This is a genomic window from Streptococcus sp. A22 (genome assembly GCF_043674215.1).
In the GTDB taxonomy this organism is placed as follows: domain Bacteria; phylum Bacillota; class Bacilli; order Lactobacillales; family Streptococcaceae; genus Streptococcus; species Streptococcus suis_V.
In genome coordinates this window covers 1-115343 of sequence record NZ_JBIMJQ010000005.1, presented here as the reverse complement: position 1 = coordinate 115343, position 115343 = coordinate 1, and the positions used below count along the sequence as shown (strand labels likewise).

The window sequence follows — 115343 nt, the reverse complement described above, 5'->3', positions numbered from 1 at the left end:
AGGCAATGAGGACCCCTACAATGGCCAAACTACGGCTGGATTTTTTCAAAAAAGCGACCTTTTCAAGCTGCACTTCCAGCTTTTTCATAGGTACATTTAAGATGAAAGCAATGATTGCTCCAATGAAGAGAGAGTTCATACTTGCTAGGACAAGCTTAATAATAGCGTACAAGGCCGACCAATTAAGGACAGCTAAGAGGATTGCACCCGCCAATAAAATCAGCAAGGCCTTTTCTTTAAACGACGAATTCATAATTACTCCTTAGATTTCTTACTAACAATACTAACACAAGCCCAGCAAAAAAGAAAGGACAAGCCTTTCTTACTTAGTCACGCATGGCATATCCAACACCGCGAACTGTCTTGATATAGGACGGTTTTCCAGCTACATCCAATTTCCCACGCAGATAGCGGATATAGACATCTACCACATTGGTTTCCGATGATGTCGCCTCGTATTTCCAAACCCGCTCTAACAATTGTTCGCGAGTGACAGGCTCAGGACTATTCATCAGTGTCGCCAGGAGATCGTACTCTCGACGAGTCAGGTTAATCAGCTCATCTCCACGGGATACCGTGCGATTTTGAAAATCGATTTTCAAATCTCGATAAGCAGCCTGCAAGGGAACCTGAGTACAATGATTGTCAATAAAATCCCGACCACGGAAAATAGCTGAAATCTGCTCGACCAATTCGCTGATGACAAAGGGCTTGACCACATAGGAAACCGCATAGGACAAGACTTCCTCACCATGCTCATCCACATCTGCCGAATCAATAGCCACAATCAGGACGGATGCAGGTTTGATAGCTAATAACTGCGTGGATAATTCCTTACTGGACATATCTGACAGCTGAAAACTCATGAGAATCAAATCAAAATCCGTCTCATGCGCCAAGGACAAAGCCTCCTGGCCAGTAGAAGCATAGTCCACCAAATAGTCCTTCTTCTGCAATTCCATGGAAACAAAATGCGAGAGATTGCGCTCACGACCTGCAATCAAAATTTTCTTAGCCATAATATCCTTATCTAATCGAAAGTTTCAAGACCATTTCAGTCAGAAAGAAGGGCGCTTGCACGCCCTACTTCTATTATTTATTTTTCGCTATACCAATCATAGTGGAAGACACCCTCTTTGTCCTTACGGTTGTAAGTGTGGGCACCAAAATAGTCGCGTTGTGCTTGGATCAAGTTTGCTGGCAAGTTCTCAGCGCGGTAGCTGTCAAAGTAAGTAATGGCTGCTGAGAAGGTTGGCACAGGAACACCTGCTTGAACTGCCAAGGCAACAACGTCACGGACAGCTTGTTGGTACTTAGCTGTTACGTCAAGGAAGTATTCATCCAAGAGCAAGTTTGCCAAATCTTCATCACGTCCATAAGCATCGGTAATCTTTTGCAAGAAACGAGCACGGATGATACAACCTGCACGCCAGATTTTAGCGATTTCGCCAAATGGCAAGTTCCAGTTATTTTCTTTAGACGCTACGCGCAATTGCGCAAAACCTTGTGCATAAGACATGATTTTTGAGAAGTAAAGGGCTTGACGGATTTTCTCCACCAATTCAGCCTTATCGCCGTCATAGGCAAATGGTGCTGGTTTTGGAAGGACCTTGCTAGCTGCCACACGCTCATCCTTGTAGGTTGAGATATAACGGGCAAATACAGATTCTGTGATGAGTGACAACGGCACACCCAAATCAAGTGATGATTGACTAGTCCATTTACCAGTACCCTTATTACCAGCCGCATCCATGATATAGTCAACGATTGGCCCTTCTTGACCTTCATCATCCTTACGTTGCAAAATATCCGCAGTGATTTCAATCAAGTAGCTGTCCAATTCACCCTTATTCCACTCAGTAAAGATGTCAGCCATTTCATCTACCGAAAGACCAAGCAGGTGTTGCATGAGGTCATAAGACTCAGCAATCAACTGCATGTCGCCATACTCGATACCGTTGTGGACCATTTTTACATAGTGACCAGCGCCATCTGGGCCGATATAAGTCACACATGGAGCGCCGTCCTCTGGAGCTTTTGCAGAAATTTCTTCCAAGACATCCGCTACTAATTCGTAGGCTTCTTTTTGACCACCAGGCATGATAGACGGACCTTCAAGGGCACCTTTTTCACCACCGGACACACCTGTACCGATGAAATTGATGCCTGAATTTGCCAATTCTTTTGAACGGCGAATGGTATCTTCGTAGAAGGTATTTCCGCCATCAATCAAAATGTCTCCTTCATCCAAGTGTGGCAAGAGAGATTGAATAGTTGCATCTGTACCAGGTCCTGCTTGAACCATGAGCATGATACGGCGTGGTTTTTCGATAGATGCGACAAAACTTTCCACATCATAGCTTGGTACCAAGTTTTTGCCTGGGTTGCTAGCTACCACATCTTCTGTCTTATCAGCAGAGCGGTTGTAAATGGCTACTGTGTAACCACGTGATTCAACGTTAAGAGCAAGGTTACGACCCATAACGGCCATCCCTACTACACCAAAGTTTGCTTTTGTCATGTATACTAACTCCTATAATTACTATCTTCTATTATACACCGAAAAGAGTCTAGTGGCAAGAATTTTCTGATAATTTAACCTTCCGACATTTTTCTGAATCTTTCACTAGCTTTTTCACTCATCGAACAAGCCCTGCAATTGAGCAAATGGACTATTAGCCTCTTTCTTTTCCTGGGCTTCCTGTTGGAAATCATCCTCGGTCATCAGGGTCCAAGATTGGCCCGACGGCAAATCCTGCCCAGCCTCTTCTTCTGGCGTCAAAACCTTGATAGGAATGTTGAGAATAATGTTGTCTGCGACACTTTCTTCTAGGACAATGCAGTCCTCTTCCACCACAAAAACCATATCTTCGTCAATCAAATCCTGGTCCTTGAGAGCAGCTTCATTGGCCACAAAGAGTTCGTTGACCTGCTCCTCACGACGTAAGACCACTGGCTGGAGCGAACGGCTAGAAGCTAGGGTAATGTCGTAGGTCATCTGGTAATCTAGGAAAAAGATCCCCGCCTCAAAATGGACACGACCAGACACCTGGACAGGCGATAGGTCCAAAACCTCGCTGGAACGCCCCTGAACTTCCTGGCTCAAATCCAGTGTTTTCTCAAAAGAAATACCGTCTGGATTTTTCTGAATATCGTAAATGTGAAACATAAGCCCTCCTATTCAGCGTGTTCTGTAATGTAGTTGTAGACTTCCTGTCCAGCTACTGCACCATTTCCAACAGCCGTCGCAATCTGACGGAGCTGATTTTGGCGAATGTCGCCGATGGCATAGATGCCATACTTGCTGGTTTCCATTTTTTCATTGGTCACAACCCAGCCAGCCTCATCGGTAATACCCAAATCCGCAACGCTTTCAGTCATCGGATCCAGCCCTACATAGATAAAGACTCCGCCAAATTCAAGCTCTGACAATTCTTCAGTCTTGACATTCTTGATAACCACGCTTTGCACGCGCAGGTCATCTCCTTTGATTTCCTCGACGACACTGTCCCAGATGAAGTTGATTTTTTCATTGGCAAAAGCTCGGTCTTGGATAACTTTTTGGGCACGTAGCTGATCTCTGCGGTGAACGATGGTCACAGACTCTGCAAATTGGGTCAGGAAAAGCGCCTCTTCCACGGCAGAATCTCCCCCTCCGACAACCAAAAGTTTTTGCTGACGGAAGAAGGCTCCGTCACAGACCGCGCAGTAGGAAACCCCGCGGCTGTTGTAGGTATCTTCACCTGGAACTCCCAGCAGACGGTGTTTGGCACCCATGGCTAGGACAACCGTCTTGGTCTCCAAAACGCTATCTTCGGTAATCACTTTTTTAACAGGTCCATCTTCTTCAATGCGGATGAGGGGCCCGAAAATATGGTCCACACCGAATTTTTCAAGGGGCTCAAACATTTTTTCAGCCAAAGCTGGTCCAGAAATATGGTCGTAGCCTGGATAGTTTTCAATCTCAGCGGTGTTGTTCATCTGGCCGCCATAAATACCGCGTTCTAGGAGGGCAACTTTGAGATTGCTCCGTCCTGCATAAAGTGCGGCGGTCATGCCTGCAGGACCTGCACCAATGACAATTGTATCGTACATTCTTTCTTCCTTCTATGCCTTCAGCATTAACAAAATGGCCACGATTCCAAAAGCTAAAATAGGGATGGTCATAATGTTAATGAGCAATAAATCATATAAAAATTCTTGGCGTTCTTGATAGGTCTTATCTCGATTTTTTAAAGCTCGAATTAGAAACCAAATCAAGCTCAGCAATACCACAATAATTGTGGCAATGAGTAGTCCTTGCAAATAGTTACTTAATATTGATTGTAACATCGGTCTCCCTCTGCTAACTCTTAAAAGGTTTGACGCTTAGCTTTGCGTTCTGCACGCCCCTTAGCACGCGCTTCCACTCGCTTGGTCTTACGACGTTTTTCGTCCACCGCCCACTGGATTTTCTTCTTATAGCCCGGCTTGATTTTCTTTTTCTTCTTCTTGACCAGACCAATCATCTCGATGTCCAATTTCTCACGTGTCTTTTCACGTTGAACACGACGATCACGGTCATAGGTATCGACAAATTCGCCGTCCTTCATTTCTTTGGGCAAGAACTTGATATTGAGTTTTTCCAACTCACGAATATCGGCATCATCGCTCGGTTGATAAAGGGTAATGGCAATACCTGACAAACCATTGCGTCCTGTCCGACCGACCCGGTGAACAAAGAAGGACAAGTCCTGCGGAATGGCATCGTTGATGACATGGCTGACTCCTTCAATATCAATCCCACGAGCCGCCAAGTCTGTCGCTACGATATACTGATAATCCAAATTCTTAACTTGGTTCATGATACGCTTGCGTTCACGAGGTGGAATATCTCCGTGAATTTTAGCCACGCGCAATCCATTTGAAAGCAAGTAGCTGTGCAATTCATCTGCCCGAGTCTTGGTATTTACAAAAATCATGGCTAAATAGGGCTGCATGAGCCTGGTTGCTTCCAAAATTTGAGCATTGCGGTCGCGCCCTTTTGTCGAAATCAACCAGTTTTCAATGGTATCCGAAATGACTGTCTGGGTCTTGATTTGTTCCATGACAGGATTGGACAGGTATTTTTTCAAGAAAGGCTGGAGCTTTTGCGGAATGGTCGCGGAAAAGACCATGAATTGCAAATCTTTCGGCAGGCTCCCAGCAATCTTATCCACCGTCTCCAAAAAGCCCATGTCCAAGGTCATATCCGCCTCATCAACGACAAAGGTCTTAGCCTTATGAATAGCCAAATCACCCGATTGAACCAAGTCGTAAATCCGACCCGGCGTTCCGACAACGATATGGGGCTGACCAGCCTGCAATTTGTCAATCTGGCGATTTTTATCCGTCCCACCGACATAGTTAGACACACGGACTTCAGGTTGAAAATGCCCTGCCATCTGCTTGGCTGCTTGATAAATCTGGGTCGCCAATTCACGCGACGGAGCTGTGATAACAGCCTGCACCTGGTCCAGCTCTTCGTCCAATTTTTGGAAAATCGGAATTAAAAAGGTATGGGTCTTGCCCGAACCAGTCTTGGATTCTCCAATCAAGTCACGACCAGATAGCACCACAGGAATCAATTTTTCCTGGACCTCTGTCGGCGTGACAAAGTTAATCTCTTTCAAAGCCGCCTGGATGGACGGCTTAAGTTTCATATCTGTATATTTCATAATGTCCTCTTTTTCTGATTCCTTTCATTATACCATTTATTAGAATGACAAGCAAAAAGGACGGATGGGCATCGAAAAATTCAAAGCTTCATATCTATCGCCATTAAAAGAGACCAAAACATCCGTTTCAGTCTCTTCATTGTTTCATTTAATCCAACAACTTCTGCAATTCTTGGGCTAGTAATTGTTGAGCAACTTGTGGATTGGCCTGACCTTTTGTTGCCTTCATAAGGAAACCTGTAAAGGCCTTGTCCGCATTGCGTTTGCCGGACTTGAAGTCAGCTACGGCTGCCTCGTTATCCGCAAAGACTTGGTGGATAATCGGAATGAGGACCGCTGGGTCTGAAATCTGTACCAAGCCAGCTTTCTCAACGTAAGCCTTAGCAGAGCCACCTTCTTTCGCCAAGTGAACAAAGACTTTCTTGGCAATCTTAGATGAAATAGTGCCATCCGCAATCAAGGCAATCATCTCAACCAAGTTTTCTGGTGTCAAAGCGATTTGCTCAATAGTCTTACCTTCAGCATTGAGGAATTGAGCCACCTCACCCTGCAACCAGTTGGATACCTGCTTAGCATCGCCACCTGCTGCTACTGCCGCTTCAAAGAAGTCAGACAGGGCCTTGGTAGAGGTCAACTGACCTGCATCATAGGCTGTCAAGCCCAAGTTCTCCACATACTGAGCACGGCGAGCCTTTGGAAAGACTGGCAATTCTGCACGCACTTCCTCAATCCAACTATCATCAATCTCATAGAGCGGTAGGTCTGGCTCTGGGAAGTAACGGTAGTCAGCTGATCCTTCTTTTACACGCATGAGAATGGTTTCCCCAGTAGATTCATCATAACGACGTGTTTCCTGCTGGATTTGACCACCTGAACGTAATATTTTGGCCTGACGTTCTACTTCATACTGCAAGCCCTTGCGAACATAGTTGAAGGAGTTGAGGTTTTTCAACTCAGTCTTGGTACCAAATTTTTCTTGACCATAGGGACGAAGGGAAATGTTAGCATCCACGCGCATAGACCCCTCTTCCATCTTGACATCTGAAATACCAGTGTATTGGATGATTTCTTTAAGGGCTGTCAAGTAAGCATAGGCCTCCTCAGGCGAGCGCATATCGGCTTCTGACACAATCTCAATCAATGGCACTCCTTGACGGTTAAGGTCCACATAAGAGTAGCCGTCTGTACCGTGGGTATTCTTACCCGCATCCTCTTCCAAATGCGCACGTTCGATACGAATTTTCTTGGTTGAACCGTCTTCTAGCTCAATCTCAATCCAGCCATTGTAGCCAATCGGCTCGTCAAACTGGGAAATCTGATAGGCTTTGGGATTGTCAGGATAGAAATAGTTCTTACGGTCAAAGTGCATATCCTTGTGAATGTCCATATTCAAGGCCAAGGCAGCTTTAATTCCAGCATCCACAACACCCTTGTTAAGAACAGGAAGGACACCTGGGAAGGACCAGTCAATCACGTTGGTATTGGCATTTGGATCCTCACCAAAATGCGCAGATGAAGGTGAGAAAATTTTCGAGTTGGTATTCAACTCCACATGGACTTCTAGACCAATAATCGTTTCAAAGTTCATTAGTTGGCACCTCCAAAAATCACTGGTTGTTGCTTGTGGTAATCTGTTGTCGCTTCAAAGGCCGCAGCCACTTGGTAAATGGTCTCTTCTGAGTATTTTGGACCAATCAACTGCAAACCAACTGGCAAGCCTTCAACAAAACCAGCAGGAATAGAAAGACCAGGAAGACCTGCCAAGTTTACAGGAATTGTTAACAAGTCCGCCAAGTACATAGCCACAGGGTCATGGTTGAGCGTGTCCAACCCAAAGGCAACCGTCGGAGCTGTCGGCCCCAAAATCAAGTCATAGTCCGCAAAGACTTTTTCAAAATCTTGGATAATCAAGGTCCGCACCTGACCAGCCTTCTTGAAGTAGGCATCGTAGTAACCAGATGACAAGCTAAATGTCCCTAACATAATACGACGTTTGACTTCCTCACCAAAACCTTGGCTACGGGTTTTCACGTAAATCTCATCCAAGTTTGTCGCATCTTCTGCACGGAAACCATAGCGGATACCGTCAAAACGTTGTAAGTTAGAAGACGCCTCTGAGGAAGCAATGATGTAGTAAACGGCAACCCCATACTTAGAATGTGGCAGGCTAACTTCCTCAATAATCGCCCCCAGGCTTTCCAAGTGCTTAGCCGCCTTGAGAATGGTTTCCTTGACCTGTGGATCAATCCCTTCGCCCATGTATTCTTTTGGCATAGCAATTTTCATGCCTTTAATGTCTTGACCAATCTTGCTAGTAAAGTCTGCAATCTCATTAACAGTAGATGTAGCATCCTTAACATCATGGCCAGCAATGACGTTGAGCAACTGGGCATTTTCCTTGACAGTCTGAGAGAAAGGACCAATTTGATCCAGGGAGCTACCGAAGGCAATCAAACCAAAACGAGAAACCGTTCCATAAGTCGGCTTAATACCGACAATTCCGTTAAAGGCCGCAGGCTGGCGAATAGAACCACCTGTATCTGAGCCCAAGGACAGGCGAACTTGACCAGCCGCAACAGCAGCCGCAGAACCACCTGATGAACCACCCGGCACTTTTGTCTGGTCCCAGGCATTTTTCGTCGGCTTGAAGGCAGAATTTTCATTGGAACCACCCATCGCAAATTCATCCATGTTGGTCTTACCGATGACAATCATATCCTTGGCATAGGCCTGAGCAACAGCCGTCGCATCAAAAATCGGTTCATAATTGTAGAGCATTTTTGACGCAGCCGTTGTCAAAATACCCTTGGTTGAAATATTATCCTTAACCGCCAAAGGAATACCGGCCATGACATTGTCCGCATCAATCCCTTTTTGGTCGAGGGCAGCTGCCTGTGCCAAAGCCTTGTCTTCATTGATACTCAAAAACGCATCCACAACAGCTTCGCGGCTCTGAATATCTTCAATCGTCGCCTTGGTCAACTCGACCGCAGAAATCTCTTTTTTGACCAGGAGGTCGTGCAATTCATCAACTGTTTTATTATTCCATGTCATTAGGCATCTCCTCCCCCGTCTAAAATAGCTGGTACCTTGATGTAGAAATCTTTACTTTCAGGTACATTTTTGAACAAGTCCTTACGACTTTCACCCTGCTCTGCCACATCGGCACGCAAGACATTTTTCCGGTCTGCCATGGTGGTCGTCACTGGCACACCTGTCGTATCCACCTCATTTAACAACTCAACCATATCAACAATCTTGCTCAAGGTCGTTGCAAATTCCGCCGTTTCCTGGTCTGTAAATTCCAGCTTAGACAGCTTGGCAACGTGACGCACCTCAGCCTCAGAAATCTTCATACTTACCTTCCTCCTATTGGAAATTTATCTTCTCATTATACCATACTTTAGAAAGAGGACAAAGAACCAAATAACCTCATTTGTCAGCTTTTAGGCATGAAAAAACCAGCCTGATTGGCTGGTCAGAATCACTAGTCAATAATGGTCGCACCGAGCACATGCTGCAGATGGTTGAGGGCGAATTGATGATTTTCCTCTGTCAAAGCCGCAATTGCTGAAGAAATGACTTCAATCTTATAACCTTTGTTATAAGCATCAATGGCGGTATGGAGCACACAAATATCGGATAAAACACCCGTCAAAACCACTGTATCAATCCTTCTTTCCCGCAAACGAACATCCAAATCCGTTCCAGAAAAGGCTGAATAATGGCGTTTGTCCATCCAACGCACACGCGCATGGTTCTGATATTCAGCATAAAAATTCGCCAGGGGAACATACAAATCACGACCACTGGTGCCCATGATATTATGCGGTGGGAAGAGCTTGCTTTCTGGATGCAAATCGTCGTCCACCTCATGCCCATCAATGGCAAAGACAATATAGTCCCCACGGTCAAAGGCTTCTTGGGTCACTTGCGCAATTCGGTCTGCAATAGCTTGAGCAGGCTTACCAGCTGTCAATTTGCCATCGTCCGCTACAAAATCAACCGTATAATCAATCGAAATCAGCGCTTTTGTCATCTTAGTAGTCACGTTTTTTAATCTCATCAAAAATAGCAGGAATCAGAACTTTCAAATAAGTCCCCTTCATACCCAAAGAACGGCTTTCAATAATACCAGCACTCTCCAGCTTACGAAGAGCATTGACAATCACCGAACGAGTAATACCGATACGGTCTGCAATGACAGAGGCCGTCAACTGACCTTCATTGCCATCCAACTCACCCAAAATCGCAGCTACAGCCTTCATTTCTGAGTAAGAAAGCGTATTGACCGCCATATTGACCGCTGCCCGACGACGAATATTCTTCTCATCCTCTTCCCGCTGGAAGTTGAGCAACTGGATACCAACCACCGTCGCCGCAATCTCCACCAAAATCAAATCATCATCGTGGAACTGCTCATCATTGCGCCAAATAATCAACGAACCAAAACGAATACCCGTCACGTGAATTGGTGCAATGGTCGTCAAACCATTTGGATAGGTCGAACGAGACTCAACCGGAATAGCTGTCAATTCACTCTCCACCGGCAAGTTGACCTGCGTGTCATAAACTTGCGCAATGGCCTTAACATACTCTTCCGGATATTGCTTATTGACATAAAATTCTTCCACACGATCATTATTGGTTTTGTAGTTCATGTGGTAGCCAAGGATTTCTCCTTCCGCATTGATAATACAAGTATTACAGTCGATAATTGCAGACAGGTGGTCTGCAATCGCGTTATAAGGCAGTTCTTCTGCCAATTGTTCTTCGGAACGCTTTAAAATCGACGTAATATTCCGTGTTTTTTCTAATAATGTTGCCATAAATTCCTCTTTACACTGTAATTATATTTATTATACCGAATTGTTTGCCAAATTTCAACAATTATCAGAAAATTTACTATTTTTAGAAAAGTATATATTTTTTTAGGTTTTTATAGCCATTTAAAAGAAAAAATCAGGTATTTCTACCCGATTCTAGAAACTGTATTCACAAGTAAGGTCCCTTTAGACAAGAAATAGTTTTTTTCCTACTCAAGGTCGGTTGAGATGGAATACTGACTGTATTTCGAGAAAAACTAGCCTTCTCTCAGGTGCCAAACTGTGAATACAGGGGATTAGCTTAATCTTTCTTATCCAAAGCTCGCAACATCTCATCAATCTTGTTGCCGTATTCAATGGATTGGTCCTTTTCGAAGACCAAATCAGGAATCTTGTAGAGGGTCAACTTACGTCCCAATTCCCGTTTGATGGTTCCTGTCGCTTTTTGCAGACCAGTTTGAGCCTTTTGATTGTCCGAAGCCAGATTACTCATAATGGTGTAGTAAACCTTGGCCATGGACAAGTCACCGACCATCTGTACATCTGTAATGGTCACGCCCTGCACACGTGGATCACGGACTTTCTTTTGCAAAATCTCATTGACTTCGCGCTTGATTTCCATCCCTACGCGATCTGTACGAAAATGATTTGCCATAGGAACTCCTTTCTATTTCCTTATAAAGCGAAGAGGTTGCCTTTCCAACCTCTTACTTGCTTATTATTTCTTAATTTCTTCCATAATGTAAGCTTCGATGGTATCATCTACCTTGATGTCATTGAAGTTTTCAATCATGAGACCACCCTCTTGGGCATTTCCAACTTCCTTGACATCGTCCTTGTAATGTTTCAAGCTAGACAATTTACCGTCGAAGACAACGACACCGTCACGGATAACGCGGACGCTTGAATCACGGGTAACCTTACCACGGATAACCATAAATCCACCGATGGTACCAACTTTGGATACCTTGAAGGTCTCACGGATAACTGCTTCACCAATGATTTTTTCTTCGTACTCAGGATCCAGCATACCCTTCATGGCATCTTCCATTTCCTCGATAACCTTGTAGATAATGCTGTGGAGACGCACTTCAACATCGTCCGTTTCTGCCTGCTGGCGCGCTTCTGCCGTTGGACGAACGTTGAAACCGACAATCAAAGCATTCGACGCTGCTGCAAGAGTCACGTCTGACTCATTGATGGCACCGACTGCAGAGTGAACGATATTGACACGGACACCTTCGACTTCAATTTTTTGAAGAGATGATGCCAAGGCCTCAACCGAACCTTGCACGTCTGCCTTGATAATCACGTTAACAGACTTGACTTCACCGGCTTTAAGAGTATCAAAGAGGTTTTCAAGACTGACACGTTGCGTAGCCTGACGTTGTTTGAGAAGGGCACGTTTGGCACGTTCTTCACCTGCTGCACGCGCAGATTTTTCATCTTCATAGACCGCGAAATGGTCACCCGCCATTGGCGCCTCGTTAAGACCAGTAATCGAAACAGGTGTGGATGGTCCCGCAACTTTGACACGACGACCAAGGTCGTTTGTCATGGCACGAACACGTCCGAAGGTATTTCCGACAACGATTGGATCTTGGACATTAAGAGTACCTTGTTGAACCAAGAGGGTCGCAACCGCACCTTTTCCTTTATCCAAATGCGCCTCGATAACTGTACCGATGGCACGAACAGTGGGATCAGCCTTGAGCTCTTGGATTTCCGCTACAAGAAGCACCGTTTCCAAGAGTTCGTCGATGTTTTGGTTGAACTTGGCTGAGATTTCAACAAATTCAGACTCGCCGCCCCAAGCTGTTGAGATTACACCATGCTCTGCCAATTCACCGATTACACGCTCTGGATTGGCACCTGGTTTATCAATCTTGTTGATAGCAACAATAATTGGGACATTGGCAGCCTTAGAGTGGTTGATTGCCTCGATGGTCTGTGGCATAACACCGTCGTCCGCCGCTACTACAAGGATGGTCAAGTCGGTAACAGAAGCACCACGGGCACGCATAGAGGTAAAGGCCGCGTGTCCTGGCGTATCCAAGAAGGTAATTTTCTTGCCAGCATCCTCAATCTGGTAGGCACCGATATGCTGGGTGATACCACCAGCCTCGCCTGTCGCCACACGAGAATTACGCAAGGTATCCAAAAGCGTTGTTTTACCGTGGTCAACGTGACCCATGATGGTAACAACAGGCGGACGTTCAACCATTTCCTCTTCATTTAGGTAGCCCTCTTCTACAAAGAAACGCTCGATGTCTGCATTGTCCACTTCAACCTTTTCCTTGGCTTCAATACCATAATCCACCATGAGGAGTTCGATGGTATCTCCGTCAAGAGATTGGTTTTGAGTTGCCATAACCCCCATAAGGAAGAGCTTTTTAACAATCTCAGCAGGCTCGCGCTTGATCCGCTTCGCAATTTCTGCTACGGTCATACCAGCTGTATACTCAAACTCTGTTGGCAATTCATGGAATTTACGCTCTGTGACAGGTTTGGCAGTCTGATTGTTCTTACCTTTTTTATTCTTCTTGTTGTTATTCCAGTTACTTGTTCTTTGATTTCTCACTTGATTTTGACTATTTCGATTTCTTTGTTGTTTACGTGGACCATCTTCATCGTCACTATTAAAGTCACGCTTCTTATCTGGTCGAGCTTGTTTTTTACGACGCGTATCGACTGTACTTTCCGCTACCGCAGTTGGGACTGAAGCAGGTTTGGTTTCAGCGATTGGTTTTGTTTCCACAACCGGCTCTTCAAATTTGATTTCCTTTGGCTTCTTAGGCTGATCTTTAGCTGCCTTAGCCTGCAAGAAACGCTCCTCGCTTGTCTTAGCGTATTCTGCGTTCTGCTCAGCTTTCAAAGCTGCTGCACGGGCCTTGAAATCAATCTTAGGAGTAGCTGGACGAACCACTTCCTCCTGACGACGGTCGCTGCGATTAAAGCTACCATTTCCTCCGCGATTGTCTTGGCGGCGGTTGTCACGATTGTCGCGACGGTCTCCAAAGCGGTTTTCCTTACGGTCATTGCCCCCTTGGTTACCACGGAAATCACGGCGGTCGTTGCGGTTGTTGCCTTGACCAGCTTGGCCACTTTGACGGTTGTCACGACGGCCTTTCCCTTGTCCACCTTGGGCACGTTTGGCCGCTTGCTCCTTGGCACGCGCCTCACGTTCTGCCTTGAAGTTACGGCTCTGTGGACGATGAACCGGTGGAGCTGGCTTGCTAACCTCTTGGCTGACAGGTTTTGCTTCAACTGGCCTTTCATCTTTCGGTGTCTCCACCTTTTGTTCTGCCACCTTTGGCTTTTCTACAACTTTCTCAGCCTGTACGGGAGCTGGTTTGGGCGCCTCCGGCTTTTTAGCTGAAAAACTATCTGTAATTCGCTTAGCTCCCGCTTCATCAACACTCGAAGCATGGCTTTTGACATCAAAACCCAATTCTTGAGCCTTGGATACTACTTCCTTACTGCTTACACCCAATTCTCGGGCGATTTCATTCAATCTCTTCTTAGACAATGCCTTGTCCTCCTGTTCTATTCCATAATAGACCTCATCTTCTTTGTAAATCCAGCGTCTGTCACTGCAAGCACCTTTCTAGCCTTGCCGACAGCTGCACTCAATTCCAGCGTTGAAAACGCGGTTACAACTTCTACTTGATAGGTATGACTTTTATCTGTTACTTTTTTGCTTAAATTTCCGGCAGCATCATTGGCTAAAAAGACCAATTTTGCCTGCTGCTTGCGAATGGCATCAACGACCAATTCTTCCCCTGAAATCAGGCGACCTGCCCGTTGGGCCAAGCCCAGTAAATTTAATATTTTTTGCTTCTTATTCGAGTCCAAGCTCTCTCCTCTTGACCTTGTGGTCGACATAGGCAATCAATTCATCATAAAATTCTTCTGACACTTCCATGCTGAAGGAACGGTTGAAAACCTGACGTTTCTTAGCCTGGGCCGCCTCATCATTATCCAGCTTGATGTAGGCACCACGGCCATTTGCCTTACCAGTCGGGTCAATGAAAACCTGGCCCTCTTTATTTTTTACAATGCGGAGCAAATCCCGTTTGTCGATGATTTCACCGGACACCACAGACTTGCGTAAGGGTATTTTTCTAGCTTTTGCCATGGTTGCTCCTTGAATCTTATTCTACTTCTTCGGACGTTTCTTCGACAATTTCTGCCGCTGCATATTGGGCTGCTTCAATAGCTTCATACTCTGAAGCTGACTTGATATCAATACGGAAACCAGTCAGGTGAGCCGCCAGGCGGACGTTTTGACCACGACGACCGATTGCAAGTGACAATTTATCATCTGGTACAACGACTGTCGCGTGCTTACCATCTTCTGTGTCAAAGAGAACTTGGTCTACTTCAGCAGGCGCGAGAGCATTGTAGATGAATTCTGCCTCATCTGGCACCCACTCGATAACGTCGATGTTTTCCTCAACAGGCACCATACGGTCGTTCTTAGCATCGTAGCGAGCTGGGTGGAACTTGCTCGTAATTTTCTTGATATTTGAACCACCACGACCAACGATTGTACCGATAGCGTCCACGTTTGGATTGTGGCTACGAACAGCAACCTTGGTCCGGTCACCTGCCTCACGAGACACGCTCATGATTTCAACGGTACCATCGTAGACTTCAGGAATCTCCTGCTCCATCAGGCGTTTGATCATTTCTGGATGACTACGGCTCACAAAAACGTTGACACCGCGACCATTGTCCTCGACCTTATAAACATAAACTTCAATGCGGTCATGGGATTGGAAAACCTCACCAGGAATCTGGTCCTGCTTGGACAATTGTGCCTCAATAGTTCCCAAGTTAACATAGATGAAGCGGTTGTCGAACCGTTCCACCGTACCAGACATGATTTCATTTTCATGTTCCTTGTAGGTATTGTAGGTAATAGCACGCTTTTGCTTGCGCATTTTTTCCATGATGGTCTGTTTGGCTGACTGGGCCGCCACACGACCGAATTCAGCAGGATCTTCTGGGAATTTGATTTTATCGCCCATTTCGTAGGCAGATGAAATAGCCAAGGCATCCTTGAGGCTGATTTCCAAACGGCTATCAAAGACTTCATCTACGACTTCACGAACCGTAAATACGTGGAAATCGCCTTTCTTCTCGTCAAACTCAATAACAGCTGACTCTGATTGGCCATAGCGACGTTTGTAGGCTGAGCGGAGCGACTCTGTCACTGCTTCGATAATATCAACCTTGTTAATCCCCATGTCTTCCTCTAAAATTCGGAAGGCTTCTAGCATTTCTTTACTCATCTTGTTTTCCTTTTGACTTCAAAAGGTCCTTTCTTAAAAAATAAATCTATTAAATCTTAACAGCCAAACGGGCTTTGGCAACAGTCTGATAAGGAATGGTTACTTCTTTTTTACGGGTCTTGTCCATATATTCTAGAACCAAATCAGTCCCATCAAAAGACAAGAGGGTCCCCTCAAAAACTTTTACCTTGTCAATAGCCTGATAGAGCTTGACATTGATGTATTTTCCAACCGCCTGCTCAACAGCTGCCACCGTTTTCAAAGGACGCTCCAAACCAGGACTAGTCACTTCCAACATGTATTGGTCTGGAAATGGATCTGGTTTAATCCCATCCAGGAGCGGGCTGATGACCTCTGATAAGTCTGCCGTATCTTGCAGGGAAATGCCACCCTCCTTATCAACAAAAATGGACAGGACATACTCTCCACCCATCTTACCATATTCCACATCCACCAGCTCATAAGGGGGCTGGATGGTGGGAGCAATCGCCTCTGTGACCAAATCAACAATCGATGACATAGACACCTCCTTTGTTATATTAAGGTACAGGTAAAGGGTTGACTTGCGCCAACCCCCTTTACTTCTTATTTACTCCTATCATTCTAGCACATGCCAGAGAAAATAGCAAGAAAAACGATGCGAAAAGGCAGCCTGTACGAACTGCCTCCTCTTTTATTGTTTAAAACTGTGCTTCTACACGGTAGATAACTTGTCCTTTGTTCGAGAATTTCTCTTCATATTCGGTCATGACATTGCCTTCTAAACCATCCGCATGGAGGTCCAACCAGACCTGTTTGAGTGTCATGCCATATTGAGAAAAGCTGGCCAAGCTATATTCAAATAAACCACGATTGTCCGTTTTAAAATGAATCTCTCCCTCTTCAGGCAGTATTTCCTTATAGGTATCTAAGAAGGACTTGTAGGTCAAGCGACGTTTTTCATGACGTTTTTTAGGCCATGGATCTGAGAAATTCAGATACAATTGGTCAATTTCTGCTGGTGCAAAATAGTTAGTCAAACTAGATCCATCTACCTGGAGCAATTTAATATTGGGCAAACCAGCCTCAATAACACGGTCCAAGGCGTAGCTCAAGACCGTCATCTGAATGTCAATCCCAATATAGTTGATATCCGGATTTTGAGCGGCCATGCCTGTTACGAAACGCCCTTTCCCTGAACCAACTTCAATGTGGATAGGGTTGCTGTTTCCAAAAATTTCAGCCCACTTCCCCTTGCACTCTTCCGGATTGGAGATAACATACTGGGGATTATTGGCTAGGAGCTCACTAGCACCTTTACGATTTCTTACTCTCATTGATACTTATAAAAATTCTGTCTAAATAACCGCAGGGCATAGATTTCTAGATTCGCCGCCTCGGTATTGTTACTTTCAAGTTGTTTAGAAATTTGGTTAAGGAAGCCTAGTTGGCCATACCAATAAATCTTACTGATAACCGTACTGTTGTACTTGTAGCCATAGCCCTTGAGCCACTCTTCCCATTCCTGTCTAGGAATGTAATGGGTCAATATAAAGGCGACATCTAACATCCGATCGGTCACACAGGCTGTTTCCCAGTCCGTCAAATAAATCAGTCCACTTGTCGTTTCCACCCAGTTTTTATGGTGGAGATCCCCATGGACAAAGGTTGCCAAATCCTGTCTGAAACGCGGTGTGGTCTCCAACAATTCTCTGCAGATAGATTGCAGGTAGGAATTACCAGCTAATTGCTTGGGCGCTTCTTTTTGCCACTTCTTCACCAACTCCGCCGGCTCCAAATAGGTATAACTTAGTTGGAGAGCCTGATTGAGCAGAATGCGTGAAAAGTGCATTCTGACCAAAATTTGCTGGACCTGTTTCCCAGACATATCGTGACGATTAAGAGTCCGACCATTCAACCATTCCTGAACAGCTCGGTCTCCCACACCCAAATCCCTATCGCTACTTAAGATGGGTGGAGTGATTTGTTCCCGAGCCAGAGCATTGACAATCGGTGGCATTTCATACTTGACAAAAACAGGCGTACCATCTGGTCGCAAGCCTTTGTATGCTTTTCCGCTGTTTCCTGCAATAGACTGCAACTGTAGCCCGCTGGTATCAATCTGCATGCCATTCCTCCTTTAAAAATTCCTTACTATTTTACTAGTTTTAGGCCATTTAGTCAATCAATTTTTTCGCTTTACTATCCAGGTAGAAATGATTTAAAAGAATTCCGATTCCAATAAAGACCAGCAAATACTGCTTTTCCTCCAGCAGCAATAGGCCTAGCACAGACTGCAAAATCAAGGAAAGATACAAAATCTGTCGCAGGACTCGTTTAAAGCTAATCAGTCGTTTGTCTGGACCGACTGGCAAAAGCTCGGCCATCAGTTGATAATCATAGGCGTGATAGAGCGGGAGCAATTGGAACAAGAGCAAATAATGAAATAAACTGGCTAATCCTACTGAGAGCCAGGATTCCCTCACCGTAACAAAAAATACAATGGATAAGATTACCAGTCTAAGAGCCAGTGAAAGGTAGTCCCCACTGCGCAAAAAGGCCCTCATGAAGAGATAGTCCCAGGTAAAGCCAGTTTCTTTTTTGATATGACCCAGTAGCCAATCCAAATAGGAACGACGTTTGACAAAGCTAGTCAGCCCCTTAACATTGGTAAAGAGGGAGAAAAATTTCAATATCGACGTTTTTCTCTTGCTCTCATATTGAAGAGCCCGGACCCAGTCCACCCTTTCTTCTTCCATAAAGGCCAGGAGTTTCCATCGAAAATAGAAATATTTGGCAATGGTTAGCATGAACATCAATGGAATAAAAAGTAGAATAGGAAGTTTTAATTTGAGGTAGAGCGGGAGTAGAATCAATTGACCAACAAGTTGGAGGCTAGCCCATACCAAAAAGGCCCTGCGATTGGCAGCAAAGAAGATTTCAGGCATTTCAGCTTCTTTTGATAGCAGGAATATCTTATCAGCCTCCTCTACGTAGGTAGCAACATTGCCTGCCAAGAACAGCAGCAAGCTGACCAGGGCCAAAATAACGTACAGCAACCAGGACTGACTGGGCAGGTTTTCTAGCAACTGCCGATACTGTAGCGCCAGAAAGCCAAAAAGTACCAAAACAACCAAAACAAAGTGGTCATTCAGTACATAACGAAGATAGGTTGCACACTGCCTTAAAAATAGATTTTTTCGTTGACCAAAGAGCGCCTTCATCCCTGCCCTCCTTCTTGGGTCAAGCTAAGATAAATCTCGTTAAGGCTAGCATCCTGCATGGCAAATTCCTGGCGTAGGTCAGTCAGATTGCCCGTAGCCTTGACCCGACCCTTATGTAGAATAACGAACCGATCACACATTTTTTCAGCGGAATCGAGAACATGGGTGGACATCAAAATGGAGCTTCCCTGAGCCTTTGCTTGATTGAGCAAGTTAATTAAATCCGCAATCGCAATCGGATCCAGACCCAAGAAAGGTTCATCGACAATCAGCAAACTCGGCTCAACCATAAGGGCGCAAATAATCATGACCTTTTGTTTCATGCCTTTTGAAAAATTCACAGGGAACCAGTCCAAACGGTCTTTCAGCCTAAAAATAGCCAATAGTTCTTGAACACGCGCCCAGGCAGATTCAGCTTCCAAATCATAGGCCATCATCACTAACTCGATATGCTCTTTCAGGGTCAGTTCCTCATAGAGACTAGGCGTTTCAGGTATAAAGCCAATTTTTTTTCGATAGGTAGCCATGTCTTCGTTGATCCCCTGCCCATCAATTAGAATTTCTCCCTTGTAAGGGCTTAGGAGACCAATGATTTCTTTAATAGTAGTCGATTTCCCGGCACCATTCAAGCCAATCAAGCCGACTAGCTCCCCATCCTTCACCTTAAAATCTACATCATGTAAAACAGGAATATTGGCATAGCCACCTGTTATATTTTTTACTTCTAACATACATTTCGTCCTATTATTTGATATAATTATTATACCAAAAATCCTAGAAAGAGGTTGCATTATGTCAGATTGTATTTTTTGTAAAATTGTCTCAGGAGAAATCCCTTCTTCTAAGGTCTATGAAGACCAACATATTCTTGCCTTTTTGGACATTACCCAGGTAACTAAAGGCCATACCTTGGTCATCCCTAAAAAACATTTTCGTAATGTCTTAGACTTGGACCAGGAAACAGCCAGCCAACTATTTTCAGCCATTCCAGCTATCGCTAGCCACTTGAAAGACAAACTGGGAGCAAGCGGACTCAATATTATCAATAATAATGAGGAAGTTGCTGGTCAAACGGTCTTTCATACCCATATCCACCTACTGCCTCGATTTGAGGGACAAGATGGCCTGGATATCCGATTTGCAACAAATGAACCTGATTTCCCAGCCCTAGCCCAACTAGCCCAAGACCTCTACATAGGAGAATAATCATGAAACTTCGCCACCTACTGCTAGCCGTCGGAGCTGCTCATTTGGCCTACCAGGCTGTAAAACACCGCAAGGAAATCGCTGCAGAGGCTAAAGAAACCAAAGAACTGGTCCAACGTATCCAGGCAGATAAGCAGAAAATAACAGACCAGTTAGCCCTGCTCAATTCATTCAAGGCGCCTGTCCAGGAGCTCAGCAAGGATTTACAGTACCAACTAAAGGTTTACCAGCAGAGTATCGCAGGCAACCTGACTGAAATCCAAAAATTTACTGATAAATACAAAACAGAAGATTCTCAACATTGGGAGCGGGAATGAACTCGTCAAAGCTAAGAAGAGTTCGTCAACAAGTCTCTATTTCTTGTTGTTGACCTAAAACGGTCTATCCCCAGACCGCCTCGCGTTCCTATTTCTTGGCTCGAGCTTAAAACCTCCACAGGAGCCTTTAACTCCACACCGCATAGCTTCAAAGGTTCGGGGAACCTTTGGAGGTTGGAAATTGAGCGAACTCTGTTCGTATCAAAAAATAGTCTGGGGTGAGACTGTTGGAGGCCAATCAACCACTGCGCTGATATGTTGACACGAACTAAAGAAAGAAGCCTAGACTTTTTGCCTAGGCTTCTTTCTATGTACAAACTCGAGATTGTCTATCACTGGCCACCTTCTGCTGAGCTAGAAGAGGTTTCGACCTGACTGGACTCCGAATCTCTTGACTTAGAGGTCTCTGTTTGGCTATAGTCAATATCGTAGGTTGGCGCTGTTTCCGGTTCGTAGGTTTCACCGTTGGCTTCAACTTCGATATCATTAGTATAGGCATTGAGGACCTCGATTGGACTGGATTGTCCAAAGAGATATTCCAAAACCTTGATGTTGGTCTTGATTTTAGAAACTTTTGGCAAGCCCAAGGATTCCTTGAGGACATTTTGCATTTCCAAAACATGGGCCGCCGTCGGGATCTGGTAGGACAACTCGTCAATTGTGTGACCTTCACCACCCAATTGGTAGGATTCAACCTGATTCAGAGCATCCTTATAGCCCAGAAGACTAGGAATGGTTGAATTTGAAATCACAAAATCCGTCCGCATGTGCTTAGAGACAGCTTTCAAAATCTTTTTATACTGCGTAAATCCATCCAATTGCAAGAGCTTGGTCACCAGGGCCTGGATAACCTCACGCTGCCGCTTCTGCCGACCAATATCTCCCTCCGGATCATCGTAACGCATCCGGGCATAAACCAAGGCCTGGTCTCCATTGACCAATTGCTCCCCAGGTGGAACGACAGCTGTGTAGGCAGGTTCATACTCATCAATAGTAATCGGGAAGCCCAAGGTATTGTTGACCTTGATACCACCAATGGCATCAACCAGCTCCACCAGGCCATCCATATTGATTTCGACATAGCGATTGATGGTAATATCCATCATCTTCTCAATGGTCGCAATGGACATGGCCGCCTGACCATAGGCATAGGAGTGATTCAACTTCTCAATCTTATCACTAGAACGATCATTCTTATCGGCTATCTCTACCATGATGTCACGCGTCAAGCTCATCATGGTTGTTTTCTTAGTTAGAGGATTGACCGTCACCAAAATCATGGAGTCACTCCGCCCTTCTTCCCAGTCCAGACCCCGAGTTGCCTGGTCGGTATCCACCCCCATCAAAAGAATGGTCAAGGGCTCAGTAGCCTCGATAATCCCTTCATCTTCTCGGTTACCGATAGAGCGAAAAGTCTTTGCAATCTCCCCGGTCGAGTAATTCAAAAAAGTCGCGGTATAGATTGCTCCTGTCCCGATTGTCAATGCTAGAATGGACAAGAACATCAATAAAATTTTAGTTCCTATTTTCATTATTCACCTATTAACTTGGCCATAGAATACAAATCTAGCCAATCTCCCTCATCTGTTCTAGCTCCCCTTGCCAGAGTCCCTTCAATCTTGAAGCCTAATTTTTCATACAAAGCCACTGCTCTTTGGTTGCGGACCTGAACCGTCAATTCTAAACGCTTGAGCAAATCCATTTCCTCAGCCCAATGAATTACTTCCTCCAGCAGGATGGAACCCAGTCCCTGTCCCCAGTAGGCTTTTTTAACTGCAATAAAAATAGTTCCGATATGGCTAATACGAAACTGACTGGAGGACTTGACCGACACTACTCCGATGACTTCATCGTCTAACTTGGCCAGCAACTGCAGCTCCCGAGGATTTTCTATGCAAGCCGTAAAAATATCTTCGATATCTTGGACTCCAAGCCTAAACCCCGTCTCATCCATGACAAGAAAATCGGTTTCACCTGCGACCTGGTTCATAAAGTCAATAAAGGATTGGGCATCAGCTGGTTCTGCTTCCTGAAAATAAATTTCCTTCTCAACAATCATCTAACAACTCTTTCAATTGGGCACTACGCGGTCCTGACGCATTAAACTCCAACCTCCGACCGTCCTTTTCGATGGCAATACGAACTGTCAAGACATCGTCCAAGAGATAGGCATCTAACAACTCTCCCCATTCAATCACAGTCACCCCATCGCCATACAAAAAATCATCTAGGTCAATGGAATCCGGATCATCACCAATCCGATAGACATCTAAATGATAGAGTGGCAGACGACCCTCATACTCTCTTACAATGGTATAGGTTGGGCTTTTTATCATTTGCTCAATATTCAGTCCCAGGGCAATTCCCTTGGTCAAGGTCGTTTTCCCAGCACCTAGCTGACCTGATAAAACAAGGACATCCCCTGCCCTAAGCAATTCTCCTAGTTTTCTTCCAATAGCTTGTAATTCTTGTTCATTTTGACTATACATATCTAGCATTATAGCATAGCTTCCCCTAGTTTGTCATGGTCTTACCCAACAAAAAAAACTGGGTCTCCCCAGTTTCAAAGTTGCTTTAGATAATCGCTAAGATAATGAAGTTCAAGATAAAGAGTGCTGTTGAACCCCAGAGGATTGGGTGAATCTCATTTGCCTTACCAGTCGAAACTTTTACCAAGCAATAGAAGATAAAGGCTGCCGCAATACCGTAAGAGATAGAGAAGCAAAGGGCCATGAAGAAGGCAGCGAAGAAAGCAGGAAGCGCATCTTCAAAGTTTTGCCAATCCACATCAAGGAAGCTGGATACCATCATCACGCCGACGATAATCAAAGCTGGTGAAGTTGCCGCTGCTGGCACGATACCAACGAATGGCAAAATGAGGATAGATAATAGGAAGAGAACTGCAGTTGTCACAGCTGTCAAACCAGTACGTCCGCCTGCAGAAATACCAGCCGCAGACTCCACGTAAGTTGTCGTATTTGACGTACCAAAAATCGCACCAATTGACGTACCGATAGCATCTGCAAAGAGAGCACGGTCCATTTTAGAGTTAAAGCCTGTACTATTTTCAAGCGCCTTCTCATCTTCCTCAGAGAAGATGCCTGTCTTACGGCCAGTACCGATGAAGGTTCCCAAGGTATCAAAAGTATCTGACAAGCTAAAGGCAAAAATGGTCATCAATACTAGTGGCAAACGGCTAGAGTCCGCAAAGAGTGAAGCCATGCCATCAAAGGCTGCTAGGAAGGTTGTGCCAAGCTCAGCAAAGGCAGAACCAATATTATTGTTGGCAAAATCAATAGCAGAAATATCAACCACACCAGCTGGAATCCCCGCAAGAGTCGTAGCAATGATACCAATCAAAATCGCACCGCGAACATTTTTAATGACCAAGACAGCAGTCAAGAGAAGACCAAAAACAGTCAAGAGAACGCTTGGATCTGTAAAGGTTGAGATGGCTGGAACAACGCCACCACCTGCAAACACGGAGAAGACACCGTTTGAGAAGGTTTCAGCTGTCGCATCAGCAGGAGCAACCCCATTAACTGTGATGATATCCGAAGCTGACGTCAGGAAGGTAATTAGGTTTGAATTTTTGAAGCCAAGGTAGGCTACGAAAACCCCGATACCACCACCGATAGCATGTTGCAAGCTAATTGGAATAGCCTTGATGATGCTCTTACGAACCTTGGTCACTGTGATAAAGACGTTGAAGAGTCCGCAAAGGAATACCATTGCCAAAGCTTCCTGCCAGGTGAAACCAAGTCCAATAACAACAGTATAAGTAAAGAAGGCGTTGAGACCCATACCTGGCGCCAATGCATAAGGTACATTGGCAAAGAGACCCATAACCAAAGTTGACACCGCACTAGCGATAATGGTTGCCAAGAAAACTGCCTGAGAAGGCATGCCTGCAACACTGAGGATGCTAGGGTTCACAAACAAGATATAAGACATAGCGAAGAATGTCGTAAGACCTGCCATGATTTCAGTTGAAACAGTCGTCCCATGATCTTTAAGTTTGAAAAATTTATCCATTTTTTCGTTTCTCTCCTTTTAATTTACGAACGATACTTGAATTATAAACAAAAAATATTCACAATTCAAGAATTTTAATGCTGAAAGCGTTATTTTTTGTAAAATCACAGTTATTCATTCGTAAATAACGAACATTCTAAGTGATATAAGCCTGTCTCATCAAAAAGATAAGTATTTTTGCAAATAGTTCCTGATTCTGTTATACTGAACAGTACTTATTTTATGCTAGAAGGAAGTGACCGGTATGACCAAAAAAATCATCGCTCTGGACTTGGATGGAACGCTCTTAAACAAGGAAAGTCAGCTATCTGACTATACCATTGCGACCATCCAAAAAGTACGCCAAGCTGGCCATACCGTCATCATCGCAACAGGTCGCCCTTACCGTATGGCTGACCAATTTTACCATCAGCTCAAGCTGGATACACCCATGATTAACTTCAATGGTTCCCTCATCCATATTCCGGAGAAAAAATGGGCTTGGGAAAAGAATATTCTGATTGATAAAAAATACCTATTGGAATTTTTAAAGGAAGAGTCTACCTTTGAGGCGGACTTCATCGCAGGCGAATACAAGAATAAATTCTTTATTACCCAGGATCATCTGGACAAGATTGACCCAGCTTTAATGGGAGTTGAGCAAATCACCCCTGAAACCCTGATTAGGCCAGAATTGATCACCAGCGACCCCCACTCTATCCTCATGCAGACCAGAGCAGCTGACAAGTATCAACTGGCCAAGGAAATAAAGGCCCACTTCCATAACGAACTGGAAATCAATACCTGGGGCGGTCCGCTCAATATCCTAGAAACCTGTGCCAAGGGAGTAAACAAGGCCACTGCCCTAACCTATCTGCTCGACCAGATGCAGGCCAGTCCAAAAGATTTGGTTGCCTTTGGTGATGAACACAATGACATAGAGATGCTGGACTTGGCCGGAACGGCCTACGCCATGAAAAATGCCAGCGACACACTACGCCCCCATGCCGATCGATTGACCGAATTCGCTAATTTTGAAGACGGTGTTGCCAGAGAATTGGAAAAATTATTTTTATAAGGATAAAAAGGTTTGAAAAGTCTATATTTCTAATCCTTTTTCTTTTATTCCTTGTATGAAGCAAGTTTTATCAAGTTTTATCAATTTTATATCATTATAATATGCAAGAAATAATGTGTAACTTTTCAGAAAGATTGCAAAAATTGTCACAAAATTGGTTGACAAAGTAATGAAAGCGATTTATAATAAGTAAGTTGGTTCTATGAAAGCCTTTTCCAATCGCTACCATAGAACAAGAAAAATTTTAGGGGGTACAATAATGAGTATTGGAATCATTATTGCAAGTCATGGCGAATTTGCAGCTGGCATTCATCAGTCTGGCTCCATGATCTTTGGCGAACAAGAAAAAGTACAAGTTGTTACTTTTATGCCAAGTGAAGGTCCAGATGATCTCTATGCAAAGCTCAATAACGCCCTTGACGCATTTGACGCAGATGATGAAGTCTTGGTGCTGGCTGACCTTTGGAGTGGTTCGCCTTTTAACCAAGCGAGCCGCTTAGCTGGGGAACATCCAGAGCGCAAAGTAGCCATCATCACCGGTCTCAATTTGCCAATGCTGATTCAAGCCTACACAGAGCGTTTGATTAACGCTGGTGCAGGTGTTGAAGAAGTTGCCGCAAATATCATCAAGGAAGCCAAGGATGGCGTGAAAGTCCTTCCTGAGGAATTGCAACCTGCTGAAGCTGCACCTCTTACCGCTCCCGCTCCTACTGCTCCTCAAGGTGCTATCCCACCAGGTACAGTTATTGGTGACGGCAAGTTGAAAATCAACCTGGCCCGTATCGATACCCGTCTCTTGCATGGACAAGTTGCTACTGCATGGACACCTGCTTCCAAAGCAGACCGTATTATCGTTGCGTCTGACACTGTTGCACAAGATGACCTTCGCAAACAATTGATCAAGCAAGCTGCACCAGGTAATGTCAAGGCCAACGTTGTGCCAATCAAGAAATTGATTGAGGCTGCAAAAGATCCTCGCTTCGGTAACACACATGCCTTGATTCTCTTTGAAACACCACAAGAAGCTCTTGAAGCTATCGAAGGTGGGGTGGAAATCAAGGAACTCAACGTCGGTTCTATGGCTCACTCAACTGGGAAAACCATGGTCAATAACGTATTGTCAATGGACAAGGACGATGTTGCAACATTCGAACGTTTGCGTGAATTAGGTGTCAAGTTTGACGTCCGCAAGGTACCAAACGACTCGCCGAAAGATCTCTTTGAGTTGATTAAAAAAGTCGACATCAAATAGATTCTCTATGTGTGATAGATAAAATATGAAAGGATTATCCTCATGACAGAAATTACAATTATCTCTGCAATCTTGGTCGTTATTGTGGCCTTTCTTGCGGGTATGGAAGGAATCTTAGACCAATTCCAATTCCACCAACCAATCGTTGCTTGTACGCTTATCGGTCTTGTGACAGGTAACTTGGGTGCTGGCGTTGTCCTCGGTGGTACCCTCCAGCTGGTCGCTCTTGGCTGGGCCAACATCGGTGCCGCTGTTGCTCCCGATGCAGCTCTGGCTTCCGTAGCAGCTGCTATCATCCTGATCAAGGGTGGTGATGCTTCTCCTGAAGCGATTTCCGTTGCTCAAGCCCTTGCTATCCCTCTTGCAGTTGCCGGTCTCTTCTTGACCATGCTTGTCCGTACAGCATCTGTTGCCCTTGTACATGGTGCGGACGCTGCTGCAGAACGTGGTGACTTCGGTGCCCTTGAGCGCTACCACCTGATTGCCCTTTCAATGCAAGGCTTGCGTATTGCTATTCCTGCTGCTGCTCTTTTAGCTATCCCAACTGAAGCTGTTAAAAATGCTCTAGATGCAATGCCAGCTTGGTTATCAGGTGGTATGGCCGTTGGTGGTGGTATGGTGGTTGCCGTAGGTTTCGCTATGGTTATCAACATGATGGCAACTCGCGAAGTTTGGCCTTTCTTTGCTATCGGTTTTGCCCTCGCAGCAGTTAGCGACTTGACCTTGATTGCTCTTGGTGCAATCGGGGTGGCTCTTGCCTTCATCTACCTCAACCTTTCTAAAAAAGGCGGCAACGGTGGTGGATCTGTTTCTAACGATCCAATCGGCGATATCTTAGAAGACTACTAAAAAGAAAGGATGACACATCATGACAGAGAAAATTCAACTTTCAGTAAATGACCGCAAGGCGATTTGGTGGCGTTCAACCTTCCTCCAAGCTTCTTGGAACTATGAGCGGATGCAAAACTTAGGCTGGGCTTATACAATGGTACCTGCCATCAAAAAACTCTACACTAAAAAAGAAGACCAAATCGCTGCCCTCAAGCGCCACATGGAATTCTTCAATACCCATCCATACGTTGCAGCTCCTATCGTCGGTGTAACCCTTGCCCTTGAAGAAGAGCGTGCAAACGGTGCGGAAATCGATGATGCAGCTATTCAAGGGGTAAAAATCGGTATGATGGGACCTCTTGCCGGTATCGGTGACCCTGTCTTCTGGTTCACAGTACGTCCAATCCTCGGTGCCTTGGGTGCTTCCTTGGCGATTGGTGGAGATATCATAGGCCCACTCATCTTCTTCTTTGGTTGGAACGCTATCCGTATGGCCTTCCTCTGGTACACACAGGAATTTGGTTATAAGTCTGGTAAGGAAATTACCAAAGACATGTCTGGCGGCATCCTCCAAGACATCACAAAAGGTGCTTCCATCCTCGGTATGTTCATCCTAGCCGTCCTTGCTCAACGTTGGGTATCTATCGGCTTCAACTTCAATGTCTCTGAAGTTCCTCTCTCAGAAGGTGCTTATATTGAATGGGACAAATTGCCTGCAGGTAGCGAAGGTATCCAAAAAGCCTTTGAATTGGTTGGCCAAGGTTTATCACAAACACCAACTAAAGTCACTACCTTCCAACAAAACTTGGATGACTTGATTCCAGGAATTATGAACCTCCTCTTGACCTTCCTCTGCATGTGGTTGCTTAAGAAAAAAGTATCCCCAATCACGATCATCGTTGGACTCTTTATCTTTGGTATCCTAGCTCGTGTAGCTGGTATTATGTAATTCAATCCCCCGCTTCTGCGGGGTTTTTGATATAATTGAAGGGAAAGTGAGGTATCCATGGCACAATCCTTAAATAAAACGGTAGAACTATCTACGACCGGCGTCTCCTATCTTAGCTTGGCCGGTTCAACCGTTGGAAAATTTCTGCTAGGCGACCAGGCTCTGGAATTTTACGCCGATAATAATGTCGAAAATTTTGTCCAAATCCCTTGGAAAAATATAGATAAAATTGGTGCTAACGTATCCGGCAAGAAAATCAGCCGTCATTTTGAAATTTATACAGACAGTGGCAAATTTCTTTTCGCCTCTAAGGATTCTGGAAAGATTTTAAAAATTGCTCGTGACCATATTGGCAACGAAAAAGTTGTGAAATTACCAACTCTTCTACAGACAATTGGTCAAAAATTTTCAAATTTATTTGCCAAAAAATAAAAAATCAAGTATAATAAACCAAACGGATAAGTAGCTACTTGCTCCTTTCAGAAAGTCTGCGGTCGCTGTGAGCAGATAGGAAAAAGTTGTGAAATTCTACCGTTGGCTAAAAATGACATACTTAAAGTGCACAGAATGTGAAGCTGGATGGAACCGCGGTAACTATCGCTCCAGCATTTCTCATTCTGTGTTTTTTATTCAAAAGGAGACAACTATGCTAGATATCAAACGCATTCGTACAGATTTTGATGGAGTGGCTGCAAAGTTAGCTACTCGTGGTGTGGCTGCCGAAACCTTGGCAGACATCAAGGAATTGGATGCAAAACGCCGTGAAATCTTGGTTACTGTTGAAGAATTAAAAGCAGAGCGCAACACCGTTTCTGCGGAGATTGCCCAAGCGAAACGCAACAAGGAAAATGCTGACGACAAGATTGCGGCTATGCAAAAATTGTCTGCGGACGTGAAAAATTTGGACGCTCAACTCTTGGAAATCGATGAAAAATTGAACGCTATTCTCACTGTGCTTCCAAATACGCCACATGACTCAGTTCCTGTTGGAGCAGATGAAGAAGAAAACGTAGAGGTTCGCCGCTGGGGAACTCCTCGTGAGTTTACCTTCGAGCCAAAAGCACACTGGGACCTGGGCGAAGACTTAGACATTCTGGACTGGGAACGTGGGGCAAAAGTAACCGGAGCCCGCTTCCTCTTCTACAAAAACTTGGGTGCCCGCTTGGAGCGTGCCCTCTACAACTTCATGTTGGACGAGCATATCGCAGAAGGCTACCAGGAAATCATCACACCTTACATGGTCAACCATGACTCTATGTTTGGTACTGGACAATATCCGAAATTCAAGGAAGATACTTTCGAGTTGGCAGACACCAACTTCGTCCTCATTCCAACTGCGGAAGTGCCATTGACCAACTACTACCGTAACGAAATCCTGGAAGAAAAAGACCTACCAATCTACTTCACAGCTATGAGTCCATCTTTCCGTTCTGAAGCTGGTTCTGCTGGTCGTGACACCCGTGGTTTGATCCGCCTCCACCAATTCCACAAGGTTGAAATGGTCAAATTTGCCACACCAGAACAGTCTTATGATGAATTGGAAAAAATGACGGCAAATGCAGAAAATATCCTTCAAAAATTAGGTTTGCCATACCGCGTGTTAGCCCTCTGCACAGGCGATATGGGCTTCTCAGCTGCTAAGACCTATGACTTGGAAGTCTGGATTCCAGCCCAAAATGCCTATCGTGAAATCTCCAGCTGTTCCAACACAGAAGATTTCCAAGCTCGCCGTGCCCAAATCCGCTACCGCGACGCTGCTGACGGCAAGGTTAAATTGCTCCACACCCTCAATGGGTCTGGTTTAGCAGTTGGTCGTACCGTGGCTGCCATCCTTGAAAACTACCAAAATGAGGATGGCTCTGTTACTATTCCCGAAGTACTCCGTCCATACATGGGTGGGGTAGAAGTGATTAAACCATAGGAGTAAGGAAGATGAGTAAGAAATGGTATAAGGACAAAAGTCGTGGTGAACTGGCTGGCGTCATCGCAGGTCTTTATGACTACTTTGACCTATATGAGAACTACGGTTGGAAATTAGAGAACGTTCGATTGGTAGTCATTATCTTGGCTATTGTCACCAACCTCCCCTTTCTAACTGCCTATATCATTCTGGCCATACTTTTACCAGACAAGTCTGAACTCAACTAAACGCAAAAGAAGACGACTCCTAGAAGGAGTCGCTTTTTTATAGATAATAAAAAATAGTTGCGATTAGATTGTTTACCAAGTGCACTGCAATCGGATAAATCAGATAGCCTGTTTTATGATAGAGAGTTGACAAAATGATACCACTCCCCGCATAAATCAACCATGAACCGATGTCCGTTGGTCCATGAAGCAATCCAAAAAGAAGGCTTGAGGCGATAATACCAAACAAAACATAGGAACCAAATAATTTTTTGAAAAAATATCCCCGCAAGATGACTTCTTCTCCAACTGCCGGTAATAAAGCGGTGGTCAGGGTTGCTAGCCAAAACGGGACTCCTTTCAAGGATTCCATAATCAAGGTCTCATTGGCAGTTGTTTCTGCCCCTTGTAGCTCCAATAAAAACAAGCCAAACATATCCATCAACTGCATAACTGCAAAGGCTAGGATGACGAGAGCAATGCCATACCAAGAAAGAATCTTGGAATCCCAGACGGGAAGGCTATTTTTTTCAGCCCGCCACCAGAAAAAGACCACAATTCCCACTGTCGCAACCCCTGTAATCAGCAGAAAAATCTGCGATTTTGACTGCTCCAGGATCAAATCTGGGATGACAAAAATCAATAAAAAACCAAAAGCTCTCAAGATAATCCAAATCTTTCTGCCTATCCATTCCATACCTTGACTTATTTTTTTCACATTTTTCTCCTATTCTTTTTCATATGTTTTACAACCCGCCCGCTCTTCCAGGCTTTTTTGTCTTATAGTTATAAGCGGATCCTTGCTCCGCTAATTCCTTCTAAAAATAGTAAAATGCCACCACCGACCAGGCATTGTTGATAAAATGCACTGCCATGGGATAGATAAGGTAATCTGTCTTGTAGTAGAGGTAAGCCATTAAAAATCCTGGGCTAGCATAAATAATCCATGAACCCAAATCTGTTGGTCCATGCAGGAAAGCAAAAATCAAACCAGATACTACAAATCCCAGAATCTTGTGCTTTTCAAATAGCTTTTTGAATAGATAGCCTCTGACAATGATCTCCTCGGTAATGGCTGCCTGACAGGCTATTCTTACAAAGGCTAACCAAAATGGAATGTTTTCTAATAACTTTGTCAATTCAAGCTCATTGCTGGTTTCTTCAATCCCCTGAAGTTCCATAATGTAATAACCAAGGTGTTTAAACAGCTGAGCTACCGCGAATGTTAAGACAACTAAACCAAGACCTTTCCAAGTTAAAACATTGCTATCCCAAATCTTGATACCATTCTTCTCAGCTCTCCAGTACATAAGGACAAGGATGCCAACGGACAACAAGGCTGCTCCCCACTGAGCCCATTGTGAAGTAGATAGGTCTAATATCGCATCTGGAAGAACAGCTAGCACCATGAAACCAAACACTCTCAGCAAAATCCAAAATTTTTGACCAAGCCATTTCAAACCTTTACTGAATGTTTCCATATCAATCTCCTTTTCTACTCCAGACCATCGAATACATCCAACCTATCATGGATTGTATAGAACATCTATGTATTATTCTAATAAAACAATTTTACAACAATACAATTCTCTTGTCAATAAGAACCTAAAAAAAGTACTAGGTCTTCCTAGTATTTTCTAAAGCGTTGATAGCGGTTTTCAAGTAGTTGGTCAAGTGGCAAGGCTTGTAAGGAAGCCAACTGGCTGACCAGATTTTCCTTGATGTCAGCCAAGACTTCCTTGGTCGCTCTGCCATTTTCCAAAACCACCCGATCGACTACTTGGAGTTTCTCCAACTCGTATGACGTGATCTTCATGAGTTCTGCTGCTTCCATGGCCCGACTGCCGTCTTTCCAGAGGATAGAGGCGAAACCTTCGGGGCTGAGGACGGCGTACATGGAGTTTTCCAGCATCCAGACCTGGTCTGCAACTGCCAGAGCAAGGGCTCCACCAGAGCCTCCCTCGCCGATGATGATGGCGATAATAGGTACCTTGAGGTCGCTCATCTCCATGAGGTTGCGGGCAATGGCCTCACCCTGTCCTCGCTCCTCAGCACCGACACCGGGATAGGCTCCAGCAGTATTGATGAAGGTGACAACGGGGCGACCGAACTTCTCCGCCTGTTTCATGAGGCGAAGGGCCTTGCGGTAGCCTTCTGGGTGGGGCTGACCAAAGTTACGTTTTAGGTTATCTTGAAGGTTCTTGCCCTTTTGGATACCAATAACTGTCACAGGCTGACCTGCTAAAAAGCCAATCCCACCGACAACCGCTCCGTCATCGCGGAAATTCCGATCGCCGTGCAGTTCGATAAAGTCATCAAAGAGTTGTGTGGCATAGTCCAAGGTGGTCAGGCGAGCCTGGTCGCGTGCCAAACGGATCATACGTGCTACATCACTGGTCATCTGACACCTCCATGCATTCTCAGCAAGCGACTGATGGTCGCTGGCAAGTCCTGGCGTTTGACAATAGCATCGACAAAGCCGTGCTCTTGTAAAAATTCAGCCTTCTGGAAATCATCTGGCAGATTTTCACGCACAGTTGACTCTATAACCCGTCGTCCTGCAAAACCAACCAAGGTCTGCGGTTCTGCTAGGATAATATCGCCTTCCATAGCAAAACTAGCCGTCACACCTCCTGTTGTGGGGTCTGTCAAGACCGTCAGGTAAAAGAGGCCAGCATTGGAATGGCGTTTCACGGCTGCAGAAATCTTAGCCATTTGCATCAGGCTCATGATTCCTTCCTGCATGCGAGCACCACCAGATGCGGTAAAGAGGACAACTGGTAAACGCTCTTCAATCGCCAACTCAAAGAGGCGGGTGATTTTTTCACCGACCACCGTGCCCATAGAAGCCATGATAAAGTGCGAATCCATGATGCCAAGGGCAACTGGCTGACCGCCGATGGTCGCCTTGCCTGTCAAAACAGCCTCGTCCAAACCTGTCTTTTGACGGGTGGCTGCTAATTTTTCTAAATAATTGGGGAAGTCCAGCGGATTTGTGGTTTCAATCCCTGTAAACAATTCCTCAAACGAGCCGACATCGACTGTCAAAGCCAGGCGTTCCTGGGCTGTAATCCGAAAATTATAGGAACAGTGTTGACAGGTTTTCTCTAATCCCAAATCCTTCTTGTAGAGGATGACCTTACAAGCTGGACATTTGGAAAAGAGTTCATCTGGCACCTCTGGCTTTGCTTGAGGTGCTGACTCTATCCGCGAACGATTGGGATTGATGCGGATATATTTGTCCTTTTTGCGAAACAAAGCCATAGCATTCTCCTAGTTTACTTTTTTAATTCTTCCTGATAGCGAGGTAAAAATTCTTCCATGAGATAGGCAGTATCGTAGTCACCTGCCACCACTCGCTTGTCGGAAATCAAGTCCAGCTGGAAGTCGGTATTGGTCACCACTCCGTCAATTTCCAATTCGTAGAGGGCTCGCTGCATCTTCATCAGGGCTTCAAAACGATTTTCCCCATGCACGATGACCTTGGCAATCATGGAATCATAGTAAGGCGGAATGGTATAGCCTGGGTAAACAGCTGAGTCTACACGCAGACCGACTCCTCCGCTTGGCAGGTAGAGATTGGAAATCTTACCTGGACTTGGAGCAAAATTGAAGGCTGGATTTTCAGCATTGATGCGGCATTCAATGGCATGACCTGTAATCTTCACATCTTCTTGGCGGACACTGAGTTCCTGACCAGCCGCAATCTTGATTTGCTCCTTGACAATATCCACACCGGTAACAAATTCGGTAACAGGATGTTCCACCTGCACCCGTGTGTTCATTTCCATGAAGTAAAATTCGCCCTTGGCTTCGTCCAAGAGGAACTCAATAGTTCCCGCATTTTCATAGCCAACTGATTGGGTAGCCCGCACTGCTGCTTGACCGATACGGTCCCGCATAGTGTGGCCGATAGCAATCGACGGAGCTTCTTCCAAGACCTTCTGGTTGTTGCGTTGAAGGGAACAATCCCGTTCTCCCAGATGGATGACATGACCGTGCTGGTCCGCCAAAATCTGTACTTCGATGTGGCGGGCTGGATAGACGACACGCTCCATATACATGGCTCCGTTGCCAAAGGCTGCCTTGGCTTCGCTGGAAGCCGATTCAAAGGCAGGCACTAGGTCTTCGGCTTTTTCAACCTTCCGAATCCCCTTACCGCCACCTCCTGCCGATGCTTTGAGCATGACTGGATAACCAATCTTTTCAGCGATTTCAAGGGCTTCTTGGCTGGTCAAAACTTCACCGTCTGATCCTGGAATGACAGGCACTTGAGCCTTAATCATCTCTGCACGTGCATTGATTTTATCGCCCATGGTATCCATGACCGTCCCAGAAGGCCCGATAAATTTGATACCAACCTCTTCACAAAGGGTGGCGAACTTAGAGTTTTCACTCAAAAATCCAAAGCCAGGATGAATGGCCTGGGCACCTGTCACAACAGCCGCCGAGATGACTGCCTGCATATTGAGATAGGAGTCTGTCGAACGGGCTGGGCCGATACAGACAGCCTCATCTGCCAACATGGTGTGGAGAGCTTCCTTGTCCGCCTCTGAATAGACAGCCACGGTCGCAATCCCAAGCTCTCTGGCCGCACGAATAATCCGCACCGCAATCTCACCACGATTGGCAATCAAAATCTTCTCAAACATGATGAATCCTATCTCCTTTAGATACTATTTTCCAATGGCAAAGGTTAATACCCCCGACGCAGCCAGTTTTCCGTCCACCTCTGCCTTTGCTTCAACAACCGCAATGGTTCCACGGCGTTTGACAAATTTAGCTGTCATAATCAACTGGTCACCAGGTACAACTTGCTTCTTAAATTTAACCTTATCCATGCCGGCATAAAAGACCAGCTTGCCCTTGTTTTCTTCCTTGGATAACTCCAAGACACCTGCGGTTTGAGCCAAAGCCTCCATGATGAGAACTCCTGGCATAACAGGATAGTCTGGAAAATGCCCGTTGAAGAAGGGCTCGTTAATGGTCACATTTTTAAGGGCGACAATCTCATCTTCTGATACTTCAAGGACACGATCGACCAGGAGCATAGGGTAGCGATGAGGAAGAGCCTCTTTAATTTTCAAAATATCAATCATTTGATGCGTACCAATCCTTGTCCAAATTCTACAACATCCTGGTTGGCCACCAAAATCTCTGTGACCACACCATCACGATCAGCAGGCACTTCATTCATGACCTTCATGGCTTCGATAATCATGAGGGTCTGCCCCTTTTTGACCGTATCACCAACTGCTACAAAGGCTGGCTTGTCTGGGGCTGGTGACAAATAGGCCACACCAACAAGTGGACTTTCCACTACCGCCCCCTCTGCCGCAAGGGCTGAGCTGGCTTCTACTGGAGCTGGCTCACTGGTTTCAACTGCTGGCACAGGGGCTGGGCTTGCAGGAGCTACTGGAGCAAGCGGAGCTTCTACGATTGGACTTGGAGCCACTGTCGCCTGCTGGTTTTTACTGAAATGCAAGGTTTCCCCAGCATTGCTATATGAAAATTCTCGCAAACTTGACTGGTCAAACTGACTCATCAGGTCCTTAATTTCTGTAATATTCACTTAGGCCTCCCAACGTTTGAAAGCGATGACTGAATTATGCCCACCAAAGCCAAATGTATTTGAAATGGCATGACGGATTTCCATGTCACGACCTTGACCGTAGATGACATCTGCCTCGATGTAATCAGACAACTCCGTCGTACCTGCTGTCTTTGGTGCATGAGAATGACGCATCGCCTCAATAACAGCCGCCGCTTCAACGGCACCAGCTGCACCTAACAAGTGACCAGTGAAGGACTTGGTAGAAGAAACTGGCGTGTTCTTGCCGAAGACAGATACAATAGCTTGGCTTTCTCCTTTTTCATTAGCCGGTGTCGAAGTCCCATGGGCATTGATGTAGTCAATATCAGCTGGCTCTAGACCTGCTTCTGAAATGGCCAACTTCATAGCCTTGATAGCACCCAAACCTTCTGGGTGCGGAGAGGTCATGTGGTGGGCATCGCAGGTATTTCCATAGCCGACGATTTCAGCCAAGATGGTTGCCCCACGCGCCTCTGCATGCTCCAAACTTTCCAAGACCAAGACCGCAGCACCTTCTCCCATTACAAAACCATTGCGGTCCTTGTCAAAAGGAATGGAAGCACGACTTGGATCCTCAGTTGTCGACATAGCTGTCAAAGCCTGGAAGCCACCGATGGCAAAGGGAGTTATAGCCGCTTCTGAACCACCTGCCAACATAACATCTTGGAAGCCAAACTTGATTTCACGGAAGGCTTCACCCAAGGCATCATTTGACGAAGCACAGGCCGTTATGACACACTTGCAGACACCATTGGCACCGACCTGCATGGCAATATTTCCTGCCGCCATGTTTGGCAAAGCCTTCGGAAGTGCCATAGGACGAATCCGTTTTGGACCTTTTTCATTCATCCGAGCAACCTGCTCCTCGATTTCCAAAATCCCACCGATCCCTGTTGACAAGATAACACCGAAACGATCGCTGTCAACTGCTTCTGTATCAAGATTGGCATTGGCTACTGCCTCTTGAGCCGCATAAAGAGCATAGAGGGAGTAGTTGTCGTAGCGGTTAGTATCTTTTTTAACGAAGTATTTGTCGAAAGGAAAATCCTTGATTTCTGCCGCATTATGGACAGTGTATTGGCTAGTGTCAAATTTGGTAATCTTTCCAATACCAATCTTGCCATTGACCAAGCTATCCCAGAATTCTTCTGGCGTATTTCCAATTGGAGATGTCAGACCGTAGCCTGTCACCACTACACGATTTAGTTTTGTCATTTTCAAACCTCTCTTATTGCATGGTCAAACCGCCATCAATGGCAATGACCTGACCTGTCAGATACTCTTGCTTGGCCAAGAACACAGCTACATCCGCTACTTCTTCCGTTAAACCGAAACGTTTCATAGGAATTTGTCCCAACATAGCTTCTTTAATCTTATCAGACAGGACATCTGTCATATCTGACTGGATAAAGCCTGGTGCGATGGCATTGACACGGACATTTCGACCAGCGACTTCACGAGCAATGGATTTTGTAAAGCCGATCACACCTGCCTTAGAAGCGGCATAGTTGGCCTGACCAGCATTCCCTGTCAAACCGACCACACTGGAAAGGTTGATAATAGCCCCTTCACGTGCCTTGGTCATCGGTTTCAAAACAGCCTGGGTCATGTTAAAGGTACCTGTTAGATTGATACTCAAAACGCTCTCGAAATCCTCTTCCGTCATTCGCAAGGCCATACCGTCTTTGGTAATCCCTGCATTATTGACCAAGATATCGACGCTACCGAGAGCCTCAACTGCCTCAGCCACCATCCGTTTGGCATCTGCCGAGCTAGAAATATCTCCTGAAATCGCCACAACTTTAACACCGTAGCTTGAAAAGCTATCCAGCAAGTCCTGCCCCAACTGACCACGACCATTCAGCACCACATTGGCACCAAGACTGGCAAACTTATGGGCAATGGCCAAGCCGATTCCACGACTTGAACCTGTCACAAACACATTTTTATTGGTAAGTTCCATGTTTTCTCCTTATTGGCTAGTCAACAAGCCTTCTAGACTTGCCACATCTTCTACTGTCACCACCTCGGCTGTCTTATCAATTTTCTTGATAAAGCCTGCCAAAACCTTACCTGGACCGATTTCGATAAACTTGGTCACACCAGCCGCCTGCATAGTTGCAATGGACTCATAAAAACGGACAGGTTCCATGACCTGACGGGTCAAGAGGGACTTGATATCCTCTAGTTTCATGACCTTGGCTTCGGTATTGCCAACTAACTCTACTTGGAAGTCTGCAAACTCCACCTCTTCCAGAGCTTGAGCCAATTGCTCCGAAGCTGGACGCAAGAGAGCCGTATGGAAAGGCCCCGATACATTGAGGGGAATCATGCGTTTGACACCCGCCGCTTTCAAGGCTTCCACTGCCTCATCCACAGCAGCCACCTCGCCTCCGATGACGATTTGGGCCGGTGTATTATAGTTGGCTGGGGAAACAATCCCAGAGGTAACTGACGAACAGACTTCTTCGATCAAGCTGACATCTGCATTGAGGACAGCGACCATCTTACCAGTCCCTGCTGGTGCGGCCGTTTCCATAAACTCCCCTCGTTTGGCAATCAAGGCAATGGCTTCTTCAAAGGCCAGAGCACCAGAAGCAACCAAAGCGGCATATTCTCCCAAGGACAAACCAGCCACCATGTCAGGTTTAATCCCTTTTTCTGCCAATAAACGATAAATGGCAAGGGAGGTTGTCAAAATCGCAGGTTGGGTATAGCGGGTCTGGTTGAGCTTATCTTCCTGATGGTCAATCAAGTCCCGCACATCATAGCCCAGAATCTGACTAGCCTGGTCGTAAGTTTCCTTGACAATGGGATAGGTATCATAGAGGTCACGGGCCATACCAAGTGTCTGAGCCCCCTGACCTGCAAATAGAAAGGCTGTTTTTGTCATCTTATTCTCCAACGGAAGCCCAGCGATTCGCCTCTTTACGAATCACCTTGGCAGCTCCAAAATATAAATCTTTCAAAATTTCTTCACAGGTTTCTTCCTTAGTCACCAAGCCAGCAATCTGACCTGCCATGACCGAACCATTGACCACATCACCATCTACAACGGCATTTCGAAGGGCACCTGCACCTAATTCTTCAATGGATTCTGCTGAAATTTTCCCAGCAAGGAAGTCTTTTTCCGCAGCCGCATAGGCTGTCGAAAGCTTGTTCTTAATCGCACGCACCGAGTGACCTACAACGGATGCCGATACTGTTGTGTCAATATCCTTAGCCTTGAGAACTTTTTCCTTGTATGCTTGGTGGGCATTTGACTCCTTGGCAATGACAAAACGTGTTCCCACCTGAATTGCTTCTGCCCCCAACATAAAGGCTGCGGCAGCACCTGCACCGTCTGCGATACCACCTGCTGCGATAACAGGAATGGATACGGCATCCACAACCTGACGAACCAAGGTCATGGTTGTCAATTTACCGATGTGACCACCTGCTTCCATCCCTTCAGCGATGACGGCATCCACTCCTAATTTTTCCATGCGTTTAGCCAAAGCGACACTTGGAACCACTGGAATAACCGTAATACCAGCTGCGTGCAAGCGTTCCATGTATTTTCCAGGGTTGCCCGCACCCGTTGTCACCACCTTGACACCTTCTTCGATAACTAGGTCAACAATGTCATCTGCAAACGGCGATAGGAGCATGATATTGACACCGAAAGGCTTGTCTGTGATGGACTTGACTTTATCAATATTTGCCTTGACAACTTCCTTGGGAGCATTACCCCCACCAATGATGCCTAAACCACCAGCATTTGAAACCGCACCAGCCAAGTCACCGTCAGCCACCCAGGCCATACCACCTTGGAAAATCGGATAATCAATGTTCAATAATTCTGTAATCTTTGTTTTCATAGTTCCCTCAATCTTTATTTGCTTAGCTAATCATTTGAACATCAAACCATTAGCTAAACAAGCGAGGGCAACGCCCTCACTTAATAATTAGTTTGGTGCTCCAATGTTTTGAATATCAAACTATTAACCTAAAGAAAAATGCTCACTAGCACTTTTCTCTTGAAATCTTATTTAGTTTTTTCTTCAACGTAAGCAACCAATTCGCCTACAGTTGTCAATCCTTCTTCTGTGTCGATTTGGATGTCGAATGCATCTTCGATTTCAGAGATTACTTGGAAAAGATCCAATGAATCTGCGTCCAAATCTTCAAAAGTTGTTGTAAGGGTTACTTCTTCAGCATCCTTACCCAATTCTTCAACGATGATTTCTTGTACTTTTTCAAATACTGCCATGATAGTGCTCCTTTTTATAAAAAAATATTTTAATCTTGCCAGAGGCAAGGAATTAACTAAAGTTTCAGTAGTAGCGTACCCCAAGTCAGCCCGCCACCAAAGCCTGCCAGAACGACTGTCTGGCCACTGTCCAACCGCAGACTACCTGCCTCCACACACTCCGAAAGGAGAATAGGAATGCTGGCCGCACTGGTATTGCCATAGTGCATCATATTGGCTGGAAATTTCTCAATACCAAGGCCCAGCTTGCGTGCCATCTTGTCTAAGATTCGACTGTTGGCCTGATGAAGCAAGAAATAGTCCACCTCATCACCAGTCAACCCCTGACTGTCTAGTAGCTCTGCAATGGTCTTGGTCACATCGCGAACAGCAAACTCGAAAATCGCTCTACCGTCCATCTGCAAATAGGGCTGGTTACCTCCCTCTTTCGAGAAGGGAGAATACAGACCCGTCTTGCCAGAGGTTAGACTAAGGCCACGACTGCCGTCCGTTCGATTGATTTCTGCTAGAAAATGTTGCTCCGAACTGGCCTCTAGCAAAACACCACCAGCTCCATCTCCAAACAAAACTGCCGTCCCGCGATCTGTCCAGTCAACTGTCTTGGACAAGACCTCCGCTCCAATCACAATCCCCTTTTGGTAGATACCAGAGGAGATTAGTTTGTCAGCGGTGGACAGGGCGAAAACGAAGCCCGAACATGCTGCGACTAGGTCATAGGCAAATGCCTTCTTCGCACCAATTGTCGCTTGAACGCGAGCTGCTGTTGAGGGCATGGTTGAGTCCGATGTAATAGTTGCGACGATGATAAAGTCAATTTCATCAGCAATTACACCTGACTTGTCTAGCAGGTCTTGGGCAACCCGACTGGCCAAGTCACTGGTGTCCTCATCAAGAGAAATTCGTCTTTGACCAATACCTGTCCGTGAGGAAATCCAATCATCACTGGTATCCATAATCTGAGCTAAATCATCATTGCTCACGATCTGCTTCGGAACATAGTGGGCAACCTGACTGATTTTAGTGAAGGTTCTCATTTCAGATCCTCCAAGAAATTATAGAGTTTGTAGAGCCCTTTTTTCATCACTTGATATTCTGCCTCGTCCATCCCGTCTGTAATCTGCTTGACCATTTCATTATGAAACCGTTGGTGCAAACGATAGACCAGCCGACCTTTCTTGGTCAGATAGAGATGAACAACTCGTCTATCCTTAGTAGATCGGACACGTTCGATATAGCCCTTGCGCTCCAAGTTGTTAAGACTGGTTGTCACCGTTCCAAGCGTGACCATCAAAGCCCGAGCGATATCACTCGGTGTCGCTCCCTTTTTGTCACCAATCTCATCGATGGTGTGCATTTCCTTAATGGATATGTCGTTGAAACGACTCTTGCGGAGGCTGTTTTCCTGAATGACCAGGACATTGTTAAAAATTGCCGTTAGATATTCATTGATTTTTGGATCTTCCAAAACTAGCCTCCTTTACTTTGATAGTCAAAGTATACTCCAGAATATTTTGATTGTCAAATGTTTTTTTGGAAAATACTGATTACCTTCCTGTGAAAACGGGTCTTCTCCGCTCTGCATGGGCACGTACACCTTCCTTGAAATCTTCCTTGAAGGCCAATTCCTCCTGCAACTGCAATTCTAACTTGCGATAGGTTTCCCAGTCCTTGAACTGGCTTTCCCAGACCAGCTGCTTGATGGCGGCGTAAGAGTTAACAGAGCCTCGTAACAGTTTTTTGATGACCTGAGCGACTGTTTTTTCCAGCTTTTCAGGTTCGGACAATTTGTAAACGATGCCATAGTCCAGGGCCTTATCAGCAGACAAGCCTTGGCCTGTCATGGCTAATTGGCTAGCCCGATTGGCACCAATTGCCCGACTGAGGAGAAAGAGCCCGCCGGCATCAGGTGCCAGACCCACTCCGACAAAGGCCTGGATAAATTTTGTTTTAGTAGAGGCAATCACGAAATCTGCTGCTACTGACATGTTGGCCGCCGCACCAGCGACAGCTCCATCGGTCACCATGATGACAATCTTTGGCAATTTCTTGATAGCGAATGAGATATCATTGACCAGCTCTGCTATTTTTACAAGAGAAGGAATATCATCCTCATCCACTGCCCGCTTCATCTCGACCAAGTCGCCACCGACCGAGAAAACAGAGCCCTGGGCCTGAATTTGCAGGATTTTCACAGTAGCATCTCGATCAACTGCGTCAATCGCTGCCAAAATTTCCTCACACATGGGAATGTTAAAGCCATTGGCCACATCTGGACGATTGAGGGTCAGAAGTGCTATTCCGTCCCGAACATCATAGGTAATTGTTTGATAGGTCATCGCCTGCTCCACTTCATTTGAAGATGAAATAGTTTGAAAAGCAAACCACATCTTTCTTGTTATCCATTCTAGCACAGAAAATCATTTTGTCACGTCCTTACCAGAAAAGAAGTGTGACATCGGAAAAAGGCTGGCTCTCGCCAACCCTCTTACATCTTGTACAATTCTCTCAATCCTTGGCTCAAATTGTCCACCAAGCGATCTGCTTGACTCTGGTCAATGCCATAATGCTGGTCTCGGATGGCCCAGACCGTCAAGCCTGCTGCTTTTGCTGCCGCGATGCCTTTTGCGCTGTCTTCAAAGACCACAATCTCTGATTTGTCCACCCCAGTCGCCTGGGCTGCGAGATTGTAGACATCCGGAGCTGGCTTGGGCGCTCCGCATTCCATGGCTGAAAAGACCTGTTTAAAATAAGGTCTAATTCCAGCTTCTTCCAAGGCACGTTCGATTTCTTCCCTGTCCGTATTGGAGGCCAATACCAGAGGCAAGCTCTTGTCTGTCAAAGCCTGCAAGACTTGTTTGACATCAGGAAAAAGCCGCTGACCATAGGGTGTCGGCCGGTTTTCCTTATATATACGGTACTCCTTTTCCAAGGCAGGCACATCCCACTTGTCAAAGTCATTCGCCAAAATCCAACGCCACATTTGACTGGCCCTGCCACCCACAAAAATACTTGGGTCCAGGTGATCAACCGACAGTCCCTTGGTCGCTAAAAAATCGATGCGTCTCTGGAAATAAAAGGTCTCTGTATCAAACAGGACTCCATCCATATCAAAAATAATTGCTTTTGCCATGCTTTCTCCTCTTTCCTCCAGTTTACCACAATTCCCAGAAAGTTTCATAAATGTAATTTTCAATAAATTCTGAAAATTTCCCAGAAAATACTGACAAAGCCCCCATCTTCTGCTATAATAGTAAAAAATATCTGAGGAGATTCTTATGAAAGTAACCAAATTTGGAGGTAGCTCGCTCGCGTCTGCCAGCCAATTAGAAAAAGTATTTAGCATCGTTCAATCGGACCCTGAGCGCCGTTTTGTTGTCGTATCAGCACCAGGTAAACGCAATGCCGAAGATACGAAAGTGACAGACGCTCTGATTAAATACTACAAGGAATATACAAGCGGCAAGGATGTGACAGCCAGCCAAGAATGGATTATCAATCGTTACCAGGCTATGGTTGACGAGCTTGGTTTTATAGCTAAAAGCATGGCGAAGATTGCTGACAGCATCAAGGCTCTGGCGACCCTGCCGATTGAAAATAATGAATTTCTTTACGACGCATTCCTAGCGGCCGGCGAGGACAACAATGCCAAGCTGATTGCAGAATATTTTACCCAAAAAGGACTGCCTGCCCGCTATGTCCACCCTAAGAAAGCTGGTATCATTGTCAGCTCAGAACCTGGAAATGCCCGTATCCTACCGTCTAGCTATGATAAGATTGAAGAATTGCGCGATGCGGATGAGGTCTTGATTATCCCTGGCTTTTTCGGTGTGACCATCGACAATCAAATCTGTACCTTCTCCCGTGGTGGTTCGGACATTACAGGCTCTATCGTAGCGGCCGGTGTCAAAGCCGACCTCTACGAGAACTTTACCGATGTTGACGGCATTTTTGCTGCCCATCCTGGTATCATCAAAAATCCACATTCTATCAAGGAATTAACTTACCGTGAGATGCGTGAATTGGCCTATGCAGGTTTCTCCGTCCTTCATGACGAAGCCCTCCTACCTGCCTACCGTGGACGTATTCCTTTGGTTATCAAAAACACGAATAACCCTAGCCACCCAGGCACCCAAATCGTCCTGGAGCATACTGACCAGACCCTGCCTGTTGTCGGAATTGCAGCAGATGATGATTTCACAAGTATCAACATTTCCAAGTACCTGATGAACCGTGAAGTTGGTTTTGGTCGCAAGGTCCTACAAATTTTAGAAGACTTGAATATTCGTTTCGAGCACATGCCGACTGGTATCGACGACCTGTCCATCGTACTCCGTGGCCGCGAATTGACCCCTATCAAGGAAGCTGAAATCCTTCGCCAGCTCAAAACGCAGCTGGAGGTTGATAAGGCTGAAATCGAGCGTGGCCTATCCACCATCATGATTGTTGGTGAGAACATGAAGAGCCATGTCGGTGTAACAGCCACAGCAACGACTGCCCTATCTAACCAGAATGTCAACCTGGCCATGATTTCACAAGGTGCCAGCGAAGTTTCTGTCATGTTTGTTGTCAAAACAGAACAAAAAGAGCAGGCCCTACAGGCACTTTACACAGCATTTTTTGAGGGTAAATAAGAATTTTTTCAGTTCCATACTGGACATACAAATGAAACAGATAGTGTATGAATCAAATTTATTTTAGTCACCGCAAGGATTCTACCTAATCCCTCTCACATCATCCCACAAAAATAAGCTCTCACCTAAACGGTTTGAGCTTATTTTTTATCTACGATATTGGGCCAAGAAGCGGGTCATTTTTTCTTGGATTTCTGCTAGTTCGTCTACACGTGGAAGGTAGACAATACGGAAGTGGTCTGGATCCTTCCAGTTAAATCCACGACCATGGACCAAGAGAACCTTTTCTTGCTTGAGGAAGTCCAACACAAACTGCTCGTCATCATCAATCCGGTACATTTCACGATCAATTTTCGGGAAGATATAGAGGCCTGCCTTAGGCTTGATAGCTGAAAGCCCTGGAATATCTTGGATAGCCTTGGTGATGAATTCTCTCTGCTCATAAAGTCGGCCACCAGGTATCAACAATTCATCGACTGATTGGTAGCCTCCAAGCGAAGTTTGGACAACTTGCTGAGCCAGGACATTGGAACAGAGCCGCATGTTGGACAACATATTGAGCCCCTCGATATAGCCTTTCACATGCTTTTTAGGACCTGATAGGACCATCCAGCCCACACGGAAGCCACAGATACGATGGGATTTGGACAGACCATTCATAGTCACGACAAAAACATCTGGGGCCAATGAAGCAATTGGGATATGGACTGCGCCGTCAAAAACCATGCGGTCATAGATTTCATCCGAGAAAATGATGAGCTCATGCTGGCGGGCAATCTCTACAATCTCCAACAATAATTCTTTAGGATAAAGAGCACCTGTTGGGTTATTGGGGTTAATCAGGACAATCGCCTTGGTGCGGCTGGTGATTTTTGAACGAATATCATCCAAATCTGGATACCAATCTGCCCCCTCGTCACAGAGATAATGGACCGCATCGCCACCTGCCAGGCTAACTGCCGCTGTCCAAAGTGGATAGTCGGGCATTGGCACCAGGACCTGGTCTCCATTGTCTAGCAAGCCCTGCATAGACATGGTAATCAGTTCACTAACTCCATTTCCGATGTAAATGTCATCGATGTCAACATTTGGAAACTTCTTGACCTGGCAATACTGCATGATGGCCTTACGGGCAGAAAAAATCCCCTTACTGTCGGAATAGCCTTCTGATTTACGGGCATTGTGAATCAAGTCGTGAATAACCTCATCTGGCGCCGTAAAACCAAATTCAGCTGGATTTCCTGTGTTCAAGCGGAGAATCTTCTCACCATTTGCCCGCATGCGCATAGCTTCCTCCAAGACTGGACCACGGATATCGTATGCAACATGTTCGAGCTTTGTTGACTTTTCAAATTGTCTCATAACTATACCTCCTCAACTTTCTTGAGTCTATGAATACTACTATCATAATGGAATTTGGTCATTTTAGCAATCATTTTCATAGTAAATCTATCACTAAATGTTATAAATCGCAGGAAATGTAGGGAAATGATACTACTAGAATGACATGAACACTCTATCTGTCTCTGGACACTGCAATCTGACTATCATTACGGTTGCTTATATTATTTTTCTCCATCTATCAATAAATACTTTACATTTTTTGCAAAATACCTTATAATATAAATGTATAATATTCCCTTACAAAAATTGTCTAAAAGGAGGTAAGGATCATGTCACAAACCTATCAATCTATTTTAGTTGCTGTTGATGGTTCAACAAATGCCGAAGTTGCTTTGCAAAAAGCCATTCAAGTTGCTAAGCGCAATCAGGCAAAAATGACCATTGCCCATGTCATCGACACCAGAGCCCTACATAATGTCGTAGCTTTTGACGCATCCATCTACGAATCTCTTGAAAAAGAGGCCGAAACTCTTTTAGGAAATTATAAAAAGTGGGCTACCGATGCAGGCTTGACAGACATTGCCACTATCGTTGAGTTTGGCAATCCCAAGACCTTACTCTCCACAAACATTCCACAAGAGGCTGGTGCCGATTTGATGCTACTGGGAGCGACTGGTCTCAACACCTTCGAGCGACTGCTCATCGGCTCTTCTTCTGAATACATCATGCGCCACACAGACATTGACATCTTGATTGTGCGCAATCCAGAAAAAAGTCTATAAACATCTAGATAAATTGAAAGGCAGAGAATCGCATTAGGATTTTCTGCCTTTTTGTCTGTCTAGTTCGTCTTGAATTTTCCCTTCTGGTGCAAAACGCTCCTCCCAGCCCTCTGGCTTCAATATTTTGTGGGAAACAGGGTCGTAATGGGCCTTACCATCCGGAAAAAGCTTACCCATATTAGCCTGGTGGACAATATCGAAAATGGGTTTGGGGTCAACTCCTACCAAAACAAAGGAACCGTAAGTAAAATAGAGCAAGTCCATCAGGGCATCGACCTGACCAACCAAGGAGAGACCTGGACTGCCTTTACTGGTAACTTTTGCCACTGCCTTGTCGAGTTGCTGGTGCAGGCCCTGGACCTTACGGTCAAAATCTGCCTGGTCCGATGAGGCTGCCTGTAAAAATTCGACCAGCTCCTCCAACTTGAAACTAGCCCTGTAAAAGGCCGTATTCCCATCAAATGCCTGGGGAATTTCCTGAAGTGTGCCATCCATAGCCTTGTGAAAGTCACGAACAGCATTAACATTGGCATCCTTACTAGTCAACATTCTTCTCCTCCACGAGACCAAAGTGCACCAAGGCCTTATAAATACCATCCTTATTATTGGTATCTGTCACATAGGTCGCCGTCCCTTTGGCCTGTTGGGTAGCATTTCCCATGGCAATGGCATACTGAACACCGGCTAACATTTCCAAATCATTGTTTGAATCCCCAAAAACCATCACTTCTTCCGTATTAAAGCCATAGATTTCTCCCAATTTTTGGATGCCTTGCAGTTTGGAATTGCCCTTGCTGATGACATCTGCCGCATAGGCACTGGACCTGGTAAAACCAAGAGTTGGGAATTGAAGGGCCAGGCGCTGGGTCACTGACTCAGTAGCCAACAATAAGACTTGATAAACCGGTTGATCCAGATAGGAACGAATCTTGTCTGTGTCCTTAGGACGGAATTTGCGAACCAGGCGGTTAATCAGGAAGTTGATGCCACTAGCCCAGGAGATCGGTATCATGCGTGTCAATCTGTAGACCAGGTGACCAGTGCCTACGTTCATAATACCACTGCCTACAACTCCTGTCCCCAGCCCAAGTGAGTAGTCCCACTGATTGCTCTCCACCAACTCAAGAAAGGTCTCCAATGTTCCCCTATCCAAGGCTTGGGCAAAGTGGACTTGGTCTCTTGAAAAAATATATTGGCCATTGTAGGTGATGGCCAGATCCAGCGATAGGCCGGCCATGTATTTCAGGACAAAGTTGGGGTCTCTGCCTGTTGCCAAGCCCACGAAAATGCCATTTTTCTTGAGGGCATTGATGGCCTGGATGGTGGATTTGCTGACTGTTCGATTATCGGTCAGAAGGGTTCCGTCAATATCAAAAAACACTGCCTTTACCGCCATCTAGCTCACCTACTTCCCTGGAATTATGTTACAATTAGTATATCACAGATTTGAAAGAAACTGAAAACTTATGAAAAAAATTCTGGCCCTCCACACTGGAGGAACCATTTCTATGCAGACCGACAATCAGGGGAGCGTCTCTTCTAGTTCCCACAATCCTATGGCCAGTCTTTCTACTCCCTTGGACACTATTCAGGTAGTGTCTGTTGATTTTTTGAACCTGCCAAGTCCCCATATTCGATTGGAACACATGATGGCGCTCTACCAAGAAATCAAGCGACAGGCGGATGAATTTGACGGCTTTGCCATCACTCATGGCACCGATACCTTGGAAGAGACAGCCTATTTCTTGGATACCATGGCCATTCCTCAAAAGCCGATTGTTATCACAGGGGCCATGCGCTCCTCCAATGATTTGGGTAGTGATGGTGTCTATAATTATCTGACAGCCCTGCGTGTCGCCTCAGATGAAAAGGCGGCAGATAAGGGGGTTTTGCTGGTCATGAACGATGAAATCCATGCCGCAAAATATGTGACCAAGACCCATACGACAAATGTTTCTACTTTCCAGACTCCGACCCACGGTCCTCTGGGGCTTGTAACCAAACGGGAAATCCTCTTTTTCAAAACTGCTGAGCCACGTGTTCGCTTTGATTTATCAGAAATTGCAGGAACCATTCCTATCATCAAAGCTTATGCAGATATGGAGACCATTCTCCTTGATTCTCTAGACCCTGGTAAACTTTCCGGTCTTGTGATTGAGGCCCTGGGAGCTGGAAATCTGCCTCCATCTATCTTGCCAGCAATCCACCGCTTGCTGGCAGCAGGAATTCCGATTGTGCTGGTTTCTCGTTGCTTTAACGGTATTGCCGAGCCTGTCTACGCCTACCAGGGAGGCGGTATCCAACTAGAGCAAGAAGGTATCCTCTTTGTCAAGGAGCTGAATGCTCAAAAAGCCAGAATCAAGCTCTTGATTGCCTTAAATGCAGGTCTGAAGGATCAGGAATTGGCTGACTATATACAGGGATAACACTTGTCTTACGGACCAATAAAAATGGAGGTTCCTATGTACCAAATGCTTCTCTTCGACTTAGACGGAACATTGACCGATTCTGGTCCCGGCATTATCCATTCGGCTGCCTATGCCTTGGAAAAAATGGGCATTGCTGATGACAATTCCAGTCACTTGTCTCGCTTTATCGGACCACCTCTCTACGAATCGTTTGCCCAGTTTTATGGACTGAATGCGGCAGAAACCCAGCAGGCAGTCGATTATTTTCGGGAATATTTTACCAGCAAGGGAATGTTTGAAAACCATCCCTATCCCGGTATTCCGGAATTGTTGGGCAAATTGCAAGAGCAAGGGAAAACACTCCTCCTAGCCACTTCAAAACCAGAAATCTTTGCCAAACAAATATTGGCTCATTTTGAATTGGACCGCTATTTTACAGTCATTGCAGGCGCAAGTTTGGATGACACGCGCACCAAGAAGGGGCAGATTATTACCTATGCGCTGGACCAACTGGAAAAAATCAATGGCAAAGCTGTCATGATTGGTGACCGTAAACATGATGTCATCGGTGCCAAGCAACACCAGCTCGACAGTATCGGTGTCCTGTATGGCTATGGTGACCGAGAGGAATTGACAACTGCTGGTGCCAGCCACATTGTCCAAACGGTGGAAGAACTGGAAGATTTGTTGGGGTAGATACTTTTTTCGGATTTTTTCACAAACTAAAAAGCTCGTGATGAGCTTTTTTAGTAGTCACTAATTTCTCGGCGGTCGCTGGTTTTACTGACTTTTCCTTGACGAGCTTGCAAAACAGCTTCGATTTCTTCCAAGCTCACGCCAGTTTCCACCAGCAGAACAGCCATATGATAGAGCAAATCAGCTGTTTCATTGGCAATTTCTTCCTTGTCGGCGTTTTTGGCGGCAATCACAACTTCTGTCGCCTCTTCCCCAACTTTCTTGAGAATTTTATCCAAGCCTTTGCCGTACAAGTAGTTAGTATAGGACCCTTCTTTTGGATTACGCTTACGGTTCAGGGCTTCATGGTACAAGGTTTCTAGCATATCTGCTCCTTTCTTAGAGTATGTTTTCAAAAAAGCAACTATAGGCACCCGTATGGCAGGCAGCCCCTACTTGCTCGACGGAAATGAGCAGGGTGTCGCGGTCACAATCTGTTTTGATGGATTTAACCGTCTGAAAATGCCCACTGGTTGCACCCTTGTGCCACAATTCCTGACGCGACCGGCTCCAGTAATGCATCTGTTTGGTTTCCAAGGTCTTTTGATAGGATTCTTCATTCATATAAGCCAGCATCAAGACCAGACCTGTCTCATGGTCAGTGACAATCACAGGCACCAATCCGTCTTGCTTGGCAAAATCAATACTAATCATTTAATCGCACCTCAATTCCATTCTGGCGCATAGCTGATTTGGTTTCAGCAATGCTGACTTGGCCATAATGAAAGATGGATGCTGCCAGTGCTCCAGTCGCCGGTGTCTGTTCAAATACCTCAAGGATATGGTCCATATTTCCAGCACCACCCGATGCAATAATCGGAACCGTCACAACGCTCGCCACAGCATTGAGCATGTCCACATCAAAGCCTGACTTAGTCCCGTCTTTGTCCATGCTGGTCAAAAGGATTTCGCCAGCTCCGAGCTCGACGACCTTCTTGGCCCAATCTAATAAATCTAGACCGGTATCCTTGCGACCGCCAGCCACGTAGACATGCCAAGTTCCATCTACCTCCTTGCGCGCATCAATAGCGACCACAACACATTGGCTGCCGAATTTTTCAGCACATTCTTTGATCAAGGATGGATTGGCCACCGCCGATGAATTGACCGATACCTTGTCAGCCCCTGCCTTGAGCATCTTGTTCATATCATCGACGGAACGAATGCCACCGCCAACGGTAAAAGGAATAAAGACTTGGTCTGCCACGCGCCGCACCATGTCCACAGTCGTTTCGCGTTCTTCATGCGTCGCCGTAATATCAAGAAAAACCAATTCATCACAGCCTGCCTCGTAGTAGGCTTTTGCTGTGTTCACAGGGTCTCCCACATCCGTCAAGTTGACAAAATTGACCCCCTTGACTACCCGACCGTTCTTGACGTCCAGACAGGGAATAATGCGTTTTGCTAACATGTTCAACCTCCAAATTGCTGCAATTCGTCCAAGCTGACCTTGCCGCTGTAATAGGCCTTGCCGACAATGGTTCCAGAAACACCGATTTGCGCCAGCTCCACTAAGTCGCTCATGGAGTGGATACCACCAGAAGCAATGACATCTGCCTCTGTCAAGGTCGCCTTCAATTTTCTGTAATGGTCAAAATTAGGACCTGTCAAGGTACCGTCGCGGTCCACATCGGTGTAAACAAAGAGGCGCACCCCAATTTTTTCCATCTCCTTGGCCAAGCTCAGATAATCTACTTGACTGGTTTCTAGCCAGCCTTCTGTTGCGACAAAGCCATTTTTGGCATCGATGCCCACGACAATGGCCTGACTTCCAAAATGCTCCAAGGCTTGCTTGACAAAATCTGGATTTTTAACAGCCATAGACCCAATAATGACACGGTCAATACCGGCATCCAGATAATCCGCAATCTGGTCCAAGGTGCGAACGCCACCTCCAACTTGAATGCGGAGACCGGTCTCGCTTTTCAAACTGGCAATCAAATCCCTATTGGTCGCTCGTCCCTCTAAAGCACCGTCCAAATCCACCACATGAATAAAGCCAATCCCCGCAGCCGCAAATGTTTTGGCTTGGTCTAATACATCTGGGTTAACAATGGTCTCCTGATTAAAGTCTCCTTTAAAGAGACGCACTGCCTTCCCATTTCGAATATCAATCGCTGGATAAATCTGCATATCTTCCCTCACTATTTCTGACATAATGCCGCAAACTTTGTCAAAATGCCAAGCCCAACCTGACCTGATTTTTCAGGGTGAAACTGCGCCCCAAAGACATTTCCTTTTGAAATCATTGCTGGAATTTCCCTGCTATAATCCGCTGTTGCGTCGATATATTCAGGCGCTACATCGGTAAAATAACTGTGAACAAAGTAAACCGACTGGTCATCAAGCCCATCTGTCAGTGGATTTTTCTGCTTGACTTCCAACTGATTCCAGCCCATGTGGGGCACAGGATAGCCCTCTTTAGCTGGAATAGGACGACAAACACCGGGAATGAGGCCCAAACCCTTGGTCGGCTGGTGTTCCAGACCGTGGTTCAAAAGCAACTGCATGCCTAGACAAATACCCAAAAAAGGCTTGCCAGCCGCCACAGCTGTCTGAATAGCTGGGAGCAGTTGGCGTTTTTCTAATTCAGCCATGGCCGACGGAAAGGCACCGACTCCCGGTAAAATCAAGCCTGTAGCCGACAAAATCTTCTCAGGATCCGCTGTCAATTCCGCAGCTACACCGATTTTTTCCAAGGCCCGCAGGACATTAGCTGTGTTTCCTGCATCATAATCAATCACTCGTATCATATTACAAGAGTCCTTTTGTTGAATTGACACCCTTAATGTCAGGGTTGATGGTAATGGCTTCGCGAAGAGCTCGACCTGTTGCCTTGAAGAGACTTTCAGCCTTATGGTGACTATTTTTCCCGTGCAAAATCTTCAAATGCAGGTTCATCTGCAGGTTGAAAGCCAAGGCTTGGAAGAATTCCTCTACCAATTCCGTATCAAAATCGCCTAATTTTGGATTGTCAAAAGTCGCATCAAAGACCAAATAAGAGCGTCCAGACAAGTCCAGACTGGACATGCCCAGCGTCTCATCCATAGGCACAAAAGAAGTTCCGTAACGATTGATACCGACCTTGTCGCCCAGAGCTTCCTTGATGGCTTGTCCAAGAACAATCCCGACATCCTCAACCGTATGATGACTGTCCACCCACGTATCACCATCTACATGGACAACTAGAGACATGCGGCTGTGGCGGGCAAAAAGGGTCAACATGTGGTCAAAAAAGCCCACACCTGTCACAATCTCAACCGGATCCTGCACATCCAAATTAACCGCCAACTTAATTTTTGTTTCAAAGGTATTGCGTTCAATGCTTGCTGTTCTCATGATGTTCTTCTTTCTTTACTAATTAGAAGCTGTATTCGCAGATCGGTACCTGACGTGTGAATACTGTCTCTTATTTCTTCACCCTATCCAAAATCTCAATCACCTGATACAAATTTTTCTCATTGATTTGATAAGGAGCCTGTTCCTGCACAATGGGTTTGGCGCAGAAGGCGATGCCGATACCAGCTGCCTGAATCATGGGCAGATCGTTGGCACCATCGCCCACTGCAATCGTATCTTGCATGTCGAGACCATTTTCCGCCGCCCAAGTTCTGAGCATGGTTTCCTTAACATCCTTGGTCACAATGTCCCCGGTCACACGTCCTGTCAAAACTCCGTTGACAATTTCTAGCGTATTAGCCTTAACATAGTCCAAATTGAGCCGTTCCGCCAACACATTGACCGTCTGATGAAAACCACCCGACACGACGGCTACCTTATAGCCACGCTTGTGAAGTTCTGCCACCAATTCTTCTGCTCCCGGTGTGAAATGAATGCGCCCTAAAATGCGGTCCAAAACCGTTTCGGGCAAGCCCGCCAGCAAGGCAACGCGTTCACGCAAGGCTTCTTCAAAATCCAATTCCCCTCGCATGGCGCGCTCGGTAATGTCCGCGACTCGCTGACCGAGACCAGCTTCTTCGCCCAGCAGGTCAATGCCTTCTTCCATGATCAAGGTGCTGTCCACATCCATGACCAATAATCCCTTAACTTCCTTCATTTCTCACCTCAATGGCCCGTGCATGAGCAGCCAACCCTTCTGAATAGGCTAAATTTGTAATAGCCTGACTAGCCTCTTGCACGGCTTTCTTACTATATTGTGTGTATTGTATTCGTTTGATAAAATCATGGACACCCAGTGCCGAATAAAAACGGCTGGTGCCTGAAGTTGGCAGAACATGATTGGTCCCTGCATAATAATCCCCAATCGGCTCACTGGTATAATGACCCAAGAAAATCGACCCAGCATGCTTGACCAAGGGAAGATAATCATAGGCATCTTCCATAGCAATTTCCAAATGTTCAGGCGCCACCAAATTCATCAAGTCAAACATGGCTTCTACCGTGTCTGTCACGATAATGCGTCCGTTCTGCTCAATGGACGTCCGCGCAATTTCCTCACGAGGCAAGGTCTGCAGCTGCCGATCGATTTCTAGCTCGACTTGTTCAGCCAAGACTTCCGAATTGGTCACCAAAATCGCACGCGCCAAGCGATCGTGCTCCGCCTGTGACAACAAATCCGCCGCTACAAAAACAGGATTTGCCGTCTCGTCTGCGATAACGCCAATTTCAGATGGACCGGCAATCATATCAATTCCAACCAAGCCATAGACCAATTTCTTGGCCGTTGCAACATAGATATTGCCCGGCCCGGCAATTTTATCCACCTTGGGAATGGACTGCGTTCCATAAGCTAGCGCGGCAATCCCGTGGGCTCCGCCAACCTGATAAATCTTATCCACTCCAGCCAATCTTGCCGCCACCAAAATCGCTGGATTGTAAGTCTCCTGTGGCGGGGTAATCATGATGATTTCCTCTACACCAGCAATTTTTGCTGGGATGACATTCATCAAGACCGAAGAAGGATAGGCGGCTGTTCCTCCCGGAACATAGACGCCCACTCGCTCTAGGGGACGAATGAGTTGCCCACGAAGGACGCCTTCAGACGGTTGGTCCTCAAAACCCACTTCCACCTGTTGTTGGTGGTAGGAAGCGATATTGGCTTTGGCACCTTCTAAGGCTGAGAGAGTGTCTGGTTCAATCTGCTCAAAAGCTGCATCTATTTGCGCTTGACTGACTTCTAAGTCATCGAGCTCGATCCCGTCAAACTGGAGATTGTAGGCTTTCAGAGCTGCATCTCCTTCACGAGCGACCCGTGCCATGATTTTCTTGACGGTCTCTTCTACGGAGACCGTTTCTGCATTCAGCGCCACTTGTTCTTGATAGAGCAAGGCCGCAATGTCATGACTTGTTCCACTTAAGCGTTTCATCTAAAAGGTACCTCCTCATTTCCGACAATGTCTTCTAATTTCTTGATAAATGATAGCACTTGAGGCTTATTCTTGATGCTGGCTTTATTGACAATCAAACGCGAGGAAATCCGACAAATATCTTCAAAGACCACTAAACCATTGGCCACCAAGGTATTGCCCGTCTCCACAATATCGACGATGGCATCGGCCAGTCCCAGAACAGGAGCAATTTCCACACTACCTTGAATAGAAATAATCTCGACATCCTCGCCCTTTTGCTTAAAATGTTCCAGGGCAACTGTTGGATACTTGGTCGCAATCCGCTTCCGCTTGTGATCACTGGGATTGTAAGTTGGAACAGAGGCAACCGAGAATTTACACAAGCCAAAGTTCAAATCCAGCATTTCCAAAAATCCTGCAGGATGCTCAATCAAGACATCCTTGCCGACAACGCCCATATCTGCCACTCCGTGGCGAACATAGGTCGTTACATCCGGAGCCTTGACCAGTAAAAAGCGAAACTGCCCATCAGGGCTTTCAAAAATCAAATTCCGCCCCTTATCGGCCATGAAAGACATATCAAAACCCGCCTTTTCCAGAAGAGCCAAGGTTTCCTTCTCAATCCGCCCCTTGGTCAAGGCAATGGTAATCTGATCACCCATTTACTTCCCTCCTTGATAGTCTAAATCCTGTCGAATGGCTTGGTAAATGGCATCAATTTCCAAGGCCCAACCGATAGCTGTCAGCTCCTTGGCTCCAAACCGCTCAAAGAGCTTGTCATACCGCCCACCCGATAAAAAGGCGTCTGGCAATTGCTGGTCAAAAACCTTGAACATCATGCCTGTATAGTATGGAACCGTCGGAAGTTGGGCCAAATCCACTGTGACAGGCCCCAAATCAATTTCTGCCATGGCGATAAATGCTTCTAATTGGTCAAAAGCCTGCAATAATTGCGCATTCTGCGACACCTGCCGGGCTTCTGCCAAGACCGCCTCTACCTCTCCAAACAAGTAAGGCAAACGACTGATGAAACCATCAAATTCACTCGGATGCTGCTTGGTAAATTCGTGGAGCTTGGTAATATTTTTATCCCGAATATGGAGGGACAAATCATCCGCCACCTCAGAAGTTAGTTCCAATTGCTGAAAAATCGTCTTGAGGATGGCTGCATGCGAAAACTCAAATTTGTAGTCTTTCAAACCCGAACGTTCTAAAGCTTGTTTGGCACTAGAAATAGCTTCAGCATAGGCCTCCTGTACAGGGTAGCCAATGATTTCAATCCCGGCTTGAGTGCGTTCATTTTCCAAGCCCCGCATGGCTTCTTGACTGCGAAAGACCTTGCCCGAATAAGAAAATTTAATAGGCGTCTGCACCCGAGTTGAAGCAATGACACGGGCTACTTGGCTAGTAATATCCGGCCGCAAGCTCAGAAGATGGCCTCTCTTGTCAAAAAGGTGATAATTATTGGTATCGACAGTATCTGAAAAGACTTCAAAATGCTCCAAGGTCGGCGTTTCAATCCGATGAAAACCGCGCTCTATCAAAAGGTCACTGACCGTCCGCTCAATTTCATAAGTAGCACGGGCGCGTTTGAAAAGCTTGTCGTGCAGTCCTTGTGGCAATGTTCGATTGTTCATAGGCACCCTTCCTTTATCCTTGCTAAGACCTGCTCCATCTCCTCTTGTGTGCCGATGGAGATGCGTAGTCTATCTTTTATGCGTTCTTGGTTTGGAAAATACCGGACATAAATCTGCTCCTCTTCCAAGTGCTTGAACAGTTCTCCCGCACTAACACGAGATGGTCGCACTAGGAGGAAATTGGTTGCTGACGGCAAAACGTCAAAGCCAAGTCTGGTCAATTCTTCCGCAAACCAATCGCGCGTTGCCATAATCTTCCGGCAGGTCTCTTCGTAATTGGCCCAATCCTTGACCGCAGCCAAAGCCAAAGCTTCCGAAATGGCATCCACATTGTAAGGATTGATGGCATTGCGCACCGCTTGAATAACACCTATCAGCTCCTTGGAACCTATGCCGTATCCGACACGCAAACCCGCTAGTGATGCATCCTTGGAGAAGGTCCGCGTAATGAAGAGATTGGGGTATTTGTCCAAAAGCGGAATAGCTGTCTGCCCGCCGAAATTGACATAAGCCTCATCAACGATGACAACGACCTGCGGATTAGCCTTCAGAACCTCCTCAATATCGCCCAGAGACTGGAAGCATCCCGTCGGAGCGTTGGGATTGGTCAAAATCACTCCCCCACATTCTCTCTGATAATCTGCCACTCGCCAGCTAAAATCCTCCGCCAGCGGTATCTCTTTAAAAGGTACCTGATACAAATTAGCCCAGACCTTGTAAAAGCCGTAGGTCAAATCTGGAAACAAAATCGGTTGCTCCGTTTGAAAGAAGGACAGAAAAGCCATAGACAAGACGTCATCCGAACCATTGCCAATGACAAATTGGTCCGCCTCCAAACCGTGTTGCTCCGCCAAGGCCTGACGTAGTTCCGCCTGATCCAGACTCGAATAGCGACGTAGGTTTGTCGCATCAAAAGCAGCCAAAGCCGCAACTACCGCTGGATTTGGTCCATAGGCATTCTCGTTGGTATTGAGTTTAATCATATTGGCCACCTGTGGTTGCGCTCCAGCCACATAAGGTGTAATCTTTCTAAGCCCTTTTATTTCCATGTCATTACCTCTCAAACGATAAAAAAAAACACGCGCAAGATCCTTGTTTCAGGACGCTTACACGTGGTTCCACCTTCATTCAGACATACGTCGCCGTATATCCCTCAGGAAGTCAAAGACTTCAGCCCGTAACGTAGACAGACGTCAATCACTACTAGGTTCAACACCGTTGGCAATTGCACTCAAGAATGTGTACCCAAACCGATGTACCCTTTCAGCAACTAGATACTCTCTGAAAAATGGTCTGGGATTGTTTCTCTCATCGCTTTATATTTTGTACTATTTTACCAAATTTTTGATAAATTGCAAGAATTATCAGATTTTTTTATTCCATTTCCCTTGATTTCCGAACTTGTCGCTCAAAAGCGATTTTGTTACAATAGAAAGAAAGGAGAATTACCATGAGAGACAACCACCTGCATACCCACCACTCCTACGATTCCAAGGCGCGATTTCAAGATTATCTCGAGCATTACAGCGGCGAAATCGTGACGACGGAGCATTTTGATTTGTCCAATCCCTATAGCAAGCAGGATGATATTCCTGATTATGAGGCCTATTCCCAAGAAATTGCTGTGCTTAATGAAGACTATGGTAAGCGCATCAAGAAAGGCATTGAAATCGGCTATTTCCAACCGCGGGAAACCGATATTCTAGCCTACTTAGCAGACAAAGACTTCGACCTCAAATTATTATCCGTCCATCACAACGGAGTTAACGATTATCTAGACGAAGAAGTGGCAGATATGGACAAGATGGCGGTCATGACCGATTATTTGGACCGCTTGGAATATGCCGTCGGACGGGTTCCAGCTGACGTCTTGGCGCATTTTGACTACGGTTTCCGCCTCTTTGATGTGACTGTTCAAGAACTAGAGACTTTTGAGCCTCAGCTCATCCGCATTTTCAAGAAAATGATAGCGCATGATTTAGCCTTTGAACTCAATGCCAAGAGCATCTACCTCTATCACCACGAAGAACTGTACCGTTACGCTCTTCAATTGGTCAAAGAACTAGGTTGCCACCGCTATTCTCTGGGCTCCGACGGACATGTCTTGGAACATTTTCAACTGGGCTTCGAGAAGATGTTGCAGATGCTAGAAGACTACGGAATTCCAGAAGAAGAGATTATAAATTTATAATTATTGGCAAACCTCGGCTGAAAAAGAGCCTGTCTCAATCATATAAAGAATAAAAAGCGATCAAGATTAGATTTTCTGACTATCAGAATACTAACTTGTTCGCTTTTTGAATTTTAATGGTTGCTAGATAGGATTCCCTATTTTAAGAATCCTTGGTGGGAGGACCAATGCAAAAAGTAGCCCTAAAGCTACTTTGGATGTGTTGTATACTTTATTATAATGTGGACTCGCTACCGCAAGTCCTTATCTCCAACTTCAGTTGGAGAGAGTTTCTACGAAACTCCTAGCTACATATCGTTTTCTTACAGAAAACGACGAGCGTGGAAGGAATGGAATTGTTATAAGATTATAAAGAAGAGCGACTGCCGTCGCTCTCTATTTCCAACGTCGGTTGGAGATTTTTTGGCTTTTAGCAAACTCATGTTTGCTAAATTGCCAAAAATCTAACCAACCGACCCCTCCATCTCATAGGCAATCAGTCTGTTGAGTTCGACTGCGTATTCCATTGGGAGTTCTTTGGTGAATGGTTCGACAAAGCCCATGACAATCATCTCTGTGGCTTCAGATTCAGATAGGCCGCGGCTCATGAGGTAATAGAGTTGTTCCTCTGAGATTTTTGATACTTTGGCTTCGTGTTCCAGGGCCACTTGTGAGTTGTGGATTTCGTTGAACGGGATAGTGTCCGACTTGGAAATGTCGTCCATGATGATGGTATCACACTCGATGTGGCTGATAGATTTTGCCGAGTTTTTGGCAAAAGTTACTTGACCACGGTAGTTAACTTCTCCACCGCCACGGGCAATAGATTTGGATACGATAGACGAGGAGGTCCGTGGTGCATTGTGAATCATCTTGGCACCCGTGTCTTGGACCTGACCTTTATTGGCAAAGGCGATGGACAACATGGTTCCACGCGCGCCTTCTCCTTCCAGATAAACGGCCGGGTATTTCATGGTTGTCTTGGCACCGAGGTTTCCGTCAATCCACTCGACCGTAGCATTTTTCTCTGCGCGAGCACGCTTGGTTACGAGGTTATAGACATTGTCAGACCAGTTCTGGATGGTCGTGTAGCGCATGTAGGCACCTTCGTGGGCAATGATTTCCACGATGGCAGCGTGCAGGCTGGCAGTCGAATAGGTCGGCGCTGTACAGCCTTCGACGTAGTGAACACTTGCTCCCTCATCCACAATAATCAGCGTCCGCTCAAACTGACCTGTTCCTTCGTTGTTGATACGAAAATAAGTCTGCAATGGAATATCTAACTTGACGCCTTTTGGCACGTAGATAAAGGTACCACCTGACCAAACGGCTGAGTTGAGGGCGGCCAGTTTATTGTCTGATGGCGGAACGAGTTTTCCAAAGTATTTTTTGAAGAGCTCTGGATGTTCCTTGAGAGCCGTGTCAGTATCTGTAAAGATAATGCCGTGCTTGTCGTACTCTTCCTTCATGTTGTGGTAAACCACTTCTGATTCGTACTGGGCAGAAGCACCTGCCAGGTAAGCACGCTCAGCTTCTGGGATACCGATGCGTTCAAAGGTTTCCTTGATTTTGTCTGGTACATCATCCCAGCTACGTGCCGGTTTATCCGATGGTTTTTGATAGTAAACAATATCATCAAAATCCAGTTCAGATAGGTCTGCACCCCAAGTCTGCATAGGCATTTTCTTGAAGGTCTCATAGGACTTGAGACGGAATTCCAGCATCCATTCAGGCTCGCCTTTGATACGGGACATTTCACGAATAACTTCTTCGTTCAACCCCTTACCAGTCGAAGCTACCAGTTCCACGTTTTCATCATGGAAACCGAATTTATATTCCCCAAGATCAATCGGGGTTGGTTCAATTCTTTCTTCTGACATAATATAAGATACTAAGCCCTATAAATCTTGGGCCTGTTCAGTTCCAATCAAAAACTGAACAATCCTTTCTATATGATTTTCATTTTTAGAGTTTGTATTGATGCTTATTCAGCACTCTCACTTCGTTCCAGTGCTTTCTTAATCGCATTCCATGGAAGTGTGGCACATTTGATGCGTTGAGGGAATTTGGCAACACCCGCGAGGAGGGAGGCGTCTCCTAGTTCCTTCTGACGTTCATCTTCTTGGCCTTGGACCATTTGTGAGAAAATTTCTGCTAGTTCTTGAATCTGACTGATTTCTTTGCCAAGCACTGCTTCAGTCATCATAGAAGCTGATGCGGTTGAAATGGTACAGCCAACTCCGTCAAAAGCAATATCGGTAATCACATCTTTTTCAATCTTGACTGATAGTTCAATCACATCGCCACAGGTTGGGTTGTGGAGTTCCAACTTTTCCACTCCGTCCAAACTTCCGCGGTGACGAGGCGACTTGGAGTGCTCAGACACAACTGCCATATAAAGAGAGTCTAATCTAGATAGGGCCATTGAAAAACTCCTTTGTCTTGATAATTGCCTCGACCAACTTGTCGCAGTCAGCCTTGGTATTGTAGATGTAAAAACTTGCTCGAACGGTGGCTGGTACCTGCAAATACCTGAGAAGCGGTTGGGCACAATGGTGGCCAGCCCGCACAGCAACTCCTTCATAGTCCAGAGCGGTTGCCACATCGTGTGGATGCAAGTTGTCCAAGTTAAAGGCAATAACCCCTGTCCGCTTGGATAGATCCTGACTGCCATAAATGGTCAAGCCGGGAATGGCCTGCAATTTTGGCCAGATGTAAGCAATCAATTCTTCCTCGTGCTGCTGGACATGCTCCATGCCGATGTCATTTAAGTAATCAATGGCAGCTGCAAGTCCGACAGCACCCGCAATATTAGGTGTCCCCGCTTCGAATTTCCAAGGTAGTTCCTTCCAAGTTGCGTATTGTTCATAGACAAATTCAATCATTTCACCCCCAAATTCGACAGGAGACATTAGTTCTAACAGTTCTTGTTTGCCATAGAGGACGCCAATACCGGTTGGTCCCAACATCTTGTGCCCTGAGAAGGCAAAGAAATCTACGTCCAAATCCTGCACATCAATAACCATATGCGGAGTTGATTGGGCACCGTCCACTACCAAGTAGGCACCGACCGCGTGCACCAGCTCTGCTATTTCCTTAATGGGCGCAACTGAGCCCAAAACATTGGAAATATGGGCTAGAGAGACAAACTTGGTCTTTTCAGACAGGACTTCCTTCAGGACGTCCATGTCGAGCTCGCCATTTTTCAAGGTAACATAGCGGAGCTTTGCCCCTGTTTTCTGGCAGGCCTGCTGCCAAGGAATGATATTGGAATGGTGCTCCTGAACCGAAATGATGACCTCGTCGTCTGCTTGGAGAAGATCTCTAGCAAACTGAGCCACCCAATTGAGCCCCGTCGTCGTTCCTCGGGTAAAGAGGATTTCCTTGCTAGACTTAGCACGGATAAAATCAGCTACCGTCTGGCGCGCCGCCTCATAACGGGCCGTCGAGCGCTCAGACAAGGTATGCACTCCACGGTGGACATTGGCATTGTCCTTCTGGTAATAGTCTGCCAAGACATCCAATACCTGCTGCGGCTTTTGCGTCGTTGCGGCATTATCCAGATAAACCAGCGGCTCATCATTAACAATTTGGTCTAAAATGGGAAAATCTGATTTACACTCTTCTAACATGACTATCCCTCACTTCTTTATCCTTTTTTCAAAGCGGAAAACTCCCTGCGGAAATTGTTCCAGCATATCCTGTTCCTCTTTCCCTTCCAAAAACATTACTTTATGGAAGGCATTGAAGTATTCAACAATGCGAAAACCGCATCGATTGACATAGAAATGGATATTGCGTTGGTCATAGTAAGGTGTGATGGTTTGCCAAACCTTGACCTGTGGAAAGGTCGCTTCCACCACTTGCCAGGTCGCAAATCCAATGCCTCGGCCATGGACTTCTGGTGAAGTAAACAGGGTTTCTAGTTCTCCCTGTTCACCATCTAAGACGAGAACAAGGCCGCCTACTCGCTGATTTTCCAGTACTATCCAGTAGGCTTGTCCATGTTCCAAAGACATGAGAACCGTTTCACGCGCTATGACCTGGCCTTCCTCCTCGAAGAAGGTATGGCGTTCTCCTAATTCTTCCAAAGCTCCGAAGTTAAACGATACTTGATTTGCCAGGATAAACGCATCCCAATCCGACTTGGCAAGGGGTTCTAATATAACTTGAATCTTTCCTTGTTTCATCTTAGCGTTTTGACAAGCTATCTTCAATCACATCAATCATCTGGTCGCGGACTTCCTTGACTGGGATTTCTGTGATAACAGCTCCCAAGAACCCACGGATGACCAGACGCTCGGCTGTCGCGCGATCCAAACCACGACTCATGAGATAATACATATCCTCTGGGTCCACCTGACCGATAGAAGCTGCGTGACCGGCCGTGACTTCATTCTCATCAATGAGAAGGATTGGGTTAGCGTCGGAACGCGCCTTGTCAGACAGCATAAGGACGCGGCTTTCCTGCTGGGCATCCGCTCCCTTGGCACCACGAATAATGTGTCCAATGCCGTTAAAGGTAAGAGTACCACTTTCCAAAATAACCCCGTGTTGCAGGATATGACCGACCGAATTATTGCCGTAGTTAGTCACGCGGGTATCGACACCCTGAACCTGACGGCCAGCTGACAGGCCGACCACCTTGAGATTAGCATGGCTACCATTTCCCTTGAGGTCTGCATCCAAGTCAGCGACGACATTTCCTTTGTTAAGGAGACCAATGGCCCAGTCCACGCTGGCATCGTTGCCAATGGTCGCACGGCGAGTCAAATAGGTATCCAGGTGCTGCCCCAAGCGGTCAATGGCTGAGAACTTAATCTGGCTTCCTGCCTGGGCAATCACTTCGACCACAATGTTGGCAGAGGTTTTCACCGCGTCGTCGCCAAGGCTCTCAAATCGTTCTAAATAATTGAGCTTGGTGTTCTTGCCTGCGATAATCAGTACGCGCTTGTTAAAAGCCACGCCACTTGTCGCGTCTTGGTAGAAAATACCTTCGACAGGCTGGTCAATTTCAACGTTGTTAGGAACATAGAGAACCGCGGTTGCGTTGAAATATGCTGTGTTATAGGCGGCTAATTTGTGCTCGTCATAGGAGACAGCTGCTCCCAGATACTTCTCGATGACATCTGGAATGACATCCATAGCTGAAGTAAAGTCCGTAAAGACTACCCCTTTTTCGACTAGATCAGCTGGCAACTGTTCCAAAACAGTTTGGCTGCCAACCTGAACCAGCATAGGATTGTCACCGATAGCTGTAAAATCTGGAACTGCCCCGATTTCATCATTTGTAGCTAGGCTTCCGTCACCCAAATTCCAACGGTGAAATTTTACCCGCTCGATAACTGGCAAGTCCCGCTCTGCTATTTTGTCAAAAGCCTTAAGGCGCAGGTCTGTCAACCAAGTCGGTTCTGCCTGCAAGGCTGAAAATTCTTGTATCAATTCTTTGGTCATAGGTTCCTCCAAAGACTTAAATGTCATCTTCTTTGTAGTCGATGCCAAGCTCAGCAGCTACCTTAACATAGCCTTCTTTTTCCAAGCGTTGCGCCAATTCAGGGCCGCCTGAAAGCACGACACGACCTTCCATCATGACATGGACCACATCAGGCGTGATGTAGTTAAGCAGGCGTTGGTAGTGGGTGATAATCATGGCACCAAAACCTTCGCCACGCATAGCGTTGATGCCTTTTGATACGACCTTGAGGGCGTCAATGTCCAAACCTGAGTCAATCTCATCAAGAAGAGCAAAAGTTGGCTCCAACATGAGCAATTGCAGGATTTCGTTGCGTTTTTTCTCACCACCAGAGAAACCTTCGTTGAGGTAACGCTCAGCCATTTCCTCTTTCATATTGAGGAGTTCCATTTTCTCGTCCAACTTGGTGATAAAGTCGCGGACGTTGATTTTGTCCTCGTCTTCCTTGCCAGCATTCATAGCTGCACGGAGGAATTCTGCATTGGTAATACCCGGAATTTCAGATGGGTACTGCATAGCCAAGAAAAGACCCATACGAGCGCGCTCATCCACTTCCAATTCCAAGATATTGACACCGTCAAAGAGGACTTCCCCTTGCGTCACTTCGTAGCTTGGATTGCCCATGATGGCTGCTGAAAGGGTTGATTTACCGGTACCGTTTGGTCCCATGATGGCTGCAATTTCACCTGTTTTGAGGGTCAAATTGACACCCTTGAGGATTTCCTTGCCTTCAATTTCCACATGAAGGTCTTTGATTTCTAATACTGACATGGTATGCTCCTTTATTTTTCTGTCCTGTCCCTTATACATGCTGGGAAAAACTACCCAGGCAGCTCCCCCCTTGACGCACATAAAATCTCATTGTCTGGAAATTTTAATGAACAGTATCTATCATAGTATATCAAAAAAAGAGCCAATCGGCTCTTTCCATGTTTCTAGACTTAATCTTTCTTCTGATTTCTCCGAATAATTCGTTTTTCTTTCCAGTCAGCCACCCGTTCCTGTCGATAACCACTGTTGCCAATAAAGCGCAGAAGATTGAGGAGGGGCGTTCGATTTTCACCGAAAATACCGATGAGTTCACAAAAGAGAACCAGGCCGAATCCTGCAGATAAGATCAACAATACACCGCCGACACGACTGGACACATTGAACAAGAGGGAAATCAATGAGAACAGGAAGGAAATTCCATAGATAACCAAGACTGTTCCCCGATGGGTCAAGCCCAGGGACAGGAGGCGATGGTGGAGATGCATCCGGTCTGCTTCATAAATTTTCTTGCCCGACAGAATTCGACGAATAATGGCCACAACCGTATCTGTAATCGGTACTCCCAGAATAATCATGGGCGTCACAACAGCAACAGCAGTCGAATTTTTCAGACCTTGGAGGGACAAAACACCAATCATGAAGCCAATAAAGAGGGCTCCCGTATCACCAAGATAGATAATGGCCGGATTGTAATTATAGGGCAGGAACCCGACAATCGCAACAACCAAGACAAATAAGGTCAAGGTCAAATAAATCTCGCTCTCCACCAGGAAGAAATAGGAAACCAGGCCCATGGTGGTCAGCGAAATAATCGATACCCCTGAAACCAGCCCGTCCAAGCCGTCAATCAAATTAACCGCATTGGTAATGGCTACAATCCAGAGCATGGTGAGGAAAAAGGACAACCAGGTCGGAAACTCAATATAGGGGCCACCAAAAGGCAGTTTAAAGGCATCAAAATGGAAATCCGTGAAGAACCAAATGACTAGGGCCGCAGCTGTTATCCCAAGGAATTTGGGCAAAGGACTGAGCTCCTTGATATCATCCACCAAGCCTGTCACCACCACCATACCACTCGCCAGAACCAAGGGAAGAACGTAGTCAAAATAGGTTCCCTTATGGCTCACATAGGTAACGATTTGCGGTAGAAAGAAGAGAACCGCAGCCGAAAAGGTGATAAAAATAGCTAGGCCACCAGCCGTTGGCATGGGTACCTTATTAATTCTGCGGGCATTTGGATGGTCCACCGCCCCAATTTTAAAAGCCAGAAAACGGATCAGAGGCGTCAGAATGACCGAGGTAATCAAGGTTCCAATCAGGATGAGGACATATTTCAAAGCAAAAGGCATCATGCAAGACTTACCTTCTTCAATTCCTCAACAGCGGCTAGAGGCAACAAGACTTGGCCATGCTCCTGCAGAACAGGACGGGTCACGGTAGAGTCGTCCGTGTACTCCAACATTCTAGACAGGAGGTAATCTGGATAATCTGCGGAACGGTCACTCACATCCAAGAGGACAGTCATAAAGTAGTCATCGTTCATCTTGTAGAGCTCTGATTCTTCAAAATCCACATCGATGGCCTGGGCGAATTGAACCACTTCGTGCAAATGATCAAAGTGCAGAACGTAGTAGATATAGGGCTCTGCCTCTTCTTCAGCCTCTATATCTGCCAGACGCTGTACCGCATCCTTGTCATAGGCGCTCTTATCTTTCAGGTTTTTCTCCAAAGACTGAAGAAAATCCGCCGGCGTCATCTGACTGACCTCATCGAGATTATCAAAGTCAGCCAAGTCCTCAAAGTTGATGTGCTTATCAATCTCTGACTTGGTTACAAAAATATCGACCTTGTCAGGCTTGGGCGTTACGCGAAAACTGAGCATGCCACTTTCTCGAAAGGTCAGGGGCAACTCCAATTCATCTAAAACAGAATAAAAGAATTCCTCCGTCTTCTCATGGGGCATAAGAAAATCCGCAATCTCCATGCCTCTTTCTTCCAAATCATCTAATAGAATAGTGATTTTCAAGGTCGAATCACTAATTTGTTTTACTTTCATACTTACCTCATACATCTGCCTAGATTTTCCAACAAATAGGCCACATTCTCATACAAATCTCTCACCATTATACTAAATTGCCGTCGGAAAAACAAAAGAAAAGCAGGACAGCCTGCTTTTAGGAAATAAACTTCAAGAAAGAATAAACCAATAGAATGGCCCCCAGGATAATCCGATAGTAACCAAACACTGTAAAATCATGTTTCTTCACATAATCTGTCAGCATCCGAATGACAACGACAGAAACAAGATAGGCCGTTAACGATGCGACCAAGAGAATCAAGACCTGTTCAAAGTTGAGCGTATTGCCATCGATAAAATACTTGACCGCCTTAAGCCCGCTATAGCCAAACATGGTAGGAATAGCCAAGAAGAAGGTAAAGTCGGCCGCCACCGAACGACTGGTCCCAAGAATAATGGCCCCCAAAATCGTCGCCCCAGAACGGCTAGTCCCTGGAATAATGGCCAAAACCTGGAAGAGACCAATAAACAGAGCCGTCTTATAAGGCATGGACGCCAAGTCCGTCACTGTAGGCTGGACTCTCTTATTGCGCTCTTCAATCCAGATAAAGGCAATACCATAGACAATCAAGGCAATGGCGATGGGCACCATAAAGTTGAAGTGGGCCTCAAACCAGCTATCAAAGGGCAGGGCCACCAAGATGGATGGAATACAAGCAATGACAACCTTGGCCCATAGCTGCCAGGTTAACTGAATCTCACGCTTGCTTTTGCCAGGCTGAAAAGGATTAAGGCGATTGAAATAGATGGTCATAACAGCCAAAATCGCCCCCAACTGGATAACAATGTTGAACATCTCCACAAAGCTATTCGACTGGTTGAACTGAATAAATTCCTGGACCAAAATCAAATGACCAGTAGAGGAAACTGGCAACCATTCCGTAATTCCTTCAACAATGCCTAAGAAAATGGCTTTCAATAATTCGATAAACATAGGATACTCCTTTTAAGAACCTGCATTGACCAGCGAGCGATACCATAGGAAAGAGATAACTTGCTCACCAGGGACTTTTTTATAAAAGATACTTTTAATTCTTTAAAACCAATCATGCTCTAGATACTTTAGACATTATACCACGAAAGATGAGAGAAACAAAGAGCCAAATAAAGATACTTTTAATTCTTTAAAACCAATCATGCTCTAGATACTTTAGACATTATACCACGAAAGATGAGAGAAACAAAGAGCCAAATATAGTTTGATGCTATCGCTCAAAGAACATTTATACAATAATTGTGAATAAAAAAGCAATCGTATTGAAATTTTTCAGAATTTTTTATACAATGGTACAATACATTTTATAAGGAGATATTATGAAACATAAACTCAGTATTTTCCTGCTGACCATACTGGCTGTTTTTTCAGTCACTACAGGCGTTCGTGCAGATGAATACCTCCGTATCGGGATGGAAGCTGCCTATGCACCTTTCAACTGGACCCAGGAAGACGACAGTAATGGTGCTGCCCCTATCGAAGGGACCAACCAATACGCTAACGGATACGACGTGCAAATCGCCAAAAAAATTGCAGAATCCATGGACAAGGAACTCTTGGTGGTCAAAACCAAGTGGGAAGGTCTGGTTCCAGCATTGACTTCTGGTAAGATTGACATGATCATCGCCGGGATGAGCCCAACAGAAGAGCGCAAGAAAGAAATCGCCTTTTCTGACAGCTACTACACTTCCATTCCGACATTGGTAGTTCGTGCAGATAGTCAATATGCAACAGCCAGCAAACTGGCTGACTTTGCAGGTGCAAAAATCACTGCGCAACAAGGTGTCTACCTCTACGACCTGATTGACCAGATCGAAGGCGCAAACAAGCAGACAGCCATGGGGGATTTCTCGCAAATTCGTCAGGCCCTGGAGGCTGGTATTATTGATGCCTACGTGTCTGAGCGTCCGGAAGGCCGTACCGCTGAGGCTGCTAATAAGGCTTTCAAGATGGTCGAGCTTTCAGAAGGTTTTGAAACCAATGCCGAGGACGTGACCATTGCAGTCGGTATGCGTAAGGATGATGCACGACTTGCACAGGTCAACCAAGTCCTTGCGACCATTTCTGAAGACGACCAAGTTGCATTGATGGACAATATGATTGAAAATCAGCCGGTCGAAGAAGCAACCGACGCGCAACCAAGCTTCTTTACACAGGTCTGGAATATCATCGTCAACAACTGGCAACAACTCCTACGCGGAACTGGTATGACCCTCTTGATTTCCATCTTGGGTACCATCATCGGTACGCTAATTGGTCTTTTGATTGGTGTCTTCCGCACTGCTCCAAAAGCTGAAAACAAGGTCGCTGCTATGGGACAAAAAGTTCTCGGTTGGCTGATTAATATCTACATTGAGGTATTCCGTGGTACCCCAATGATTGTACAATCTATGGTTATCTACTACGGTACCGCCCAGGCCTTTGGGCTTAACCTAGACCGCACTCTGGCAGCTATTTTCATCGTTTCTATCAACACTGGTGCCTACATGAGTGAAATTGTCCGCGGTGGTATCTTCGCTGTTGACAAGGGGCAATTTGAAGCAGCAACTGCGCTTGGATTTACCCACAATCAAACCATGCGTAAGATTGTCTTGCCACAGGTTATCCGCAACATTCTTCCAGCAACTGGTAACGAATTTGTCATAAATATCAAGGATACATCTGTCCTCAACGTTATCTCTGTGGTTGAGCTTTATTTTTCAGGAAATACTGTCGCGACCCAGACTTACCAATATTTCCAAACCTTCACTGTGATTGCCATTATCTACTTCATCTTGACCTTCACTGTAACCCGCATCCTGCGTTCTGTCGAAAAACGTTTCGATATGGACAATTACACGACAGGTGCCAACCAAATGCAAATCGAGGAGGTTCCACATGTCTAATACCATCCTGGAAATCAAGAATCTGAAAAAATCCTACGGTCAAAACCAAGTCCTCAAGGACATTTCAGTAACCGTTGAAAAAGGCGAGGTTATCTCCATTATCGGCTCTTCCGGTTCTGGAAAATCAACCTTCCTCCGTTCTATCAACCTTTTGGAAACACCGACGGAAGGCACCATCCTCTACCACGGTCAAGACGTTTTGGCCAAGGGCTATGACCTGACCACCTACCGTGAGAAATTAGGCATGGTTTTCCAATCCTTTAATCTCTTCAACAACCTCAATGTTTTGGAAAATGCTATCGTGGCCCAAACGACCGTTCTCAAACGTGACCGCGCTGAAGCAGAGAAAATTGCCAAAGCCAACCTCAACAAGGTCGGCATGACCGAGCAATACTGGGCCGCTAAACCAAGCCAGCTCTCTGGTGGACAAAAGCAACGGGTAGCCATTGCACGCGCCCTATCAGTCGATCCAGAAGTTATTCTCTTCGACGAACCAACTTCTGCCCTTGACCCAGAAATGGTGGGTGAAGTTCTCAAAACCATGAAAGAATTGGCCGAGTCTGGCTTGACTATGGTCATCGTGACCCACGAAATGGAATTTGCCCGCGACGTTTCAGACCGTGTCATCTTCATGGACAAGGGCGTCATCGCCGAAGAAGGCACACCTCAACAAATCTTCGAAAATCCAAAAGAAGAACGAACCAAAGAATTCTTAAAACGTTTCCTCGGTTAAGCCTTGATACCAGCTCTAGCTGGTATTTTTTTGGGCTCCAATACACTTCAAAGCAAACCTGGCCCCTGTTACCACAGTATGAAGCCTGGGAGTCACTGCCTTCAGGACACATCTTGTTGGCCCCCTTTTTCCATCCTACTCTATTCCCCCGATTGCGGTGTTATACTCAACTAAAATCAAAAAGAAAAGGCGCTAGGACTGAGGCAACAGTTCTAGCGCCTAAACTTTAAAAATTTCAATTACAGTATAGTACAGGTAGTGATTTTTTGCACTTTTTTACTGTTTTCCAAATAGAAAAGAGAGGCATAGACCTCTCTTTCTTGTTTTTCTAGGTAAGTTTACCTAGATTAGTTTTCAAATTTTTTGTGGTTTTTGTCGTAAAAATCAATCAAGCCCAAAGCTGTCGCGAATGAGATGTTGTCGATTTTTGCACGTCCTTGTGCAAGAGCGATAACTGACATTTCACGAGCGTTGGTCTCTTTACTGATACGGTAACCAGTGATTTTCTTTTCACGTACCCAGTTTACAACTGCGGCAACTTTTTCGTAACTAGTCATGAGAAACCCCTTTCCTTTTTATTCGTGCAATTAAGTATAATACAGCTATGCTCATTTTGTCAAGTAAAGTATTCGGTTTTTACCAATTATTTGACAGAAAGAGCTGACAATATTTGAGTGCGAATGTCTTCAACACCCTCCGGATTGCCCGGTAAGAAGATTGTATTATTACCTCCTTGTGCAAAATTATTTAAGGTATCCAAGTATTGGTTGGTCAACAAGATAGACATAATCTGCTCTTCTGACATGCTGACGTTGGAATCTTTCAATTCACGGATAGAATCTGCCAAACCGTCAACAATAGCCTTACGCTGTTGGGCAATACCCACACCGTGCAGGCGGTCTTTTTCAGCTTCTGCCTCTGCAGCAGTGACAATTTTTATCTTGTCTGCCTCTGCCAATTCTTGGGCCGCAACCCGTTTCCGCTGGGCTGCGTTGATTTCGTTCATGGATTGCTTAACCTCTGCATCTGGCTCAACCTTGGTAATCAGGGTCTTGACAATGACGTAGCCGTAGGTGGACATCTCTTCTGCCACCTGCTTCTGCACTTCCAGGGCGATCTCATCTTTTTTCTCAAACAATTCATCCAGAGTCAATTTAGGCACAGATGAGCGCAGGGCATCCTCAATATAGGACTTGATTTGAGCCTCTGGGTGCATGAGCTTGTAGTAGGCATCTGTGACGTTATTTTCATTGACCCGGTATTGGGTCGCCACATTCATGGTCACAAATACGTTATCCTGGGTCTTTGTCTCAACCACGATTTCACTTTGCAACATCCGAAGCTGAATACGAGCTGCAATGACATCCACACCGAAAGGAATTTTAAAGTTAATCCCTGAGGTAGACGTTTTTTGGTACTTACCAAACCGCTCGACAATAGCCACCGTCTGCTGCTTGACCACATAGAGGCCAGAAATAATCAAAATCAAGGCCAGAAGCAGGACGAATAAGAGAGTAAACATAAACAATATAGGTGCCATAATAACCTCCTAAGCTAACATCTTACACCAACATTTTATAGAGTGAGTCATTTTCGTGCAAATTGATATATTGTGGGTCAAAATCTTCCAAGCGCTGAATAAAGTCCGCATAGTCATTCTTATCGCCCAAAGCAATCCCGATGAGAACTGGACCTGTTCCCTTATTGGCCCGCTTGATATACTCAAACCGTGTAATGTCATCATTCGGTCCGAGAATATGGTTTACAAATTCGCGCAGGGCACCCGGCCGTTGGGGGAAATTGACGACGAAATAATGCTTGATTCCCTCGTAAATCAGAGCTCGCTCTTCCATTTCTGGCATGCGGTTGATGTCATTGTTACCACCTGAAATGATACAACAGATGGTCTGCCCCTTGATTTGGTCCTTGACAACCTCAAGTGCAGCAATAGTCGCAGCACCAGCCGGTTCAGCGACAATTCCCAATTTAGAATAAAGGTCCAAAATGGTTTCTGAAATCCAACCTTCATCAACACCAATCAGCTTGTCTACATGTTTACGAGCAACTTCGTAGGTGCTTGCACCGACTTTTTGAACAGCAATTCCGTCCGCAAACTTGTCAATTTCAGCCAGCTTAACAGGTCTTCCCTTATCAAAAGCAGCCTTCATCGAACGTGCTCCGCTAGCCTCAACACCTACAATCTTGATGCCTGGTGCCTGTTCCTTCAAATAAGCCGAAACACCTGCAATCAGACCACCACCACCAACGGGAACCAAAATCTGATCAAAATCAATCGATTGTTCCTGGGCCTCGTCCAAGATTTCGTAGGCAACAGTCCCCTGACCTGCCTGAACATTATCATCATCAAAGGGATCGATGAAGGTTTTTCCACTTTCCTGGGTATAGTCTTGAGCAGCCTGAGCCGATTCATCAAAAGTATCACCCACCAAGCGAATGTCCACAAATTCCCCACCAAAGAACTTGACCTGACCGATCTTCTGCTGCGGCGTTGTAATGGGCATGAAAATTGTAGCAGGAATCTGCATTTCCTGGCAGGTATAGGCTACTCCCTGGGCATGGTTGCCCGCTGAAGCACAGACAACCCCTCGCTCTTTTTCCGCATCCGTCAATTGGGAAATAGCGTAATAAGCCCCTCGAATCTTGAAGGAACGGACCCGCTGCTCGTTTTCCCGTTTGATATAAATATCGGCTCCATAACGCTCTGACAGGTAACGATTATAATCTAGCGGTGTCTTAACCACCACATTTTTGAGAACAGAATAGGCCTGCTCAATGTTCTTTGCTGAAATCATATTGCACTTATTTCTTTCTATTATAAATATTGTACCAAAAATCCTGAAATAAACATAGGATTTATAATCAAAATTCACAAATATTTTTTATTTTCTCAGAATGGTCAAAAGAGCTGGCAAGCCAGCTCTTTACTATTCTTTGACCAGAACCCCGAGACTTCTAATTCAAGTAGAGCTACCTAACTCTACGATTTCGAGATTGGACTTCAACAGTTTGGGGAGCTGTTGAAGGTTGGATATAGAGTTTGTCGGTAGACAAACTTCCCCTGGCCTTGCTTTCGTATTTCTGGGCAAGGGCTAGAATAGCCTATCCGTAGGCTGCCTCGCTCTCTTGTTGTCAAACTCGGGTTAAAATAGTCCACCTCAACTACCTTGCTTTCGTATTTCTGGGTAAGGGCTAGAATAGCCTATCCGTAGGCTAACCTCGCTCTCTTGTTGTCAAGCGAGGGCGTATGGTCGCTCTCACATTTCTAGGCGACCAGCTGAAAGAGTCTATCCCCAGACTCTTTCACTCCCCCGGACTTACCTCGCTTTCTCGTTTTTGGGCGAGGGCTAAAACAGTCCACTGGACTTACCTCGCTTTCTCGTTTTTAGGCGAGGGCTAAAACAGTCCACTGGACTGTTTTAGTTATAAATCTTAAAGGCATCGTCGTCGTTGCGGCCTACGAATGGCATTGCTTTGCGGAGTTCTGCACCGACTTTTTCGATTTCAAGGTTTTCAGCTTCTTTACGGAAGGCTTCCATTTGTGGGCGACCAGCCTTGTAGTCGTTGACAAAGTCGTTGGCGAATTTTCCAGACTGGATGTCTGCCAATACAGCTTTCATGTTTTCTTTAACTTGGTCAGTAATCACGCGTGGACCTGATACGTAGTCACCGTATTCAGCAGTGTTTGAGATAGACTGACGCATTTTCTTGAAACCACCCTCGTAAACAAGGTCAACGATGAGTTTCATTTCGTGCAATACTTCAAAGTAAGCCAATTCTGGTGCATAGCCAGCTTCAGTCAAGACTTCAAAACCAGCTTGCATCAGAGCTGTCAAACCACCACAGAGAACGGCTTGCTCACCAAATAAATCTTCTTCTGTTTCTTCCTTGAAGGTTGTTTCCAAGAGACCTACGCGGGCTGAGCCAACACCTTTTGCCCAGTCCATAGCGATGTGCTTGGCATTGCCAGTAGCGTCTTGATAGACAGCGTAAAGAGCTGGCACACCGAAACCTTCTTCAAAGGTACGGCGAACCAAGTGACCTGGTCCTTTCGGCGCACACATGAAGACATCCACATCTGCTGGTACCTTGATAAATTCAAAGTGAACGTTGAAACCATGAGCGAAACCAAGGGCATTTCCTGCTTCCAAGTTTGGAGCGATTTCGTCATTGTAAAGGTCAGCCTGGATTTCATCTGGAGCCAAAATCATGATAACATCAGCTTGCTTAGCAGCCTCTGCTACTTCAAAGGTCTCAAAGCCATCTTCTTTTGCCTTATCAAAAGATTTACCAGCACGCACGCCGATGATAACATCGTGTCCTGTGTCACGCAAGTTTTGGGCATGGGCATGGCCCTGTGAACCATAACCGATAACGGCGATACGTTTGCCGTCAAGTGCTGGAACTGTTACATCTTTTTCATATTGCATTGCTACTGCCATTTGTTAATCTCTTTTCTATTTTTTTACTTATAAATTCGGATGTTCAAAGAAAATGAACATTCTGTAATTTTGTCTATCATGTGCATCCCTAGTTGCTCAACTTTCTTTTAATTCTAGGCAGTGAGGCGAAGGCTATACTGAGGTATGCCAAGCTGAGGTATGCCAAGCCGAGCTAACGACGAAGCAAAAGACAAGTGAGTGACTAGGTTAGTCACGACTGAAACCAGTTGCCCCTGTCCTAGCAATGTTCTTAATGCCATAAGGCTGAATCACACGCAGGAGGGCGTCAATCTTGTCTCCGTCACCAGTCATCTGAATGGTAATGGAGTGAGGTGCCACATCGACAACGCTGGCACGGAAGGGTTGGATAATGGCTAAAATTTCTGCCCGCTTAGCTGGCGGAGCAACGATTTTAATCAGAATCACTTCCCGTTCCAAGTGCGGAATGTCTGTCAAATCGCGGACACGGACCACATCAATCAAGCGATTGAGTTGCTTGATAATTTGTTCCACTTCGTCCATGGTCGCAACATCAACGATGACCGTTACCCGAGAAATACCTGCAACTTCGGTCGGGCCGACTGAAATGGATTCAATATTGATTTGGCGCCGGGATAGGACACCTGTAAAGCGGTTGAGGACACCTGAAGAATTTCGTAATTTTGCTGTTAACATTCTACGCATTGAACTTCACCCCCAACATTTCCGCATTGCTCTTGCCGGCTGGTACCATTGGCACCACATGTTCGGCCTTGGAGATATGGACCTCAATCAGCATTGGTTTGTTTTCCAAGATGACCTTCATATCTTCTGCCAAGGTCGCCGGATTGTCAAAACTGTAATGGCTGATACCATAGGCTTCCGCTAGGAGCTGGAAGTTTGGCTCTGCATCAAATACTGACTGACTGCGACGTTCTTCATAGAAGGATTCTTGCCACTGACGAACCATACCCAGGGAATGGTTATTAATCAAGACAACCTTGATGGGCACACCATAGCCATTGAGGATAGCCAATTCCTGGTTGGTCATCTGGAAACCACCGTCACCGACAAAGACTACAACTTCCTTGTCTGGATTGGCTAGTTTAGCGCCGATTGCTGCTGGAATTCCGAATCCCATAGTCCCCATGCCGCCCGAAGTAATCAGCTGGCGCTGGTGCTTGTAAGGATAGAATTGAGCCGCCCACATCTGGTGTTGTCCCACATCTGTCACGATGATAGCATCGCCATTTGTCAATTGACCAATCAGCTCGATAGCTGCTTGTGGCTTGATAAAGTTGGCATCTTCCTCATACCAGAAAGGTGCTCGACGCTTGTTGTCCAATACCTGCTCCGTCCAGTCAGCATAGTCTGTCTCAACGGTTTCGCATTTCAACAGGGCTTGTAAGGTCGCTTTGGCATCTCCGACTACTGGAATTGCCGTCTTCATGACCTTGCCAATCTCTGCTGGGTCAATGTCCACGTGCGCAATAGTCGCATTAGGCGCATAGGTTGTCGGATTTCCCGTCAGGCGATCATCAAAGCGGGCACCGATGTTGATAATATAATCTGCATCATTCATGGCCATATTGGCTGAGTAAGTTCCGTGCATGCCACCCATCGCTAGGGCTAATTCGTGTTCAATCGGCATGGCTCCTAACCCAAGCAGGGTTGAAACAACAGGCAAGCGGTATTTCTCTGCAAAAGCAATCAATTCTTCCTGGGCTTCTGCATAGTTGACCCCACCACCAGCCAAAATCACTGGCTTTTTGGCCCGACTGAGCTGCTGGAGAATTTTCTTAACCTGCAAGCCATTTGGCTCTACCGTTGGTTGGTAGCTTGGCAAATGAACCATCGGATCGTGATAGGCTTCAACAATTCTTTCCTGGATATCCTTTGGCACATCGATGACTACTGGACCTGGACGGCCTGTGGTCGCAATATGATAGGCTTCTGTAATCACTCGAGGAATATCTGCTGTATCCCGAATCTGGTAATTGTATTTGGTGATTGGCATGGTCATACCAATGACATCGGCCTCCTGGAAGGCATCCTTACCGATACCGCGCGTCGCAACCTGTCCTGTGAAAACCAGAAGAGGCACGCTGTCGCCCATGGCATCCGCTATCCCTGTAATGGCATTAGTTGCCCCTGGTCCAGATGTGACGATGGCTACGCCCACCTTTCCTGATGATTTGGCATAACCTTCCGCCTCGTGGACCGCTCCTTGTTCGTGACGAGCCAAGACGTGCTGAATCCCCTCGTATTGATAGATAGCATCATATAAGGGGAGGACTGCCCCACCTGGATAGCCAAAGACCAGGTCCACACCCAATTGATGCAAGCTATCTAAGATTAAATAGGAACCTGAACGCGGTTGATCTAATTGGATTTCTTGCACATGTATTCCTCCTCTCTGCAATGTTGTATCTACTATCATAACACATGGAACTTAAATGTCAAGGAATATTCTGAAAATTCCTACATTTGTTCGTTTTCCTTATTTCAAGCCGAAATCTTAAACCAAACTTAAGTCAAATCAAGATGTAGGCTATTTTCAGATTTCTTTCAGAAAACTCCTCTATAGTGGGTGTATAGCAAAAAACGAAACGAGGTATTCCCATGTATTATGTCATCATCCCCGCCTATCAGCCAGATCAGAAATTACTGGAGCTATTGAACGCTTTAAAGCATCGGCTCAATTGCAAGATTATTGTAGTTAACGACGGAAGCACTGAAGCTTCGAAAGCCATCATCGAGCAAGCTAGTTCTTACGCAACCGTTCTTCACCACGAGCGTAATTTAGGAAAAGGCCAGGCCTTGAAAACTGCTTTTCAATATATTCAAGAACGTGACTCCAATTCTGTCATCGTAACAGCTGATGCGGACGGCCAGCACTCCGTCAACGATATGGATAGAGTGGCGCGGGCTGCTATGAATTTGCCCAATCACTTGGTTCTGGGAGTCCGTCAATTTAGCAATGATGTGCCTTTCCGCAGTCGTTTTGGTAATAAGCTAACCCGTCTACTCTTCCGCCTTCAAACTGGTGTCAAGGTTAGCGATACCCAGACTGGTCTACGTGCCTTTCATTCCAAGCTCCTGCCCTTTATGCTGAAAATCGAAGGCCAACGTTATGAGTACGAAATGAATATGCTGACTCAAGCTAGCCAAGAGTTCCCCATTACCGAGGTTCCCATTCAGACCATCTATATAGATGATAATGCTAGCTCGCATTTCCGACCTATCAAGGATGGCTTACTCATCTACAAAAACCTCTTCAAATTTGCCCTGTCCTCACTTGGCGGCTTTCTGGTAGACTACGGTGCCTATGCCCTGCTTATCGCAAGTTTGACTGCTCTGCCCTCGGGTATTCATATCCTCATTGCTAATGGCTTGGCTCGTCTTACCAGCTCTCTGTCCAATTATTACCTCAATAAAAAGTTGGTCTTTCAAAGCGAGCAGAGCGTCCAAACTACTGGCCTCGGTTATTTGACCCTAGCTTTAGCCCTCTTCATCTGCGACACCTCTCTGATTTATATTTTCCACCAACTGTTTGGCTTGAATCTTTATTTGGTGAAAATCACAGTTGGCCTCTCCCTCTTTTTCTTCTCTTGGTATATTCAAAAACATATTATTTTCAATGAAAGGAAGGCACTTGCCCATGAAATTGCTTAAAAAACCCTTCATATACGCATCACTATTCGGTACATTACTCACTGGTGGTTTCACCTACTCCATGCTCAAAACCTTTGTCCTCTCTGAAGCTATTACAACCGTAGAATCCGCAACGACAACCGCTGCAGCGACGACAAATTCCAGTACAGTAGCAAGTAGCACCGCTGCAACAACCGCAACCAATGTGACAACAACTGATACCTCTTACGCTGATGACAATATCCAAATCACACTCGAAACCATTACAACCAACAACACGACTGTCTATGTAGCGGATATCCAAGTCAGCTCACCTGAGTACTTGAAAACAGCCTTAGCTCAAAATACTTATGGTACCAACGTCACAGCCAAAACATCTGAAACCGCTGCAGCCAACAATGCCATCTTGGCGGTCAACGGCGACTACTACGGTGCCAACTCAACAGGTTACGTCATCAAGAATGGTGTCCTCTACCGTGATACCGTCCGTGACAATGCTTCTTATGGTGACTTGGCAATTTATGCTGACGGCTCATTTGAAATTATCTATGAAAATGAAATAACAGCTCAAGAGTTAATTGACAATGGCGTTGTCAACTTGCTCGCCTTCGGGCCAACCTTGGTAGAAAATGGTGAAATCGTGGTGGATACATCAACAGAAGTTGGACGGGCCATGTCTTCCAACCCTCGTTCAGCCATTGGTATCATCGATGAAAACCACTATATCATCGTTGTGGCAGACGGTCGTACTTCTGAAAGTGAAGGTCTATCCCTCTATCAACTGGCAGAAGTTATGAAACAATACGGAGCAACAACTGCCTACAACCTAGACGGCGGTGGTTCATCAACCCTCTACTTCAACGGTCAAGTGATTAACAACCCAACAACAAACGGAAATACTATCTCAGAAAGGGCGGTGAGCGACATTGTCTACATCGGCTACTAATTCAAACAGTAAGCGTGCTATTCGCACCTTCATGACCTATTTAGCACTAACATCCTTCCTCTTCATCTTCAGTCGGGTCTATGAAAGCCTCAGTTATGGAGAAACAGCTTTCCATATGCACTATCTGTTCTGCGTAACCCTAATCGGTGGAAGTCTTCTACTTGGCTTGATGACCATCCATCGCACACTCTCTCGCCTGACCTATAATCTCTGGAATTCAGGTGTTGCAACCATTACAGCAGGTTTTCTCCTCCGTGGTATCATCAACCTGTCCGGACGGTCTACAACCCTGGATCAACCTTACTGGTATGTCGGGGCTGGCTTCCTGACTCTAGCTGCAATCAGTCTCTTCATCAAGCAGGCCAAAACCGCTGCTCCAACAATATAATTTCAATATAGTGAAGCAGTTCCCCGCTAATATATGGGAGCTGTTTCCTTTTGTTTTCAAAAAATTCAGAAATTTCCCATTATTTGTCAAATCCTTTTTCATATCCCTCATAACTATGGTATAATAAGGAAACCAATCACCAGAAAGATAGGGAGAAGAGAAATGACAGATAAAGATACACTTAAAACCCTTCGTCACCGTAGCTCAGTCTACGATTCAATGGTCAAATCACCCAACCGTGCCATGTTGCGCGCGACAGGCATGACCGATGATAGTTTTGAAAAGCCGATTGTCGGTGTGATTTCGACCTGGGCTGAAAATACGCCTTGTAATATTCACTTGCATGATTTTGGAAAATTAGCCAAAGAAGGGGTCAAAGATGCTGGCGCTTGGCCAGTTCAATTCGGTACCATCACCGTTGCAGACGGAATCGCCATGGGAACTCCGGGCATGCGTTTCTCACTGACTTCACGCGACATTATCGCTGACTCTATTGAGGCAGCTATGGGAGGGCACAACGTCGATGCCTTTGTAGCAATCGGAGGCTGTGACAAGAACATGCCTGGTTCCATGATTGCCATTGCCAATATGGATATCCCTGCTGTCTTTGCCTACGGTGGTACCATTGCTCCAGGAAATCTGGACGGCAAGGACATCGACCTGGTTTCAGTGTTTGAAGGAATCGGAAAATGGAACAACGGCGATATGACCGAAGAAGATGTCCGTCGCTTGGAGTGTAATGCCTGCCCTGGACCTGGTGGATGTGGTGGTATGTACACAGCCAATACCATGGCCTCTGCCATTGAAGTCTTGGGGATGTCTATTCCTGGCTCTTCTTCTCACCCTGCTGAATCTCCTGAGAAGAAGGCTGACATTGAAGAAGCTGGTCGTGCTGTTGTCCGCATGTTAGAACTGGGCATCAAGCCGTCTGACATAATGACTCGCGAAGCCTTTGAAGATGCTATCACTGTTACCATGGCACTCGGTGGCTCCACCAACGCTACTCTTCACTTGCTAGCCATTGCTCACGCTGCAAACGTTGACTTGACCTTGGAAGATTTCAATGATTTCCAAGAGAAAGTACCTCACTTGGCTGACCTCAAGCCTTCTGGTAAGTATGTTTTCCAAGACCTCTACAATGTCGGTGGTGTACCAGCAGTTATGAAATACTTGCTAAAAAATGGTTTCCTGCATGGCGACCGTATCACTTGTACTGGTAAAACCATCGCAGAAAACTTGGAAGATTTCGCTGATTTGACACCAGGTCAAGATGTCATCATGCCACTTGAAAATCCAAAACGTGCCGACGGTCCGTTGATTATCCTCAAGGGTAATTTGGCTCCTGAAGGTGCCGTTGCCAAGGTTTCTGGTGTGAAAGTCCGCAACCATACAGGTCCAGCCAAGGTCTTTGATTCTGAAGAAGAAGCTATCGAAGCAGTCTTGACTGACGAAATTGTAGATGGCGATGTAGTCGTTGTCCGCTATGTTGGACCAAAAGGCGGTCCTGGTATGCCTGAAATGCTGTCACTTTCTTCTATGATTGTCGGCAAGGGCCAAGGTGACAAGGTAGCCCTTCTAACAGACGGTCGTTTCTCTGGTGGTACCTATGGATTGGTTGTGGGACACATCGCACCTGAAGCTCAGGATGGTGGTCCAATTGCCTACCTACGTACAGGCGATTTGGTAACGGTGGACCAAGATACCAAAGAAATCACCATGCACGTTTCTGACCAAGAAATCGAAGAACGCAAGAAAACAACTGTTATTCCACCTCTCTACAGCCGCGGTGTGCTCGGAAAATATGCCCATACCGTATCGTCCGCATCCAAAGGCGCTGTCACAGATTTCTGGAATGTCGACCGTTCAGGAAAATAACCTATTTACTCCATTTTTCCCTATCCTCGTGATGGGGGATTTTTTTCGCCCAAAATTGAATTTTAAGCTTTCTTTAATATTTCTTTCAGTTTTGTTTAATATTTGACCTTTATACTAACAAGCATCAGCACAATAGATTGGAGAGGTCTCACATGAAAACCACTATCAGCCAAAAACAATTCAAACGTAGGGAAACTAAATACATCCTCAGCAAAGCAACTTGGAGACTCTTCCTCCGCGATGCCCAGCCCCATCTCCTTGCAGATGACTACGCTCATTCAACCATTACCAGCATTTATTTTGATAATGAGGATTTTGACATGGTGCAGGATGCCTTAGCCAAAAAGCATCAGCGTGAAAAGGTTCGGATTCGGCTCTACGATGCTCATCCTCATGCCAACAGCACCGCCTTTTTGGAAATCAAGAAAAAAATCGATGGCATTGGTTACAAGTACCGACTGGAATCAACACCGCGCATTATTCAATATTTCCTCCGTACAGGTTTGCGCGACAGCAGCCTGCCAGACCAACCTGTCTGCCAAGAAATTCAATCGCTTCGGAAACGGTATGGCAATCTCTATCCGAAAATTCTCATTCGCTATGAACGCCAGTCCTTCAAGGGGCTAGAGGATCCAAAACTCCGCTTGACCATTGACCAAAACGTTACCTATTCAGACAAACATCCGGCGCTTAAATCAGCTGCAAAAGAAAAGGTCTTGCTGGACCCTGACCTAATGATTATGGAAATCAAAGCAGCTGAGACGATTCCAGATTGGCTATCCGTGCTCCTTGAAAAGCACGCCATTGATAGAAAATCCTTCTCCAAATACGGAACGGCTTACCGCCTCGCGACTAGCCCAGAAAAGGAGTTGATAGCCTATGCACCTATTCGATAGTATCTTATCTACCACCAGCTCCATCGCCCTGCAAATCAGTTTAATTATGGGGATCAGCTTGGTGCTGGGTTATCTACTGGCAATGACCTACAAGCACAAATCCAGCTACAGCAAGGAATTTGTCATAACTTTGACCCTGATGCCAACCCTGATTGCCTTTATCATCTTCTTGGTCAACGGCAGTCTGGGGACTAGCTTAGCCGTCGCTGGGACCTTTAGTCTCATTCGCTTCCGCTCTGCCTCTGGCTCTTCCAAAGAAATGCTGGCAGTCCTACTGGCTATGGCCATCGGATTAGCAACAGGAACCGGTTATCTGGGACTGGCCAGCCTCCTGACGCTCATTATCTGCGGCGCCATGCTCCTCTTTGAAACTGTGAATTATGGTCAAACCGATCACAGGAGACGACACATTCTCCTAACTGTTCCCTTGGATTTTGATTACCAACATTTTTTCAAGAAGGTCTTCAAAGCAGCTTGTAAGGAGGAAGAAATCCTATCCATTAGCTACAAAAAGAAAAAGCAGGCACTGGTCCTCGAATATTCTCTGGTTTTGGAATCAAGCATCTCAGACCAAGCCTTGACAAAATCCATTGTCGAAGCCAATCCACTCAATTTCATTGTCAATAAACAGACACCTAAAAAGAAATATTTATAAAGAAAGACGGAAATCATTATGATGAAAACTAAGACGAAAAAACTACTCGCCTCTGGCATTACCCTCCTCACTATCGCTACGTTAGCTGCTTGTTCTTCTGCCCAAGGACATACCCAAACCAGCAAGACGATTACCAGCAGCCAAGTAACGACGACCAATTCAAGCACGAGCAACACCGCAAGCACTTCTAGCATTGATTGGTCGTCACTCCCTAGTCAAGAAGTTACCTTGTCTGACGAGGGCTTGACCATCACTGAAGGCGGAACCTATATTCTAAGCGGTTCGACGACAAAAGGTGTAACCATTGACACTCAGGAAAATGTGCGTTTGATTTTGGCCGGAGCTACCATTTCTAGCACAGATACCGCAGCTATCAATGTCCTATCTGCTGATAATCTTGAAATTAACTTGCAAGATGGCACCGAAAATACTGTCTCAGACACTAGCACTCATTCCGATACAGATATTGAAGGGGCTATTCATTCGGAGTCGGATTTAGTTATCACTGGCAATGGTAAACTGACCGTTGAAGGCAATTTCCAAGACGGGATTGTCTCTACCGATGACTTGACCATCGAGGCTGGAAATATTACGGTAACAGCTCAGGATGACGGTATTCGCGGTAAGGATTCATTGACCATCACAGGTGGTAGGATTGACGTGATGGCAGGTGGCGATGGTATCAAGGCGACAAACGACGAGGATACTACGAAAGGAAATACCACTATCACGGGCGGAACCATCACTGTCACAGCAGGTGACGACGGTATCAAAGCTGAATCTGCCTTGACCATTGAAGATGGTTCGATTAAAGTAACTGAGTCAACCGAGGCCTTGGAAGGAACCAATATCACTATCAATGGTGGAACCTTGGATGTTTATGGTTCTGATGATGCCATCAATGCTGCAAGCGATACAGCCAGCGATATCTTCATCAAGGTCACCGGGGGTGATTTGACCGTTGCTGTCGGAAATGGCGATACGGATGCCTTTGATTCCAATGGTGATTTGATCATTTCTGGTGGCACCATTGACATAACTGCACCTACTTCAGCCTTTGACTTTGACGGTTCCGTCTCCTTTACAGGTGGAGATGTCACGGTCAATGGCCAGAAACAAACTGAAATTGTCCAAACCGGCCCCGGCGCAATGGGGGGCGCACCTGGAGGTCGCGGTGGATGGTAATCGAGTAGGGACTAAGACTAGTCCCTCTCACACCACCGTGCGTGCCGTTCGGCACACAGCGGTTCAACTAACTTTTAACGCATGTCGTTTGAGATGATAGTCTAGGCAAGAAATGATTGAATAGATACCTTGCTATGGGACAGTTCCGATAGTCAGGCTTGGGAGTCGCTATTGGGTTCACCGGTAGCGGGTGCCCGCAGAGGACTTTCACCTCAGATGTACGACATGCCCGTCGTACTAAAAAACAAGTTGGCACAAGACCAACTTGTTTATGATTATGGGTTAAAAATCGACGTCTTGAAGTCATCCGTTGTGTTCATTAGAGCCTGATAAACTTTTACCTTAAGAGCATGCACACGACTGAGGTTGACGTTATTGGTTGAATAGAAAATTCGTCCATTTGTGTCTACCTCCATTGCCTCCTCCATCAAAGTTTGGAGTTGGGCATAGGTCGTTACTGTCACTTCTTTTGTAGAGTTAGCAACACCTAATTCATACTGCATGGTAAATGGCTTGAGTTTTCCTGCCTCTGCTTTTTCAACACGCTCCGCAAACATGGCTTTCTTGAATTCTTCCCATGTTGTATATTGACCCTTAAAGACTTGGTTCAAGACGTGCGTATCAGTAATCAGACCTGTATCTTTCTTGTTCCAAGTATCGTAAATGGTTGAGCCTTGGCTCATAGCATAGTCAGACAATTGTCCAGATGCATAAGGGATAAAGCCTTCTGTATAGCCCTTAGCTGCAATCAATTCAAAGGCCATACGGCGGAACATGATATCTCCCGGTGAGCCATATGGGTTTGAAAGCGCAGAATAGTTGGCTGCAAACATTGGAACACTGTGGTATCCATTACGTGACCATTCTTTGGTCAAGGTCTTAGCACCACCAGTAGGTCCGAAATATTGACGGTAATCAATGATACTGTTATCAATCAAATCCTCGAAAGTCTTCAAGGAAGCTACTTCTGCATCGGTCAGCTCACGTGCATTGTTTCCAGCATGTGTGTTGACACCATTGGTTTGAATATAGTAGTTGTCAATCTTACGGAGCCAATCCTTCTTCAAATCGTCAGTTTTTCCAAGAATAGCCATACCTTCCAAGTAATCCAACAAGTAAAGGGCATCAAATTGGTTATGGAAGTAAGCATTGAAGTCCGCTTCATTGCTAAATCGTTCCACCGGATCAGCCACATGGACACGGTTGGCTACATCTTCTGTAAAGAAGGCGTTGAAGCCAAGGATCATCTTATCCAGCGAGGAAACGTTTTGAAGTAAGCCGTCGGCATAAACTTCCATTCCCTGACCGATACGACGACCATAGCCATGGAGATAGGTGGAGCCGTCTTGGTTGTGGACCATTTCATGACTATAAAGTGTCGTTCCATAATCGCCTAGCATATCATAGGTGATATAGTAGGTTTCTTTTCCGTCTGCATATGCAGTCTTAATTGATGAGTGTTCACGGTACCACTTGTTAATCGGACCGTAGAAGTCTTGAATAGCATCAACTTCCGCAGTCAAATTACGGTAGGCTTTCTTACCATCAGGACCGAACATCATATAGCCTTCATTGTTAAGAAGACTACCAAAGAGTTTGTCACGGTTGGTCTCGTCAAGAATCTTATACCAGAAATCGGCATTGTCACGTTGGCGTTGGGCTGCCAAATCAACCATTTGACGTACCTTATCACGGTTTTCAGTTGTTGAATAATCTTCAACATAATGTTCATACGAACCAATTGCCATTGTATTGAGATTGCTTATGATAAAGATGTCTTCTTGCGGCAGGGTCAAGAGTGGCAGGAGCATTTGACGGTAAGCCCAGTTTGGATTAGTGATACGGTCATAGACTGCGAGAGCATACTTGCTATGTTTTTCTGCCGCATCTTGCTTGGCTGCTGCTTCTGCTACCTGTGATTTACTTTCAACGATATAGGCTTTTGTGGTTTGTTTAAACCATTCATTATCTGTCAAGTTTGGCATGAAAAGTTGACGATAAGACTCAACCAAGTCAAAGACAGAAGCCTTAGCAGTTTGTTTTGCCATGGCAGACACGTAGGTCGTCACGTTGTTATGGGCACGAAGAACATCGTAGCCACCATTTCCGATTGCCAAGATCATATCTAGTGCTGATGCTGCATCATTTCCGAAGAAATCAGGCTCGAAAATGGTTAATTCCTTAGTATTCACAGTTCCGTAGTTGATGTCATACCAGCGGTTCAAGTAAGTCAAACCTAGAAGAAAGGCTTCTTTATTATTAAGAATTTTTTCCTTGATATAGGTCTCTGAAGCCTGGCCTTGTCCATTGAGACTGGCAACTAACAATTTACGAACATTGCTTTCTAGGTTGGCCATAACTTGGTCATAGCTTTCACCAAAGTAGAAATCTTTTACAGTACCTGTCTGAGTATCGGCATTCAAGGTTGTTGGATAATTGATAACCGCCTTCATAGCATCCGAGTCGAGGACAACAGAAGAAAGGCTGCTTACCAAGTCATTGACAAGGGCACTTCTGTCATTCAAGAATGATTCTGGCGTGTAAATCAAGTCTGTTCCTGAAATGGTATACTCGACCACATGATTATTCTTGAAGTCTTCTAGATAAGAAACCGTCTTATAGTCCACCGTGCCATCAGCATAGTGAAGCATAATCTTATTAATATTAGCCTTTTCAGCGTAGACATCTGCAACAACATCCTTATCCTTCATTGGCACAACGTCAAGCAGGCGAACTGTATTGAGCTTATCGTCTGTCGCAATCTTATTTCCATAGTAGACAAGGAGTTCCTTGTTGTAGAATGGAAGGATTTTTTCCATGTTGTAGTAGGCGATTTCATGGTCAGCCTGAGCCTTATCCACGGTTAGATAATCTACTGAATATTGATTGAGATTAAGCGAAACAGAATCATCAATTGTCGCTTGAATTCCCATTGCTTCTACTTTGGCTTGTGCATCTTCATCAGAGATAACAGTAACATTGGTCAAACTATCAGTTGTTGTTGTGAAACCGCCCTTAATCTTACCAGTTGGGTTATCTGGTTGACCGATAATGCTTGTCGTACCAGTCATATCGCTAATAACATTGTTGACTTCACCACTATATCGAGCATAGGCACCCGTCACTTGGTTGGAACCTGCAATGCCGCCGACAATGGCTGCCGATTCAGTTGTCACAATGGAACCAGTTGCATAAGAATTATAGACACTTCCTGGTACATCGTAGACAAGCATGGTACGTCCGACAATACCACCAGCTACTTGGTTTTCTGTACCTGGGAGAGTAATAGTTGCATCAACCTTAGCATTTCCAACACTTGCCATTGTACCGTTACCCAAGATACCACCAGTTAGACTTGCATCGGTTCCGGTTACTTCGATGCTACCCTTGAAGGATACATCCTTGATAGTTGTATTGGTTGCTGAATGAACTAAACCAGATACGTTTTGTGGTCCTTTAAGTGATGCTTCTACTGCTACGTTCGTGATTGTTGCATTGTTGGCATTAATCGCAATGGTAGCAAGTGGGTTCTTAGACGTTGTATTTAGACTTGAATTCTTGATGTCCAAGTTTTGAACTTTACCACTAAGGTTAAAGAACAATGGGGCTTTCAAGTTGCTGATTGAGAAGGCATAGCCGTCATTTACTCCATCCAAAGTACCGCTAAATCCAGTCACATAAGATGGAATATCTCCAACAGGGACTTCACTTGCGTCCAAATGTGCACCTAGTTTGAAAGTACCAGATGGGTTGGCCTTCATGGCTTCAAGCAGAGCCTTGAAGGAGGTGTAGGTATTGGCATCTGTCGCCATTTTAGGAATGTAGAATTCACGGTTGGCAACGTATTGGGTATCCTTGTCCTGTACCAATTCATCAAAGGATGAAACTAGTTTGAAGACTGTTTTGCCATCTAACGTAGTTTCTTCAATGCTAGAAACTGGAAGATAGACTTCTTTGAAGCGATCTGAAGTAACTTTAATGAATAATTCATCAGTAGATGTTGGTAGCTCTTCCAAGAATTCTTGACCGATGTAGCTACCATTCTTACGACGGTAAACAGTCACTGCATCTATATCTTTGACTTCAATCTTTTTATAGACTAAATCAAATTTGCGTATGCTTTCAAGAATAGCTTCTTGTTCCGAGCTTTGTTCCTGGTCTGCCATTGTGTAGAAAATCTTAGTCTTAACAGTGTAATCTGTGTAGAAATCAAGATTTTCAAGTGTCAACTGGCCATTTGGATCCGTAATTGCCTGTTCCTGTACCAAGACACCTGTATTATCATAGAGGAGAGCAACAGCTCGTTGGAAGTTAGCGGTTTCGTCTGTCAACTTGTAGCTAATTGTCGCTGACTTGGCATCATCATTTTCCACCAAGTCTGTGATAATCACTTGTGGTACTTTTTCAACCTTTGTACCACGCGCAATGACTTGCTTAACAGGTTGTTTGGTAATCTCTTCTGTTACAGTAGGTTTTTCCTGACGAACGCCCTTGATAGTCTGGTAAGTTGTTGTAACTGTCTTAGAGCCATTTACACCCGTCGTTACAACTTTGGTCTTACCTTCTAACAGTGTAGGGTCGTCAACATACTCTGTTTCAAAGGTAATTTCAACTTGATTAGTTTCGGTTTCCGTACCCTCTATTGGTTTTGTTCCTTTGAGAACCTCTTTCGTTGTTGGTTCTTTAAGGACTTTCTCAGTCACTGTTGGTTTTGGTTGACGGACTCCGTTGATTGTCTGATAAGTAGTGGTAACTTCCTTATCTCCATTTTTCCCCTCAACTACTACTTGCTCCTCATCTGTATAAAAATCCGCTGTTTCTGTTGTCTTGGTTTCAAATGGAATTTCTACCGTCTCTGTAACAGTCTCTGTGCGTTCAACTGGAGTTGGGGTAGCCGTTTTCGTACCACGTGCAACTACTTGAGTCACAGGCTGAGTGGTCACCGTTTCAGTCACTGTTGGATTTTCTTGACGAACACCATTTACAAGAGTGTAGGTTGTTGTAACAGTAGCAAGTCCATTTTGGCCAGCCGTAATAATTTTTTCTTCACCAACTGGAAGGGTCGCATCGTCTTGGTAGCTGATTTCAAATGGAATGACTTTTGTAGCTGATTCCGTCTGAGTTGTGACTGTATCAGCTTTCTTTGTACCAATGCGAACAATTTCAGTTACTGGTGAGCTTGTCACCGAGCTTGAAACCTGCTCAGACTTGATCAAGACACCGTCAGCATAGTAATTCTTGGTAATTGTCGTCTGAACCCCCGCTTGCCCAACTTGATCCACATTTCGAGTTCCCTCAGCCAGAGTAGCATCATAGATAATTTGGCTTTCAAAAGGAATGGACTCGGTGTTGGTCGTCGTATCTTCTGTCAAGGCAACTTCTGGTAGTTCATGCGTCGGAGCTGTATCTGGAAGAGCAGTAATTGGTTTTGTACCAATTTTTACGATTTGATTAACAGGAGCTTGGCTAACCGCTTCGGACACAGCCTCAGACTTCAACAAGACATCACCGATAAATGTTTGCTTGGTTTCAATTGTCTTTTGACCTGCTTGTCCAGACTGCACAGTCAATCTAGTCCCATCTGGAAGAGTATCATCATAGACTTCCTCAGTTTCAAAGGCAATCGATTCTGTATGCGAAACAACTTTCTCTGTAACCTCCAAGGCTGGAATTTCGTTCGTTGGTGCTGTATCTGGAAGAGCAGTTATGATAGACTCTTCAGCCTTCTGTGTCCCAATTTCAATAATTTTTGGAGTAGCAGTTTTGGTAATTTCGGATGAAACTTCCTCTTCCTTCAGAACCTGACCGTCTACAAGTGTTTGCTTGATGGTAATGGTCCGCTCGCCATTTTGACCTTCTTGAACAATTTTTTCTGTCCCCTCGACCAAGGCTGGATTTTCAACCGTTTGAGTCTCAAAGGCGATGAGTTCCATTTTGGTGATAGTCTTCTCAGTAATATCAGCTGCTGGTAGCTCATGACTTGGAGCAGTATTTGGAACTTCGGTTACGATTTCTTGGTTCCCATTATCTGCTGGTTTCTCCTCCTCTGCTGGAAGCTCTTCTACCGCCTTGCTATCTTTAAAATAGCCCACATAAACATAGCCTTCAATCTCAGCTGGCGCTGGCAAAGCCTGACCTGCAGAACGTTCCACCGCATGGTTGAATTGAGCCAGAATATGGCTAGTTAATGCTGAACCTGTCGGTGCCAAGAAACTTGCACCCGTTGCGGCAAGAATGATTACTCCCGCAAATTCTTTCTTCCCTTTTTTGCCTAATTTTACAGCAATAATCAGGAGAGATAGACCTGCAACAACCATCGCACTATTTTCCAAGACACCTGTTTCAGGTAAGATTTTTGAATCAGAACCTGTAGACACTACAGGACGATAAACCAAATAGTAGGTAGAATCCGTTTCTTGTGCCAAACCTGGCAAGTCGCGAATAATCAATTCTTTTTCCGCATCAGTCAACTCTTCTTCGGTCACATAGGTGTAATTGATAGACTGCGCACTGACTGAAGGGGCAGTAGCAATAGAAGTCACAAAAAATAGACTTGCTAGGGTTGCAGAAACAAGTCCAATTGATAATTTACGGAAAGCAAATCGTTCTCGCTTTTCATTAAAAATGTTTTTCATATTTTCTCCAATAATCGCTAATTATACATACAATTATACCGTATCATAATGGTTCGTACAATTTTTTTGTTTATTTCTTTTTCATCTTAAGGACGGCAAATTTCAATTCCGAGTTAGCCACCTATAAGAAATTCTCTCGGTGACTTGTAGCCCAAACATTTTTTGGGATAGTTATTGATCCAATTTTCGATAAAAGCGACTTCTTTCGGGGTCGTTTTTGTGGTTCCTTTCGGCAACCACCGTCGGATAGGCCTACGACTACCTTTTTGGACTTTGGTGTTCTTTGCCACCTTATCCGCTATATACGCCTTTGTATCACGTTTCTGTTCGTAGTGCCACGATGTCGCTATCCCTTCCTCTGATGGTCTTGGTTTCTAGCGTCAGACTTAAAACGGTCTCTCCTCAGACCGTTTTAATCCACTACCTCACGATAGTCAGGCTTGGGAGTCGCTAGCGGGTTCACCGGTAGCGACTCCCCACAGAGGACTTCCACCTCAGATGTACGACGTGCCCGTCGTACAAAGAAAAGTTGAAGACACTCCATCTTCAACTTTTTTCCTTTATCTCGGGCTAATCCCCAGTGTAATGCGTCCCAAACGGCTGATACGGGTCATTTTCCAGGCCGGCGACCATACGATTTCCACCTGGGCATCTTCGATTCCGTCAATGGTTTTTAGAGCCGCAATCAATTCATCCGGCATGGTATCTGCACAGGAGCAACCTGCATCCGTGAAGGTCATGATGACCTTGCATAGACCAGCCTCATCCACAGTGATTTCATAGACCAAACCAAGATTGTAGATATCCAATTCAATTTCTGGATCATAAATGGTTTCCAAAACAGCAATTAGCTGCTCAGACAGCACCTCGGCTCTCTCGTTGAGTTTAATATCCTCTCTCACAAGTCTTCCCCCATTGTTTAGATAATATAATTGTTATTCTACCACAATTTGAAGAAATCTACACCTCTTGGCTAGTTTACAAGGTCCGAATGGTGCCAGATGCACCCTTACCAATTGAAAAGACATACTTATGTCCCTGGGTTAAACTATGGTAAAAGCCTTTCCCCTCATACAATTGAAAGACCTGCATGTCATTGCTATCCTCATCCTTGTAAATATGCTGGTAATAAGGATTGTCCGCAAAAATGGTCTTCAAATAATCATTTTCCACCGGACGAACCAAGCCTTCAATCCGCACGACCTGAAGCAGATAACCATCTTCTGACATGGCTGTCAAAGCGATACGCGGATTCCCCATTAATTGCTTATAAAAATGAGTTTCGGGACTGGTCATGAAGAAAATCCCATCCTCAGTGGCCGCTGTGATATGAATGTGACGGGCATGCGGATTTCCATCTTGATCCAAGCTCGCAAAAACCCCCAACTTCATCTCTTCCAACAATTGCATGACTTCTTTTAGTTCCATGATGACACCTCTTGAAAACGGATTCTATACCTTGATTATAGCAAAAAAACAGATTTATTGTTAAGCCTAACTTAGTGATCCTATCGAGATTTTTAGAGCTTTCAACCACTTAAAAAGGGAGTGAGCTCAACTCGACAAAGCTAAGAATAGTTCGTCAACAAGTCTTTATTTCTTGTTATTGATTTAAAACGGTCTATCCCCAGACCGTTTTAGCCCACCCCGCACAGCTCCAACAGTCGGAGTAGTGACTGTTGGAGGCTGGAGATAAGGCGAACATTGTTCGCATCAGAAAGGTTTATGAAACCTTTGGAGGTTGGAAATTGAACGAACGGAGTTCGTATCATTCGTTAGGATAGGTTTGGAGCATTAAACGCGAAGTGCTGAGGATTGTTTCACAATCCCAATTTCCCACCTTTCACAGTTCCCCAAACTGTGAAAGCCAATCACCCCTGCGCTAAGATGTTAACACGAACTAAAGAAAGCGAGCCTAGGATTGAACCCAGGCTCTTAGTAATTCACGATTATTTCACTTCTACTTTTTCTGTCCAAGGACGGGCTGTTGTAGCTAGAACTCCATTGAGTTCTTCCACGTTACGACGACCTTGGTCTGCCAACCATGCCTTAGCAGCCTCTTCACCTTCTTTGGCAAAGATTGCCACAGCATCTTTCCAAGTTGCACGTCCGCAGAGAACACCGTTGAAGTCTGAACCTGCCTCTTTGGCAAAAACAAGCGTTTCTTGGAAGAGTTTTGCAGATACACCCGCACTGAGGTAGATATATGGCAAATGCGTGCTTTCAGACTGCTCTTTGAAGTAGGCTTTTGCTTCTTCTGCAGTGTAGACTGGCTCTTCTGTTGTGTAGCCTTCCACAAAGTTCATGTTGACAGGTACTTCCACCTTGAGAACGTCAGCGTTATAGCGCGCCTTGCTGAATTCACGCATAGCGCCATTGACCTTGTGTGGTTTGAGGGCAGCATATTCGCGAGAAGTCACGTCCATATCGCTGGCATCGTAAGTCAAGATTTCCACGAAGTAAGGAATATCTTCTGCCAAACACTCGCTACCGATGCGTTCAACCCAAGCATGTTTGATGTCGTTGATTTCTGGCTTGTCATCCACATCATAGTAGAGCAAGATTTTCACGGCATCTGCGCCCAATTCCTTGATCCGTTTTGCTGACCAGTTTGGCAATAAATCTGGCAAACGACCCGGAGTTGAGGCATCATAACCTGTTTTTTCATAGGCAGCGATAAAGCCACAGTCCGCATGGCGCAATTCTGACGCAGGTACACCATATTCTGCATCCAAAAGGATAGAGCTGGCATAAGGTGTCAGGTCACTTGAAATCACTTTTTTGAAATCAATCAAAATATCGTCGCCGAATTCACCACCACCAGCAGCTGCCGCCAAAAGGCGTTTCAAAGCACCGCGTTGGTCAATAGCAAGAGCCGCAATGACTTGATCACTGTTTGACAAACGTGTCATGTGATCAAACTTAGCTTGCGAAAGTTGTAGTTTTGTCATTAGAATCCTCCTTAGGAAAATGAGATAAACAAAGTTAAGTAGGCTAGCCTAGTGCCTAACAAGTTAATAACAAAGCAATAAAAGATAAACGAAATGACGAAATTTAGCCGAAGCGCTTCACACCGTCCAGATAGGTCGCTTTGAGCTGACCTTGATCATCCACGACAATGAAATCTGCTGCGCGACCTGGAGCGATTTGACCGCAGACATGGTCAATGTTAACAGACCGTGCTGGTGCAAGAGAGGCCATTCTCAAGGCATCAGGCAGGCTGACCAAGTCCCACTCGACCACATTTTGCACCGCTTGGATAAGCTCCAAGATAGAACCAGCCAAGCTACCGCTGTCTTTGAGGCGAGCTGTGCCGTCTTTGACCACGACTTCAAATTCACCCAGACGAGACTCGCCCTCGCCCATACCACCAGCCCGCATACAGTCCGTAATCAAGACCGTTTCCTGCGCTCCTCTGGCTTTGACAACAATTTCAGCTGCTGCAGGGTGGACATGATGGCCGTCACAGATCATTTCTGCGTAGACATCTTTGAGACTAAGCGCAGCGCCCACCATACCCGGTTCACGATGGTGAAGACCGCTCATACCGTTGTAGACATGGACAAAGATATTGGCACCTGAATCAACCGCTGCCTGCGCTTGTGCAAAAGTCGCATCCGAATGCGCTAGCGCTGTATGGATTTGCTTGCTATTGGCAAATTCGATAAATTCCTTAACGCCCTCGCGCTCTGGAGCAATGGCAATCTTATTGACCAAGCCATTGGAAAGGCTGTGCCACTTGTCCAATTTCTCTATCGAAGGGTCACTCATGTATTTTGGATTTTGGGCACCCTTGTATTTTTCAGTGAAAAATGGTCCTTCGAGGAAGATTCCTTGAATTTTCGCACCGGTCTCCTCACCAGCATGTTTCCCAATGGTTTCACATACTGCATCCAGATTTTCTGTGGAATCTGTCAGGGTTGTTGGAAGCCAAGAGGTCACACCGCAAGCTAACAGACCTTCTGAAATAGTCTTAATCCCCTCAAAGTCATTGTCCATGACATCGTGAGAAGCGTAGCCGTGAATATGCGTATCGACCAATCCCGGTGCAAGGTGATAAGCTGAATGGTCAATGATTTGACCGCCCGTCGGCTCTTCTGTCAAGATTTGACCGAACTGACCGTTTTCTGTAATTTCTAAGTAAGCGTTTTCTATCTCTTGTTCAGCAAGAATAATTGATTTTGCTTTAATATAGGTTGGCATGCTATTCCTCCTATTAAACTGGTTATATCCACTTGTTATTATATTGTATAATGCTTCACTTGTCAAGTAGAAACCGAAAAATCGGTCATTCTTTCCCAAATTTTACAACAAGCAAAAAGAGCTGAGAATATTCCCAGCCCATCTAACTATTCTATATATTGTCGATAAATGCGTGAAGACAGCAGACAAACCACCTCATAATTGATAGTCCCCACATAATCTGCCCAGTCTTGGACGGTGATTTCTCGGTCCCCATCCTGACCAATCAAGGTTACCTTGGTCCCCAGGGGATAAGGTTTTGGTAGACGAATGGTAATCTGATCCATGGAGACACGACCAACAATCGGACAAGGCTCCCCATCAACAAGAACTGAGAATCCCTGCATAGCCCGCAACAGGCCATCTGCATAGCCAATTGGCACCGTCCCGATATACTCGTCCCCCTGGCTCTCGTAGGTCATACCATAACCTATCTTTTGGCCCGCGTCCAAGAGCTTCGTCTGTACCAATTGGGACTCCAAGCTCAGGGCCGGCAGAAGAGCATAGGGCAGTTCTAACTCCCGACCGCTTGGGTTGAGGCCATAGAGAGCATCCCCCAGGCGAATCATATTGAAAACAGCATCTGGATGCCAGATACTGGCCGCAGAATTACTAGCATGAATCAAATCCGGCAGGCTTGTCAATTGGTCCAGAATGCTCCGGAAATTTTGCAACTGTTCCTGATAATAGCAATCGTCCGCCTGGTCTGCAGCCGCAAAATGAGTAAAGATACCCTCAAAATCTACATCAGCAGCTGCCAATTCTTCAATCAGTTCAGTGATTTCCTCAACATTCCGAAAACCCAGACGCCCCATACCTGTATCCACCTTGATATGGACAGACAGGCCGTCCAGTTCCAATCCTGCCTCCTGCACCAAGTGCCACCAATCCAGACTAGACACTGTCAGACTAATATTTGTCTGGCGGGCCAGAGGAATGCAGTCGATTGGGACCACACCAAGAATCAAAATTGGATGTTCCAGACCGGCCTGGCGGAGCTCCAAGGCCTCGTCCATATTGGAAACACAGAAGCCATCTGCCTTGGATGACAATTCACGCGCCACTTCCACAGCCCCATGGCCATAGGCACCGGCCTTAACAACCGCAAACTTCTTCGTTCGAGCTGGCAGATTCTCTGTCAGCCTATCAAAGTTGTGACCAATATTGCCCACCTTCACCTTAGCTACTGTGGGCCGATGTATGCTAGCTTTCATCCTCTTCCTCCAAAATGACACTGGCCTGGACAAAATTCCCTGAATGACTGATACTCAGCCAAACTTTACAGGCTACAGGCGATTTTGTGACCACTGGACGCCCCTTCTCATCCGGCAAAATCTCCAAATCCTGAAAACCGATTTTTCCAATCCCCGTTCCCATGGCCTTGACAAAGGCTTCTTTTGCCGCCCAACGACCAGCCAAAAATTCAACTTGTCTGCGCCCAGACAGGCTCGAAAACCATTCTCTCTCTGATTCAGTCAGCACCTTTTCTACAAAACGGGGCTTGCCCTCCATTGCCGCTGCAATCGCTGCGATTTCCTGTAAATCTATACCGTGACCAATAATCATTTTCACCTAAAAAATAGAGCGGGGAGGCTACTCATTCCTGCCCCACCACGCTCCTGTTCTGTTTATTCTTTATCTATTCGAAAAGCTGTTACTGTCTTCCGTGACAGTTTTTAAATTTCTTCCCTGAAGCACATGGACATGGTGCATTGCGATCGACACCCTCAAAGGCCTCTTTCGGAACTGCACGAGTCGGTGGGATGATATTCTTAACTGCTGTTGTATGCGCCTCATGGGCTGCACGTTCACGTTCAATATTGTCGTGAATCTGAGCCTTCATCATCAAACGCGTCACATCAAACTCAATCGAACCAATCATGTCATTGAACATGGTAAAGGCTTCTGACTGGTACTCGACAATCGGATTGTTCTGAGCATAACCACGCAGACTAACTGCATTTCGCAATTGATCCAGAGCATCGATATGATCTGTCCATTTATTATCCACTACACGCAAAATCAAGACTTTTTGGAACTCGCGAATACGGTCCTCATCTTTTAATTTGGCAATCTGTGAATCATAAACCGCAATGGCTCTGTCGTACAATTCATCTGCAATTTCCCCATAGCTGAGGTCTTCCAAATCAGATAGGCGCAAACTCTCCTCGTCAACCAAATTGGCATGAGCAAATTTGAGAATTGAATCCAAGGCCTCTTCACGACTGAAGCTCTTATGGGCGTCAATCAGGCGCTCAATTGTCCGCTGAATCATAGAGCGAATTTCCGGACCCAAATCGCGTTCAGCAGTAATCACATCATGGCGTTGGCTGTAGATAATCTCGCGCTGTTCACGCATAACATCATCATACTGAAGGACCTGTTTACGAGAATCGTAGTTGTTTCCTTCGACACGCTTCTGCGCCGCCTCAACCTGACGGGTCAACATGCCAGACTTGATGACAGACTCTTCTTCAGACAAGTTCATCCGCTCCATGAAGGCCTTGATTCGCTCTGAGCCAAAGCGTTTCATCAAATCATCTTCCAAGGATAGGTAGAATTGTGATTCACCTGGATCCCCTTGACGACCGGAACGTCCGCGGAGCTGATTATCGATACGGCGGCTCTCATGGCGCTCCGTACCGATAACGCAAAGACCGCCAAGTTCACGCACACCAGGACCCAACTTGATATCCGTACCACGACCGGCCATGTTGGTGGCAATAGTAACAGCACCACGCTGACCAGCGTTCATGATAATTTGAGCTTCACGGTAGTGGTTCTTAGCATTAAGAACCTCGTGCGGAACCCCTGCAGCCACCAATTTTTGAGAAATCAAGTCAGAGGTCTCAACCGCAACAGTACCGACAAGAACTGGTTGACCTTTTTGGTAACGTTCTTTGACATCACGCACTACAGCATTAAACTTGTATTCCAAGTTTGGATAGAGTAAGTCTTCATGGTCGATACGTTGAATTGGACGGTTGGTTGGAATAGGAATGATGCGGATATTGTAAATTTCTCGGAATTCTTCCTCTTCTGTCTTACCAGTACCCGTCATACCAGACAATTTCTTATACATACGGAAGAGGTTCTGATAGGTGATAGAGGCAGACGTCTTGGATTCATTCTGGACAGGTACACCTTCTTTGGCTTCAATAGCCTGGTGCAGACCGTCAGAATAGCGACGTCCTTCCATGGTACGACCTGTAAATGGATCGATGATCATGACTTCCTGCTCTTCATTGACCAGATAGTCAACATCGTAGGTCATGATATAGTTGGCACGGAGGGCATTGTCCAAGAAGTGGGTAATAGCCACGTTCTCAATATCATAGAGGTTGTCCAGCTTGAAGAATTTCTCAGCCTTGTCAATCCCTGAATCCGCCAAACCAATGGTTTTAGACGGTACATCGATGATATAGTCGTCGCGATCCAAAGATTTGACCAACTTATCCGCCAAGAAATAGAGCTGGTTTGTTTCTGAGCCTTGAGGACCTGAAACGATCAAAGGTGTACGGGCCTCGTCGATCAGGATTGAGTCAACTTCATCGACCAAGGCATAGTTGAGCGGGCGCTGTACCATATCTTCTGCACGCACCACCATGTTATCACGAAGGTAGTCAAAACCAATCTCCGAGTTGGTGGAGTAAGTGATATCGCAGTTATAGGCTTCACGCTTTTCAAAAGGTGATTTGGCTGCCAAGTTGATCCCAACCGACAGACCCAACCATGAATAAAGTTCACCCATCTCAGTCGCATCACGAGTAGAAAGGTACTCATTGACCGTTACTACATGTACCCCTTCACCTGTCAGGGCGTTGAGGTAAACCGGCATGGTCGCCGTCAAGGTCTTCCCTTCACCAGTACGCATCTCTGGAACGTCACCATTGTGGAGAACGATACCACCCATGACCTGAACCTTATAAGGATAGAGACCCAGGACACGACGCGCACCCTCACGAACAACGGCAAAGGCTTCATATAGGAGTTCATCCAAGGTTTCACCTTTGGCAAGGCGGTCCCTAAACTCCTGCGTCTTGGCCTGCAACTGCTCATCCGTCAAGGCTTCCATGGCATCTGCATAAGAGAAAACCTTGTCCGCCATTTTTTCTAATTTTCTTTGCTCACCCTTATCATTTTCAATAATGGAGCGGAGCATATTTCTAACCATTCTGTACTTCCTACTTAACTTGATTTTGCTTGTCTGACCTGTCACAAGGATACCCTTCCGTCTTTGGGTAAGCTACATCCATCAATAGCTGACAACCATTTGACAAGAACCTAAAAATTCCAGGCCAGATGACATAGTTCAATAATATATTCTAGCACAAGATTTGGTTTTTTTCAAGGTTGGAACAACTCTCAAACACGCTTTTCACAAAGAAAACAGCCCCTTAGCAGGACTGCCTTCCAGATTCTATGGATGACTAACTATCATTTCCAATTGCCCTGAAAATTCCCATTCCAGCACATTGCTTGGCAAAATAAAGTGGCTTCCTTTTTCAATCTCGTAGACTTGACCATCAACCTGCAATTGGCCTACACCATCAAGGACGCTGACTAGATAGTAGGGAGCTTGTTTTTTGAAAATGACCGCACCCTCGATTTCCCACTTGTAAACCGTGAAAAATTCATTGCTGACATAAGTTGTGGCCCTCAGCGCCCCAGCTTCAACAGTATCGGGGTGGCTGTTTGCTGGCTCACCAATGGTCAGGACATCAATAGACTGCTGGATATGGAGATCACGGAGGTTGCCAACATCATCCTTGCGGTCAAAATCATAGACCCGATAGGTCGTGTCGCTGGACTGCTGGGTTTCCAAAATCATAATTCCCTTGCCGATAGCGTGCATGGTTCCGCTTGGCACATAGAAAAAGTCACCTGCCTTGACCGGCACATGGGTCAACAATTTTTCCCACTCCTTGTCCTCAATCATCTGGGCCAATTCTTGACGGCTCTTGGCCTCGTGACCGTAGATAATCTCAGCTCCCTCATCCGCCGCAATCACATACCAGCACTCAGTCTTTCCCAATTCGCCCTCATGCTCTAAGGCATAGCTATCGTCCGGATGAACCTGAACAGACAACCAATCATTGGCATCCAGAATTTTGGTCAAAAGCGGAAAAACTGGACTGTCGCTGTCGCCAAATAAATCACGACGCTCAGCATATAACTTGTCCAAGGGAGTACCCTTGTAATCGCCATTGGCTACGACGGAAACGCCGTTGGGATGAGCCGAAATGGCCCAAAATTCACCGGTCGTCTGGCTGAGAATTTCATAACCGAATTCGGTCTCTAAACGATTCCCACCCCAGATTTTTTCCTGCATGACGGAGTTTAAAAATAATGGTTGTGCCATAATAGTCTCCTTCTCAATTCTTCTAGCCCTATCTTATCAAATTTCTCAATAAACGCCAATGAAGAGCCACAGAAAAGCCTGGCAGAGCCAAGCTTCTCTCTTATGTCAGACTTATTTTTCAGCTACTTTTTTGGCTAAAGCAAAGTTTCCGAGTGTCGCAGAACCATTTTCCGCAACAGCAGGTGTCACGATATAGTCCTTGACATCTGGCGTTGGCAGATAGTCATTCATGAGGCCTGTAAATTTCTCACGGACACGGTTAAGCATGTGCTCCTGCGCCATCACACCACCACCGAAAACGATGACTTGCGGACGATACAAAAGTGTTGCCTGCACTGCGGCCTGAGCAATATAGTAAGCCTGTACATCCCAGACATCAGAGTTGAGCTCAATCAACTCACCGCGGATGCCTGTACGACCTTCCAAGGAAGGACCAGCTGCCAGACCTTCCAAACAGCCATTGTGGAAAGGACAAACGCCGTTGAATTCATTTTTTACATCGTAAGGGTGGAGTGCAACGTAAGTATGGCCTGCTTCGGTATGGCCGAGACCACCGATAAACTCACCATTTTGAATAGCCCCAGCACCGATACCTGTACCAATCGTATAATAAATCAGGCTCTTCACACCCTTGCGCACCAAGGTCTCACCAAAAGCAGAAGAGTTTACATCTGTCGTAAAGTAGAAAGGAATGTTAAATTCTTTTGCAATCAAGCCCAGCAAGTCAATATTTGACCAATGAGGTTTTGGCGTTGAAGTGATATAGCCATAGGTTTGTGAGTTTTGATCAATATCAATCGGACCAAACGAACCAATAGCAATCCCAGCCAAACGATCTTCGTAGCGTTTGAAAAATTCTACCGTACGCTCAATGGTTTCATAGGGCGTTGTTGTCGGAAATTGCGTTTTTTCAATTACTTGGAAATTCTCATCACCAACCGCACAAACAAACTTTGTACCACCAGCTTCCAAGCTTCCGTATAATTTTGTCATGAATTTTCTCCCTTTTTGTTTTTTTCATTATACCATAGATAGAAATAGAAGAAAAAGGCTTACCGCCTTTTTCTGTGCTTATTTTACGGATTATTTAACAACTTTCAAGAAGTCCGCACCATGAGCGATTGTACCCTCAGCAAGTGGAGCTACTTCTGTAAAGTCTGCAGTGTTTGTCACGATGATCATGGTTGTATCATCAAGACCTGCTTCAGCAATTTTCGCTGCGTCAAATTTAGCAAGTGGTGTACCAGCTTTTACCTTGTCACCAGCAGCAACCAATTTCTCAAAACCGTTACCGTTCATAGAAACTGTATCGATACCGATGTGAATCAAGATTTCAGCACCAGTCGCTGTTTTCAAACCGTAGGCATGGCCTGTTTCAAAAGCGATGGTTACTTCTGCATCCGCTGGAGCATAGACAACACCTTCAGTTGGCTTAACTGCCAAACCTTTACCCATAGCACCTGATGAGAATACTGGGTCGTTCACATTTTCAAGAGCTACAACGTCACCTGAAAGTGGAGATACAAGAGTTTCTTGTGCAGTAGAGATTTCTGCAGTTTCTTCAACTTTTTCTGAAGTTTCAACTACAGACGCTGTCACTGCTGCCGCAGCAGCTGTTGCTGCTTCATCAGCGAAAACTGCTGATGCTTTTGTCTTACCATAAACGTAAGTAAAGGCAAAGGCTGCAGCAAAAGCAATCAACTCAGCAACTACATACATTGGGATAGAAGATGCTTTGATTGAGAGGAAGCCAATAAAACCTGCTGCCCCAAGAGATACAGCGATAACATGAGTCAAACCTGCAAAGAGGGCACCGATAGCCGAACCTGCAAGAGCACAGAAGAATGGGAATCTGTACTTCAAGTTAACCCCGAAGAGGGCAGGTTCTGTAATTCCAAGGAAGGCAGAAACTGCTGCTGAACCGGACAAACCTTTTGTTTTTGCATTTTTTGTCAAGAAATAAATAGCAAGAGTTGCAGCACCTTGTGCAACGTTAGCCATTGAAGCAACTACAAAGATGTAGTCTCCGTATCCTGTACCATTATTGTTGTAAGCAGACAAAAGTTGTGTCTCGATGGCTGGGAATGATTGGTGAAGACCAGTCATTACGATCAATGAGTAAGTACCACCAAAGATACTCATACCCAACGCACCAGTTGTATCGTACAACCAAACAATTGCGTTAGTAATCGCATCAGATACAGTCAACATCACAGGACCGATGAATGTAAATGTCAAGAAACCTGTAATCATTACTGACAATAATGGTGTGAATGTAAAGTCAACTGCTGATGGCAACTTCTTGTGGAAGAATTTTTCAAGCGTCGCAAGAAGCCAAACTGCTGCAAGAACTGGAATAACCTGATATGCATAGTTTGTTTGAGCTACTTGGAAACCAAAAATATCCCAAAAAGCTTCTTTACCACCCAAATCTGGAGTGGTCATGATCATACCAATAGCCGCACCGAGGAATTGGTTTGCACCAAAGCGTTTCGCAGCGGAGATACCTACAAGGACTGGCAAGAACATGAATGGAGCTGCTGACATCAATTGAATCATCGCAGAAATGCCTTGGATAGCAGGATACATTTCCTCAATTGATTTTGGACCAAATAAATCTGGGGAAGTCAAGAAGTTACGAAGCGCCATCAATAGACCACCAGCAACGAGAGCCGGAATGATTGGCACAAAGATATCTGACAAGAGCTTGATTAAGTCCATCAATGGATTGAACTTCTTATCTTGCGCTGCAATCTGTTTCAAATCATCTGTTGAAACTTCTTTTAAGCCTGTAGCCTTGATGAGCTCTGCATATACAAAGTTTACATCACCAGGTCCGATGATAACTTGATACTGACCATTCGTACTGAATGTCCCTTTGACATCTGCATTGTCATCGAGGGCTTTTTGGTTCACTTTGGATTCATCCTTCAGAACCAAACGAAGACGAGTAGCACAGTGTGCTGCCGCAACTAGATTATCTTTCCCAACCGCTTCGATCACTTCGGCAGAAACTTTTTTATAATCCATTTACAAAAATCTCCTTTTTGTATATTTTTATTATTGAAAGTGTTTTCACTCTTTCGATGTTTTTATTATATATGGTTTTTACGAATATGTCAAACGTTTTGCAGATTTTTTTAAAAAATTCCAAGAATCACAGTAAAAGCTTGATTTTTTTCAAGAAAACGTTTACTATATTAAATGAATAATTAGAAGATATGGAGTAGACAAATGGCTTTTACAACTGAAGAGCGCTACCGAGCTTATGCTGACTGGTCGCCAGAATACATTGAAAAAATTAAACAAAATACTGCAAGCTCACCTTGGAGAACTAACTTCCACATCGAAACACCTCACGGTTTGCTCAATGACCCTAATGGTTTTTCTTACTTTAATGGAAAATGGACCCTCTTCTACCAGTATTTCCCATTTGGTGCAGCTCACGGTCTCAAATCTTGGGTCCATACTGAGTCAACTGACCTGGTGCATTTTGAGCCGACTGGTACAGTTGTCTACCCTGACACGCCTCTGGACAGCCACGGTGCCTACTCTGGTTCTGCTATGGAATTCGGCGATAAACTCTTTTTATTCTATACAGGAAATGTCCGCGATGAAAATTGGCAACGCCACACCTATCAGATTGGCGCCCTCATGGACAAGGATGGCAAGATCGAGAAGATTGACAAGGTCTTGATTGAGCAGCCAGAGGACACGACAGACCATTTCCGTGACCCACAGATTTTCAACTACAAGGGACAATATTACGCCATCGTCGGTGGACAAAATCTGGATTTGAAGGGGATTGTTAAGCTCTACAAGGCTGAAAACAACGACTACCTCAATTGGACCTATGTGGCGGATTTGGATTTTGAAAATGACCTGACGGCCTACATGATGGAATGTCCAAACATTGCCTTCGTCGGTGACCAACCCGTCCTGCTCTACTGCCCACAGGGTCTGGACAAGTCTGTTCTGGACTACGGCAACATCTATCCAAATATGTACAAGATTGGCCAGGCATTTGACCCTGAAACAGGAAAAATTGTAGCACCGAGTGAGTTAATCAACCTTGACTACGGTTTTGAGTGCTATGCAACACAGGCATTTAACGCACCAGAAGGTCGCACCTTATCTGTCAGCTGGTTGGCCCTGCCAGATGTGGCATATCCTACGGATGCTTATGATTATCAAGGTTGCTTGTCCTTAGTCAAAGAATTGTCTATCAAGGACGGTAAACTTTACCAGTACCCTGTTGAAGCCATCACAAGCCTTCGTCAAGAAGCACAGCCATTTTCAGCGAAAAAAGAAACCAACAATGTCTACGAATTGGAGCTGGACTTTGCTGCCAATGGCAAGCATGAAATCGTCCTCTTTGCCAATGCAGACCAAAAAGGCTTGGTGCTGACAGTTGATACAGAAAAGGGACAGATTAGCTTGGACCGCGAACATTGTGGTCAGCCCTTTGCCCTTGAATATGGAACAAGCAGAACTTGTGACATTGAGTCTGGAGCTTTGACTGCCAATATTTTCATAGACAAGTCTGTCTTTGAAATTTTCATCAATAAAGGAGAAAAAGTATTTTCTGGTCGCGTCTTCCCTGATGCTGATCAAAATGGCATTGCCATTACCAGTGGCAACCCAACCGGAACTTACTACCATTTAGATTATGGTCGCAAAACTAACTGATGTTGCTGCCCTAGCCGGTGTCAGTCCCACAACCGTGTCCCGCGTCATCAATAAAAAAGGCTACTTGTCAGAAAAAACTGTCAAAAAAGTGCAGGATGCCATGCGGGAATTGGGCTACAAGCCCAACAATTTGGCGAGGAGCTTGCAGGGAAAATCGGCCAAGCTGGTCGGACTCATCTTCCCTACTATCAATAATATTTTCTATGCCGAGCTGATTGGACACCTGGAAAGCCAACTCTTCAACCGAGGTTATAAGACCATTATTTGCAACAGCCAGCATGAATCGGACAAGGAAAGAGAGTATCTAGAGATGTTAGCGGCCAATCAGGTTGACGGCATCATCTCGGGCAGTCACAACCTGGGTATCAAGGACTATGACCGGGTTTCCGCCCCAATTATTGCCTTTGACCGCAATCTCTCTCCTACTATTCCCGTTGTCTCTTCTGATAACCACGGAGGAGGAGTCTTGGCGGCCCAAACCCTGAAAAAGGCAGGCTGCAAACGACCTATCATGATTTCGGGGAATGATAATTCCGACTCCCCTACTGGTCTGCGTCGGTCTGGTTTCCTCTCCGTCTTACCAGATGAAACCGTCTATCACGTTGCCAGCGACTTTACACCCATTCGCAAGGAAATGGAAATCAAGTCCATTCTGGAAAAGCACGCCCCCGACGGCATCTTTGTGTCAGACGATTTGACAGCTATGCTGGTCTGGAACGTTGCCCAATCGCTCAATTTGACTATTCCGCAAGACCTCAAATTGATTGGCTACGATGGGACTTATTTCATTGAAAATTATTACCCACAGCTGACAACCATTAAGCAGCCATTGACTGACATCGCCAAATTGATGGTGGATTTGTTGATTGATAAAATCGAGGGCAAGGAACTGGATAAACGGAACTACGTTTTGCCAGTCAGCCTATCCGCCGGAGCTAGTATATAAGACAAGTATTGTGTAATGCTTGTCTTTTTTGTCAAATTCTACTTCTCCTGTATCATCCAACAAACAGCCAAACTAGTCAACTCTGAACATTTCATGGCATCCTTCCGAAACTGAGCGTTTATTAAGTCAGGTGGGCTGAATTCTTTCTGAGAGTAATCTCCCTTTTCCAACTCAAAAAGAAACGAAAAAAAGAAACCTGATTAGGCTTCTTCTTGGATAAATTGGCTTAATACGCCGTTTACGAATTTAGCGGATGACTCGTCTGAAAATTCCTTGGCTAGCTCGATGGCCTCATTGACTGCGACGCGGTCTGGTGTTTCTTGGAAATATTGAATTTCAAATAAGCCCAAACGCATGATATTTTTATCAATCAAGGTCAAACGGTCCAGGGTCCAGCCAGACTTGAGCTTGCTAGACAATTCCTTGTCCAATTCTTCTCGATAGGCTGCCACACCATTGACCAAGTTGAGGAGAAAGAGAGGAATTTCCACACCTTCTGTCTCTTCCTCACGGTCATAGAGGTAAGAAAATTGAGCAGCCTGGACAGGCTCTTGGCCAAATTCTAGGGATACAATCGCCTGCAAAGCGCACTTCCGCAGGGCATGTCTATTATTCTTCATCGAGGAAATCCTCTCCGAACAAGTCTTTCAGGGCTGGTTTTGGTGTCTTATCTGGAACGATGCCGTTGACGTGGATATTAACCGCAGCCAACTCCACCTCTGCATAGTTAAAGACAGCAGTCTTGACAGCTCGCTGGATATCCATTGATACAGCAGGGACATTGACGCCATACTCCAGGTAAACGTAAATATCAGCCGTCACTTGCCCTTCCTCATCTGTATGAAGGTAGACACCCTTGTTGAGAGATGATTTTGACAGGCTATCTGCAACCCGCTTATTTTGAAGAGAATGGACCCCCTCAACTTTTGCTGCTGCAATGCCTGTAATTACTTCAAGAACGCGTGGTGCAATAACGATTTCGCCTTGGTATTCTGTTGTCATAGGCTCTCCTTTTCTAAGAGGGGCAATTAAGCGCGTGATACGTAAGTTCCCTCTGCTGTGTTGATAACGAGTTTTTGACCTGCTTCGATGAAGTCTGGCACGTTTACAACCAAACCGGTTTCCATGGTTGCTGGCTTACCTGAACCTGTTACAGTCGCTCCTTTGATAGATGGCTGGGTTTCTGCAACCACCAACTCAACAGTAGTTGGAACAGTAACACCAATCACTTCCGTTCCGTAGAATTGGATTTTCACGTCAGAATTTTCCAAGATGTAAAGTAATTCTTCTTGAATTGTTGCTACTGGAATTTCATACTGGTCGTAAGTCTCAGTATTCATGAAATAGGCAGTGTCATCCATTTGGTAAAGGTATTGAGCTGGGACGGTTTCGATGATAGCTTGTTCAAATTTCTCATCTGGACGGTAGGTCGTGTCAAAAGTTGAACCTGTACGCACATCACGCAATTTCATACGCATGATGGTATTGCCCTTACCTGGCTTGTGGTGACTTGCATCCAAAACCTTAATCAACTTACCTTCTGCTTCGAAGGTCATACCTGCTCTAAGTTTACTTGCTTCAATCATTGTATTGAATACCTCTTCAAATTTTATTTATTCGGTTTATTTTACCACAAACTGACAGATTTCTCAAATGACAATCAATTCTTTGGGGGCCAAAGTCAACACCTTACAACCCGTGTCCGTAATTAGTAGGTCGTCTTCGATACGGACACCGTATTTGCCCTCGAGATAAATGCCCGGCTCATCAGTCAAGACCATACCCGCCTGAATGGTATCCGTAGCCGTTCGGCTAAAGTAGGGATACTCGTGGACATCCAAGCCCATACCGTGCCCGATACCGTGGGTAAAGTAAGGACCATAACCAGCCTGCTCGATGACACGACGTGGGACACCGTCAAACTCCTTGTATTCCATACCCGCCTTAGCCGTCGCAATCAAGGCTTGATTCGCCGCCAGAACGGTTTCATAAATCTCTCGCTCTTCATCACTAACCGAACCGACATAGACCGTCCGCGTCATATCGCTGACATAGTGGTCATACAAGCAGCCAAAGTCCAGCGTCAAAGCCTCACCAGCCTCAATTACCTTATTGGACGCACGTCCGTGGGGCATAGCAGAGCGGTAACCCGAAGCAGCAATGGTATCAAAGGACACCCCTTCTGCCCCCATTTCCCGCATACGAAAGTCCAAGAAATTGGCAATTTCAATCTCTGTTTTACCTGGTTTGATAAAGTCTAAAGCGTCAATAAATGCCTGGTCTGAAATCTGACAAGCTCGCTGAATGGTGGCAATCTCTGCCGCATCCTTAATCATCCGCAGATCCGCAATCAGATTGGTTGTTGGTCTAAGAGTCGTTCCAGCAAAGACAGCTTCCATGGATTTGAAATAGGCTACTGAAATCTCATCCTCAAAGGCCACTTCCTTGATGCCCATGTCCTTGACCAAACCAGCTGCCGTTCCCAACTCATCTCGATTGGAAATCACTTCAAAGTCTGTGACAACAGATTGGGCGTAGGTGATATAGCGGTCATCTGTAATCAAAACCTGGCGGCTAGGTGTAATCAGCACCACTCCTGCCGACCCCCAGAATCCTGTCAAATAATAAACATTTTTCAAATTGGTCACATAGAGAGCCTCTATCGACTGCTCTGCCATTTTTCCACGAAGTTTTTCAAGTCGTTTTTGCATAACCTACCTCCAAAGATATTGTAACTATTATAGCAGAAATGCACAGAATTACCAATAAACTTCCAGCAAACAAGAAAAAGCCGCTTGGCGACTTTTTACTTCAACTTAGTTTTCAAATACTGGCCTGTAAAGCTAGCTGGGTTAGCTGCTACTTCTTCTGGTGTTCCTGTCGCAACAACGGTACCACCTCCGACACCGCCTTCTGGTCCCATGTCGATAATGTGGTCAGCTGTCTTGATGACATCCAGATTGTGCTCGATGACCAGCACGGTATTGCCATCATCAACAAAGCGAGCCAAGACTTTGAGTAACTGGGCAATGTCCTCCGTATGCAGACCTGTCGTCGGCTCATCCAAGATATACAAGGATTTACCAGTTGACCGCTTGTGGAGTTCAGAAGCCAACTTCATCCGCTGGGCTTCCCCACCTGATAGGGTCGTTGCTGGCTGACCTAGAGTAACGTAGCCCAAACCTACATCTTGAATGGTGCGAAGTTTCCGTTCAATCTTCGGAATGTGTTTGAAGAACTCGACCGCATCATTGACGGTCATATCAAGGACTTGGGCGATATTTTTCTCCTTGTAATGTACTTCCAAGGTTTCAGAATTGTAACGGTGTCCATGACAGACTTCGCAAGGAACAAAAACATCTGGCAGGAAGTGCATTTCAATCTTGATAATCCCGTCACCAGAACAAGCCTCACAACGACCACCTTTGACGTTAAAGGAGAAGCGTCCTTTCTTGTAGCCACGGATTTTAGCTTCATTGGTCTGGGCAAAGAGGTCCCGAATATCGTCAAAAACACCTGTATAGGTGGCTGGGTTGGAACGCGGTGTCCGTCCAATCGGGCTTTGGTCAATATCAATCAAGCGATCCAAGTGTTCAATTCCTGAAATGGACTTGAACTTACCTGGCTTGTCCGAATTGCGATTGAGTTTCTGAGCAATAGCTTTTTTCAAAATGGAATTGACCAGGGTTGATTTGCCTGAGCCAGACACCCCTGTCACCGCTACAAATTTTCCAAGCGGGAAACGAACAGTCACATCTTGCAGGTTGTTTTCCTTGGCACCTGTTACCTCCAGGAATCGACCATTACCAACACGACGTTCCAAAGGAACTGGAATTTCACGTTTGCCAGACAGGTACTGGCCTGTAATGGATTTCTTATTTTTAGCTACTTGGGCAGGCGTTCCAGAAGCCACGATTTCTCCACCGAAGACACCCGCACCTGGACCGATGTCAATCAGCCAGTCTGCCTCACGCATAGTGTCCTCATCGTGTTCTACCACAATCAGGGTATTTCCCAAATCACGCATTTTCTTAAGACTGGCAATAAGGCGGTCATTATCCCGTTGGTGCAGACCGATCGACGGCTCATCCAGAATATAGAGGACACCTGACAGGTTGGACCCAATCTGGGTCGCCAAACGAATCCGCTGGCTCTCACCACCCGAAAGCGTACCTGCTGCTCGTGAAAGCGTTAGGTAATTTAGACCAACGTTGTTAAGGAAGGAAAGGCGATCCTTGATTTCCTTGACAATGGGCGTCGCAATCGTCGCTTCATTTTCAGACAAGGTCAGATTTTCAATGACTTGCAAATGATCCGCTACGGACAAGTCAGATAACTGCCCGATATGCAGTCCCTGTTCGCCACCGACTTTGACAGACAAGGCTTGGTCATTGAGGCGATAGCCGTGGCAGGTTCCACAGGTCAATTCGTTCATGTATGTCTTCATGACTGTCCGCGTATAGTCACTGTTGGTTTCACGGTAGCGGCGATTGATATTGGTAATCAAGCCTTCAAAGGGAATATCGATATCACGCACCCCACCGAACTCATTTTCATAATGGAAATGGAATTCTTTTCCGTCAGAACCGTTGAAAATCAGGTTCTTCTCCTCTTCCGTCAATTCCTCAAAAGGCTTGTCCATGTCCACACCAAAGTGGTTCATGGCCTGCTCCAACATCTGAGGATAGTAGTTGGAAGAAATAGGATTCCAAGGAGCCAAGGCACCGTCACGCAGGGTCTTGCTGGCATCTGGGACAATCAAATCCGTATCCACTTCCAGCTTCATGCCCAAACCGTCACAATCGCTACAAGATCCAAAAGGAGCATTGAAAGAGAAAAGACGAGGCTCCAACTCGGGCACTGTAAAACCACAAACTGGGCAGGCATAGTACTCAGAGAACAGCAGTTCCTTCTCATCCATGGTGTCAATGATGACATAACCGTCCGCAATTCGAAGAGCAGCCTCAATCGAATCAAACAAGCGAGAACGAATGCCCTCCTTGATGACAATTCGATCGACCACGACCTCAATATTATGAGCCTTGCTCTTGGACAATTCAGGCACTTCAGACACATCATAGACATCCCCATTGACACGGACCCGCACATAGCCATCCTTCTGCACCTTCTCAAAAATGGTCTTGTGTTGACCCTTTTTCTTGCGAACAATCGGTGCTAGAATCTGCAAACGTTGGCGTTCTGGCAATTCCAAAACCTCATCGACAATCTGCTCCACCGAAGAAGCCGCAATGGCCCCGTGCCCATTGATACAGTAAGGCACCCCTACCCGAGCATAAAGCAAGCGGAGATAGTCATTGATTTCTGTTGCCGTTCCAACCGTCGAACGCGGATTCCGCGAGGTTGTTTTTTGGTCTATGGAAATAGCAGGGCTGAGCCCCTCTATGGAATCCACATCAGGCTTGTCCATGTTGCCCAAGAACTGACGAGCATAGGCAGACAAAGACTCCACATAACGACGTTGGCCTTCGGCATACAGAGTATCAAAAGCCAAACTCGACTTACCAGACCCCGACAAACCAGTCACCACCACCAACTTCTCACGCGGAATGGTCACATCAATATTTTTCAAATTATGGGCACGCGCCCCATGAATCACAATATTTTCTTGCATAATTTAAGATATAGAGCCCGTAAAACGCACGGTGAAAATAGGCGGTAAGTCCGAAATCTGTGATTTCGAAGACGCACCCCCGTCAAGACAACTAGTGCTTTCACAGGTCGAAAACCGAAGAAAGCACAGATGTCTACGACGCAGAAGCCAGTTCCACACGCTTAAACATGAAGAAACCAACAATTTTTCAAACAGCGTATAGGGCGTGTTCAGTTCCTTTCAAAATCAGCTATAAATAGGCACGCATCCTATCCAGCATAAAATATACCCCATTATATCACACTTCAAAAAAATCATTCCGTATTCCTGCATTTTTTGGTATAATAAAGGGTACGTTTACATGCAAGAATGAAAAGGAGGGCACTAATATGAAACAGATTTTTCTATCAACGATGACTGATTTAGAAGAAATCCAAACCTTTGAACCAGGCGCTTGGATCAACTTGGTCAACCCCTCCCAGAGTGAGTCCATGGAAGTGTCCGAGCATTACAAGATTGATATCGCCGATCTGAGGGCACCGCTCGATGCAGAAGAAACTTCTCGTATCACGGTCGAAGATGACTACACCTTGATTGTCGTCGACGTTCCCATCTTGGAAGAGCGGAATAACAAGACCTACTATATCACCATTCCGCTTGGTATTATCCTGACAGATGACGCCATTATCACGACCTGTTTAGAGCCACTGCCGCTCTTTGATCAATTTATCCACAGACGCCTGCGCAACTTCTTTACCTTTATGAAGTCACGCTTCGTTTTCCAAATTCTCTATCGAAATGCCCAGCTCTACCTGTCTGCCCTGCGGACCATTGACCGAAAGAGTGAGGAAATCGAGAAACAGCTCCACGAAGCCACTCGAAATGAAGAACTGATTGTCCTCATGGAATTGGAAAAAACTATCGTCTACTTCAAGGCCTCTCTCAAAACCAATGAACGCCTGGTCAAAAAACTGGCCAGCTCCACCCGCCTCCTCCGCAAATACGAGGAGGATGAGGACTTGCTGGAAGATACCCTGGTCGAAACCCAACAGGCTATTGAGATGGCGGACATCTATGGTTCTATCCTGAACTCCATGACCCATGCCTTTGCCTCAATCATTTCCAACAACCAGAATACCATTATGAAAACCCTGGCCCTCATGACCATCGTCATGTCCATACCGACCATGGTCTTCTCGGCTTACGGCATGAACTTCAAGGACAATATTATTCCCTTCAATGATATTCCCCATGCCTTCTGGTGGATTATCTTGTTTGCCTTTGCTATCAGTTTATCACTAACCTTCTATTTCATAAGAAAGAAATGGTTCTAATCCAAGGAGATTGCTATGTCATTTACAGAATTTAAAGAATTAACCAAGAAAAACCAGGAATTTATCCACATTGCTACCAACCAATTGATCAAGGATGGCAAGACGGATGCCGAAATCAAGGGGCTTTTGGAAGAAATCCTGCCGACCATCATCGAAAAGCAAAAAACAGGCCAAACTGCCCGTAGTCTTTTTGGTGCACCTAGTGAATGGGCCGCAAGCAAGTCTGCTGCTCCCAGCCAAGAAAAGCAAGAAACGGTCGAATACAATGAAAATCCATGGCTCATGTGGCTGGACTCTAGTCTCTTTATGTTGGCCATCATTGCCGGTATCAATGGTCTGATGAATCTCTTTAATCAAGGCGCTCAGTATGGTTTGGTGACCCTGCTGGTTATCGGATTCGGTGTGGGTGCAGGTATGTACTTCATGTACCACTTTGTTTACAGAGAGCAAGCTAAAACCGGTAAACGACCAAATCTACTCAAGGCCATTCTGTTCCTGGGTGTGGCAACTTTGGCCTGGTCTGCAGTCTTCTTCCTGGCTGCCCTAGTTCCAGCCAACCTCAACCCAATTCCTCATCCAATTCTCACTATCTTAATCTGTGCTATTGCCTTCGGAATCCGCTATCTCTTGAAAAAGAAATACAATATCCGCAACGCCATGCAGCCTGTGCAATGATCATTCAATTCCATTTCAACTGTTACAAACTTGCAAACGACGCATAGTAGCCGTCATAGAAAATGCTCAGGTTATCTGATCCATCTACGATATAATCTACACTCCGTTTCGGTGTGATACGAAATATATTTTATACATCCCAGGGCTCTTTGTCAACTGTAGTGGGTAGATGAAAAGCTAACACCTAGAGAGGACGAAATTCGTTCTCTCATTTTTGATG

Annotated in this window: 111 protein-coding genes and 4 pseudogenes (1 of these 115 running past the window's edge); 27 read left to right on the top strand and 88 right to left on the bottom strand. The window is 45.5% G+C overall.

What is annotated here, in order from left to right:
- From ACHBHN_RS03460 to ACHBHN_RS03350, 23 genes and pseudogenes are all read right to left on the bottom strand, one after another.
- A protein-coding gene (locus ACHBHN_RS03460) for an AI-2E family transporter (RefSeq protein ID WP_105160212.1) crosses the window boundary here: on the bottom strand, window positions 1-253 show its 5' end (the start). The gene continues 866 nt to the left of window position 1, outside the view; only the first 253 of its 1119 coding nucleotides appear in the window; it begins with the start codon at window positions 251-253; its stop codon lies beyond the left edge, outside the window.
- A 73-nt stretch (window positions 254-326) separates the two neighbouring features.
- A complete protein-coding gene (locus ACHBHN_RS03455) occupies window positions 327-1019 on the bottom strand; it encodes a DNA-binding response regulator (RefSeq protein ID WP_105111625.1) in 693 nt (230 codons plus the stop codon).
- Between the two features lie 77 nt (window positions 1020-1096).
- Window positions 1097-2521: an NADP-dependent phosphogluconate dehydrogenase gene (gene gndA, locus ACHBHN_RS03450; protein ID WP_172094883.1), complete on the bottom strand. Its 1425-nt coding sequence runs from the start codon at window positions 2519-2521 to the stop codon at window positions 1097-1099.
- A gap of 114 nt (window positions 2522-2635) precedes the next feature.
- Complete coding sequence (locus ACHBHN_RS03445) at window positions 2636-3169, bottom strand: DUF177 domain-containing protein (RefSeq protein WP_105111623.1); 534 nt, start codon at window positions 3167-3169, stop codon at window positions 2636-2638.
- A gap of 8 nt (window positions 3170-3177) precedes the next feature.
- On the bottom strand, window positions 3178-4095 hold the full coding sequence (gene trxB, locus ACHBHN_RS03440) for a thioredoxin-disulfide reductase (RefSeq protein ID WP_105122971.1): 918 nt from the start codon (window positions 4093-4095) through the stop codon (window positions 3178-3180).
- A 12-nt stretch (window positions 4096-4107) separates the two neighbouring features.
- Window positions 4108-4332, bottom strand: a complete 225-nt coding sequence (locus tag ACHBHN_RS03435) for a DUF4059 family protein (protein ID WP_105122970.1) — start codon at window positions 4330-4332, stop codon at window positions 4108-4110.
- A gap of 20 nt (window positions 4333-4352) precedes the next feature.
- Window positions 4353-5696, bottom strand: coding sequence for a DEAD/DEAH box helicase (locus tag ACHBHN_RS03430; RefSeq protein ID WP_394731674.1), 1344 nt, complete (start codon window positions 5694-5696; stop codon window positions 4353-4355).
- A 148-nt stretch (window positions 5697-5844) separates the two neighbouring features.
- Window positions 5845-7284 carry an Asp-tRNA(Asn)/Glu-tRNA(Gln) amidotransferase subunit GatB gene (gatB, locus tag ACHBHN_RS03425; RefSeq protein WP_125266110.1) on the bottom strand — a complete coding sequence of 480 codons (1440 nt, stop codon included), beginning with the start codon at window positions 7282-7284 and terminating at the stop codon, window positions 5845-5847.
- Window positions 7284-8750 (bottom strand): Asp-tRNA(Asn)/Glu-tRNA(Gln) amidotransferase subunit GatA, encoded by a 1467-nt coding sequence (gatA, locus tag ACHBHN_RS03420; protein WP_105111618.1) that lies wholly within the window; start codon window positions 8748-8750, stop codon window positions 7284-7286. The genes gatB and gatA overlap by 1 nt, the downstream gene beginning before the upstream one ends.
- Window positions 8750-9052, bottom strand: coding sequence for an Asp-tRNA(Asn)/Glu-tRNA(Gln) amidotransferase subunit GatC (gatC, locus tag ACHBHN_RS03415; protein WP_105111617.1), 303 nt, complete (start codon window positions 9050-9052; stop codon window positions 8750-8752). The genes gatA and gatC overlap by 1 nt, the downstream gene beginning before the upstream one ends.
- A gap of 131 nt (window positions 9053-9183) precedes the next feature.
- On the bottom strand, window positions 9184-9735 hold the full coding sequence (locus ACHBHN_RS03410; protein WP_394733015.1) for a cysteine hydrolase family protein: 552 nt from the start codon (window positions 9733-9735) through the stop codon (window positions 9184-9186).
- Window position 9736: 1 nt separating this feature from the next.
- Entirely contained in the window at window positions 9737-10525 is a 789-nt protein-coding gene (gene codY / locus ACHBHN_RS03405; protein WP_105111615.1) for a GTP-sensing pleiotropic transcriptional regulator CodY, read from the bottom strand.
- Window positions 10526-10823: 298 nt separating this feature from the next.
- On the bottom strand, window positions 10824-11177 hold the full coding sequence (gene rbfA, locus ACHBHN_RS03400; RefSeq protein ID WP_105111614.1) for a 30S ribosome-binding factor RbfA: 354 nt from the start codon (window positions 11175-11177) through the stop codon (window positions 10824-10826).
- Between the two features lie 63 nt (window positions 11178-11240).
- A pseudogene (infB, locus tag ACHBHN_RS03395) lies at window positions 11241-13250 on the bottom strand (translation initiation factor IF-2); the annotation flags it as partial.
- Between the two features lie 74 nt (window positions 13251-13324).
- Window positions 13325-14051 (bottom strand): annotated as a pseudogene (locus tag ACHBHN_RS03390) (translation initiation factor IF-2 N-terminal domain-containing protein); the annotation flags it as partial.
- Between the two features lie 17 nt (window positions 14052-14068).
- The gene (locus ACHBHN_RS03385; RefSeq protein WP_105111612.1) at window positions 14069-14407 is read right to left on the bottom strand and encodes a YlxQ-related RNA-binding protein; all 339 of its coding nucleotides are present in this window, start codon (window positions 14405-14407) and stop codon (window positions 14069-14071) included.
- Window positions 14364-14660, bottom strand: coding sequence for an RNase P modulator RnpM (gene rnpM / locus ACHBHN_RS03380; RefSeq protein ID WP_105111611.1), 297 nt, complete (start codon window positions 14658-14660; stop codon window positions 14364-14366). Before rnpM ends, ACHBHN_RS03385 begins: the two co-directional genes overlap by 44 nt.
- 16 nt (window positions 14661-14676) lie before the next feature.
- The gene (gene nusA / locus ACHBHN_RS03375; RefSeq protein ID WP_125266113.1) at window positions 14677-15819 is read right to left on the bottom strand and encodes a transcription termination factor NusA; all 1143 of its coding nucleotides are present in this window, start codon (window positions 15817-15819) and stop codon (window positions 14677-14679) included.
- A gap of 49 nt (window positions 15820-15868) precedes the next feature.
- The gene (gene rimP, locus ACHBHN_RS03370) at window positions 15869-16339 is read right to left on the bottom strand and encodes a ribosome maturation factor RimP (protein ID WP_394733017.1); all 471 of its coding nucleotides are present in this window, start codon (window positions 16337-16339) and stop codon (window positions 15869-15871) included.
- A 160-nt stretch (window positions 16340-16499) separates the two neighbouring features.
- Entirely contained in the window at window positions 16500-17135 is a 636-nt protein-coding gene (gene trmB, locus ACHBHN_RS03365; protein ID WP_105111608.1) for a tRNA (guanosine(46)-N7)-methyltransferase TrmB, read from the bottom strand.
- The gene (locus ACHBHN_RS03360; RefSeq protein ID WP_394733019.1) at window positions 17132-17926 is read right to left on the bottom strand and encodes a phosphotransferase family protein; all 795 of its coding nucleotides are present in this window, start codon (window positions 17924-17926) and stop codon (window positions 17132-17134) included. The genes trmB and ACHBHN_RS03360 overlap by 4 nt, the downstream gene beginning before the upstream one ends.
- A gap of 49 nt (window positions 17927-17975) precedes the next feature.
- Window positions 17976-19022, bottom strand: a complete 1047-nt coding sequence (locus ACHBHN_RS03355; RefSeq protein WP_394733614.1) for an ABC transporter permease — start codon at window positions 19020-19022, stop codon at window positions 17976-17978.
- A complete protein-coding gene (locus ACHBHN_RS03350; RefSeq protein WP_105122957.1) occupies window positions 19019-19753 on the bottom strand; it encodes an ABC transporter ATP-binding protein in 735 nt (244 codons plus the stop codon). The genes ACHBHN_RS03355 and ACHBHN_RS03350 overlap by 4 nt, the downstream gene beginning before the upstream one ends.
- Before the next feature lie 61 nt (window positions 19754-19814).
- On the opposite strand from ACHBHN_RS03350, the gene ACHBHN_RS03345 reads away from it, so the two are divergent.
- Together ACHBHN_RS03345 and ACHBHN_RS03340 are read left to right on the top strand one after the other, a co-directional pair.
- Window positions 19815-20228, top strand: coding sequence for an HIT family protein (locus ACHBHN_RS03345; RefSeq protein ID WP_105122956.1), 414 nt, complete (start codon window positions 19815-19817; stop codon window positions 20226-20228).
- A 2-nt stretch (window positions 20229-20230) separates the two neighbouring features.
- The gene (locus tag ACHBHN_RS03340) at window positions 20231-20545 is read left to right on the top strand and encodes a chemotaxis protein (protein ID WP_105111603.1); all 315 of its coding nucleotides are present in this window, start codon (window positions 20231-20233) and stop codon (window positions 20543-20545) included.
- Window positions 20546-20877: 332 nt separating this feature from the next.
- Here ACHBHN_RS03340 and ACHBHN_RS03335 read toward each other — a convergent pair whose 3' ends face one another.
- The 4 genes from ACHBHN_RS03335 to ACHBHN_RS03320 all read right to left on the bottom strand — a co-directional run bounded on the left by ACHBHN_RS03335 (window position 20878) and on the right by ACHBHN_RS03320 (window position 24580).
- Window positions 20878-22077, bottom strand: coding sequence for an LCP family protein (locus ACHBHN_RS03335; RefSeq protein WP_394733020.1), 1200 nt, complete (start codon window positions 22075-22077; stop codon window positions 20878-20880).
- Window positions 22077-22601, bottom strand: a complete 525-nt coding sequence (locus ACHBHN_RS03330) for a GNAT family N-acetyltransferase (RefSeq protein WP_105111601.1) — start codon at window positions 22599-22601, stop codon at window positions 22077-22079. The genes ACHBHN_RS03335 and ACHBHN_RS03330 overlap by 1 nt, the downstream gene beginning before the upstream one ends.
- On the bottom strand, window positions 22594-23034 hold the full coding sequence (gene tsaE, locus ACHBHN_RS03325; protein WP_394733021.1) for a tRNA (adenosine(37)-N6)-threonylcarbamoyltransferase complex ATPase subunit type 1 TsaE: 441 nt from the start codon (window positions 23032-23034) through the stop codon (window positions 22594-22596). Before tsaE ends, ACHBHN_RS03330 begins: the two co-directional genes overlap by 8 nt.
- Before the next feature lie 85 nt (window positions 23035-23119).
- On the bottom strand, window positions 23120-24580 hold the full coding sequence (locus ACHBHN_RS03320) for an NCS2 family permease (RefSeq protein ID WP_105111594.1): 1461 nt from the start codon (window positions 24578-24580) through the stop codon (window positions 23120-23122).
- A gap of 244 nt (window positions 24581-24824) precedes the next feature.
- Between ACHBHN_RS03320 and ACHBHN_RS03315 the strand changes: the two genes are divergently transcribed.
- The 7 genes from ACHBHN_RS03315 (at window position 24825) to ACHBHN_RS03285 (ending at window position 30817) form a co-directional block, all read left to right on the top strand.
- Window positions 24825-25637, top strand: a complete 813-nt coding sequence (locus ACHBHN_RS03315; RefSeq protein ID WP_394733613.1) for a Cof-type HAD-IIB family hydrolase — start codon at window positions 24825-24827, stop codon at window positions 25635-25637.
- Window positions 25638-25896: 259 nt separating this feature from the next.
- On the top strand, window positions 25897-26889 hold the full coding sequence (locus ACHBHN_RS03310; protein ID WP_105111592.1) for a mannose/fructose/sorbose PTS transporter subunit IIA: 993 nt from the start codon (window positions 25897-25899) through the stop codon (window positions 26887-26889).
- Between the two features lie 42 nt (window positions 26890-26931).
- Window positions 26932-27738 carry a mannose/fructose/sorbose family PTS transporter subunit IIC gene (locus tag ACHBHN_RS03305; RefSeq protein WP_105111591.1) on the top strand — a complete coding sequence of 269 codons (807 nt, stop codon included), beginning with the start codon at window positions 26932-26934 and terminating at the stop codon, window positions 27736-27738.
- A 19-nt stretch (window positions 27739-27757) separates the two neighbouring features.
- Complete coding sequence (locus tag ACHBHN_RS03300; protein WP_172022450.1) at window positions 27758-28669, top strand: PTS system mannose/fructose/sorbose family transporter subunit IID; 912 nt, start codon at window positions 27758-27760, stop codon at window positions 28667-28669.
- A gap of 57 nt (window positions 28670-28726) precedes the next feature.
- On the top strand, window positions 28727-29101 hold the full coding sequence (locus ACHBHN_RS03295) for a DUF956 family protein (protein ID WP_172073680.1): 375 nt from the start codon (window positions 28727-28729) through the stop codon (window positions 29099-29101).
- Window positions 29102-29315: 214 nt separating this feature from the next.
- On the top strand, window positions 29316-30590 hold the full coding sequence (serS, locus tag ACHBHN_RS03290; protein ID WP_141587489.1) for a serine--tRNA ligase: 1275 nt from the start codon (window positions 29316-29318) through the stop codon (window positions 30588-30590).
- A gap of 11 nt (window positions 30591-30601) precedes the next feature.
- On the top strand, window positions 30602-30817 hold the full coding sequence (locus ACHBHN_RS03285; RefSeq protein WP_105111588.1) for a PspC domain-containing protein: 216 nt from the start codon (window positions 30602-30604) through the stop codon (window positions 30815-30817).
- A gap of 37 nt (window positions 30818-30854) precedes the next feature.
- On the opposite strand, the gene ACHBHN_RS03280 is transcribed toward ACHBHN_RS03285, so the two are convergent.
- From ACHBHN_RS03280 to ACHBHN_RS03205, 16 genes are all read right to left on the bottom strand, one after another.
- Window positions 30855-31514, bottom strand: coding sequence for a CPBP family intramembrane glutamic endopeptidase (locus ACHBHN_RS03280; RefSeq protein ID WP_394733612.1), 660 nt, complete (start codon window positions 31512-31514; stop codon window positions 30855-30857).
- Between the two features lie 100 nt (window positions 31515-31614).
- Window positions 31615-32277: a CPBP family intramembrane glutamic endopeptidase gene (locus ACHBHN_RS03275; RefSeq protein ID WP_394733611.1), complete on the bottom strand. Its 663-nt coding sequence runs from the start codon at window positions 32275-32277 to the stop codon at window positions 31615-31617.
- 146 nt (window positions 32278-32423) lie between these two features.
- Window positions 32424-33197, bottom strand: a complete 774-nt coding sequence (locus ACHBHN_RS03270) for an acetyl-CoA carboxylase carboxyl transferase subunit alpha (protein ID WP_172022446.1) — start codon at window positions 33195-33197, stop codon at window positions 32424-32426.
- Window positions 33194-34060, bottom strand: coding sequence for an acetyl-CoA carboxylase, carboxyltransferase subunit beta (gene accD / locus ACHBHN_RS03265; RefSeq protein ID WP_394733024.1), 867 nt, complete (start codon window positions 34058-34060; stop codon window positions 33194-33196). Before accD ends, ACHBHN_RS03270 begins: the two co-directional genes overlap by 4 nt.
- Window positions 34061-34074: 14 nt before the next feature.
- Window positions 34075-35448, bottom strand: a complete 1374-nt coding sequence (locus tag ACHBHN_RS03260; RefSeq protein ID WP_394733025.1) for an acetyl-CoA carboxylase biotin carboxylase subunit — start codon at window positions 35446-35448, stop codon at window positions 34075-34077.
- 24 nt (window positions 35449-35472) lie between these two features.
- Complete coding sequence (gene fabZ, locus ACHBHN_RS03255; protein ID WP_024378919.1) at window positions 35473-35895, bottom strand: 3-hydroxyacyl-ACP dehydratase FabZ; 423 nt, start codon at window positions 35893-35895, stop codon at window positions 35473-35475.
- Window positions 35892-36368: an acetyl-CoA carboxylase biotin carboxyl carrier protein gene (accB, locus tag ACHBHN_RS03250; RefSeq protein WP_105122938.1), complete on the bottom strand. Its 477-nt coding sequence runs from the start codon at window positions 36366-36368 to the stop codon at window positions 35892-35894. The genes fabZ and accB overlap by 4 nt, the downstream gene beginning before the upstream one ends.
- On the bottom strand, window positions 36369-37604 hold the full coding sequence (gene fabF, locus ACHBHN_RS03245; RefSeq protein WP_105111574.1) for a beta-ketoacyl-ACP synthase II: 1236 nt from the start codon (window positions 37602-37604) through the stop codon (window positions 36369-36371).
- Between the two features lie 13 nt (window positions 37605-37617).
- Entirely contained in the window at window positions 37618-38352 is a 735-nt protein-coding gene (gene fabG / locus ACHBHN_RS03240; protein ID WP_277939635.1) for a 3-oxoacyl-[acyl-carrier-protein] reductase, read from the bottom strand.
- 9 nt (window positions 38353-38361) lie between these two features.
- Window positions 38362-39282: an ACP S-malonyltransferase gene (gene fabD / locus ACHBHN_RS03235; protein WP_394733026.1), complete on the bottom strand. Its 921-nt coding sequence runs from the start codon at window positions 39280-39282 to the stop codon at window positions 38362-38364.
- Between the two features lies 1 nt (window position 39283).
- Complete coding sequence (fabK, locus tag ACHBHN_RS03230) at window positions 39284-40249, bottom strand: enoyl-[acyl-carrier-protein] reductase FabK (RefSeq protein ID WP_394733027.1); 966 nt, start codon at window positions 40247-40249, stop codon at window positions 39284-39286.
- 167 nt (window positions 40250-40416) lie between these two features.
- The gene (locus ACHBHN_RS03225; RefSeq protein ID WP_105118537.1) at window positions 40417-40641 is read right to left on the bottom strand and encodes an acyl carrier protein; all 225 of its coding nucleotides are present in this window, start codon (window positions 40639-40641) and stop codon (window positions 40417-40419) included.
- Between the two features lie 56 nt (window positions 40642-40697).
- Window positions 40698-41675, bottom strand: coding sequence for a beta-ketoacyl-ACP synthase 3 (locus tag ACHBHN_RS03220; RefSeq protein ID WP_172068193.1), 978 nt, complete (start codon window positions 41673-41675; stop codon window positions 40698-40700).
- Window positions 41672-42106, bottom strand: coding sequence for a MarR family winged helix-turn-helix transcriptional regulator (locus tag ACHBHN_RS03215; protein WP_158455729.1), 435 nt, complete (start codon window positions 42104-42106; stop codon window positions 41672-41674). Before ACHBHN_RS03215 ends, ACHBHN_RS03220 begins: the two co-directional genes overlap by 4 nt.
- 79 nt (window positions 42107-42185) lie before the next feature.
- Complete coding sequence (locus tag ACHBHN_RS03210; protein WP_394733042.1) at window positions 42186-42977, bottom strand: enoyl-CoA hydratase; 792 nt, start codon at window positions 42975-42977, stop codon at window positions 42186-42188.
- A gap of 149 nt (window positions 42978-43126) precedes the next feature.
- Window positions 43127-43771 carry an HAD family hydrolase gene (locus tag ACHBHN_RS03205; protein ID WP_394733610.1) on the bottom strand — a complete coding sequence of 215 codons (645 nt, stop codon included), beginning with the start codon at window positions 43769-43771 and terminating at the stop codon, window positions 43127-43129.
- A gap of 145 nt (window positions 43772-43916) precedes the next feature.
- On the opposite strand from ACHBHN_RS03205, the gene ACHBHN_RS03200 reads away from it, so the two are divergent.
- The gene (locus ACHBHN_RS03200; RefSeq protein WP_172009884.1) at window positions 43917-45272 is read left to right on the top strand and encodes an aspartate kinase; all 1356 of its coding nucleotides are present in this window, start codon (window positions 43917-43919) and stop codon (window positions 45270-45272) included.
- 147 nt (window positions 45273-45419) lie between these two features.
- On the opposite strand, the gene ACHBHN_RS03195 is transcribed toward ACHBHN_RS03200, so the two are convergent.
- Window positions 45420-46634: a pyridoxal phosphate-dependent aminotransferase gene (locus tag ACHBHN_RS03195; RefSeq protein ID WP_105122930.1), complete on the bottom strand. Its 1215-nt coding sequence runs from the start codon at window positions 46632-46634 to the stop codon at window positions 45420-45422.
- 311 nt (window positions 46635-46945) lie between these two features.
- Here ACHBHN_RS03195 and ACHBHN_RS03190 point away from each other — a divergent pair, with 311 nt between their 5' ends.
- Window positions 46946-47398, top strand: coding sequence for a universal stress protein (locus tag ACHBHN_RS03190; RefSeq protein ID WP_257104870.1), 453 nt, complete (start codon window positions 46946-46948; stop codon window positions 47396-47398).
- Window positions 47399-47431: 33 nt separating this feature from the next.
- Here the strand turns inward: ACHBHN_RS03190 and ACHBHN_RS03185 are convergent.
- Window positions 47432-48794 (bottom strand): annotated as a pseudogene (locus tag ACHBHN_RS03185) (Cof-type HAD-IIB family hydrolase).
- 70 nt (window positions 48795-48864) lie between these two features.
- Between ACHBHN_RS03185 and ACHBHN_RS03180 the strand changes: the two are divergent.
- On the top strand, window positions 48865-49824 hold the full coding sequence (locus ACHBHN_RS03180; protein WP_394733609.1) for an asparaginase: 960 nt from the start codon (window positions 48865-48867) through the stop codon (window positions 49822-49824).
- Window positions 49825-49860: 36 nt separating this feature from the next.
- On the top strand, window positions 49861-50502 hold the full coding sequence (locus ACHBHN_RS03175; RefSeq protein ID WP_172073697.1) for an HAD hydrolase-like protein: 642 nt from the start codon (window positions 49861-49863) through the stop codon (window positions 50500-50502).
- Between the two features lie 50 nt (window positions 50503-50552).
- Here ACHBHN_RS03175 and hisE read toward each other — a convergent pair whose 3' ends face one another.
- The 11 genes from hisE to hisC all read right to left on the bottom strand — a co-directional run bounded on the left by hisE (window position 50553) and on the right by hisC (window position 58536).
- Window positions 50553-50867 carry a phosphoribosyl-ATP diphosphatase gene (hisE, locus tag ACHBHN_RS03170; RefSeq protein WP_105122925.1) on the bottom strand — a complete coding sequence of 105 codons (315 nt, stop codon included), beginning with the start codon at window positions 50865-50867 and terminating at the stop codon, window positions 50553-50555.
- A gap of 13 nt (window positions 50868-50880) precedes the next feature.
- Window positions 50881-51195 (bottom strand): phosphoribosyl-AMP cyclohydrolase, encoded by a 315-nt coding sequence (gene hisI, locus ACHBHN_RS03165; RefSeq protein WP_105111558.1) that lies wholly within the window; start codon window positions 51193-51195, stop codon window positions 50881-50883.
- Window positions 51188-51952 carry an imidazole glycerol phosphate synthase subunit HisF gene (gene hisF, locus ACHBHN_RS03160; RefSeq protein ID WP_394733608.1) on the bottom strand — a complete coding sequence of 255 codons (765 nt, stop codon included), beginning with the start codon at window positions 51950-51952 and terminating at the stop codon, window positions 51188-51190. Before hisF ends, hisI begins: the two co-directional genes overlap by 8 nt.
- Window positions 51953-51954: 2 nt before the next feature.
- A complete protein-coding gene (gene hisA, locus ACHBHN_RS03155; RefSeq protein ID WP_394733607.1) occupies window positions 51955-52674 on the bottom strand; it encodes a 1-(5-phosphoribosyl)-5-[(5-phosphoribosylamino)methylideneamino]imidazole-4-carboxamide isomerase in 720 nt (239 codons plus the stop codon).
- A gap of 11 nt (window positions 52675-52685) precedes the next feature.
- Window positions 52686-53294, bottom strand: a complete 609-nt coding sequence (hisH, locus tag ACHBHN_RS03150; protein WP_105111555.1) for an imidazole glycerol phosphate synthase subunit HisH — start codon at window positions 53292-53294, stop codon at window positions 52686-52688.
- A gap of 1 nt (window position 53295) precedes the next feature.
- Window positions 53296-53880, bottom strand: coding sequence for an imidazoleglycerol-phosphate dehydratase HisB (hisB, locus tag ACHBHN_RS03145; RefSeq protein WP_394733606.1), 585 nt, complete (start codon window positions 53878-53880; stop codon window positions 53296-53298).
- A gap of 70 nt (window positions 53881-53950) precedes the next feature.
- Window positions 53951-54598: a phosphoserine phosphatase SerB gene (gene serB, locus ACHBHN_RS03140; RefSeq protein WP_394733605.1), complete on the bottom strand. Its 648-nt coding sequence runs from the start codon at window positions 54596-54598 to the stop codon at window positions 53951-53953.
- A complete protein-coding gene (hisD, locus tag ACHBHN_RS03135) occupies window positions 54585-55868 on the bottom strand; it encodes a histidinol dehydrogenase (protein ID WP_394733604.1) in 1284 nt (427 codons plus the stop codon). Before hisD ends, serB begins: the two co-directional genes overlap by 14 nt.
- Entirely contained in the window at window positions 55865-56512 is a 648-nt protein-coding gene (hisG, locus tag ACHBHN_RS03130; protein ID WP_105122918.1) for an ATP phosphoribosyltransferase, read from the bottom strand. Before hisG ends, hisD begins: the two co-directional genes overlap by 4 nt.
- Window positions 56513-57487 (bottom strand): ATP phosphoribosyltransferase regulatory subunit, encoded by a 975-nt coding sequence (locus ACHBHN_RS03125; protein WP_105111550.1) that lies wholly within the window; start codon window positions 57485-57487, stop codon window positions 56513-56515.
- On the bottom strand, window positions 57484-58536 hold the full coding sequence (gene hisC / locus ACHBHN_RS03120; protein WP_394733603.1) for a histidinol-phosphate transaminase: 1053 nt from the start codon (window positions 58534-58536) through the stop codon (window positions 57484-57486). The genes ACHBHN_RS03125 and hisC overlap by 4 nt, the downstream gene beginning before the upstream one ends.
- Before the next feature lie 401 nt (window positions 58537-58937).
- Between hisC and ACHBHN_RS03115 the strand changes: the two genes are divergently transcribed.
- On the top strand, window positions 58938-59678 hold the full coding sequence (locus ACHBHN_RS03115; protein WP_105111548.1) for a PHP domain-containing protein: 741 nt from the start codon (window positions 58938-58940) through the stop codon (window positions 59676-59678).
- Window positions 59679-60121: 443 nt separating this feature from the next.
- Here ACHBHN_RS03115 and sufB read toward each other — a convergent pair whose 3' ends face one another.
- The 9 genes from sufB to ACHBHN_RS03070 all read right to left on the bottom strand — a co-directional run bounded on the left by sufB (window position 60122) and on the right by ACHBHN_RS03070 (window position 68912).
- Window positions 60122-61537, bottom strand: coding sequence for a Fe-S cluster assembly protein SufB (gene sufB, locus ACHBHN_RS03110; protein WP_002938151.1), 1416 nt, complete (start codon window positions 61535-61537; stop codon window positions 60122-60124).
- Between the two features lie 104 nt (window positions 61538-61641).
- The gene (gene sufU / locus ACHBHN_RS03105) at window positions 61642-62082 is read right to left on the bottom strand and encodes a Fe-S cluster assembly sulfur transfer protein SufU (RefSeq protein WP_105160834.1); all 441 of its coding nucleotides are present in this window, start codon (window positions 62080-62082) and stop codon (window positions 61642-61644) included.
- Complete coding sequence (locus ACHBHN_RS03100; protein WP_394733602.1) at window positions 62069-63289, bottom strand: cysteine desulfurase; 1221 nt, start codon at window positions 63287-63289, stop codon at window positions 62069-62071. Before ACHBHN_RS03100 ends, sufU begins: the two co-directional genes overlap by 14 nt.
- Window positions 63290-63298: 9 nt before the next feature.
- Window positions 63299-63847 carry a GNAT family N-acetyltransferase gene (locus tag ACHBHN_RS03095; protein WP_394733601.1) on the bottom strand — a complete coding sequence of 183 codons (549 nt, stop codon included), beginning with the start codon at window positions 63845-63847 and terminating at the stop codon, window positions 63299-63301.
- 1 nt (window position 63848) lies between these two features.
- Window positions 63849-65111: a Fe-S cluster assembly protein SufD gene (gene sufD / locus ACHBHN_RS03090; RefSeq protein WP_172022409.1), complete on the bottom strand. Its 1263-nt coding sequence runs from the start codon at window positions 65109-65111 to the stop codon at window positions 63849-63851.
- Between the two features lie 16 nt (window positions 65112-65127).
- Window positions 65128-65901: a Fe-S cluster assembly ATPase SufC gene (gene sufC, locus ACHBHN_RS03085; RefSeq protein ID WP_105111544.1), complete on the bottom strand. Its 774-nt coding sequence runs from the start codon at window positions 65899-65901 to the stop codon at window positions 65128-65130.
- A gap of 170 nt (window positions 65902-66071) precedes the next feature.
- A complete protein-coding gene (locus tag ACHBHN_RS03080; protein WP_172022404.1) occupies window positions 66072-67253 on the bottom strand; it encodes an undecaprenyl/decaprenyl-phosphate alpha-N-acetylglucosaminyl 1-phosphate transferase in 1182 nt (393 codons plus the stop codon).
- Entirely contained in the window at window positions 67250-67957 is a 708-nt protein-coding gene (mecA, locus tag ACHBHN_RS03075; protein ID WP_105111542.1) for an adaptor protein MecA, read from the bottom strand. Before mecA ends, ACHBHN_RS03080 begins: the two co-directional genes overlap by 4 nt.
- Window positions 67958-68075: 118 nt before the next feature.
- On the bottom strand, window positions 68076-68912 hold the full coding sequence (locus tag ACHBHN_RS03070) for an undecaprenyl-diphosphate phosphatase (RefSeq protein WP_172009868.1): 837 nt from the start codon (window positions 68910-68912) through the stop codon (window positions 68076-68078).
- 380 nt (window positions 68913-69292) lie between these two features.
- Between ACHBHN_RS03070 and ACHBHN_RS03065 the strand changes: the two genes are divergently transcribed.
- The gene (locus ACHBHN_RS03065; protein ID WP_105160840.1) at window positions 69293-70858 is read left to right on the top strand and encodes an ABC transporter substrate-binding protein/permease; all 1566 of its coding nucleotides are present in this window, start codon (window positions 69293-69295) and stop codon (window positions 70856-70858) included.
- Window positions 70851-71591: an amino acid ABC transporter ATP-binding protein gene (locus ACHBHN_RS03060; protein WP_105111539.1), complete on the top strand. Its 741-nt coding sequence runs from the start codon at window positions 70851-70853 to the stop codon at window positions 71589-71591. The genes ACHBHN_RS03065 and ACHBHN_RS03060 overlap by 8 nt, the downstream gene beginning before the upstream one ends.
- A gap of 347 nt (window positions 71592-71938) precedes the next feature.
- Here the strand turns inward: ACHBHN_RS03060 and ACHBHN_RS03055 are convergent, their stop codons facing one another.
- The 6 genes from ACHBHN_RS03055 to ACHBHN_RS03030 all read right to left on the bottom strand — a co-directional run bounded on the left by ACHBHN_RS03055 (window position 71939) and on the right by ACHBHN_RS03030 (window position 78470).
- Window positions 71939-72148: a hypothetical protein gene (locus tag ACHBHN_RS03055; RefSeq protein ID WP_024391394.1), complete on the bottom strand. Its 210-nt coding sequence runs from the start codon at window positions 72146-72148 to the stop codon at window positions 71939-71941.
- 86 nt (window positions 72149-72234) lie between these two features.
- On the bottom strand, window positions 72235-73113 hold the full coding sequence (locus ACHBHN_RS03050; protein ID WP_394719450.1) for an SPFH domain-containing protein: 879 nt from the start codon (window positions 73111-73113) through the stop codon (window positions 72235-72237).
- Between the two features lie 40 nt (window positions 73114-73153).
- Complete coding sequence (gene ilvA, locus ACHBHN_RS03045) at window positions 73154-74404, bottom strand: threonine ammonia-lyase IlvA (RefSeq protein WP_105111537.1); 1251 nt, start codon at window positions 74402-74404, stop codon at window positions 73154-73156.
- A 624-nt stretch (window positions 74405-75028) separates the two neighbouring features.
- Window positions 75029-76051: a ketol-acid reductoisomerase gene (ilvC, locus tag ACHBHN_RS03040; protein ID WP_394733600.1), complete on the bottom strand. Its 1023-nt coding sequence runs from the start codon at window positions 76049-76051 to the stop codon at window positions 75029-75031.
- Window positions 76052-76258: 207 nt separating this feature from the next.
- A complete protein-coding gene (ilvN, locus tag ACHBHN_RS03035) occupies window positions 76259-76735 on the bottom strand; it encodes an acetolactate synthase small subunit (RefSeq protein WP_105111535.1) in 477 nt (158 codons plus the stop codon).
- Window positions 76728-78470 carry an acetolactate synthase large subunit gene (locus ACHBHN_RS03030; RefSeq protein WP_394733278.1) on the bottom strand — a complete coding sequence of 581 codons (1743 nt, stop codon included), beginning with the start codon at window positions 78468-78470 and terminating at the stop codon, window positions 76728-76730. The genes ilvN and ACHBHN_RS03030 overlap by 8 nt, the downstream gene beginning before the upstream one ends.
- 182 nt (window positions 78471-78652) lie before the next feature.
- On the opposite strand from ACHBHN_RS03030, the gene ACHBHN_RS03025 reads away from it, so the two are divergent.
- From ACHBHN_RS03025 to ACHBHN_RS02995, 7 genes are all read left to right on the top strand, one after another.
- Entirely contained in the window at window positions 78653-79705 is a 1053-nt protein-coding gene (locus ACHBHN_RS03025) for a glycosyltransferase (protein WP_394733599.1), read from the top strand.
- Window positions 79692-80630, top strand: coding sequence for a phosphodiester glycosidase family protein (locus ACHBHN_RS03020; protein ID WP_394733598.1), 939 nt, complete (start codon window positions 79692-79694; stop codon window positions 80628-80630). The genes ACHBHN_RS03025 and ACHBHN_RS03020 overlap by 14 nt, the downstream gene beginning before the upstream one ends.
- A gap of 31 nt (window positions 80631-80661) precedes the next feature.
- A complete protein-coding gene (locus ACHBHN_RS03015; protein WP_105122979.1) occupies window positions 80662-81018 on the top strand; it encodes a hypothetical protein in 357 nt (118 codons plus the stop codon).
- Window positions 81019-81180: 162 nt separating this feature from the next.
- Complete coding sequence (ilvD, locus tag ACHBHN_RS03010) at window positions 81181-82893, top strand: dihydroxy-acid dehydratase (protein ID WP_105122905.1); 1713 nt, start codon at window positions 81181-81183, stop codon at window positions 82891-82893.
- A gap of 152 nt (window positions 82894-83045) precedes the next feature.
- Window positions 83046-83789: a polyphosphate polymerase domain-containing protein gene (locus ACHBHN_RS03005; protein WP_394733282.1), complete on the top strand. Its 744-nt coding sequence runs from the start codon at window positions 83046-83048 to the stop codon at window positions 83787-83789.
- Window positions 83773-84444 (top strand): DUF4956 domain-containing protein, encoded by a 672-nt coding sequence (locus ACHBHN_RS03000; RefSeq protein ID WP_105122903.1) that lies wholly within the window; start codon window positions 83773-83775, stop codon window positions 84442-84444. The genes ACHBHN_RS03005 and ACHBHN_RS03000 overlap by 17 nt, the downstream gene beginning before the upstream one ends.
- Window positions 84445-84465: 21 nt before the next feature.
- The gene (locus ACHBHN_RS02995; RefSeq protein WP_394733284.1) at window positions 84466-85629 is read left to right on the top strand and encodes a carbohydrate-binding domain-containing protein; all 1164 of its coding nucleotides are present in this window, start codon (window positions 84466-84468) and stop codon (window positions 85627-85629) included.
- A 275-nt stretch (window positions 85630-85904) separates the two neighbouring features.
- On the opposite strand, the gene ACHBHN_RS02990 is transcribed toward ACHBHN_RS02995, so the two are convergent.
- The 12 genes and pseudogenes from ACHBHN_RS02990 to ACHBHN_RS02935 all read right to left on the bottom strand — a co-directional run bounded on the left by ACHBHN_RS02990 (window position 85905) and on the right by ACHBHN_RS02935 (window position 104898).
- A complete protein-coding gene (locus ACHBHN_RS02990; RefSeq protein WP_394733597.1) occupies window positions 85905-92264 on the bottom strand; it encodes a ZmpA/ZmpB/ZmpC family metallo-endopeptidase in 6360 nt (2119 codons plus the stop codon).
- Between the two features lie 113 nt (window positions 92265-92377).
- Window positions 92378-92518: pseudogene (locus ACHBHN_RS02985) on the bottom strand (IS30 family transposase); the annotation flags it as partial.
- Window positions 92519-92824: 306 nt separating this feature from the next.
- A complete protein-coding gene (locus ACHBHN_RS02980; protein WP_105122899.1) occupies window positions 92825-93166 on the bottom strand; it encodes a metal-sulfur cluster assembly factor in 342 nt (113 codons plus the stop codon).
- Window positions 93167-93242: 76 nt separating this feature from the next.
- Window positions 93243-93692: a pyridoxamine 5'-phosphate oxidase family protein gene (locus tag ACHBHN_RS02975; RefSeq protein ID WP_105122898.1), complete on the bottom strand. Its 450-nt coding sequence runs from the start codon at window positions 93690-93692 to the stop codon at window positions 93243-93245.
- Window positions 93693-94213: 521 nt separating this feature from the next.
- Window positions 94214-95215: a tagatose-bisphosphate aldolase gene (gene lacD / locus ACHBHN_RS02970; RefSeq protein ID WP_105122897.1), complete on the bottom strand. Its 1002-nt coding sequence runs from the start codon at window positions 95213-95215 to the stop codon at window positions 94214-94216.
- A 103-nt stretch (window positions 95216-95318) separates the two neighbouring features.
- A complete protein-coding gene (gene nagA, locus ACHBHN_RS02965; RefSeq protein ID WP_105122896.1) occupies window positions 95319-96467 on the bottom strand; it encodes an N-acetylglucosamine-6-phosphate deacetylase in 1149 nt (382 codons plus the stop codon).
- A gap of 146 nt (window positions 96468-96613) precedes the next feature.
- Window positions 96614-97720, bottom strand: coding sequence for an alanine racemase (gene alr / locus ACHBHN_RS02960; RefSeq protein ID WP_105122895.1), 1107 nt, complete (start codon window positions 97718-97720; stop codon window positions 96614-96616).
- Complete coding sequence (gene acpS, locus ACHBHN_RS02955; protein WP_105122894.1) at window positions 97710-98072, bottom strand: holo-ACP synthase; 363 nt, start codon at window positions 98070-98072, stop codon at window positions 97710-97712. Before acpS ends, alr begins: the two co-directional genes overlap by 11 nt.
- 88 nt (window positions 98073-98160) lie before the next feature.
- Entirely contained in the window at window positions 98161-100680 is a 2520-nt protein-coding gene (gene secA, locus ACHBHN_RS02950) for a preprotein translocase subunit SecA (RefSeq protein WP_394733596.1), read from the bottom strand.
- 246 nt (window positions 100681-100926) lie between these two features.
- Window positions 100927-101868, bottom strand: coding sequence for a mannose-6-phosphate isomerase, class I (gene manA / locus ACHBHN_RS02945; protein ID WP_105160196.1), 942 nt, complete (start codon window positions 101866-101868; stop codon window positions 100927-100929).
- 111 nt (window positions 101869-101979) lie between these two features.
- The gene (gene scrK, locus ACHBHN_RS02940; protein ID WP_394733595.1) at window positions 101980-102861 is read right to left on the bottom strand and encodes a fructokinase ScrK; all 882 of its coding nucleotides are present in this window, start codon (window positions 102859-102861) and stop codon (window positions 101980-101982) included.
- 90 nt (window positions 102862-102951) lie between these two features.
- Complete coding sequence (locus ACHBHN_RS02935; RefSeq protein WP_172008914.1) at window positions 102952-104898, bottom strand: sucrose-specific PTS transporter subunit IIBC; 1947 nt, start codon at window positions 104896-104898, stop codon at window positions 102952-102954.
- 204 nt (window positions 104899-105102) lie between these two features.
- Between ACHBHN_RS02935 and ACHBHN_RS02930 the strand changes: the two genes are divergently transcribed.
- Both ACHBHN_RS02930 and ACHBHN_RS02925 read left to right on the top strand, forming a co-directional pair.
- Entirely contained in the window at window positions 105103-106557 is a 1455-nt protein-coding gene (locus tag ACHBHN_RS02930) for a sucrose-6-phosphate hydrolase (RefSeq protein WP_394731631.1), read from the top strand.
- Window positions 106538-107503 carry a LacI family DNA-binding transcriptional regulator gene (locus tag ACHBHN_RS02925; RefSeq protein ID WP_105111512.1) on the top strand — a complete coding sequence of 322 codons (966 nt, stop codon included), beginning with the start codon at window positions 106538-106540 and terminating at the stop codon, window positions 107501-107503. Before ACHBHN_RS02930 ends, ACHBHN_RS02925 begins: the two co-directional genes overlap by 20 nt.
- A gap of 200 nt (window positions 107504-107703) precedes the next feature.
- Here ACHBHN_RS02925 and nusB read toward each other — a convergent pair whose 3' ends face one another.
- The 5 genes from nusB to uvrA form a co-directional block, all read right to left on the bottom strand.
- Window positions 107704-108123 carry a transcription antitermination factor NusB gene (nusB, locus tag ACHBHN_RS02920; protein WP_394731630.1) on the bottom strand — a complete coding sequence of 140 codons (420 nt, stop codon included), beginning with the start codon at window positions 108121-108123 and terminating at the stop codon, window positions 107704-107706.
- A complete protein-coding gene (locus ACHBHN_RS02915) occupies window positions 108113-108505 on the bottom strand; it encodes an Asp23/Gls24 family envelope stress response protein (RefSeq protein WP_105111510.1) in 393 nt (130 codons plus the stop codon). The genes nusB and ACHBHN_RS02915 overlap by 11 nt, the downstream gene beginning before the upstream one ends.
- A 26-nt stretch (window positions 108506-108531) precedes the next feature.
- Entirely contained in the window at window positions 108532-109089 is a 558-nt protein-coding gene (efp, locus tag ACHBHN_RS02910; protein ID WP_105122500.1) for an elongation factor P, read from the bottom strand.
- A 63-nt stretch (window positions 109090-109152) separates the two neighbouring features.
- Window positions 109153-110214 carry a M24 family metallopeptidase gene (locus ACHBHN_RS02905; protein ID WP_394731629.1) on the bottom strand — a complete coding sequence of 354 codons (1062 nt, stop codon included), beginning with the start codon at window positions 110212-110214 and terminating at the stop codon, window positions 109153-109155.
- Between the two features lie 95 nt (window positions 110215-110309).
- Complete coding sequence (gene uvrA, locus ACHBHN_RS02900; protein WP_222292748.1) at window positions 110310-113135, bottom strand: excinuclease ABC subunit UvrA; 2826 nt, start codon at window positions 113133-113135, stop codon at window positions 110310-110312.
- Between the two features lie 368 nt (window positions 113136-113503).
- On the opposite strand from uvrA, the gene ACHBHN_RS02895 reads away from it, so the two are divergent.
- Both ACHBHN_RS02895 and ACHBHN_RS02890 read left to right on the top strand, forming a co-directional pair.
- Window positions 113504-114448, top strand: a complete 945-nt coding sequence (locus ACHBHN_RS02895; RefSeq protein WP_105111505.1) for a magnesium transporter CorA family protein — start codon at window positions 113504-113506, stop codon at window positions 114446-114448.
- 15 nt (window positions 114449-114463) lie between these two features.
- Complete coding sequence (locus tag ACHBHN_RS02890) at window positions 114464-115123, top strand: DUF1129 domain-containing protein (protein ID WP_105111504.1); 660 nt, start codon at window positions 114464-114466, stop codon at window positions 115121-115123.
- The last annotated feature ends 220 nt before the right edge of the window (window positions 115124-115343 follow it).

What these genes read in the sequence shown, in the direction of transcription:
- ACHBHN_RS03455 (WP_105111625.1), bottom strand. Translation starts at nt 1,019, where the DNA reads ATGGCTAAGAAAATTTTGATTGCAGGTCGTGAGCGCAATCTCTCGCAT.
- gndA (WP_172094883.1), bottom strand. Translation starts at nt 2,521, where the DNA reads ATGACAAAAGCAAACTTTGGTGTAGTAGGGATGGCCGTTATGGGTCGT.
- ACHBHN_RS03445 (WP_105111623.1), bottom strand. Translation starts at nt 3,169, where the DNA reads ATGTTTCACATTTACGATATTCAGAAAAATCCAGACGGTATTTCTTTT.
- trxB (WP_105122971.1), bottom strand. Translation starts at nt 4,095, where the DNA reads ATGTACGATACAATTGTCATTGGTGCAGGTCCTGCAGGCATGACCGCC.
- ACHBHN_RS03435 (WP_105122970.1), bottom strand. Translation starts at nt 4,332, where the DNA reads ATGTTACAATCAATATTAAGTAACTATTTGCAAGGACTACTCATTGCC.
- ACHBHN_RS03430 (WP_394731674.1), bottom strand. Translation starts at nt 5,696, where the DNA reads ATGAAATATACAGATATGAAACTTAAGCCGTCCATCCAGGCGGCTTTG.
- gatB (WP_125266110.1), bottom strand. Translation starts at nt 7,284, where the DNA reads ATGAACTTTGAAACGATTATTGGTCTAGAAGTCCATGTGGAGTTGAAT.
- gatA (WP_105111618.1), bottom strand. Translation starts at nt 8,750, where the DNA reads ATGACATGGAATAATAAAACAGTTGATGAATTGCACGACCTCCTGGTC.
- gatC (WP_105111617.1), bottom strand. Translation starts at nt 9,052, where the DNA reads ATGAAGATTTCTGAGGCTGAGGTGCGTCACGTTGCCAAGCTGTCTAAG.
- ACHBHN_RS03410 (WP_394733015.1), bottom strand. Translation starts at nt 9,735, where the DNA reads ATGACAAAAGCGCTGATTTCGATTGATTATACGGTTGATTTTGTAGCG.
- codY (WP_105111615.1), bottom strand. Translation starts at nt 10,525, where the DNA reads ATGGCAACATTATTAGAAAAAACACGGAATATTACGTCGATTTTAAAG.
- rbfA (WP_105111614.1), bottom strand. Translation starts at nt 11,177, where the DNA reads ATGGCAAATCATTTTCGTACAGATCGCGTAGGGATGGAAATCAAGCGC.
- ACHBHN_RS03385 (WP_105111612.1), bottom strand. Translation starts at nt 14,407, where the DNA reads ATGTCGACCACAAGGTCAAGAGGAGAGAGCTTGGACTCGAATAAGAAG.
- rnpM (WP_105111611.1), bottom strand. Translation starts at nt 14,660, where the DNA reads ATGGCAAAAGCTAGAAAAATACCCTTACGCAAGTCTGTGGTGTCCGGT.
- nusA (WP_125266113.1), bottom strand. Translation starts at nt 15,819, where the DNA reads ATGAGTAAAGAAATGCTAGAAGCCTTCCGAATTTTAGAGGAAGACATG.
- rimP (WP_394733017.1), bottom strand. Translation starts at nt 16,339, where the DNA reads ATGTCATCGATTGTTGATTTGGTCACAGAGGCGATTGCTCCCACCATC.
- trmB (WP_105111608.1), bottom strand. Translation starts at nt 17,135, where the DNA reads ATGAGAGTAAGAAATCGTAAAGGTGCTAGTGAGCTCCTAGCCAATAAT.
- ACHBHN_RS03360 (WP_394733019.1), bottom strand. Translation starts at nt 17,926, where the DNA reads ATGCAGATTGATACCAGCGGGCTACAGTTGCAGTCTATTGCAGGAAAC.
- ACHBHN_RS03355 (WP_394733614.1), bottom strand. Translation starts at nt 19,022, where the DNA reads ATGAAGGCGCTCTTTGGTCAACGAAAAAATCTATTTTTAAGGCAGTGT.
- ACHBHN_RS03350 (WP_105122957.1), bottom strand. Translation starts at nt 19,753, where the DNA reads ATGTTAGAAGTAAAAAATATAACAGGTGGCTATGCCAATATTCCTGTT.
- ACHBHN_RS03345 (WP_105122956.1), top strand. Translation starts at nt 19,815, where the DNA reads ATGTCAGATTGTATTTTTTGTAAAATTGTCTCAGGAGAAATCCCTTCT.
- ACHBHN_RS03340 (WP_105111603.1), top strand. Translation starts at nt 20,231, where the DNA reads ATGAAACTTCGCCACCTACTGCTAGCCGTCGGAGCTGCTCATTTGGCC.
- ACHBHN_RS03335 (WP_394733020.1), bottom strand. Translation starts at nt 22,077, where the DNA reads ATGAAAATAGGAACTAAAATTTTATTGATGTTCTTGTCCATTCTAGCA.
- tsaE (WP_394733021.1), bottom strand. Translation starts at nt 23,034, where the DNA reads ATGTATAGTCAAAATGAACAAGAATTACAAGCTATTGGAAGAAAACTA.
- ACHBHN_RS03320 (WP_105111594.1), bottom strand. Translation starts at nt 24,580, where the DNA reads ATGGATAAATTTTTCAAACTTAAAGATCATGGGACGACTGTTTCAACT.
- ACHBHN_RS03315 (WP_394733613.1), top strand. Translation starts at nt 24,825, where the DNA reads ATGACCAAAAAAATCATCGCTCTGGACTTGGATGGAACGCTCTTAAAC.
- ACHBHN_RS03310 (WP_105111592.1), top strand. Translation starts at nt 25,897, where the DNA reads ATGAGTATTGGAATCATTATTGCAAGTCATGGCGAATTTGCAGCTGGC.
- ACHBHN_RS03305 (WP_105111591.1), top strand. Translation starts at nt 26,932, where the DNA reads ATGACAGAAATTACAATTATCTCTGCAATCTTGGTCGTTATTGTGGCC.
- ACHBHN_RS03300 (WP_172022450.1), top strand. Translation starts at nt 27,758, where the DNA reads ATGACAGAGAAAATTCAACTTTCAGTAAATGACCGCAAGGCGATTTGG.
- ACHBHN_RS03295 (WP_172073680.1), top strand. Translation starts at nt 28,727, where the DNA reads ATGGCACAATCCTTAAATAAAACGGTAGAACTATCTACGACCGGCGTC.
- serS (WP_141587489.1), top strand. Translation starts at nt 29,316, where the DNA reads ATGCTAGATATCAAACGCATTCGTACAGATTTTGATGGAGTGGCTGCA.
- ACHBHN_RS03285 (WP_105111588.1), top strand. Translation starts at nt 30,602, where the DNA reads ATGAGTAAGAAATGGTATAAGGACAAAAGTCGTGGTGAACTGGCTGGC.
- ACHBHN_RS03275 (WP_394733611.1), bottom strand. Translation starts at nt 32,277, where the DNA reads ATGGAAACATTCAGTAAAGGTTTGAAATGGCTTGGTCAAAAATTTTGG.
- ACHBHN_RS03270 (WP_172022446.1), bottom strand. Translation starts at nt 33,197, where the DNA reads ATGACCAGTGATGTAGCACGTATGATCCGTTTGGCACGCGACCAGGCT.
- accD (WP_394733024.1), bottom strand. Translation starts at nt 34,060, where the DNA reads ATGGCTTTGTTTCGCAAAAAGGACAAATATATCCGCATCAATCCCAAT.
- ACHBHN_RS03260 (WP_394733025.1), bottom strand. Translation starts at nt 35,448, where the DNA reads ATGTTTGAGAAGATTTTGATTGCCAATCGTGGTGAGATTGCGGTGCGG.
- fabZ (WP_024378919.1), bottom strand. Translation starts at nt 35,895, where the DNA reads ATGATTGATATTTTGAAAATTAAAGAGGCTCTTCCTCATCGCTACCCT.
- fabF (WP_105111574.1), bottom strand. Translation starts at nt 37,604, where the DNA reads ATGACAAAACTAAATCGTGTAGTGGTGACAGGCTACGGTCTGACATCT.
- fabG (WP_277939635.1), bottom strand. Translation starts at nt 38,352, where the DNA reads ATGGAACTTACCAATAAAAATGTGTTTGTGACAGGTTCAAGTCGTGGA.
- fabD (WP_394733026.1), bottom strand. Translation starts at nt 39,282, where the DNA reads ATGACAAAAACAGCCTTTCTATTTGCAGGTCAGGGGGCTCAGACACTT.
- fabK (WP_394733027.1), bottom strand. Translation starts at nt 40,249, where the DNA reads ATGAAAACAAAGATTACAGAATTATTGAACATTGATTATCCGATTTTC.
- ACHBHN_RS03225 (WP_105118537.1), bottom strand. Translation starts at nt 40,641, where the DNA reads ATGGCAGTATTTGAAAAAGTACAAGAAATCATCGTTGAAGAATTGGGT.
- ACHBHN_RS03220 (WP_172068193.1), bottom strand. Translation starts at nt 41,675, where the DNA reads ATGAGAACCTTCACTAAAATCAGTCAGGTTGCCCACTATGTTCCGAAG.
- ACHBHN_RS03210 (WP_394733042.1), bottom strand. Translation starts at nt 42,977, where the DNA reads ATGACCTATCAAACAATTACCTATGATGTTCGGGACGGAATAGCACTT.
- ACHBHN_RS03205 (WP_394733610.1), bottom strand. Translation starts at nt 43,771, where the DNA reads ATGGCAAAAGCAATTATTTTTGATATGGATGGAGTCCTGTTTGATACA.
- ACHBHN_RS03200 (WP_172009884.1), top strand. Translation starts at nt 43,917, where the DNA reads ATGAAAGTAACCAAATTTGGAGGTAGCTCGCTCGCGTCTGCCAGCCAA.
- ACHBHN_RS03195 (WP_105122930.1), bottom strand. Translation starts at nt 46,634, where the DNA reads ATGAGACAATTTGAAAAGTCAACAAAGCTCGAACATGTTGCATACGAT.
- ACHBHN_RS03190 (WP_257104870.1), top strand. Translation starts at nt 46,946, where the DNA reads ATGTCACAAACCTATCAATCTATTTTAGTTGCTGTTGATGGTTCAACA.
- ACHBHN_RS03180 (WP_394733609.1), top strand. Translation starts at nt 48,865, where the DNA reads ATGAAAAAAATTCTGGCCCTCCACACTGGAGGAACCATTTCTATGCAG.
- ACHBHN_RS03175 (WP_172073697.1), top strand. Translation starts at nt 49,861, where the DNA reads ATGTACCAAATGCTTCTCTTCGACTTAGACGGAACATTGACCGATTCT.
- hisE (WP_105122925.1), bottom strand. Translation starts at nt 50,867, where the DNA reads ATGCTAGAAACCTTGTACCATGAAGCCCTGAACCGTAAGCGTAATCCA.
- hisI (WP_105111558.1), bottom strand. Translation starts at nt 51,195, where the DNA reads ATGATTAGTATTGATTTTGCCAAGCAAGACGGATTGGTGCCTGTGATT.
- hisF (WP_394733608.1), bottom strand. Translation starts at nt 51,952, where the DNA reads ATGTTAGCAAAACGCATTATTCCCTGTCTGGACGTCAAGAACGGTCGG.
- hisA (WP_394733607.1), bottom strand. Translation starts at nt 52,674, where the DNA reads ATGCAGATTTATCCAGCGATTGATATTCGAAATGGGAAGGCAGTGCGT.
- hisH (WP_105111555.1), bottom strand. Translation starts at nt 53,294, where the DNA reads ATGATACGAGTGATTGATTATGATGCAGGAAACACAGCTAATGTCCTG.
- hisB (WP_394733606.1), bottom strand. Translation starts at nt 53,880, where the DNA reads ATGAGAACAGCAAGCATTGAACGCAATACCTTTGAAACAAAAATTAAG.
- serB (WP_394733605.1), bottom strand. Translation starts at nt 54,598, where the DNA reads ATGAAGGAAGTTAAGGGATTATTGGTCATGGATGTGGACAGCACCTTG.
- hisD (WP_394733604.1), bottom strand. Translation starts at nt 55,868, where the DNA reads ATGAAACGCTTAAGTGGAACAAGTCATGACATTGCGGCCTTGCTCTAT.
- hisG (WP_105122918.1), bottom strand. Translation starts at nt 56,512, where the DNA reads ATGGGTGATCAGATTACCATTGCCTTGACCAAGGGGCGGATTGAGAAG.
- ACHBHN_RS03125 (WP_105111550.1), bottom strand. Translation starts at nt 57,487, where the DNA reads ATGAACAATCGAACATTGCCACAAGGACTGCACGACAAGCTTTTCAAA.
- hisC (WP_394733603.1), bottom strand. Translation starts at nt 58,536, where the DNA reads ATGGAAATAAAAGGGCTTAGAAAGATTACACCTTATGTGGCTGGAGCG.
- ACHBHN_RS03115 (WP_105111548.1), top strand. Translation starts at nt 58,938, where the DNA reads ATGAGAGACAACCACCTGCATACCCACCACTCCTACGATTCCAAGGCG.
- sufB (WP_002938151.1), bottom strand. Translation starts at nt 61,537, where the DNA reads ATGTCAGAAGAAAGAATTGAACCAACCCCGATTGATCTTGGGGAATAT.
- sufU (WP_105160834.1), bottom strand. Translation starts at nt 62,082, where the DNA reads ATGGCCCTATCTAGATTAGACTCTCTTTATATGGCAGTTGTGTCTGAG.
- ACHBHN_RS03100 (WP_394733602.1), bottom strand. Translation starts at nt 63,289, where the DNA reads ATGTTAGAAGAGTGTAAATCAGATTTTCCCATTTTAGACCAAATTGTT.
- ACHBHN_RS03095 (WP_394733601.1), bottom strand. Translation starts at nt 63,847, where the DNA reads ATGAAACAAGGAAAGATTCAAGTTATATTAGAACCCCTTGCCAAGTCG.
- sufD (WP_172022409.1), bottom strand. Translation starts at nt 65,111, where the DNA reads ATGACCAAAGAATTGATACAAGAATTTTCAGCCTTGCAGGCAGAACCG.
- sufC (WP_105111544.1), bottom strand. Translation starts at nt 65,901, where the DNA reads ATGTCAGTATTAGAAATCAAAGACCTTCATGTGGAAATTGAAGGCAAG.
- ACHBHN_RS03080 (WP_172022404.1), bottom strand. Translation starts at nt 67,253, where the DNA reads ATGATGCCTTTTGCTTTGAAATATGTCCTCATCCTGATTGGAACCTTG.
- mecA (WP_105111542.1), bottom strand. Translation starts at nt 67,957, where the DNA reads ATGAAAGTAAAACAAATTAGTGATTCGACCTTGAAAATCACTATTCTA.
- ACHBHN_RS03070 (WP_172009868.1), bottom strand. Translation starts at nt 68,912, where the DNA reads ATGTTTATCGAATTATTGAAAGCCATTTTCTTAGGCATTGTTGAAGGA.
- ACHBHN_RS03065 (WP_105160840.1), top strand. Translation starts at nt 69,293, where the DNA reads ATGAAACATAAACTCAGTATTTTCCTGCTGACCATACTGGCTGTTTTT.
- ACHBHN_RS03060 (WP_105111539.1), top strand. Translation starts at nt 70,851, where the DNA reads ATGTCTAATACCATCCTGGAAATCAAGAATCTGAAAAAATCCTACGGT.
- ACHBHN_RS03055 (WP_024391394.1), bottom strand. Translation starts at nt 72,148, where the DNA reads ATGACTAGTTACGAAAAAGTTGCCGCAGTTGTAAACTGGGTACGTGAA.
- ACHBHN_RS03050 (WP_394719450.1), bottom strand. Translation starts at nt 73,113, where the DNA reads ATGTTTACTCTCTTATTCGTCCTGCTTCTGGCCTTGATTTTGATTATT.
- ilvA (WP_105111537.1), bottom strand. Translation starts at nt 74,404, where the DNA reads ATGATTTCAGCAAAGAACATTGAGCAGGCCTATTCTGTTCTCAAAAAT.
- ilvC (WP_394733600.1), bottom strand. Translation starts at nt 76,051, where the DNA reads ATGGCAGTAGCAATGCAATATGAAAAAGATGTAACAGTTCCAGCACTT.
- ilvN (WP_105111535.1), bottom strand. Translation starts at nt 76,735, where the DNA reads ATGCGTAGAATGTTAACAGCAAAATTACGAAATTCTTCAGGTGTCCTC.
- ACHBHN_RS03030 (WP_394733278.1), bottom strand. Translation starts at nt 78,470, where the DNA reads ATGATAGTAGATACAACATTGCAGAGAGGAGGAATACATGTGCAAGAA.
- ACHBHN_RS03025 (WP_394733599.1), top strand. Translation starts at nt 78,653, where the DNA reads ATGTATTATGTCATCATCCCCGCCTATCAGCCAGATCAGAAATTACTG.
- ACHBHN_RS03020 (WP_394733598.1), top strand. Translation starts at nt 79,692, where the DNA reads ATGAAATTGCTTAAAAAACCCTTCATATACGCATCACTATTCGGTACA.
- ACHBHN_RS03015 (WP_105122979.1), top strand. Translation starts at nt 80,662, where the DNA reads ATGACCTATTTAGCACTAACATCCTTCCTCTTCATCTTCAGTCGGGTC.
- ilvD (WP_105122905.1), top strand. Translation starts at nt 81,181, where the DNA reads ATGACAGATAAAGATACACTTAAAACCCTTCGTCACCGTAGCTCAGTC.
- ACHBHN_RS03005 (WP_394733282.1), top strand. Translation starts at nt 83,046, where the DNA reads ATGAAAACCACTATCAGCCAAAAACAATTCAAACGTAGGGAAACTAAA.
- ACHBHN_RS03000 (WP_105122903.1), top strand. Translation starts at nt 83,773, where the DNA reads ATGCACCTATTCGATAGTATCTTATCTACCACCAGCTCCATCGCCCTG.
- ACHBHN_RS02995 (WP_394733284.1), top strand. Translation starts at nt 84,466, where the DNA reads ATGAAAACTAAGACGAAAAAACTACTCGCCTCTGGCATTACCCTCCTC.
- ACHBHN_RS02990 (WP_394733597.1), bottom strand. Translation starts at nt 92,264, where the DNA reads ATGAAAAACATTTTTAATGAAAAGCGAGAACGATTTGCTTTCCGTAAA.
- ACHBHN_RS02975 (WP_105122898.1), bottom strand. Translation starts at nt 93,692, where the DNA reads ATGGAACTAAAAGAAGTCATGCAATTGTTGGAAGAGATGAAGTTGGGG.
- lacD (WP_105122897.1), bottom strand. Translation starts at nt 95,215, where the DNA reads ATGACAAAACTACAACTTTCGCAAGCTAAGTTTGATCACATGACACGT.
- nagA (WP_105122896.1), bottom strand. Translation starts at nt 96,467, where the DNA reads ATGCCAACCTATATTAAAGCAAAATCAATTATTCTTGCTGAACAAGAG.
- alr (WP_105122895.1), bottom strand. Translation starts at nt 97,720, where the DNA reads ATGAAAGCTAGCATACATCGGCCCACAGTAGCTAAGGTGAAGGTGGGC.
- acpS (WP_105122894.1), bottom strand. Translation starts at nt 98,072, where the DNA reads ATGATTATTGGTCACGGTATAGATTTACAGGAAATCGCAGCGATTGCA.
- secA (WP_394733596.1), bottom strand. Translation starts at nt 100,680, where the DNA reads ATGGTTAGAAATATGCTCCGCTCCATTATTGAAAATGATAAGGGTGAG.
- manA (WP_105160196.1), bottom strand. Translation starts at nt 101,868, where the DNA reads ATGGCACAACCATTATTTTTAAACTCCGTCATGCAGGAAAAAATCTGG.
- scrK (WP_394733595.1), bottom strand. Translation starts at nt 102,861, where the DNA reads ATGACAAAATTATACGGAAGCTTGGAAGCTGGTGGTACAAAGTTTGTT.
- ACHBHN_RS02935 (WP_172008914.1), bottom strand. Translation starts at nt 104,898, where the DNA reads ATGGATTATAAAAAAGTTTCTGCCGAAGTGATCGAAGCGGTTGGGAAA.
- ACHBHN_RS02930 (WP_394731631.1), top strand. Translation starts at nt 105,103, where the DNA reads ATGGCTTTTACAACTGAAGAGCGCTACCGAGCTTATGCTGACTGGTCG.
- ACHBHN_RS02925 (WP_105111512.1), top strand. Translation starts at nt 106,538, where the DNA reads ATGGTCGCAAAACTAACTGATGTTGCTGCCCTAGCCGGTGTCAGTCCC.
- nusB (WP_394731630.1), bottom strand. Translation starts at nt 108,123, where the DNA reads ATGAAGAATAATAGACATGCCCTGCGGAAGTGCGCTTTGCAGGCGATT.
- ACHBHN_RS02915 (WP_105111510.1), bottom strand. Translation starts at nt 108,505, where the DNA reads ATGACAACAGAATACCAAGGCGAAATCGTTATTGCACCACGCGTTCTT.
- efp (WP_105122500.1), bottom strand. Translation starts at nt 109,089, where the DNA reads ATGATTGAAGCAAGTAAACTTAGAGCAGGTATGACCTTCGAAGCAGAA.
- ACHBHN_RS02905 (WP_394731629.1), bottom strand. Translation starts at nt 110,214, where the DNA reads ATGCAAAAACGACTTGAAAAACTTCGTGGAAAAATGGCAGAGCAGTCG.
- uvrA (WP_222292748.1), bottom strand. Translation starts at nt 113,135, where the DNA reads ATGCAAGAAAATATTGTGATTCATGGGGCGCGTGCCCATAATTTGAAA.
- ACHBHN_RS02895 (WP_105111505.1), top strand. Translation starts at nt 113,504, where the DNA reads ATGAAACAGATTTTTCTATCAACGATGACTGATTTAGAAGAAATCCAA.
- ACHBHN_RS02890 (WP_105111504.1), top strand. Translation starts at nt 114,464, where the DNA reads ATGTCATTTACAGAATTTAAAGAATTAACCAAGAAAAACCAGGAATTT.